113 protein-coding genes and 1 tRNA gene (2 of these 114 only partly in view) are annotated in these 111,028 nt (G+C 64.5%); 44 read left to right on the forward strand and 70 right to left on the reverse strand.

Annotated elements, in window-relative coordinates:
- Positions 1 to 179 carry the 5' portion of a hypothetical protein gene (locus E4S61_RS06200; RefSeq protein ID WP_135303013.1) on the reverse strand. It extends 151 nt beyond the left edge of the window, so only the first 179 of its 330 coding nucleotides appear in the window; its start codon is at positions 177 to 179; its stop codon lies beyond the left edge, outside the window.
- A gap of 37 nt (positions 180 to 216) precedes the next feature.
- Entirely contained in the window at positions 217 to 762 is a 546-nt protein-coding gene (locus tag E4S61_RS06205) for a hypothetical protein (RefSeq protein WP_135303014.1), read from the reverse strand.
- A gap of 156 nt (positions 763 to 918) precedes the next feature.
- Between E4S61_RS06205 and E4S61_RS06210 the strand changes: the two genes are divergently transcribed.
- Together E4S61_RS06210 and E4S61_RS06215 are read left to right on the forward strand one after the other, a co-directional pair.
- On the forward strand, positions 919 to 1,326 hold the full coding sequence (locus E4S61_RS06210; protein WP_135303015.1) for a DUF2237 family protein: 408 nt from the start codon (positions 919 to 921) through the stop codon (positions 1,324 to 1,326).
- A 38-nt stretch (positions 1,327 to 1,364) separates the two neighbouring features.
- A complete protein-coding gene (locus E4S61_RS06215; RefSeq protein WP_135303016.1) occupies positions 1,365 to 4,244 on the forward strand; it encodes an AAA domain-containing protein in 2,880 nt (959 codons plus the stop codon).
- A gap of 332 nt (positions 4,245 to 4,576) precedes the next feature.
- Here the strand turns inward: E4S61_RS06215 and E4S61_RS06220 are convergent, their stop codons facing one another.
- From E4S61_RS06220 to E4S61_RS06230, 3 genes are all read right to left on the reverse strand, one after another.
- The gene (locus tag E4S61_RS06220) at positions 4,577 to 6,196 is read right to left on the reverse strand and encodes a PH domain-containing protein (RefSeq protein WP_135303017.1); all 1,620 of its coding nucleotides are present in this window, start codon (positions 6,194 to 6,196) and stop codon (positions 4,577 to 4,579) included.
- A complete protein-coding gene (locus E4S61_RS06225; protein WP_135303018.1) occupies positions 6,193 to 6,654 on the reverse strand; it encodes a PH domain-containing protein in 462 nt (153 codons plus the stop codon). Before E4S61_RS06225 ends, E4S61_RS06220 begins: the two co-directional genes overlap by 4 nt.
- Before the next feature lie 90 nt (positions 6,655 to 6,744).
- Positions 6,745 to 7,425 (reverse strand): helix-turn-helix domain-containing protein, encoded by a 681-nt coding sequence (locus E4S61_RS06230; protein ID WP_135303019.1) that lies wholly within the window; start codon positions 7,423 to 7,425, stop codon positions 6,745 to 6,747.
- Between the two features lie 319 nt (positions 7,426 to 7,744).
- On the opposite strand from E4S61_RS06230, the gene E4S61_RS06235 reads away from it, so the two are divergent.
- Positions 7,745 to 8,386, forward strand: a complete 642-nt coding sequence (locus E4S61_RS06235; RefSeq protein ID WP_135303020.1) for a helix-turn-helix domain-containing protein — start codon at positions 7,745 to 7,747, stop codon at positions 8,384 to 8,386.
- 21 nt (positions 8,387 to 8,407) lie between these two features.
- Here E4S61_RS06235 and E4S61_RS06240 read toward each other — a convergent pair whose 3' ends face one another.
- Positions 8,408 to 11,146 carry an ATP-dependent helicase gene (locus tag E4S61_RS06240; protein WP_135303021.1) on the reverse strand — a complete coding sequence of 913 codons (2,739 nt, stop codon included), beginning with the start codon at positions 11,144 to 11,146 and terminating at the stop codon, positions 8,408 to 8,410.
- Between the two features lie 172 nt (positions 11,147 to 11,318).
- Here E4S61_RS06240 and E4S61_RS06245 point away from each other — a divergent pair, with 172 nt between their 5' ends.
- Both E4S61_RS06245 and E4S61_RS06250 read left to right on the forward strand, forming a co-directional pair.
- The gene (locus E4S61_RS06245; RefSeq protein ID WP_135303022.1) at positions 11,319 to 12,125 is read left to right on the forward strand and encodes an ArsR/SmtB family transcription factor; all 807 of its coding nucleotides are present in this window, start codon (positions 11,319 to 11,321) and stop codon (positions 12,123 to 12,125) included.
- Between the two features lie 308 nt (positions 12,126 to 12,433).
- Positions 12,434 to 13,195, forward strand: a complete 762-nt coding sequence (locus E4S61_RS06250) for an MBL fold metallo-hydrolase (protein WP_135303023.1) — start codon at positions 12,434 to 12,436, stop codon at positions 13,193 to 13,195.
- A 20-nt stretch (positions 13,196 to 13,215) separates the two neighbouring features.
- Here E4S61_RS06250 and E4S61_RS06255 read toward each other — a convergent pair whose 3' ends face one another.
- The 6 genes from E4S61_RS06255 to E4S61_RS06275 form a co-directional block, all read right to left on the reverse strand.
- Positions 13,216 to 14,373 (reverse strand): sensor histidine kinase, encoded by a 1,158-nt coding sequence (locus E4S61_RS06255; RefSeq protein WP_135303024.1) that lies wholly within the window; start codon positions 14,371 to 14,373, stop codon positions 13,216 to 13,218.
- Between the two features lie 134 nt (positions 14,374 to 14,507).
- Positions 14,508 to 15,575: an mRNA surveillance protein pelota gene (locus E4S61_RS06260; RefSeq protein WP_135303025.1), complete on the reverse strand. Its 1,068-nt coding sequence runs from the start codon at positions 15,573 to 15,575 to the stop codon at positions 14,508 to 14,510.
- Positions 15,576 to 15,614: 39 nt separating this feature from the next.
- Positions 15,615 to 15,737 carry a hypothetical protein gene (locus E4S61_RS26490; protein WP_280663786.1) on the reverse strand — a complete coding sequence of 41 codons (123 nt, stop codon included), beginning with the start codon at positions 15,735 to 15,737 and terminating at the stop codon, positions 15,615 to 15,617.
- 250 nt (positions 15,738 to 15,987) lie between these two features.
- Entirely contained in the window at positions 15,988 to 18,156 is a 2,169-nt protein-coding gene (gene rqcH / locus E4S61_RS06265) for a ribosome rescue protein RqcH (RefSeq protein WP_135303026.1), read from the reverse strand.
- Positions 18,157 to 18,218: 62 nt separating this feature from the next.
- Complete coding sequence (locus E4S61_RS06270) at positions 18,219 to 19,253, reverse strand: NAD(P)/FAD-dependent oxidoreductase (RefSeq protein ID WP_135303027.1); 1,035 nt, start codon at positions 19,251 to 19,253, stop codon at positions 18,219 to 18,221.
- A gap of 51 nt (positions 19,254 to 19,304) precedes the next feature.
- Positions 19,305 to 20,015, reverse strand: a complete 711-nt coding sequence (locus tag E4S61_RS06275; protein ID WP_135303028.1) for an MBL fold metallo-hydrolase — start codon at positions 20,013 to 20,015, stop codon at positions 19,305 to 19,307.
- 181 nt (positions 20,016 to 20,196) lie between these two features.
- On the opposite strand from E4S61_RS06275, the gene E4S61_RS06280 reads away from it, so the two are divergent.
- Positions 20,197 to 21,024, forward strand: coding sequence for a hypothetical protein (locus E4S61_RS06280; RefSeq protein ID WP_135303029.1), 828 nt, complete (start codon positions 20,197 to 20,199; stop codon positions 21,022 to 21,024).
- Positions 21,025 to 21,032: 8 nt separating this feature from the next.
- Here E4S61_RS06280 and E4S61_RS06285 read toward each other — a convergent pair whose 3' ends face one another.
- Positions 21,033 to 21,494: an SRPBCC family protein gene (locus E4S61_RS06285; protein WP_135303030.1), complete on the reverse strand. Its 462-nt coding sequence runs from the start codon at positions 21,492 to 21,494 to the stop codon at positions 21,033 to 21,035.
- A 59-nt stretch (positions 21,495 to 21,553) separates the two neighbouring features.
- On the opposite strand from E4S61_RS06285, the gene E4S61_RS06290 reads away from it, so the two are divergent.
- Both E4S61_RS06290 and E4S61_RS06295 read left to right on the forward strand, forming a co-directional pair.
- Complete coding sequence (locus E4S61_RS06290) at positions 21,554 to 21,928, forward strand: hypothetical protein (protein WP_135303031.1); 375 nt, start codon at positions 21,554 to 21,556, stop codon at positions 21,926 to 21,928.
- Positions 21,929 to 22,052: 124 nt separating this feature from the next.
- Positions 22,053 to 22,469 carry a hypothetical protein gene (locus E4S61_RS06295; protein ID WP_135303032.1) on the forward strand — a complete coding sequence of 139 codons (417 nt, stop codon included), beginning with the start codon at positions 22,053 to 22,055 and terminating at the stop codon, positions 22,467 to 22,469.
- Here E4S61_RS06295 and E4S61_RS06300 read toward each other — a convergent pair.
- The 11 genes from E4S61_RS06300 to E4S61_RS06350 all read right to left on the reverse strand — a co-directional run bounded on the left by E4S61_RS06300 (position 22,466) and on the right by E4S61_RS06350 (position 34,460).
- A complete protein-coding gene (locus E4S61_RS06300) occupies positions 22,466 to 23,260 on the reverse strand; it encodes a twin-arginine translocase subunit TatC (protein ID WP_135303033.1) in 795 nt (264 codons plus the stop codon). The two genes, E4S61_RS06295 and E4S61_RS06300, sit on opposite strands and share 4 nt — an antisense overlap.
- A 105-nt stretch (positions 23,261 to 23,365) precedes the next feature.
- Positions 23,366 to 23,698, reverse strand: a complete 333-nt coding sequence (locus E4S61_RS06305) for a DMT family transporter (RefSeq protein WP_135303296.1) — start codon at positions 23,696 to 23,698, stop codon at positions 23,366 to 23,368.
- Positions 23,699 to 23,761: 63 nt separating this feature from the next.
- Positions 23,762 to 24,133 (reverse strand): DUF7475 family protein, encoded by a 372-nt coding sequence (locus tag E4S61_RS06310; RefSeq protein WP_135303034.1) that lies wholly within the window; start codon positions 24,131 to 24,133, stop codon positions 23,762 to 23,764.
- A gap of 112 nt (positions 24,134 to 24,245) precedes the next feature.
- Positions 24,246 to 25,910: a tRNA uridine(34) 5-carboxymethylaminomethyl modification radical SAM/GNAT enzyme Elp3 gene (locus tag E4S61_RS06315; RefSeq protein WP_135303035.1), complete on the reverse strand. Its 1,665-nt coding sequence runs from the start codon at positions 25,908 to 25,910 to the stop codon at positions 24,246 to 24,248.
- Positions 25,911 to 26,217: 307 nt separating this feature from the next.
- Entirely contained in the window at positions 26,218 to 26,703 is a 486-nt protein-coding gene (locus E4S61_RS06320; RefSeq protein WP_135303036.1) for a cupin domain-containing protein, read from the reverse strand.
- Between the two features lie 41 nt (positions 26,704 to 26,744).
- Positions 26,745 to 28,958, reverse strand: a complete 2,214-nt coding sequence (locus tag E4S61_RS06325) for a DHH family phosphoesterase (RefSeq protein WP_135303037.1) — start codon at positions 28,956 to 28,958, stop codon at positions 26,745 to 26,747.
- A gap of 65 nt (positions 28,959 to 29,023) precedes the next feature.
- Positions 29,024 to 29,287 (reverse strand): hypothetical protein, encoded by a 264-nt coding sequence (locus tag E4S61_RS06330; RefSeq protein ID WP_135303038.1) that lies wholly within the window; start codon positions 29,285 to 29,287, stop codon positions 29,024 to 29,026.
- Between the two features lie 24 nt (positions 29,288 to 29,311).
- On the reverse strand, positions 29,312 to 29,944 hold the full coding sequence (locus E4S61_RS06335) for a YIP1 family protein (protein WP_135303039.1): 633 nt from the start codon (positions 29,942 to 29,944) through the stop codon (positions 29,312 to 29,314).
- 71 nt (positions 29,945 to 30,015) lie between these two features.
- Entirely contained in the window at positions 30,016 to 31,842 is a 1,827-nt protein-coding gene (locus E4S61_RS06340; RefSeq protein WP_135303040.1) for a GAF domain-containing sensor histidine kinase, read from the reverse strand.
- A 221-nt stretch (positions 31,843 to 32,063) separates the two neighbouring features.
- Positions 32,064 to 32,642: an NADPH-dependent FMN reductase gene (locus E4S61_RS06345; protein ID WP_135303041.1), complete on the reverse strand. Its 579-nt coding sequence runs from the start codon at positions 32,640 to 32,642 to the stop codon at positions 32,064 to 32,066.
- Positions 32,643 to 32,705: 63 nt separating this feature from the next.
- Positions 32,706 to 34,460 (reverse strand): alkaline phosphatase D family protein, encoded by a 1,755-nt coding sequence (locus E4S61_RS06350; protein ID WP_135303042.1) that lies wholly within the window; start codon positions 34,458 to 34,460, stop codon positions 32,706 to 32,708.
- A 165-nt stretch (positions 34,461 to 34,625) separates the two neighbouring features.
- On the opposite strand from E4S61_RS06350, the gene E4S61_RS06355 reads away from it, so the two are divergent.
- Positions 34,626 to 35,054: a universal stress protein gene (locus tag E4S61_RS06355; protein WP_135303043.1), complete on the forward strand. Its 429-nt coding sequence runs from the start codon at positions 34,626 to 34,628 to the stop codon at positions 35,052 to 35,054.
- 120 nt (positions 35,055 to 35,174) lie between these two features.
- The gene (locus E4S61_RS06360) at positions 35,175 to 37,355 is read left to right on the forward strand and encodes a heavy metal translocating P-type ATPase (protein ID WP_135303044.1); all 2,181 of its coding nucleotides are present in this window, start codon (positions 35,175 to 35,177) and stop codon (positions 37,353 to 37,355) included.
- Position 37,356: 1 nt separating this feature from the next.
- On the opposite strand, the gene E4S61_RS06365 is transcribed toward E4S61_RS06360, so the two are convergent.
- Complete coding sequence (locus tag E4S61_RS06365; RefSeq protein ID WP_135303045.1) at positions 37,357 to 38,289, reverse strand: HhH-GPD family protein; 933 nt, start codon at positions 38,287 to 38,289, stop codon at positions 37,357 to 37,359.
- Positions 38,290 to 38,363: 74 nt separating this feature from the next.
- Positions 38,364 to 40,268 (reverse strand): sensor histidine kinase, encoded by a 1,905-nt coding sequence (locus E4S61_RS06370; RefSeq protein ID WP_135303046.1) that lies wholly within the window; start codon positions 40,266 to 40,268, stop codon positions 38,364 to 38,366.
- A 164-nt stretch (positions 40,269 to 40,432) separates the two neighbouring features.
- Here E4S61_RS06370 and E4S61_RS06375 point away from each other — a divergent pair, with 164 nt between their 5' ends.
- Positions 40,433 to 40,759 (forward strand): hypothetical protein, encoded by a 327-nt coding sequence (locus E4S61_RS06375; protein WP_135303047.1) that lies wholly within the window; start codon positions 40,433 to 40,435, stop codon positions 40,757 to 40,759.
- 15 nt (positions 40,760 to 40,774) lie between these two features.
- On the opposite strand, the gene E4S61_RS06380 is transcribed toward E4S61_RS06375, so the two are convergent.
- A complete protein-coding gene (locus tag E4S61_RS06380; protein WP_135303048.1) occupies positions 40,775 to 42,037 on the reverse strand; it encodes an MgtC/SapB family protein in 1,263 nt (420 codons plus the stop codon).
- Positions 42,038 to 42,119: 82 nt separating this feature from the next.
- Here E4S61_RS06380 and E4S61_RS06385 point away from each other — a divergent pair, with 82 nt between their 5' ends.
- On the forward strand, positions 42,120 to 43,403 hold the full coding sequence (locus E4S61_RS06385) for an AI-2E family transporter (RefSeq protein ID WP_167768426.1): 1,284 nt from the start codon (positions 42,120 to 42,122) through the stop codon (positions 43,401 to 43,403).
- 40 nt (positions 43,404 to 43,443) lie between these two features.
- On the opposite strand, the gene E4S61_RS06390 is transcribed toward E4S61_RS06385, so the two are convergent.
- Positions 43,444 to 43,719, reverse strand: a complete 276-nt coding sequence (locus E4S61_RS06390; RefSeq protein WP_135303050.1) for a helix-turn-helix transcriptional regulator — start codon at positions 43,717 to 43,719, stop codon at positions 43,444 to 43,446.
- Positions 43,720 to 43,930: 211 nt separating this feature from the next.
- On the opposite strand from E4S61_RS06390, the gene E4S61_RS06395 reads away from it, so the two are divergent.
- Positions 43,931 to 44,218 carry an amphi-Trp domain-containing protein gene (locus E4S61_RS06395; protein WP_135303051.1) on the forward strand — a complete coding sequence of 96 codons (288 nt, stop codon included), beginning with the start codon at positions 43,931 to 43,933 and terminating at the stop codon, positions 44,216 to 44,218.
- Positions 44,219 to 44,475: 257 nt separating this feature from the next.
- Here E4S61_RS06395 and E4S61_RS25285 read toward each other — a convergent pair whose 3' ends face one another.
- Positions 44,476 to 44,622 (reverse strand): hypothetical protein, encoded by a 147-nt coding sequence (locus E4S61_RS25285; protein ID WP_167768427.1) that lies wholly within the window; start codon positions 44,620 to 44,622, stop codon positions 44,476 to 44,478.
- A gap of 347 nt (positions 44,623 to 44,969) precedes the next feature.
- Here E4S61_RS25285 and E4S61_RS06400 point away from each other — a divergent pair, with 347 nt between their 5' ends.
- Complete coding sequence (locus E4S61_RS06400; protein WP_135303052.1) at positions 44,970 to 45,683, forward strand: DUF7117 family protein; 714 nt, start codon at positions 44,970 to 44,972, stop codon at positions 45,681 to 45,683.
- A gap of 331 nt (positions 45,684 to 46,014) precedes the next feature.
- Positions 46,015 to 47,493, forward strand: coding sequence for a sodium:solute symporter family protein (locus E4S61_RS06405; RefSeq protein WP_135303053.1), 1,479 nt, complete (start codon positions 46,015 to 46,017; stop codon positions 47,491 to 47,493).
- 20 nt (positions 47,494 to 47,513) lie between these two features.
- Here the strand turns inward: E4S61_RS06405 and E4S61_RS06410 are convergent, their stop codons facing one another.
- The 4 genes from E4S61_RS06410 to glyA form a co-directional block, all read right to left on the reverse strand.
- On the reverse strand, positions 47,514 to 47,993 hold the full coding sequence (locus tag E4S61_RS06410) for an NUDIX hydrolase (protein ID WP_135303054.1): 480 nt from the start codon (positions 47,991 to 47,993) through the stop codon (positions 47,514 to 47,516).
- Positions 47,994 to 48,887 carry a bifunctional methylenetetrahydrofolate dehydrogenase/methenyltetrahydrofolate cyclohydrolase gene (locus E4S61_RS06415; RefSeq protein ID WP_135303055.1) on the reverse strand — a complete coding sequence of 298 codons (894 nt, stop codon included), beginning with the start codon at positions 48,885 to 48,887 and terminating at the stop codon, positions 47,994 to 47,996.
- A gap of 79 nt (positions 48,888 to 48,966) precedes the next feature.
- Positions 48,967 to 49,521 carry a hypothetical protein gene (locus tag E4S61_RS06420; RefSeq protein WP_135303056.1) on the reverse strand — a complete coding sequence of 185 codons (555 nt, stop codon included), beginning with the start codon at positions 49,519 to 49,521 and terminating at the stop codon, positions 48,967 to 48,969.
- A 47-nt stretch (positions 49,522 to 49,568) separates the two neighbouring features.
- Positions 49,569 to 50,816 carry a serine hydroxymethyltransferase gene (gene glyA, locus E4S61_RS06425; protein WP_135303057.1) on the reverse strand — a complete coding sequence of 416 codons (1,248 nt, stop codon included), beginning with the start codon at positions 50,814 to 50,816 and terminating at the stop codon, positions 49,569 to 49,571.
- 163 nt (positions 50,817 to 50,979) lie between these two features.
- Here glyA and E4S61_RS06430 point away from each other — a divergent pair, with 163 nt between their 5' ends.
- From E4S61_RS06430 to E4S61_RS06440, 3 genes are all read left to right on the forward strand, one after another.
- A complete protein-coding gene (locus E4S61_RS06430; protein ID WP_135303058.1) occupies positions 50,980 to 53,052 on the forward strand; it encodes a hypothetical protein in 2,073 nt (690 codons plus the stop codon).
- Positions 53,053 to 53,245: 193 nt separating this feature from the next.
- On the forward strand, positions 53,246 to 54,064 hold the full coding sequence (gene tbsP / locus E4S61_RS06435; RefSeq protein ID WP_135303059.1) for a transcriptional regulator TbsP: 819 nt from the start codon (positions 53,246 to 53,248) through the stop codon (positions 54,062 to 54,064).
- A gap of 31 nt (positions 54,065 to 54,095) precedes the next feature.
- Entirely contained in the window at positions 54,096 to 55,808 is a 1,713-nt protein-coding gene (locus E4S61_RS06440) for a YcaO-like family protein (protein ID WP_135303060.1), read from the forward strand.
- A gap of 19 nt (positions 55,809 to 55,827) precedes the next feature.
- Here the strand turns inward: E4S61_RS06440 and E4S61_RS06445 are convergent, their stop codons facing one another.
- Positions 55,828 to 56,997 (reverse strand): glutathione-independent formaldehyde dehydrogenase, encoded by a 1,170-nt coding sequence (locus E4S61_RS06445; RefSeq protein ID WP_167768428.1) that lies wholly within the window; start codon positions 56,995 to 56,997, stop codon positions 55,828 to 55,830.
- Positions 56,998 to 57,211: 214 nt separating this feature from the next.
- Here E4S61_RS06445 and E4S61_RS25290 point away from each other — a divergent pair, with 214 nt between their 5' ends.
- Complete coding sequence (locus tag E4S61_RS25290; RefSeq protein WP_167768429.1) at positions 57,212 to 57,364, forward strand: hypothetical protein; 153 nt, start codon at positions 57,212 to 57,214, stop codon at positions 57,362 to 57,364.
- Here E4S61_RS25290 and E4S61_RS06450 read toward each other — a convergent pair.
- The 5 genes from E4S61_RS06450 to E4S61_RS06470 all read right to left on the reverse strand — a co-directional run bounded on the left by E4S61_RS06450 (position 57,361) and on the right by E4S61_RS06470 (position 61,637).
- Positions 57,361 to 58,509: a DUF63 family protein gene (locus E4S61_RS06450; RefSeq protein ID WP_135303061.1), complete on the reverse strand. Its 1,149-nt coding sequence runs from the start codon at positions 58,507 to 58,509 to the stop codon at positions 57,361 to 57,363. The two genes, E4S61_RS25290 and E4S61_RS06450, sit on opposite strands and share 4 nt — an antisense overlap.
- 90 nt (positions 58,510 to 58,599) lie before the next feature.
- On the reverse strand, positions 58,600 to 59,436 hold the full coding sequence (locus E4S61_RS06455) for an inositol monophosphatase family protein (RefSeq protein WP_135303062.1): 837 nt from the start codon (positions 59,434 to 59,436) through the stop codon (positions 58,600 to 58,602).
- Positions 59,437 to 59,490: 54 nt separating this feature from the next.
- Positions 59,491 to 59,691 carry a hypothetical protein gene (locus E4S61_RS06460; protein ID WP_135303063.1) on the reverse strand — a complete coding sequence of 67 codons (201 nt, stop codon included), beginning with the start codon at positions 59,689 to 59,691 and terminating at the stop codon, positions 59,491 to 59,493.
- A gap of 267 nt (positions 59,692 to 59,958) precedes the next feature.
- A tRNA-Leu gene (locus E4S61_RS06465) sits at positions 59,959 to 60,042 on the reverse strand.
- A 101-nt stretch (positions 60,043 to 60,143) separates the two neighbouring features.
- A complete protein-coding gene (locus E4S61_RS06470) occupies positions 60,144 to 61,637 on the reverse strand; it encodes an ATP-binding protein (RefSeq protein WP_167768430.1) in 1,494 nt (497 codons plus the stop codon).
- Between the two features lie 136 nt (positions 61,638 to 61,773).
- Here E4S61_RS06470 and E4S61_RS06475 point away from each other — a divergent pair, with 136 nt between their 5' ends.
- Complete coding sequence (locus E4S61_RS06475) at positions 61,774 to 62,253, forward strand: DUF309 domain-containing protein (RefSeq protein ID WP_135303065.1); 480 nt, start codon at positions 61,774 to 61,776, stop codon at positions 62,251 to 62,253.
- Between the two features lie 101 nt (positions 62,254 to 62,354).
- The gene (locus E4S61_RS06480; protein WP_135303066.1) at positions 62,355 to 63,143 is read left to right on the forward strand and encodes a M14 family metallopeptidase; all 789 of its coding nucleotides are present in this window, start codon (positions 62,355 to 62,357) and stop codon (positions 63,141 to 63,143) included.
- 87 nt (positions 63,144 to 63,230) lie between these two features.
- Here the strand turns inward: E4S61_RS06480 and E4S61_RS06485 are convergent, their stop codons facing one another.
- Both E4S61_RS06485 and E4S61_RS06490 read right to left on the reverse strand, forming a co-directional pair.
- Positions 63,231 to 63,683 (reverse strand): UPF0179 family protein, encoded by a 453-nt coding sequence (locus E4S61_RS06485; protein WP_135303067.1) that lies wholly within the window; start codon positions 63,681 to 63,683, stop codon positions 63,231 to 63,233.
- Positions 63,684 to 63,714: 31 nt separating this feature from the next.
- A complete protein-coding gene (locus tag E4S61_RS06490) occupies positions 63,715 to 64,092 on the reverse strand; it encodes a DUF5820 family protein (protein WP_135303068.1) in 378 nt (125 codons plus the stop codon).
- 440 nt (positions 64,093 to 64,532) lie between these two features.
- On the opposite strand from E4S61_RS06490, the gene E4S61_RS06495 reads away from it, so the two are divergent.
- The 5 genes from E4S61_RS06495 to hisD all read left to right on the forward strand — a co-directional run bounded on the left by E4S61_RS06495 (position 64,533) and on the right by hisD (position 73,956).
- Positions 64,533 to 66,605: a PrkA family serine protein kinase gene (locus E4S61_RS06495; protein WP_135303069.1), complete on the forward strand. Its 2,073-nt coding sequence runs from the start codon at positions 64,533 to 64,535 to the stop codon at positions 66,603 to 66,605.
- Positions 66,606 to 68,888: a PrkA family serine protein kinase gene (locus tag E4S61_RS06500; RefSeq protein ID WP_135303070.1), complete on the forward strand. Its 2,283-nt coding sequence runs from the start codon at positions 66,606 to 66,608 to the stop codon at positions 68,886 to 68,888. It abuts the gene before it with no gap.
- Entirely contained in the window at positions 68,879 to 70,195 is a 1,317-nt protein-coding gene (locus E4S61_RS06505) for a YeaH/YhbH family protein (protein ID WP_135303071.1), read from the forward strand. Before E4S61_RS06500 ends, E4S61_RS06505 begins: the two co-directional genes overlap by 10 nt.
- Positions 70,192 to 72,237: a SpoVR family protein gene (locus E4S61_RS06510; protein WP_135303072.1), complete on the forward strand. Its 2,046-nt coding sequence runs from the start codon at positions 70,192 to 70,194 to the stop codon at positions 72,235 to 72,237. The genes E4S61_RS06505 and E4S61_RS06510 overlap by 4 nt, the downstream gene beginning before the upstream one ends.
- Before the next feature lie 450 nt (positions 72,238 to 72,687).
- Positions 72,688 to 73,956, forward strand: a complete 1,269-nt coding sequence (gene hisD / locus E4S61_RS06515) for a histidinol dehydrogenase (protein WP_135303073.1) — start codon at positions 72,688 to 72,690, stop codon at positions 73,954 to 73,956.
- A gap of 42 nt (positions 73,957 to 73,998) precedes the next feature.
- Here the strand turns inward: hisD and E4S61_RS06520 are convergent, their stop codons facing one another.
- Positions 73,999 to 74,199: a hypothetical protein gene (locus E4S61_RS06520; protein ID WP_135303074.1), complete on the reverse strand. Its 201-nt coding sequence runs from the start codon at positions 74,197 to 74,199 to the stop codon at positions 73,999 to 74,001.
- Positions 74,200 to 74,377: 178 nt separating this feature from the next.
- Between E4S61_RS06520 and E4S61_RS06525 the strand changes: the two genes are divergently transcribed.
- The 3 genes from E4S61_RS06525 to E4S61_RS06535 all read left to right on the forward strand — a co-directional run bounded on the left by E4S61_RS06525 (position 74,378) and on the right by E4S61_RS06535 (position 75,580).
- On the forward strand, positions 74,378 to 74,716 hold the full coding sequence (locus E4S61_RS06525; protein WP_135303075.1) for a hypothetical protein: 339 nt from the start codon (positions 74,378 to 74,380) through the stop codon (positions 74,714 to 74,716).
- Positions 74,717 to 74,788: 72 nt separating this feature from the next.
- Positions 74,789 to 75,139: a hypothetical protein gene (locus E4S61_RS06530; RefSeq protein WP_135303076.1), complete on the forward strand. Its 351-nt coding sequence runs from the start codon at positions 74,789 to 74,791 to the stop codon at positions 75,137 to 75,139.
- A 66-nt stretch (positions 75,140 to 75,205) separates the two neighbouring features.
- Positions 75,206 to 75,580: a HesB/IscA family protein gene (locus E4S61_RS06535; RefSeq protein WP_135303077.1), complete on the forward strand. Its 375-nt coding sequence runs from the start codon at positions 75,206 to 75,208 to the stop codon at positions 75,578 to 75,580.
- Between the two features lies 1 nt (position 75,581).
- Here E4S61_RS06535 and E4S61_RS06540 read toward each other — a convergent pair whose 3' ends face one another.
- From E4S61_RS06540 to E4S61_RS06575, 8 genes are all read right to left on the reverse strand, one after another.
- Positions 75,582 to 75,782 carry a dodecin gene (locus tag E4S61_RS06540; protein WP_135303078.1) on the reverse strand — a complete coding sequence of 67 codons (201 nt, stop codon included), beginning with the start codon at positions 75,780 to 75,782 and terminating at the stop codon, positions 75,582 to 75,584.
- Between the two features lie 126 nt (positions 75,783 to 75,908).
- Complete coding sequence (locus tag E4S61_RS06545) at positions 75,909 to 76,760, reverse strand: DNA-methyltransferase (RefSeq protein WP_167768431.1); 852 nt, start codon at positions 76,758 to 76,760, stop codon at positions 75,909 to 75,911.
- A 44-nt stretch (positions 76,761 to 76,804) separates the two neighbouring features.
- Positions 76,805 to 77,464, reverse strand: coding sequence for a hypothetical protein (locus E4S61_RS06550; protein WP_135303080.1), 660 nt, complete (start codon positions 77,462 to 77,464; stop codon positions 76,805 to 76,807).
- Entirely contained in the window at positions 77,461 to 78,081 is a 621-nt protein-coding gene (locus tag E4S61_RS06555; RefSeq protein WP_135303081.1) for a hypothetical protein, read from the reverse strand. Before E4S61_RS06555 ends, E4S61_RS06550 begins: the two co-directional genes overlap by 4 nt.
- A gap of 49 nt (positions 78,082 to 78,130) precedes the next feature.
- On the reverse strand, positions 78,131 to 79,048 hold the full coding sequence (locus E4S61_RS06560) for a metal-dependent hydrolase (RefSeq protein ID WP_135303082.1): 918 nt from the start codon (positions 79,046 to 79,048) through the stop codon (positions 78,131 to 78,133).
- 71 nt (positions 79,049 to 79,119) lie between these two features.
- Positions 79,120 to 79,653, reverse strand: coding sequence for a mechanosensitive ion channel domain-containing protein (locus E4S61_RS06565; protein ID WP_135303083.1), 534 nt, complete (start codon positions 79,651 to 79,653; stop codon positions 79,120 to 79,122).
- A 32-nt stretch (positions 79,654 to 79,685) separates the two neighbouring features.
- On the reverse strand, positions 79,686 to 79,982 hold the full coding sequence (locus tag E4S61_RS06570) for a DUF7116 family protein (RefSeq protein WP_135303084.1): 297 nt from the start codon (positions 79,980 to 79,982) through the stop codon (positions 79,686 to 79,688).
- Between the two features lie 78 nt (positions 79,983 to 80,060).
- Complete coding sequence (locus tag E4S61_RS06575) at positions 80,061 to 80,300, reverse strand: DUF5816 domain-containing protein (protein ID WP_135303085.1); 240 nt, start codon at positions 80,298 to 80,300, stop codon at positions 80,061 to 80,063.
- A 71-nt stretch (positions 80,301 to 80,371) separates the two neighbouring features.
- Here E4S61_RS06575 and E4S61_RS06580 point away from each other — a divergent pair, with 71 nt between their 5' ends.
- Complete coding sequence (locus E4S61_RS06580) at positions 80,372 to 81,730, forward strand: bifunctional metallophosphatase/5'-nucleotidase (protein WP_135303086.1); 1,359 nt, start codon at positions 80,372 to 80,374, stop codon at positions 81,728 to 81,730.
- 32 nt (positions 81,731 to 81,762) lie between these two features.
- The gene (locus tag E4S61_RS06585; RefSeq protein WP_135303087.1) at positions 81,763 to 82,209 is read left to right on the forward strand and encodes a universal stress protein; all 447 of its coding nucleotides are present in this window, start codon (positions 81,763 to 81,765) and stop codon (positions 82,207 to 82,209) included.
- Here the strand turns inward: E4S61_RS06585 and E4S61_RS06590 are convergent.
- The gene (locus E4S61_RS06590; RefSeq protein ID WP_135303088.1) at positions 82,167 to 83,252 is read right to left on the reverse strand and encodes a mechanosensitive ion channel family protein; all 1,086 of its coding nucleotides are present in this window, start codon (positions 83,250 to 83,252) and stop codon (positions 82,167 to 82,169) included. The two genes, E4S61_RS06585 and E4S61_RS06590, sit on opposite strands and share 43 nt — an antisense overlap.
- A gap of 76 nt (positions 83,253 to 83,328) precedes the next feature.
- Here E4S61_RS06590 and E4S61_RS06595 point away from each other — a divergent pair, with 76 nt between their 5' ends.
- Both E4S61_RS06595 and E4S61_RS06600 read left to right on the forward strand, forming a co-directional pair.
- Positions 83,329 to 84,075 carry a proteasome assembly chaperone family protein gene (locus tag E4S61_RS06595; RefSeq protein WP_135303089.1) on the forward strand — a complete coding sequence of 249 codons (747 nt, stop codon included), beginning with the start codon at positions 83,329 to 83,331 and terminating at the stop codon, positions 84,073 to 84,075.
- A 125-nt stretch (positions 84,076 to 84,200) separates the two neighbouring features.
- A complete protein-coding gene (locus E4S61_RS06600; RefSeq protein ID WP_135303090.1) occupies positions 84,201 to 84,395 on the forward strand; it encodes a hypothetical protein in 195 nt (64 codons plus the stop codon).
- Positions 84,396 to 84,417: 22 nt separating this feature from the next.
- Here the strand turns inward: E4S61_RS06600 and E4S61_RS06605 are convergent, their stop codons facing one another.
- Positions 84,418 to 85,269, reverse strand: a complete 852-nt coding sequence (locus E4S61_RS06605) for a translation initiation factor eIF-2B (protein WP_135303091.1) — start codon at positions 85,267 to 85,269, stop codon at positions 84,418 to 84,420.
- Positions 85,270 to 85,479: 210 nt separating this feature from the next.
- Between E4S61_RS06605 and E4S61_RS06610 the strand changes: the two genes are divergently transcribed.
- Positions 85,480 to 85,914, forward strand: a complete 435-nt coding sequence (locus E4S61_RS06610) for a type IV pilin (protein ID WP_245180608.1) — start codon at positions 85,480 to 85,482, stop codon at positions 85,912 to 85,914.
- Between the two features lie 24 nt (positions 85,915 to 85,938).
- Here the strand turns inward: E4S61_RS06610 and E4S61_RS06615 are convergent, their stop codons facing one another.
- From E4S61_RS06615 to E4S61_RS06625, 3 genes are all read right to left on the reverse strand, one after another.
- On the reverse strand, positions 85,939 to 87,393 hold the full coding sequence (locus E4S61_RS06615) for an RtcB family protein (RefSeq protein ID WP_135303092.1): 1,455 nt from the start codon (positions 87,391 to 87,393) through the stop codon (positions 85,939 to 85,941).
- A gap of 82 nt (positions 87,394 to 87,475) precedes the next feature.
- A complete protein-coding gene (locus E4S61_RS06620; RefSeq protein WP_135303093.1) occupies positions 87,476 to 88,573 on the reverse strand; it encodes a DoxX family protein in 1,098 nt (365 codons plus the stop codon).
- 24 nt (positions 88,574 to 88,597) lie between these two features.
- Positions 88,598 to 89,755 (reverse strand): DUF502 domain-containing protein, encoded by a 1,158-nt coding sequence (locus E4S61_RS06625; protein ID WP_135303094.1) that lies wholly within the window; start codon positions 89,753 to 89,755, stop codon positions 88,598 to 88,600.
- Positions 89,756 to 89,845: 90 nt separating this feature from the next.
- Here E4S61_RS06625 and E4S61_RS06630 point away from each other — a divergent pair, with 90 nt between their 5' ends.
- The 4 genes from E4S61_RS06630 (at position 89,846) to E4S61_RS06645 (ending at position 93,410) form a co-directional block, all read left to right on the forward strand.
- Positions 89,846 to 90,325, forward strand: coding sequence for a GNAT family N-acetyltransferase (locus tag E4S61_RS06630; protein ID WP_135303095.1), 480 nt, complete (start codon positions 89,846 to 89,848; stop codon positions 90,323 to 90,325).
- A gap of 45 nt (positions 90,326 to 90,370) precedes the next feature.
- Positions 90,371 to 91,549: a DNA primase small subunit PriS gene (gene priS / locus E4S61_RS06635; protein WP_135303096.1), complete on the forward strand. Its 1,179-nt coding sequence runs from the start codon at positions 90,371 to 90,373 to the stop codon at positions 91,547 to 91,549.
- The gene (locus E4S61_RS06640) at positions 91,546 to 92,538 is read left to right on the forward strand and encodes a hypothetical protein (protein ID WP_135303097.1); all 993 of its coding nucleotides are present in this window, start codon (positions 91,546 to 91,548) and stop codon (positions 92,536 to 92,538) included. Before priS ends, E4S61_RS06640 begins: the two co-directional genes overlap by 4 nt.
- A gap of 383 nt (positions 92,539 to 92,921) precedes the next feature.
- A complete protein-coding gene (locus E4S61_RS06645) occupies positions 92,922 to 93,410 on the forward strand; it encodes a TspO/MBR family protein (RefSeq protein WP_135303098.1) in 489 nt (162 codons plus the stop codon).
- On the opposite strand, the gene E4S61_RS06650 is transcribed toward E4S61_RS06645, so the two are convergent.
- Positions 93,407 to 94,528: a S1C family serine protease gene (locus E4S61_RS06650; RefSeq protein ID WP_135303099.1), complete on the reverse strand. Its 1,122-nt coding sequence runs from the start codon at positions 94,526 to 94,528 to the stop codon at positions 93,407 to 93,409. The genes E4S61_RS06645 and E4S61_RS06650 overlap by 4 nt on opposite strands.
- A 77-nt stretch (positions 94,529 to 94,605) precedes the next feature.
- On the opposite strand from E4S61_RS06650, the gene E4S61_RS06655 reads away from it, so the two are divergent.
- Both E4S61_RS06655 and E4S61_RS06660 read left to right on the forward strand, forming a co-directional pair.
- Positions 94,606 to 94,869 carry a hypothetical protein gene (locus E4S61_RS06655; RefSeq protein ID WP_135303100.1) on the forward strand — a complete coding sequence of 88 codons (264 nt, stop codon included), beginning with the start codon at positions 94,606 to 94,608 and terminating at the stop codon, positions 94,867 to 94,869.
- Positions 94,870 to 94,943: 74 nt separating this feature from the next.
- A complete protein-coding gene (locus tag E4S61_RS06660) occupies positions 94,944 to 95,663 on the forward strand; it encodes a metal-dependent hydrolase (RefSeq protein WP_135303101.1) in 720 nt (239 codons plus the stop codon).
- 1 nt (position 95,664) lies between these two features.
- Here the strand turns inward: E4S61_RS06660 and E4S61_RS06665 are convergent, their stop codons facing one another.
- Positions 95,665 to 97,029, reverse strand: coding sequence for a sensor histidine kinase (locus tag E4S61_RS06665; protein WP_167768432.1), 1,365 nt, complete (start codon positions 97,027 to 97,029; stop codon positions 95,665 to 95,667).
- A gap of 125 nt (positions 97,030 to 97,154) precedes the next feature.
- Between E4S61_RS06665 and E4S61_RS06670 the strand changes: the two genes are divergently transcribed.
- Positions 97,155 to 97,550, forward strand: coding sequence for an OsmC family protein (locus tag E4S61_RS06670; protein ID WP_135303103.1), 396 nt, complete (start codon positions 97,155 to 97,157; stop codon positions 97,548 to 97,550).
- A gap of 73 nt (positions 97,551 to 97,623) precedes the next feature.
- Positions 97,624 to 98,085 carry a DUF5799 family protein gene (locus tag E4S61_RS06675; protein WP_135303104.1) on the forward strand — a complete coding sequence of 154 codons (462 nt, stop codon included), beginning with the start codon at positions 97,624 to 97,626 and terminating at the stop codon, positions 98,083 to 98,085.
- Here E4S61_RS06675 and E4S61_RS25295 read toward each other — a convergent pair.
- Positions 98,082 to 98,231, reverse strand: a complete 150-nt coding sequence (locus E4S61_RS25295; RefSeq protein WP_167768433.1) for a DUF7557 family protein — start codon at positions 98,229 to 98,231, stop codon at positions 98,082 to 98,084. The two genes, E4S61_RS06675 and E4S61_RS25295, sit on opposite strands and share 4 nt — an antisense overlap.
- Before the next feature lie 117 nt (positions 98,232 to 98,348).
- Here E4S61_RS25295 and E4S61_RS06680 point away from each other — a divergent pair, with 117 nt between their 5' ends.
- Positions 98,349 to 99,131 (forward strand): class I fructose-bisphosphate aldolase, encoded by a 783-nt coding sequence (locus E4S61_RS06680; RefSeq protein ID WP_135303105.1) that lies wholly within the window; start codon positions 98,349 to 98,351, stop codon positions 99,129 to 99,131.
- Between the two features lie 6 nt (positions 99,132 to 99,137).
- Positions 99,138 to 100,262, forward strand: coding sequence for a carbohydrate kinase family protein (locus E4S61_RS06685; RefSeq protein ID WP_135303106.1), 1,125 nt, complete (start codon positions 99,138 to 99,140; stop codon positions 100,260 to 100,262).
- Between the two features lie 47 nt (positions 100,263 to 100,309).
- Here the strand turns inward: E4S61_RS06685 and pfkB are convergent, their stop codons facing one another.
- The 12 genes from pfkB to E4S61_RS06745 all read right to left on the reverse strand — a co-directional run.
- Positions 100,310 to 101,218, reverse strand: a complete 909-nt coding sequence (pfkB, locus tag E4S61_RS06690) for a 1-phosphofructokinase (protein ID WP_135303107.1) — start codon at positions 101,216 to 101,218, stop codon at positions 100,310 to 100,312.
- Complete coding sequence (gene glpR / locus E4S61_RS06695; RefSeq protein ID WP_135303108.1) at positions 101,215 to 101,982, reverse strand: HTH-type transcriptional regulator GlpR; 768 nt, start codon at positions 101,980 to 101,982, stop codon at positions 101,215 to 101,217. Before glpR ends, pfkB begins: the two co-directional genes overlap by 4 nt.
- Before the next feature lie 80 nt (positions 101,983 to 102,062).
- Positions 102,063 to 103,046, reverse strand: a complete 984-nt coding sequence (locus E4S61_RS06700) for an isocitrate/isopropylmalate dehydrogenase family protein (RefSeq protein ID WP_135303109.1) — start codon at positions 103,044 to 103,046, stop codon at positions 102,063 to 102,065.
- Between the two features lie 56 nt (positions 103,047 to 103,102).
- Complete coding sequence (locus E4S61_RS06705) at positions 103,103 to 103,501, reverse strand: hypothetical protein (protein ID WP_135303110.1); 399 nt, start codon at positions 103,499 to 103,501, stop codon at positions 103,103 to 103,105.
- A gap of 426 nt (positions 103,502 to 103,927) precedes the next feature.
- A complete protein-coding gene (locus E4S61_RS06710; RefSeq protein ID WP_135303111.1) occupies positions 103,928 to 104,668 on the reverse strand; it encodes an HFX_2341 family transcriptional regulator domain-containing protein in 741 nt (246 codons plus the stop codon).
- Positions 104,669 to 104,800: 132 nt separating this feature from the next.
- Positions 104,801 to 105,445, reverse strand: a complete 645-nt coding sequence (gene leuD / locus E4S61_RS06715) for a 3-isopropylmalate dehydratase small subunit (protein ID WP_135303112.1) — start codon at positions 105,443 to 105,445, stop codon at positions 104,801 to 104,803.
- A complete protein-coding gene (gene leuC, locus E4S61_RS06720) occupies positions 105,442 to 106,863 on the reverse strand; it encodes a 3-isopropylmalate dehydratase large subunit (RefSeq protein ID WP_135303113.1) in 1,422 nt (473 codons plus the stop codon). Before leuC ends, leuD begins: the two co-directional genes overlap by 4 nt.
- A gap of 70 nt (positions 106,864 to 106,933) precedes the next feature.
- Positions 106,934 to 107,197, reverse strand: coding sequence for a hypothetical protein (locus tag E4S61_RS06725; RefSeq protein ID WP_135303114.1), 264 nt, complete (start codon positions 107,195 to 107,197; stop codon positions 106,934 to 106,936).
- Positions 107,190 to 108,221, reverse strand: coding sequence for a ketol-acid reductoisomerase (ilvC, locus tag E4S61_RS06730; protein ID WP_135303115.1), 1,032 nt, complete (start codon positions 108,219 to 108,221; stop codon positions 107,190 to 107,192). The genes E4S61_RS06725 and ilvC overlap by 8 nt, the downstream gene beginning before the upstream one ends.
- Positions 108,214 to 108,801, reverse strand: a complete 588-nt coding sequence (gene ilvN, locus E4S61_RS06735; RefSeq protein ID WP_135303116.1) for an acetolactate synthase small subunit — start codon at positions 108,799 to 108,801, stop codon at positions 108,214 to 108,216. The genes ilvC and ilvN overlap by 8 nt, the downstream gene beginning before the upstream one ends.
- A gap of 14 nt (positions 108,802 to 108,815) precedes the next feature.
- The gene (gene ilvB, locus E4S61_RS06740; protein ID WP_135303117.1) at positions 108,816 to 110,573 is read right to left on the reverse strand and encodes a biosynthetic-type acetolactate synthase large subunit; all 1,758 of its coding nucleotides are present in this window, start codon (positions 110,571 to 110,573) and stop codon (positions 108,816 to 108,818) included.
- Positions 110,574 to 110,915: 342 nt separating this feature from the next.
- A protein-coding gene (locus E4S61_RS06745) for a LeuA family protein (protein ID WP_135303299.1) crosses the window boundary here: on the reverse strand, positions 110,916 to 111,028 show its end. Its footprint extends 1,135 nt past the window's final position; 113 of the gene's 1,248 nt are visible here — the last part of the coding sequence; the start codon falls outside the window, past its right edge — the gene reads right to left on this strand; its stop codon occupies positions 110,916 to 110,918.

The following is a 111,028-nucleotide window of genomic DNA, read 5'->3' on the forward strand; positions in this document are numbered from 1 at the left end:
TCGGCGAGGATGCCGCCGACGATGGTCGCACCGATGCCGATCCCGACGACCATCAGGAGGTCCGCGCCGCCCCAGAGTGTGACCAGCGCCATCGACCCCCCGACCAGCAGGGCGAACCCGGCCTTTAGTTGGATGAGGAAGCGTTCGCGGTCGGCCGCGGTGATAGACGGGCCGACCATCAGTCGCCACCTGTGTCGATATCGTCGCTCGCGGCCATCAGTAGAACCCCCTGTCCACGTCTTCTTCGATGATATCCTCGAACTCCGTATCGAGCAGTTCCTCGGCCTCTTCGAAGGTGTCGGTCAGGTCGTCCATCCGTTCGGGTCGCTCGTACTGGTCGAACTCCATCGGGCCGTAGGCCGGCGAGTCGACGGCGTCCATGATGTCTTCGAGCATTGCTCTGGGCGTCGTCGGCGCGTCCGCATGTGTTTCGAGGACCGTCTCCAGGTTCTTGGCCTTCTCCTCGGCGTCACTCTCGTCGTCGGGTGCCTGCTGGACGCCGAAGAGACCCGATCCGTCTTCGGGGAACAGCGGGTCGATGTCGTCGTCGATGCGTCGGGCGACCTGCGAGCCGATTCCCTGTACTTCGAAGGGATTCTTCGCGTAGGTTTTGAGTTGGTAGACGCCCGCGCTCGGGTGGCCGACGTAGAGGTCCTCGCCGATCCCGTTCGCGCGGTCGCCCCCGACTGCCCGCCAGCCGCTGGGGTCGGCACCGCTGTCCATCACGTCCTCGATGATGTCCTGCCAGTCACGAACGCGCATTGTCGTCCGGACGTTGGCGACGGGTCAGAATGAAGGCATCGGTCCGTGGGGACCTCTGACACTCGCGAGAGCGATTTCGTCGCACCGTCGCAGTCCGCCGATTGTCTCGGAGAGCCGTACAGAATTTCTTTAAGCCGACGACCGCAGTCTAGAAATATGGAGAGCGAAGCGAACGTACTGGGCGGGGAGTTAGCCCCCTGCGGAACGGACCCCATGACCGGGGCCATGCGGGACGGCTACTGCTATCCGCTCCAGCGAGACCCAGGTCGCCACGAAATCTGTGCGGTGATGACCGAGGAGTTTCTTCAGTACAGCAAGGGACAGGGCAACGATCTCGTCACGCCCCGGCCCGACCTCGACTTTCCCGGCCTGCAACCGGGCGACCACTGGTGTGTCTGTGTCCCCCGGTGGATGGAAGCCGAATCGGCCGACCGCGCGCCGCCGGTCGTTCTCGAAGCGACCAGCGAAGACGTTCTGGAAGATATTCCCCGCTCGACGCTCGAAGCGCACGAATACCAGGGCGGCGAGACCCAGCGCGCGGAGCCACACGACCGCTCGAACTGACCGACAGCGTTTTTCCCGCCCCGAACGTGGACAATCGCGTGCAATTGCGCGGCGTCGTGGTGGGAGTCGAGGAGCCGAAGACCGTGAGCACGCAGTACGGCGAGAGCGAGCTCTGTGAGGTGACGCTCCGGCCCGAGCGCGGAGCCGGTGAGCCGACCACGGTCACGCTGTGGGGGAAGTGGACCGAGACGGCCGAGTACCTCGAAGCCGGGATGGAACTGGCCGTCTACGACCCCGACGAGCGCCAGTATCGGGGCGAGACGCAGTACTCGGTGGGCGGCGACTCGGCCGTCGTCGTCGAGCCGGACTTCCTCGTGGACGTGACCGATATCCGGGCGTGGGTGCAGTGCCCCCGGATGTACTACCTCCGGAAACTCGACGGTGCCGACCTCGTCTATCCGCTGGTGAAAGGGACCGTCGTTCACGAGGTGTTCGGCGACTTGCTACGGGGCCGCGACGTGGAGAAAGCGATAAACGAGCAAATTGAGCAGGCGGGGCTGGACATCGGTCTACTGGGGCGGGAGGCCGACGAGGTGGCTGGCGACGTGCGTGACCACGCGAAAGCCATCGAGGGATGGCTGAATCAGGGCACCTTGACCGAATCCGACGGAGCAGAAACCGCCGCTGACGGCTCGAAGCGGGAGTTCAGTCCCGCGGAGAGCGAGTGGCGCTCGGAGATGACGCTCATCTCCGAACGCTTCGGGATGAAGGGGCGGGCCGACGCCGTCCGCCGGGGGATGCCCGTCGAACTCAAGACCGGGAAAAACACCAAGCGCGAACCGCGCTTTCAGGACAAGATTCAGGCGACGGCGTACGCCCTGATGCTCGGCGAACGCGCCGCGAACACGCTCGCCGCGAGCGACGTGATGGCCAGCGACGGCGGGGCGACAGAGAGCCCCATAGAGGCTGCTCCCGATACTGGCACGCTCCTCTATACGAAGAACGCCGCCGTCGACCGGAACGAGGAGAGCGGCGACCTCTCGCCAGCCAAGGAGTTCTCCATCGGGTCGGGCCTGTTGCAGTACGTAATTCGGACCCGCAACGAGATTGCGGCGATGGAGTACGACACCGGCATTCCGACGGGCTACGAGGCCAACGCCAAGTGCGAGTACTGCTTCGAGCAGGACACCTGCATGGCCGTCTCCGGCCGCCTCGACCAGGAGTCGAAGGCCGGGCAGGTCGGTGTCGCCATCCCCGAAGACGAACGGGCGTACTTCGAGCGCTTCTACGACGCCATCGAAGCCGAGCGCCACGCGGTCCACCGCGAGTACGCGAAGCTATGGGAGCAGACGCCCGAGGAGCGAGCTGACGACGACCGAGCCCTGGTGGACCTCGAACCCGCCGGGCGCACCGAACTCGACGGCGGCCGCTGGGAACTGCGTGCGAGGGGAACCGGAGCCGTCTCGAAGATTCGGGAGGGGAACCTCGTGATGGCCAGCGACGGCGACCCCGTGACGGGGGACGCGGAACTGGCGCGAGTCGAGAGACTCGGCGAGGAAATCGTCGTCACTGCCGACGAACCGCTCGACCTGCGCCGGCTGGACGTCTACCCCTCCGAACTGACGACCGACCGGCTCCAGAACGCGCTCCACGACGCCCTACTTACGCAAGCCCCGGAACAGAAAGACGTGTTATTCGGGCGGCGAGAGCCCGAATTTAGCGTGGCGCAGCGCGCCACGGAACAGACGAGCGGGGAGAGGACCGACCCGCGAGCCGTCGAGGAGACGTTCATCGACAACAACCCCGCTCAGGACGAAGCTGTCAAACTGGCCGTCGGAGCCGAAGACTTCGCGTTGGTCCACGGGCCGCCCGGCACGGGAAAGACCTACACCTTAGCGCGGATGTTGCGGGCGCTGGTCGAGGGGGCGGGGCGGAGCCCCGCCGAAGGTACGAGCGGGGAGCAGAGCGACCCGCGAGACAGCGGCGACCGAATCCTGCTATCGGCCTTCACGAATCGCGCGGTCGATAACGCCATCGAAGCGCTCGAAGCGCAGGGGTTCACCGATATCGTCCGCGTCGGCACCGAGAGCGGCGTCCGCGAGGACATGCAGAAATACAGGTTAGAGCAGTCCGGTGATCCCGACGAGTGCGCGGGGACACTCCAGAACGCGCAGGTCGTCGCCGCGACGACGGCCACCTGTGGCGGGACGGCCCTGCAGAGCCAGTCGTTCGACGTGGCCGTCGTCGACGAGGCCGGGCAGCTGACCGAACCCGGGACGCTGGCGGCGACGACGCTCGCCGACCGGTTCGTCCTCGTCGGCGACCACCAGCAACTCCCGCCGGTCGTTCAGTCCGACGACGAGACGCTCTCGCAGTCGCTGTTCCAGCGCCTCATCGAAGCCTCGCCCGAGGTGGGCGTGATGTTAGACCGGCAGTATCGGATGGCACAGCACATTCAGGCCTTCGCCTCCCGAGAGTTCTACGACGGACAGTTACGCCCAGCAACCGGCGAGGTGGCGGCCCAGCGCATCGACGACCTACCGGGCGTTTCACTGGACGCGCTCCCAGCACATCTCCGCGAGCGCGTCGCCTTCGTCGATCCGGACGGCTCGCAAGTCGGTAACACCAACCCCGACGAAGCGGACGCCGTCGCGGACGTGGTAGCGTCCTACCGCGAAGCCGGCGTCCCGGCCGACGACATCGGCGTCATCGCGCCGTTTCGCGCGCAGGTAGCGGAACTCGACCGCCGCCTCCCCGATGTCGCCGTCGACACTGTCGACCGCTTTCAGGGGTCGAGCAAGGAGGTCATCATCGTCTCCTTCGTCGCGACGGGCTCTCTCGACGGCCCCATTTTCGAGGACTACCGGCGCATCAACGTGGCGCTCACGCGAGCGAAGAAATCGCTCGTCCTCGTCGGTGACCGCGATGCACTTGCCTCAGACGGCGTCTACCGCCGGATGGTCGAGTGGGCCGCATAACCCTTTATCCGAGAGACGGTTATGCAAGGTGTAACTTTAGGTACGTACACCTCATATCTAGATGTACAATGAACTGCCCCGACTGTGGCTTCCCATTGGCAGTGGAACAAGAGCTGTCAGAGGAAACGGTCTTCAACTGTCGGAGCTGCGGGGCGGAACACGTCGAGTGAATCGGCGCGCCCAGCTCACCGGTAGGAGTCCGTAGCTTCGGCCAGTAGCCGCTGGTACGGCCAAGTCGTACCCGGCGAATCGGTCGCCGAGGCGGCCACCGTGGCAAGGGGCACTCTCGAATGGCTAGCGCTTTCTCACCGTCGTCTCGATGCGCTTCGACGCTACTGATCAGCTGACCCGCTGGTCGCCGTCTCCGCATCGCGCTTGCGAGAGAGCAGGTCGGCGTACAGCCGCGAACGAAGCGTATTGCGGAGTTCGGTCGCCCGTTCGTCGTCCACGTCGTAGGCCGCCGCCGACCCGCCGAAGACGCTTGCCGTGCTAGCGGTGTCGGCGGTCACGGTGGCGAGGTGGCGTCGTCGCTGGAACGGCGAGCGACCGACGAAGACCGTCTGGATGCGATAGTATGGTGCGACACGAGTGGTCCGTCGCCAGAACCCCGCCCGCGTCGCCAGCACGTCGTCGTCCAGCGCGAACCCGCGATGTCGCCACCTGAGGTGGGCGGCCGGCGGGACCAACGCGAGGAAGGCGAGCAACGCCCACCAGTAGCCGGTTTCGAGGAGGAACCGGTCGACGGCGTACCCCGCTACGGTTAGGACGCCGACGGCGATGGCGAATCGAATCGCGTACCGCCGCCGGGCGCGCGTCGGTGGGCGCTCGAACGACAGATCGCCGAACGGTTCGATGTCGCGGGCGAGTTCGTACACCGTCTCCCGCGGGGCCATCGGCACGGCGACCCCTTGCGAGGACTGGTCGTTTCCACCGCTGTATCCCGCCGTCTCGACGACGAGCGTCGCATAGCCGAACCGTCGCATCAGGACGTTCTCCCTGATCGTGACGGTCTGGACCTTCGAGAGCGGAATCGTCCCGCTGTAGCGTCGAAGCAGCCCCCGCTGATAGCGGAGATCGTCGCCCTCCCGAAACAGGCGGAAGTCGTGATACTCGACGACAGTCAGGACGACGCTGACGACGAGCGCGGTCAGCAGGAACTCCGCGAGGGTGAGGAGGACGAGCGCGACCAGCCGCGGCGGACCGAACGTCTCCAGGAGCGACAGCGACGGCGCGGCGTCGCTCCCGAGGACGGCGAGGTTGAACCGGAACACCGCGGCCACGAGATCACCGCCCAGCGGGAGCCCGGCGAGCGTGAGCGCCGGCGCGGCCGGCCGCACGGAGACGACGGCGTAGGTCAACAGGTCTCGCCACGTGAACGCGAACAGTTCCTCCGTCGGCTCGTCGACCCGGGTCGCGGTCCGCGCGGAATCGGTGTCTGTTGGAGTTGCCGATTCGTCGGCAGCGGCCGCGGCCACGTCTCCCCGTTCGGCCGCCGAATCGTCGCGCTCCTCGGTGCGCCGGTCCTGGCGCTGGACGAGGCGGCGGAGCCGGTCGGCCTCCGACTCGTCGACGGCGTCTAGCGTCGCCTCCGTGGCACTTCCACCAGCCGTCTCGAAGGCCACGACCGAGAGGCCGAGCAGTCGGTTCACCACGCCCTGTTTAGTGTCGACGTTCTGTATCCGCCCGAGCGGGATTTCACGGGACTGCCGAGCGAAGACGCCCGACTCGACCGCGAGCGTGTCGCCTTCGATATCGTACCGAAAGCGGTAGTACCGCGCCAGCGCGAACGCGGCGGCGAGGACGCCGCCGGCCGGCGCGAGCAGCGGAACGACCCAGCCAGGGATGTCCGCCGCTCCGGCCAGTGCAGTGCCAACGAAAAACGCGAAGAACGCTCCCTGTACCGCCGCGACGGCGACGCGCCGGACGGCACTCAACGGATGGAGCCGTCTCATACGGCGTCGGTCGCCTCGCTCTCGATAGCGAGGTCCCGAAGTCGCTCGCGTAGTTCGGTCGCCCGTTCTGGCCGGAGGCCCGGAATCGTGATGTCGGCCCCCCGCGATCCAGCGGTGTAGACGACGACGCTGGCGAGGCCCGCGGACCGCTCGATTGGCCCGCGGGTCGTGTCGACGTGCTGGACCCTGACGTACGGGACGGACGTGTCGGTGCGGGTCAGGACGCCGCGAACGAGAAACAGTGCGTCGTCCTGCAACTCGAAGCGCCAGATTCGATGGGCGAGCACCGCGTGGACGGCCCCGAGCGATACCAGCAGCCCCCAGAGAACGACGACGGCGGTGAGCGGGAGTGAAACGGCGAATCTGTCCACGAGGACGGCGATTCCCGCCAGCACGGACACGCTGATGGCCGTCCGTCCGGCCCACAGCAGTCTCACTCGCGGGTGCAACGGCTCCATATACGTGCATTGTGGACCGAGGAGCCGTTAACAGTTGTCGTAACGGGCCGTCCTACTCACCGCCCGTGAACGGCGACCGCAACGTCGCCGTCAGATAGCGCTCGGCGGTTCCGTCTCCTGTTCGGGGAAGCCGACGAGGAGCGTATCCTCGACGAGCGCTTCGGTCCCGCGTCGGAGACATTCCGAGACAGCCTGATGGGAGACACCAAGTTCGTCGGCCAACTCCTCTAAGTTGATGGCCCGAGGCACCTCGAAATACCCGCGCCTGACTGCCGTCACGAGCGTCTCGTATTGCTCCGTCGTCAGGCCGTAGCGACCCGAGGGGTCCCCTTCCATCTCTCTGATCGCGTCGACGGTGAACTCCAGTTCGTGCTCGATACAGAACTCCTTCGTCTGAGAGAGATGATCCCGCGACGGGTAGAGCATCCGGAGATGCCACTGTTCCTCTGTTCCGAAGGCGTTCAAGATGGTCGCCTCCCCGTTCGTTAGCATCTGGAGGAGGAGGCCGACCTGCTCTATCCAGTGTATCCGATAGAGCAACCCGTCGTCGAAGTCCGCCAACAACTTGAGGTCGTCTACCGTGGGGTCGTCAGCGCAGGCACTTTCGAACTCGTCTACGCCGACGTTTCGGACCCAGATGAGCGGCATCACGATCTTCTCACCACCCTTGACGATTCGTTCGGCTTCGACTTCGAGCGTCGGGAGCGCCGTGAAAGTTTCAGCCAGCGCAACCTCCGTGGCCGGAACAGTCGCTCTGACTATCGTGGGCATGTTGTCGTTCCCTCCAGTACAGTGTTGCGTCGAGTATCCTGCGCTCGGTCGAGAACTCGCGTCGTGCGATGCCCGCTCGTGGTCGAGTTCCGCGGAACTCGGTTATCGTGTTCGTCGAATACAGTACGGCTACTTTCCCCGGGTGAATAGCTGTATATATGTCGCATGTTGATAGGATACTGCGTGTTTTTCACGGCCGATAGAGTACGATATAATCTACGCGGGTACTCAGTAAGTATTTTACTCTCACATATAACGGTCCATTTGAGCCCTCGACCCCGAACTATAACCCATCTCCTCCGAGTGTTACTCACAGCAGATGGTCGTCATCGCAGATATAACAGTCCAGTCGGAGGATTTCGCGCTCGGGAACCTACTCGACGAGTATCCGGACATCGATATCGAAATCGAGCGCATCGTCCCGCTTCAAGACGGGGTGATGCCGCTCGTCTGGGTCGCAAACGCACCGCTAGAGGCGGTGGAAGAGACGATTCGAGCGGACTCGCTGACGAAAGACGTCCACGTCATCACTGACGCGGACGAGCGGACGCTATTCGAGATTCGCTGGAGCTCGGAGATAAACGGGCTCGTCCAGTCCATGATCGAAAACGACGTGCAGGTGCTGACCGCCGACGGCGACGAGGACGAGTGGGAGTTCCGATTGCAGTTTCTGTCTCGCTCGGACCTCACCTCGTTTCGGGAGCAGTGCAACGGGAACGGCGTGAACGTCCACCTCCGACGCCTCTACAATCCGACGATCGCAGAGGAGAATCGGGAGTTGTCCGGCGAGCAGACGGAACTCATCACGGCGGCGCTCGATATGGGTTACTGGAACGTCCCGCGGGAACACACGCTCGGCGAGGTGGCCGACCGCGTCGGCATCAGCACGAACGCCGCCTCCCAACGGTTGCGACGCGGATTGGAGAAACTCGTTGAACGGGAAGTCACTCGCGGAACGTGAGCCGGCGGGAATCGGCGCTTCTCAGTCGTCCATCGCCACAGCGCCGTCGCCGTCGATTTCGGCGAGGACCCGTTCGTGGAACGCTTCGAGAACGGCCGACTCGTCCTCTGCGAGCACTACGTCGCTTGCCAGTAGCGTCGCCAATCCGAACGCCCGCGGCGTCGGGGAATCGACTCGTATCGTCGTCACGTCTACGGCCCCGCGTTCGATGTCGCGCAGGACGTCCTCGATGCCGGCGACGTTGAGCTTGTCCTCCAGAATCTCCCGATAGGTCTCCTCGACGACGGCGAAGTCGCCGAGGTCCTCGGCGAACCCGAGCAGCATCTCCGAGGAGACCTGTTGCTGGCTGGCGGACTTCTCGTAGCCCTTGTAGCGCTTGAGTATCATCAGCGAGCGCGTGGCGTTGATGCGGAAGTACCGCTGAAGCAGGTCCGTGCCGTCGAGGCTGGCCCGGAGGTCAGCCCGGGCCTCACTTGGGTCGAGGTCCTCGATAATCCGCTGGATGTCCACCTTGCGGTTTAGCGGCATCGAGAGGGTGAAGCCGTTATCGGCGACGGCCACCTGCACGTTGGCGTTGGCGGCCTGGGCCAGCTGGTAGGCCAGAAGCCGGGAGAAGCCGTCGTTGAACCGCCGGCCGTAGTTCGAGTGGACGTGATAGTGACGTTCGTACTCGTCGTGATCTAAGACCGTCTCAACGACGAGTCGGTCGGCCGTGGCGACGCTCTCGCTGCCGGCGTAGGCGACCTGCTGGCCGAACATCCGGGCGATAGCCCTGACGCTGTTCTCGTCTAAAGGCATCTCCCGGAGCCAGTTGCGGACCTCCGACATTCCGCCGCGTTCGAGCCTGTCGAGGAGGTCACGCTGGAAGGTGAGTATCTCCTGCCCGAGGTCGTAGGAGAGGGGGAGCCGCTCGGAAAACCACGATGGCACCGTCGGTCGGGCGCTCGTGGGGTCGACGTACACCTTCGAACCGCGCCGGTAGCGGTACTCGTAGTTCGCGCCGCCGAGGACGAACACGTCGCCCTGCTCTAACGTGTCGAGGTAGGACTCGTCCAGTTGGCCGACCCACTCGCCGCTTGACCGGGTCTTCACGTCGCAGGTGAACGAGTCCGGAATCGTGCCGATGTTCGTCATGTAGATGACGCGGGCGAGTCGACCCCGCTTGCCCATGAGCGGTTCGCCCACGTCGTACTCGTCGTAGTGGTACTCGCCGTCGGGCGGGTCGTTCGCATCGCGCCACACCTTCGCGTAGACGTTCTTCTCCTCCATCCCCGGGTAATCGGCAGTCATGTACCGCATGAGTTGTTCCCACTCCTCGTCGCCGTAGTTCCGGTAGGGGTACGCGCGCCCGAGGATACCGCGAATCTCGCGCTCGGGACGGACCTGATTGATGGCCATGCCGTAGACCTGCTGTGTCGCCACGTCCTGTGCGTTTTCGGGGATGAACACCCGGTCGACGAATCCCTCCTCGGCCTTCTTGAGCATCACCGCGCACTCGACGAGTTCGTCCCGGTCCAACGCGATGACGCGGCCCTCGACGGTCTGGCCGAGCTGGTGGCCCGCCCTCCCGATGCGCTGCAGCAGCGAGGCGACGGACTTCGGTGAGCCGACCTGCACCACGAGGTCGATGTGGGGCATGTCGATGCCCAGTTCCAGACTCGTCGAGGTGGTGACGACGTCCAGCGTCCCCGCCTTCAGCGCCTCCTCGATCTCGTGGCGCTTCTCCTTCGAGAGCGAGCCGTGGTGACACCCGGAGTTGCTCTCGTCGTAGGCGTCGAACGTCTCGCGGAGGTTCTGGAGCACTCGCTCGGCCCCTGAACGGGTATTCGTAAAGACCAGCGTGTTCGTGTGACTCTGGACGTGGTCGTGCAGTTGCCGATAGAACCGGTCGGTCACGACGCCGCTCGGCGTATCGATGAGGTCGTCAGTCGGACAGGAGAGTTCCACGTCGAAGTCCCGGGAAAAGCGTGTGTCGACGATTTCGTACGGGCGGGACTCCCCGCCGGGTTCGTCCTGGCCGACGAGGAACTCGGCGACGGTGTCGAGCGGCTCGACGGTGGCCGAACAGCCGATTCGCGTCGGCGACCCCTCGGTCATCGCCTCCAGCCGTTCGAGCGACACCGAGAGATGAGTCCCTCGCTTGTTCTCCGCGAGGCTGTGGATCTCGTCGACGACGACGTACTCCACCGTCTCCAGTTTCTCGCTGAACTTCGGGGAGTTGAGCAGGATGGCCAGCGTCTCCGGCGTCGTGTTGAGGATGTGCGGCGTCGTCTCTAACATCGCCTGTCGCTCGCTGTCGCTCGTATCCCCGTGCCGGATGGCGTGGCGGATGTCCACGTCCTCGCCCCGCTCGTCCAGTTTCTCCGTGACGTCGGCGAGGGGGACCTCCAGATTCCGGTGGATGTCGTTGGCCAGCGACTTCAGCGGCGAGACGTACAGGCAGTAGACGGAGTTGTCGAGGTCGTCTTCGCGGGCCTTCCCGAACAGTTCGTTGATGATGCCGGTGAAGGACGCGAGAGTTTTACCACTCCCTGTCGGCGCACAGATGAGCGCGTTCTCGCCCTCGTGGATGAGCGGGACGGCCTCCTTCTGTGGCGGCGTGAAGAAGCCGCCGTTCCCGGGCACGAACTCCCCGAATTGCTCGACCCACCACTCCTGGACGACCGGGTCGAGCAACTCCAGCACGTCCGCGTCGTCGATGGCGACGGATTCCGGGTCGAACGCCGGGGCCGTCGCCGCGAGTCGCTCTCGTCCTCCCATCGTGGCCTCTCGTCTGGAGGAGGGGCCGCGCGGTCAAGTGGGTTCCGGCACCGCCGGCCCGCCGGTCGATTCACCCTGCCCGAATAGCGTCGGGTTACCGCCCTGGGTCGACACTCAAATCTCAGTCGGAGTCTCCCGGAGATTCATTACGCTGGGGCTCACTGAGTCGGTTATGTCCTTGCTGCCCTCGCGTGGCCCCGACGCGAGTGCGTCACAGGACGGCGAACTCCAACTCGTCGGTGTCGACGAAGATGTCTCCGCTGTCCTCGACGCGCTCTCCTCCGAAACGGCCCGCGAGATACTTAACACGGTCTACGAGGAACCGGGCACGCCCTCCGAACTGGCCGACCGACTCGGGATGTCTATCCAGAAGGTGTCGTATCATCTCGAAAAGCTCGAAGAGGAAGAACTCATCACCGTCGCCGGCACCCAGTACTCAGAGAAGGGTCAAGAGATGAAGGTCTTCGAACCGCCGGAGGACCCCCTGGTGCTGTTCGTCGGCACGCAGGACCGCAAGCGCTCCCTGCGGTCGCTTCTCACGCGTCTCGTCCCCGTCGTGGGCCTGCTTACCGCCGCTAGCGTCCTCGTCCAAATTCTGCTCGGCAACGTTCCGATTCCGTTCGGGATGTCCTCCTCGGGCGGTGCCGACGGCGGCGATGCCGGTTCCGCAGGTGGTGCGGCTACTCAAGGCTCGGCGACGCCGGAACCGGCCGCCGATACGCCGACCCCGACCCAAAGCGGCGACGGTGGCGGGTTCAGCATCGCGGAGGCGACGCCGACGCCTACCCCGAGTCAGGGAGCAGCAGCGACCGAGCGAGCCACAGACGCCGTAGACGCCGCATCGCGGGGCACCGAAGCCGCCGCAACTGCCACCGGGAGCGGGGCGGCCGAAATCGCGCCGGGACTCGCGTTCTTCCTCGGTGGCCTGCTGGTCGTCGCCATCGTCACGGCGATGTGGGCCTACAGCAACTACCGATAGTCGAATCACGCGCTGTGTGGGAGTTTTTCGGTCGTTCAAAACGCGTTTTGAGCCTCAGATGCACTTTTTATATACCCCGTGCAAGTGTAGAATGCGCCGTCAGGGGGCGTCGGTCTGCTGCTGTCCGCCCTGTCAGGTGACAGCTCCGCCCTGTTGGACTCCACCAGTCCCCGTCGACGGCCATCAGCCTGCCCACTTCGCCGCTGACACGGCCCTGAGCGGTCCCCCCTCCCCGCCCTCCATCGCAGTCCGCCCGTCCCCGCTGACGCGACATCACTTCCTTTGTGCTTCGACCCGACGAGTCGAGTATGCGACTCACGTTCCTCGGGACCGGCAGCGCCATGCCGACCGGCACGCGCGCCCAGTCCGGGTATCTCCTCGAATCGGGGTCCGACGCGCTCTTGATCGACTGCGGTAGCGGCGTCCTCTCCGCGCTCGCCCGTACCGACCGGGGGTACGAAGACGTGGACACCGTTCTGTTGACACACCACCACCTCGACCACGTCTCCGACCTCGACGTACTGATGAAAGCACGCTGGCTGGCCGGCGAGACGGACCTGACGATAGCCGGTCCACCGGGTACGGAATCGCTCGTTCACGACCTCCTCTCGGTCCACGAGTACATGCAGGACCGACTGGACCTGACGCTGCGCGATATCGAATCGGAGTCGTTCTCGTTGTCGGGATTCGACGGCGAGCGATTCGAGACGCGACACTCGATGCAGTGTTTCGCCTATCGGCTCGGGACCGAGGAAGGCGGGCCGACGATGGCGTTCAGCGGCGACTCGGAGGCGTTTACCGACCTCGTCGAGTTCGCCGATGGGGCGGCCGTCTTCGTCCACGACTGCTCGTTCCCCGACGACGTCGACGTCTCGAACCATCCGACGCCGTCGTCGCTTGGTGACGCACTCGCAGGGGCCGACGCCGACGTGGGACGAGTCTACCTGACACACCTCTATCCGCACACTGAGGGGCGACACGACGAGATGCTGGAATCGGTCGGCGACCGCTACGAGGGCGACGTTCGCTTCGCAGAAGACGGTCTCTCCATCACCGTCGACGAGTTCTGAACGGCGAGACGACTGCGCTCTCAGACTCGCTTGAGCGTGACGCGGAACTCGGCACCGCCGTACTCGCTCTCGTCGACGGTGACGTGGCCGCCATAGGACTCGGTCAGCGCCCGGACGAATCCGAGTCCAAAGCCGCTCCCGTCGCTCTCTGGGCCTTTCGCCCCCATCTCGAATATCTCCTCGCGGAGATGTTCGGGGACGCCGTCGCCGTCGTCAGCGAACCGGACAAGTACCGTATCGGACCCGGACTCCTCGACGCTGATGACCATGTGTACGTCGCCCTCGTTGTGGACAGCGGCATTCGAGACGAGATTGGTAAACACGGAGTCGAGCAGTTCGCCGCTGAAGACCCGATACTCGAAAGCCGACCGGTCGAAGTCGATCGTCAGCGAGTCGTAGTTCGCTGCCACTTCGGTGACGGTCTTATCGAGTATCGACCCGAGCGGCCGGGGTTCGGGCTCGTCTTGCTGTTCGAGCGTCGAGACGAGCGAGCCGACGCGTTCGATGAGGTCGGCGGAACTGCGGGCGGCCCGCTGGATCTTCCCGGCGTACTCCTCGGTCTGGCCCTCGACTTCCATCGCGACGGCATCGGCGAAGCCAGCGATGACCTGCAGATCGTTGCCGAGGTCGTGGCGCAAGAGCCGGTCGTACATCTCTATCATCTCCTTGCGCGTCTCTAAGTCCTGTCTGGCTCGTTCGAGGCGTTCGCGCGAGCGGATGTTGCTGATGGCCGTCGCGGCGTGGGAGGCCAGAATCTCCAGCGGTCGGCTATGCTCCTCGCCGAAGGCGCTCACGGTGGTCGAGCGGGTGACGAGCACCGCCGTCACTTCCCCGCCCACCTGTGCGGGGACGGCGAGCGTTGCCGTCACGTCCGAGTCGGTCGTCATACCTGCACCCTCACCGGTCGTGACGACCGTCTCACCGTCGTCGAATGCCTGCCGAGCGACGGCGCTAGGTTGGTCGCCCTGACTCAGTCGGGGGTTCGTGCTGTGGACGACGCGCGGCTCGCCGTCCCGGACTTCGATGAACGTCGAGTACGAGAACTGAAAGAGGAGCGACATCGCCTCCAGCGTGAGCGAGACGACCTCCTCGACGCTCTCACAGCGGTTGAGCGCCTGGCCGTACTTGTTCAGGTCGGCCACTTGCCTCGCGAAGTCCGGTTGTTCCTCGAATGACATCCACTAATTCCTCACAACGTGATTGTAAGTGAGAGGAGAGGGTAATAAAAAACCGTTTCGGGCGATTACAAGAAACGATACTCTGGAAACGCCGGTCGAAAGCCGGCTTTACAGTCGGTTTTCGCTGCCGAGACTCAGTCGAGTCTGTACCGTAGCAGCGCGGCGATCCCGCCGAGGTTCGCCAGTTGCTGGCCGGGGGCGAACTCCGCCGAGAAGACGGTCACGTCACCGCCTTTCTGTTCACTCGTCTCGATGATTTCGTCGACGTCGACATCCCAGTCGCCTTCGCCCGCCCGTTCCAGCCGGAGACGTTCGTCTAAGACGAGCAGCGTCTCGATAGCGCCGAAGTCGGCGGCTTTGGCTACTTCTTCGGGGCCGTAGGCGACTTCGCTCCCCTCGCCGATGCGGGCCATCAGTTCGTCGATGAGGTCTGCCTCCTCTGCGATACGGGTCTGCTGTTGGACGTCCTCGACGGCCCCACGTTTCAGCACCTCGTGGACGCCGCGGTCGCCGACGCTCGCGGTGTCGACGACGGTTATCTGCTCGGCTACCTCCGGAATCTCCTCCTCGAAGTAATCTAGCGCGTCCTGCTTCGTGAAGCCGGGACCGGCGAGGATGTAGGCGTCTACGTCCTGGCGTTTCAGCACCTTCGCGAGTTCGCCGAACAGTTCGTCGCGGGGCCGGGCGTACTCGCCTTTCCCCGTCGTCGAGGTGATGACGGCCCGCTCTTCGGTGCCGTACTGAGCGACGGTGTGGACGTGCGCCTCGCCCTCCTCGACGGTTGCGATGACCACGTCGGGGTTCTCGGTGGCCTCGACGGCCTCCGCCAGTCGGTCGTTCTGGTCGGGTTTCCAGCGCTTCTCGATGGTCAGTTCGGTGTGTTCCTCGACGTTGAGAGTGTGGTGAAAGCCCAGCTGGTCCTCGCGGGAACACTCGATAATCTCGCCGCCCACCCGAAGGCGGTTGGCGAACTTCGCGAACTCCACGTCCGTGACCTCGATGGCCAGCCACATGGGTTCTCGCTCGCCACCGGAGTCCCGGAGGTTGTCGTCATTGCGCTGGATGCGCCGCGTAGTGTCACCGGAGACCCGGTCGCCGGGTTCGATGACGTACGAGAGGTGCCAGAGGTCGTCGAGCGTCTCGGGGACCACCTCGACGCGCTCCCGACCCTCGCCGGTGGCTTCCCGGCTCTTTATCTGCATATCTCCCCCTCGACTCGCCGGTCACAAGTGCCCTGCTATTTACACCGCGGGCTGGACAGCGGTGGCCTCCTCGTCGGTCTCGGCCTTCAAACCGAGTTCCGAGACGCCCACGCCGATGGCGTAGGCGCTGGCGACGGAGCCGTAGAACAGGACGAACGGCACGAGGAACGTCGGGACGAGCAGGAAACTAACGACGAGCAGTAATCCGCCGATGACGACGTTCTTCAGCGTGCTGTCGCTGTTCCGTGGATAGTTGATGGCTTCTTGAAACAGTAGTTTCTCCTGATACGACTTCGAGGCCCCCTTCCCCCGACGTGCCTCTGCCCGTCTCTATTCGTATAATACTGCCAACAAGTATGTGAACGTGCGTGAGCCGTGCTATGCTTCGACCGGCAGTAGAAAGAACGACGCGCTACTCCTCGACCATCCGACTCCCACCGGGCGGGAGGAACTCCTGAATCCGGTCGGGGCTGGCGACTTTCCGGACGAACGTCTCGTCGGCGAAGCGCGATTTGAACTCCCGGTAGAGCATCTTGGCGATGTCGTTCTGGGCGTACTGGCCCGGCTCGACAGTGATGCTCGTCGCGGCTTGTGGGCGGATCGCCGCCGGTGGGCCGCCGATAACTCGTGTCTCGTCGTCGCAGGTGATGCCGACGGCGACGCTCGCGGCCGTGTCCTCGAAGTAGGTGCGGTCTCCTCGCACCGCAAACCCGCCCTTCTCCAGGTACTCGCCGCTCTCGGGCGTCTTCGACACCTGATCGGGGTCGACCATGTAGACGTCGCCCGCGAACCGGCCGTCCTTCCAGACCGAAGAATAGGAGACGGCGAACTGAGCCGCCTGGTCGAGCGAGGACTGCGGGAACTCGACTTCCTTCGCCGGTTCGCTCGGCCCGGTCGCCTTGAGGACGGTGACGGGGCCGCCGTGGGCTTGCGCGTGGAAGAACTTGTCACCGCGTTCGAGATACTTCTGGACCAGTTCCTCGTTGTCGTCGGCGTCCCGGCCGCCGATGACGAGGTAGCCGTCTGCGGTGTGGAACCAGCGGAACTGCTCGTACCATTGCTCGGTCGAGCGGATCGGAATCGAGGGCTCGCTCAGCCAGTCGGTCGGTTCGTCGTCTTTGTCCTCGTCGTCCTCCGTTTCCGTCTCGGTGTCCTCGGCCTCCCACTCCTCGCGGCGCTCTTGGACGGCTTCTAAGTCCTCGCGCGTGTCCTCGATGGCCGCCAGCGCGCCCTCCTTCTTGCCCTCGATGCGTTTGGCCTCCTTGTACAGTTCGTCGGCGTTCTTCTCGACGCCGGTGTGGGCGTCCACCGTGACGCGAGTACCGTCGATATCGAGCGTCACGGTCCCCTCGGTGCCGTCGATGCCGACGACGGCCGCCGCCGCCGGGATTCCCTGGTCGGCCCCCTCCTCGAACGTCGCCTCGATTTCGGCCCACGGCACGTCGTCCTCGCGGGCGGCCTGCACCGTCGAGAGCACCTCGTCGACGAGGTCGTAGTTCGCATAGAGGAGTTCTGCCTTCTCGCGTTCGGCCTCGGCGTCGGCCTCGAAGTCCTCGATGGCCTCCTCCTGTTGCCGGATGATGTGTTCGTACTTCGAAACCTCCGCCTCGAAGTCCGGGCGCTGCGGTTCGCCGCCTTCGACCTGCTCCTCCCGCTGGAAGTTGAAGAAGTAGTCGTCCAGCGCGTCGTTGAACTCCTCGAACGGTTCGCTGTAGAGATGTTCGTACTCGACCAGTGGGATGGGCGTCACGTCGACGCGTCGGCGGTTCTCTTCCTCGTTGCCGTCGCTGGCGTCGGCGTCGTCAGAATCACCGCCATCGTCTTCGGTCGATTCGTAGTAGACGCGCGGGTCGAGGTCCCCCTCGCGGAGTTGCGTCGCAAGTTCCGAGACGACCTCGTACAGCCGCTCCAACTGCTCGTCGGTCAGCTCCTCGACAGGGAGATTGTACTCGATGTCGGCTCGCGAACAGAGTTCCTCGCCGTAGAGCCCGCCGAAGTTCAACTGCGTAGCGAGGGTGCGGACGACGTCGGCGTCGGACTCGCGGATGCGCGCGGCGAACCCCTCGTAATCGACCGTGAGCGGGTTGAACCGTGCCGACGGGAACTCATAGGGCGTCCCCGGCGCGACGGTGCGCGATTTGAGTCGAATGGTGTCCAGACAGTCGATGACCTCGCCGTGTTCGTCCAGCACGGCGACGTTCCCGTCGCCGAACAGCTCCGCGACGATGGTCGTCGAGGCGTCCTCGCGGTCGAACTCCAGTTCGAGGATGCGGTCGAACTCGAACTGCTCGACGCGGGCGAGATCCGCCCCTGACAGGCGATTCCGGAGCATCATGGCGAAATCCGGTGGACGGCCCGGCGCGTCCGGAACGTGTTCCGTCGCGGCGACGTGGGCGCGCTTGACGTCGCCCAGTTCGATGATGAACTCTACTCGCCCGCGGTCGAAGTCCCGCAGCTTCAGCCTGACCACGTCGTCGTCGGCGTAGAGGTAGGCCTTGTCGAGCTTGGCCCCCAGATAGTCGGAGAGTTCGCTTTCGAGCGCCGCGAGGTCGACGCTCGTCAGCTCCCGCTTTTCGTCCATGCCGATGGCTGTCGGCGGCGACGCAAAGGCCTGTCGGGACTGCTCGAACGCGGCGACTGGAGTCAGAGCGCATCAACGATAGTTCCGCCCGTGTCCAGTCCGTTCCGCAGTGCCGCGTGGAGCCGTGGCTCGCCGGCCACCCAATCGCCCGCGAAGAAGAGGTCGTGGTCTCTCGCCACCGCGATTTCGTCGTGTTCGACGGTCGCTTCCGACTGGGAGTACCGCCAGTGCTGATAGTCGGTCCAATCGGGGTCGGTCAATCGGTCGTCGTCCAGTAAGTGCGCCGTCCGCTGGGCGATATGCTCGATAAGGGCGTCCGGCCGTTCGTCGTAGTTGGCGACCGACCAGCCCTCGTTCATCTGGACCAACAGCAGCGACTCCCCGTCGGGGACGTGGCCGTCTTTGCATTCCTCGCGGCCGACCCAGCCGATGTCGTGGTCCTTGTCGCTGTTGACGGCTGCGTACCACGGCACGTCGAGTTCGAATGGGTAGTGCAGGACGCCCGCGACGACGGTCCGATAGGGGACCGACGCGACGGCATGGCGAATCGAGCGGCGGTCGTCGTGGCTCCACTTCGCCTGTCCGAGGATGTCCGCCGTCTGCGGGGCCGGCGGCGTCAGCAACACGCCGTCGTACTGGCCGTAGTCGGTCCCTCCGTCGTCGTAGATGCGCCACCCGCCGTCGGTCCGTTCCAATGTTTCGACGGTGACCTCGTTGCGGACGCTCGCCTCCGTCTCGGCGAACAGCCGTTTCGCGAGCTGGGTGATTCCCGCCTCGTAGGTCCACTTGTGTTCGTCAGCATCTTTCCCCTCGTGAATCTCGCCGTCGCGCTCGAAGGCGTAGATTGGGTCGTCGACGTCGACGAGGCCATCGGTCGGCAGTTCGTCGGTGACGAGTCCGGTGACGCGGTCGTCGGCGTCCTTGAGGTAGTTCGCGCCGTACTCGTAGACGCAGTCGTTCCTGCGCCGGGTGGCCGCGCGGCCGCAGACGCCGCGGCTCTTTTCGAGGACCGTCACCTCGACCGGTGCATCACGGAGTGCGTACGTCGCCGCGGCACCGGCCGCACCGGCACCGACGACTGCCAGCGTCGCCGTCATACTCAGAGGGTAGGCCGGCGCGAGTAAATAACTCGGGGCGTGGAATCGATATTAGACGCTCGCGGCGAGTGCTCGGAGCGCATCTGACCCGCCCGACAGGAGTGGCTCGCCGTGGCCCATCGCCGCCACGTCGAAGGCGGGAATCCGGGATGCGAGGCCGCGCACGCTCTCGCGCAGGCGACCCATATCGTAAGAGTCGCCCCAGAACGGCGTCGTCAGTCCACCCGCTTCCTCCCAGACCAAGTCGCCGAGAAACGCCGTCGACGCGGCCCCGTGATGATAGACGAGGTGGCCGGGGTTGTGGCCAGGCGTGTGATAGGCGGAAAACCCCGCGATGGAGTCGCCTTCCGCAAGCGGCCGCCAGTCCACGTCGGGCAGCCGTGATAGCTGTCTGCTCACGCGGTGGAACAGGCCCTTGTGGTGGAACAGCGGCGGGTCGGCCCCCCCGTCGAGCAGCGCCAAGTCTTCCTGTCCGACGTACACCGGGCCGTCGAACTCGGGGACGAGGCGATTCAGACCACCGACGTGGTCGAGGTCGTAGTGGGTCACCAGCACTCGGTCGATATCCGCAGGACCGTACCCTATCCCGGCGAGTTCCTCGACTATCGTCGGTTCGTTCCACCAGAGGCCGGTGTCCACGAGCGTCAAGCCGTTCCCGTCGCCGTCGAGCACCGACCCGTCGACGAGATACGCGTTGGACATGAACGGTGGGACGAGGCCCAATTCGAGTAGCCACACCCCCTCGCGGAGTCGCCGTACCATACCCTACTGTGGGGTCGAATCCGGAAAACGACGCCGAATCGTGATTGCTAATGTCACACGATGTCGGCGGCAGTGTGGGCGCTTCCTCGGGATGAAGCCGATGATAAGGGAGCCTTATCCCGTCGAGCCAAACGATAAGCACCGATTGTTGATGCTTCCATGACTGTTGAGAACAAACCACATGTCAAGTGACCCGAACGAACGGGAGTTCTCCCGCCGCGACGTCCTGCGAGCGTCCGGCGGCGTCGCCGGCCTCTCGGGAACAGCGCGAATGGGGCGGGGGCCGTCCCTCTTCAGTCAGGACTGCCCCGACGCGACCAGAGAACCGAAAATGATAGACTGCGACTCCGCCACGAAGGCCGGCTGTTCCGACGACCACCCACGAACGAAGGAACTCCGCGACGAGGTTGCGACCGCGCTCGACGACGACTTCGCGACGGTGGGGGCGCTCCTCGACGACGGCTTCATCCCCTACTTCGACCTGCTCAACGAGGGCGACTCCGGCGGCTGGTCGCACTGGCTCAACCCGGCGTACATCAGCGACGACTCGCTGCTCGATGCGTCCCGTCCGGCCTCAATTATGGTGGATAACAAGTGGTGGCGACCGCTCGGCGTGATGTTCATCGCCACGGAGAACGGCGAACCGGCCGACCCGCCATCGGTGTACGGCGACGACGAGGACGACGAAGAGCGCTGTTCGCCGTGGCACCACCACGTCGGCCTCCCGGGTCGCTACGCGTGGTGGAAGTACCAGACCCTCTACACCGGCGGGGCCGACAGCGGCTTCAAGCTACCCTGTCGCACGCCCTGCATGATGCACGTCTGGACGTATCCGAACCCGCACGGCGTCTACGCTCACGGGCCGCCGCCGCGGGGCCAGCGCGGTGGCCCGCCCGCCGAACCCGCCGGCTTCGAGACGGAGTACACGCCTGGCGAGGACATCCTTGGCATCGACGTGGTGGCCGAGGAACTACTTGAGCACGCCGCCGCGACGCTCTCTCGTCGGTGACCGGCCGGTCAGCCATCCAGATACCGCCGCCAGTCTTCGCCCTCAGCGAGCTGTTTCAGTGCATTCGCATGATAGTCGACGAGTCGCTGTAGTCGCCAGCGAGCGACCGCCGCGCCGAGTCGACCTAACGGTCCGAACGGCATCGAAAAGCGAACGTCGTCGCGCATGACCGTCCCGCCCACTACTTCCTCGAAGGTGTGCTCGTGCGAGAGCGATCCGAAGACGCCCGACCGCTGAACGTCGCGAAACTGCCGCGGTCGGTCGAACTCAACGATTTCCGCGGCGAGTTCGAACGGAATGCCGAACTGCGGCGCGCGGAAGGTCACGCGGTCGCCGGGACCGAGCAGCCCCGTCCCCTCGACGGCCTCCTCGTCGGGCATCGTGGCGACGTGGGCCTCGACGTGTCGCGCGAGGTCGAACACCCGCTCGCGCGGCGCGTCGATTCGCGTCTCTCGCTGGATGCGGGACATCGCGTCACACTGGAACCCGCAGCCTCAACCGATTTCCGACTCCGGGACCATTCGCCGACGTGGTCAACCGCACGAACCTGCTCGCGGGACTGTGCTGTCTGGGGGCAGTCGCCGGTCTCGCGGTATTCTTCGGCCCGGCCTCGCTCACCGACGGCCTCGGAGCGACGGTGTTCGCCGGGTTTCTCACGTTCGCAGGCTTGCTCTTTCTCGTCGCCGCGACGGAGCACACGCTCTCAGTCGGCGGTCGTCGTCTCGACTTACACGACTGTAGCGGCCTCGGCGACATCGCGGTCGGCTGTGCCATCTTCGGCGGGCTGTCCGGTGGGCCGAGCGGTGTCGCGGGCGTCGTCTACACAGCGCTGGTCGTTCTCGGCGGCCTGAGCGCCGTGCTGTTCGGCGTCGTCGGACTGGCCGAGAAGTACGGCAGGCTGTAGGCAACATTCCGAACGCGTCGAGGGATGGACGGGCACTACCAGAGCCATACTCGCGCAGTAGCGGCATAGTCCTCTGTCACAGACCAGCACAAGACCCTTTACTGCTGCATCTGTGTCTCGAACGATGTCTCTCCCGACGCTATTCTACGTGGAGTATCTCACTCGCCTCGCGCTGTTCGTCGTGGCATGGATTTCGATAGGGTACTGGTTCTACGCCGACTCTGCCGCCCGTGGCAGTTCGCTCCCCATCTTTTGGAGTATCGTCTCAGTATTTTTCTGGCCTCTCGCCCTGTACTATCTCGCCGGGTTTCGGCGTTCGCACGAGCGAGCGAGACCAACCACGCAAAGAGAGCGTCTCGCGTGGATATTCGCGGTGAGCAGTCTCGTCGCAGTGGTCGTCGGAATGACGGTCACACCGCCGGACCCCTTCTCACAGGGTGTCGTTTCGTGGCTCCTCTTTGCCGCGCTGGTTCCGCTCGCGTACTCTTACAGACGCCGGCAGGTACGACAAACTGTGAGCGTCAGAAACGGTCCCGACTAGGAGACATCTTCGGCAGCAGACGTTGCCGCGTCGCTACCGTTCCCCAACCACGCAGCGGTTACAGCGAGGACACTGCCGACGATGTATCCGCTCAGGATAGGGCAGGCCCACGCGTACTGCGCTATCCACCCCAGTGGCCACGCGAGATAGCCTAGCGTGAGCGTGCCGACAACCAAAACTGCGCCGTAGGAGGTAACAGTCCCGACTGAAGCGACGCCGTCGATAGCTAGCGTCGCCGAGACGGAGGCGAGCAGGGCACCCACACCACAGGCGAGACAGCAGATCAGCGCGAACATGGCCCAAACAAAGGGAGGTGAGGTTGTGGCCGTCTCAGCGGCGATAGCCGCCGAAAGTCTCGGAACCAACAACTGATAGGTGGCGAGGGTGACGGCGACGAACAAAAGGAGGCCACCGACAAATACCGTGACGAGCGGCGAAGCCGTCATCCAGCGTTCTGGAAGCGCCGCGTGCCGTCGCCGCCACCGCCAATAGGAAACTCCAACGCGCGCGGTTCCGACGAGAAGGCCGACAACCGACGCCACGGTCGCTTCGAAAGCGAGCACGTCGAACGGACTCACCATGACGAGTACGTGATTGTCGATGAGTCCCGGCGGAAGCTTGTACGTGGCTAAATTCGCCACCAACGCATCCCAGACGACGAGGTCGAGGACGAGAAACGCCGCGAGAGTGGCGAGCAGAGCGTCTCGAAGTGCGACCACCGTCTCTGACGGTGGCGACGATGGACGGTCACGAGACGCCGAAGACGCTCGAATTGCTGGCTCGGAGACCATCTATCGGATTCGAAGTCCGACATCGACCGTGTCGTTTCTGCAGCTCAGTTATCAACTTTTCTGCCCTACGTCACTATCGGAAAGAACCACTCGCGTAGCGAGAACTCAGTGGGCGGACATTTCCGAGAGCACGTTGAGGAAATACACGCCAGCGACGACGAGGATGATGCCGACGACGCCGGGAACGTCAAGTTGCTCGTCGAAGACGACGACGCCGATGGTCGCTACCCCGACGATACCCAGTGCGGCCCACGTCCCGTAGACCACGCCGAGTGGCAGGTCCTCTAACGTCAGCGAAACCAGATAGAACGCCACTCCGTAGCCGACGAGAACGCCGACGCTCGGTAGCGGTCTGGAAAACCCCTCAGAGAGTTTCAGTGCGGTTGTCCCGAACAGTTCCGAGAGTATCGCGGCGGCGAGGAGGACGTACGGATTCACGGGTTCGTCACGCGGGTTCAATCGAATGTGAAATAGTGATTTCGGCTCAGTCTTCCCCGAGGGTCAGTCGACGGAATAGAGATACACAGCGGTCACGGCGACGGCGGCTTCGGCGAGTTTCGAGAGGATAGACATCGTGTTGAATCGTCCGCTCATCACGAAGAACGCGACGAGCGTGACGACCGCGTAGGCCGCGGCGACGAGGTAGAGTTTGCGCCGCCAGTACCGACTGAAGAAGACCAGCAGGCCAGCGATCCAGCCAGCCCCGTTCAGGTAGAAGAGGATACCTATCGTCTGGTTGAAACCCATGATTCCCGGTGCGAGCAGGAAGTGAATGGCCGCCGAGACGAGGGCTCCGAGGGCGGCGACGTACGCGATGCTGTTCGGCGGGAATCGAACCAACCCAGTCTCCCGAGTCGCCGTGGATTGACTCATATCGAGAAAACCACAACGAAACTACAAAAATTCTCGCCACGACCCGTCGCTACTGAGAGTCGAGTGCTCTGCGAAGCAGGCGAAAAGAACCAACTGTCAGTTCGGTCCGACCTTACTCCAACCGCTTCGAGACGTACGGTCCGTCCTGTTCGTAGTCGAGTTTCTCTCGGTAGTACTCCCGAACGCCGATGCCGGAGATGACCGCGAGTTTCGAGAACCCGGCGTCGCGGGCCAGTTCCTCGGCCTTCGCTAAGAGGCGCTTGCCGTAGCCGCGGTGCTGGTGGTCGTCATCGCCCGCGGCCTGGCCGAGTCCGACCGAGTTGCCATAGACGTGGAGTTCTCGGACGAGCGCGGCGTCCTGTAGCTCCTCTCTAACTGGATCGTTCGGGAACCGAAGCCGGCAGAAGCCTACCAGCACGTCGGTCTCGAAGTCCTCGAAGGAGATGAAGTGTTCCGTGCCGCCGCAGGCCTCGTACGTCATCACGTCGAGTGAGACGTTTTCGGCGTCGTTCTCGCTGTGGCCCGCCTCTCGACAGCGGATGCAGTCACAGGACCAGTCGTGGTCTTCCATCTCCTTCCACGCCAGTTGCCGGAGGTTCGACTTCCAGACGCCGCCCTCAATGAAGTCCGCCGGGATGTCACGCTGGACCCGCTGGAGGCGGGTGTACCGGGGAATCATGTCCTTGATTTCCGCGACGAGTTCGGCCGCTTCCTGATTACCCAGCGGGTCGAAGTCGTTCTTCTGCCACCAGTCGTAGGTAACGGTGCCCGGCACCACGAGTGTTGGATATATCTTGAGATAGTCGGGTTTCCACTGTGACTCCGAGAAGATGCGCCGGAAGTCCTCTAAGCACATCTCCTTGGACATCCCCGGCTGGCCGGGCATCATGTGGAAGCCGACCTTGAACGCCGAGTCCCGCAGGCGGCGGTTGGCGTCGATGCTCGCCTGGACGCCGTGGCCGCGGTGCATCTCGCGGTTGATACGCTCGAACGTCGTCTGGACGCCGACTTCGACCTTCGTCGCGCCCAGATCGAGCATCCGGTCGATCTGCTCTGGGTCACACCAGTCCGGTTTGGTCTCGAACGTCGTGGCGACGTTGCGCACGTCCGCCGTCTCGTTCTCCTCGATGACGTCCTCCAGATACCGGAACTCGTACTCATCGGGATCCTCGGCGAAACTCACGTCCTCAGCGGGCGTGGGTTCGGCGTCCACGTCGAAGTCGTTCATTGCCTCTAAGGCCCGCTTGACGAACCACTCCTGATAGTCGTGGCTCCGGGCGGTCATCGTCCCACCCATGACGATGAGTTCGGCCTTGTCGACGGGATGACCGATCTCGCGCAGTTGGTTCAGGCGAAGCGTGACCTGCCCGTAGGGGTCGTAGTCGTTCTGCTCGCCGCGGGCCGCGGCAGGCTCGTGGCCGGTGTAGGACTGCGCGGAAGAGAACTCCGAGTCCGGGCCGCCGGGGCAGTAGAGACACTTCCCGTGGGGACATCGATGCGGCGACGTCATGATGGCGATGGGCGAGACGCCCGACGCCGTCCTGACGGGTTTGCGCTGGAGCACCTCCTCTAAGACTTCGCGGTGTTCCTGTGGCGCGTAGTCCAGCAACTCGGAGTTTTTCGGGACCTTCGGTGCGGAGTACTCCCGACAGACGTCCACCTTCGCCTGCTCGACGTCGTCGCGTTCGACCTCACCGGCGAGGATGCGGTCGACCAACTCCGCGCACACCTGCTGGAAGGCCTCCGTCTCGCTCGGGTCGGACGTGTCGGTACTCATCGGGTTACCCGAAGTCGTCGTCTCGCGCGAATAAGCGTGTCGCTCGCTGGATGCAGCGTGGGTCTCCGTCGCGGAGCACGTCGCTTCGTGTCGCTATTCGAGGGCCGCCCTCCCGTTGTCGCGCGCCCCTCGCTACTGCTCCGCGGTTCCCTGCGCTCGCGGTTGCACCGCTCGCATTCGAGGCGCTTCACGCCTCGCAGTCACCGCGTCGCCTTGAGGTTCTTCGCTTCCGCTCAGACCCTCGCTACTCACGGGTCACTTCGTTCCCCGTTCGTTTTCGAGACCCCTCGTTTCACTCGGGGTCTCGCTACTCCCAATACTCCATCTCCGCATCCCTGTCCAGATACGTCGAGAGCGTTCGCTCGTCGCTGTCGCCGCCGGGGGCCGCGCCAGCGTAGAGGCCCACCATCTCCTTGTCAGGATAGACCGTGATGTCGGGTTCCTCCATCGTCGAGACCACGAGGAGCCGGAGGCCGTCGTCACCTGCCTCGATCTCGTGGGCGCTCTCCTCGCCGGCGGGGAGGGCGATATAGTCCCCGGATTCGAGCGCGTGTTCCGTTGAGTCGGGACCCAACCACAGCGTCCCGCCACCGTCGAGGACGAACAGCGCCTCCTCGTTGCCCTCGTGATAGTGCCGGAGCCACATTCGGTTTCCCGACTCGACCGCGTAGAGACTCGTCCCGAGTTCCTCGCCGCCGGCGGCCGCGCCCAACTGCTTGCGCTTGAACGCGCGCTGGCCGTGTTCGTAGCTCGTCCACTCCAGGTCGTCGGCGTTGACGGGGCCGTCGCTCATGTCACGACTGACGACGGTCGCGGTGAAAAAGCTCCGCGAAGCTACAGTTTGTCGCCGAGAGCCGACAGGAGCGCGTCGAGCACGGCGTCGCGCTCACCGGCCAGGTAGCGAATCGAGCCTTCGCGGGCGCTCCGCGGTGCGACGCCGCCTTCCGGCGCATCCTCGGCGACGGTGTCGGCCAGTTCGTGGATGTCCACGTCTGCGTCGGTGCGGACGTACAGCGTGTCCGTAGAGATGCCGACCACGGCGTCGGCCTCGTCGCGAATGTCGCGGTGGAGTTCGTCGAGCAAAAGCGCCTCCGGCGGGAACTCGTACTGGTGGGAGTACGCGTCCGTGTCCAGCACGGCCACTTCGGTGTCCTCAACGGAGCGGTAGTCGAGGTTGGCTTTCGCCGTCGAGACTTCGTCGTCCACTCGCTCGCGGAACTGCTCCGCGATGTGACCGGCCAGGCCACCCACGTCGTCCTCGTCGTCACCGAAGACGAGGTCGGTGATGAGCTCGCGCTTGTCCTCGTAGGACTGGTAGTGCGCCTCCAGCGCGACGGCCTCGCGGAGCTGCGTGACTGCGTCGTCGTCGTAGCCCGCCTCGCTGGCGGCCTCGTGGTAGGCGTCGGGGACGCCCTCCCAGAAGCTGACCGCGGGCAGGTGGCGGAGGTCGTCGCGCACGTCGTCGTTGACGTGAGCGGCGACGTTGGCGGCCAGCGCCGTCGCGGTCGTCTCGGGCGCGTCGGCCAGGCTCGGCGAGACGACGGCGTCCACGGCGTCGGTGACCGCACCGTCGACATCGATGTCGTCGACGAGCACTGTCGGCGCGCCGTAGACGTTCAGCAGGTCGAAGCCGTCGAGGCTCTCGCGGGTGCCGCCGGCGGCGACGAAGACGAAGAGCGGCAGTTGCTCGTCGTGGCGCGCGCGGTTGTCGAGCATCGTCGACGTGTCCTTGGTCGCGTCGTCCATGTCGTAGACGCCGCCTTCGAGCGGTCGACGGTCGAAGTAGTGGTACTGCGCGTCGGTGCGACGGTGCTGGTCAGTGACCATCGGGAGCGTCGCGCGTTCGAGCGCGCTGCCGGCGAGGTAGCCGTCGGCCGTGTTGGCGTGCCGGACGATGACCGGGCGGTCGGTGAGAACCGCCTTGCGAATCTCCGTAGCCGCTTCGACGAGGTCCTCGGAGAGGGCGTCGATGGCCGGGTCGTCGGCCAGCGGGTCGGCGCTGTCAGGGCGGGCCTCGTCGTCGAGGGCGTCCGTGAGTCGTTGTTCGACCTCGTCGCGCTCTGCGTCTTCGAGGACCGAGAGGTCCTCGGTCTCGACTTGAATCTCGCCGCGGCGGCGGCGCACTTCGCCGCCGAATCGGGCAAAGTCCCCCTCCTCGACCTCGGGGTAAGCGCGGACGCCTGCCTCGACGAACGCGGCGCAGTCGACGGTACCGGTCTCGTCGTGGAGTTCGAACACCGTCGGGCCGGAGGTCTGTCGGATGTTGACGACCTCGCCTTCGAGGCGAACGTCCTCGCCGACGTGCTCCGAGAGCGCTCCGACGACGACCGCCTGCGGTTCCGCGTCGGTCGCTTCAGCGTCGGCCGCTTCAGCGTCAGTCGAGTCCGCCACTGTTTCTTCAGTTTGTTCTTCGACGACCGCAGCGCTCCCGCCGCTCTGGGCGGTTTCCGTCTCCGTCGTCGCTGCGTCGTCGTCCTCGTCGCCCGTCGCACCGACGCTGCCGCCAGCACCGTCTACGCGCTCGGCGTCGCTCGACTGGCTGACGGCTCCGGTGGTGGGTTCCGACTCGGCGGACTCGCCGCTCTCGTCGTTCCGGTCGGTCGTCTCGTCCCGCGCGTTACCGTTTCCCGAATCCGCCGCACTTGCCTCTGCCTCGTCCGCTTCTTCGAGCAGCGTCGAGTGACCGACGTCGGGGTCGTCGACGAGGACGCCGCGGAACTCGCGTTCGGACTGACGGATAGACCAGCCGAGGTCGATGTTGCCGTTGTCGCGAACGTTCTTCACCTGGACGTACACCTCGTCGCCAGAATCCCAGTCGAGGGAGTCGAGTCGACGGTCTAGTTCACTCCGGTGGAGGAGCCCCGTGACGCTGTCGCCGATGTCGACGAAGACACCGAACTCGGCGAACCCGTCTACGGTACCTCTGTAGTACCGATCGACGGACAGTTGGTCAGCGCTGTTGCCTCGGAATACGAACAGGGCGTCCTCCTCGTGGAGGTCACAGATACGTCCTTCGACGGACGTGCCGCAAATGATACACGAACCCATTAGACGACGAAAGCAGGCGCTGCCTAAAACTGTTGTCGAATTACTTGCGTCAGCGGCGCGCCGATTCAGTCCAGCACGTCGCTCTCCGATTCAAGCATTTCGAGGCCAGAAGCGACCGCTCTGGCCTGGTCGGGGAACAGCGAGATCTCCACCTCGCTGCCTTGTTCATCTTCGAAGGCAAGTTTCACTCGCTTGTCACCGTACTCGCGGACGTCGACGCCCTCGACGTCGTACAGTTTGATAGTCGCCTGCTTGTTCGACGGGCCGACGTTCTTGAACGCGCCGTCTTTCAGTTCCAGCATGAACTGCTCGATGTCGATGCTGAGCATATCGGAGACGTGCGCCGCCGACGCCTAAAACCCACTACTCGACGCGAGCGTCGTCACGGCGTGAAAGCCCCGAAAGCCGTACCCGAAGACGATGGCGGCGGGAAGCGCCGCGAGGACGGCCGCCACGCCCAGGCGGAGTTCGTGGACGACGGCGGTGCCAACGACGTACAGCCCCGCCCCCCAGACGGTGACGAGAACCCGGAGTTCCGGCGAGGGGAGACCTGCGAACACACAGGGTGCCATCGCGTAACAGAGCACCTGCACCGTCTCGCTGACGCCGCCGCGGTCGGCGGCGACGGGAATCAACAGCAGCGTCTGGAGCGCCGCCGTCAGGTGTACCGTCGCCGGCGCGACGAAGACGACGACCGCGAGCAGGACGAGGACTGCGATGCCAGGCGTGAACTCGCCGATGGCGGGATACGCGAACGGGCCAGTCGAGACGACGCCGCGGCGGGCCAAGTCGACGACGAGAAAGCGGCTCAGCTCTTCGAGTGCGACGACCAGCGCGGCGAATATCAGCCCCGGCGCTTGATCGCCGGGCGCGACGCCGGTCCGGAAGAACCGTCTCGGGCGCACGAGAATCTCTCCCCACGCGCGAGCCAGCGCGGTCGGTCCCCTATCGCGCCCGCCGGTCGTGTTCTCGACCCACTGTGTCACGCCCGGACGTAGCGACTCGGTGAGTATGACAGTTGCGAGTCAGCCTTTCCGGTCGGTTCGGGGAGGTACATTTAGGAACGCTGCGCCACGAAATTGACGTCCGCGAACTCGAATCGGGCTCCGCCCGCCGCGCTCTCGGTCACCCGAAGCGACCAGTCGTACACCGACGCCAACTCCCGTACGAACGCTAACCCGAGTCCGGTCCCGCCGTTGTCGGCCGCCGTCGTCACGCCCATCTCGAACACACGTTCCCTCTCAGCCGCCGGGATTCCGCCCCCGTCGTCCGCCACGAAGAAGCCGTCCTCCATCTTGCCGACCCGAACGGTCGCGTCGTTTCTCCCGTGCTGGATGGCGTTCTCGAAGAGGTTCTGGAACAGGTGGTGGATGTACGTCTCGTCGGTCTCTATCTGGATGTCGGTCTCGACCTGCAGCGTCGCCTCGGGAGTGTTGAGCGACTCCCACGCCTCTCGCGCGGCGGGTCCGAGCGAGATCCCCTCGCTCTCGCCGATTGCGGCCTGTCCCTGAGTGACCACTAACATGACGTCGATCATGTTCTCGATGCGGTCGAACGCTTCCGTGACGTACTCGGTGGCCTCGGCGTCCGTCTCCTCGGGGAGTTGTTGGCTGTAGATCTGCCCGATGGTGACGGGGTTTCGGAGTTCGTGAGCGAGCATGCTGGCGAAGCTCTCCAGACGCTGGTTCGACGCCTCGAGTTTCCGCTCGTGTTCGACTCGCTCGGTGATGTCCTGGACGGTCATGCCCACTTGCCGGTTCGTCGTCCCTTCGATCGTGAACGCGTGACACTGTAGGACGCGCTCGCTCAGTTCGAGCACACGTTGAAACGCGCCTCTCGTTCCGGTCTGTACGATATCTTCGAAGACGTTGATCCACTCGTCCGGGATGCCGAACGCCTGCTCGCGGACCGTCGTCCCGACCACGTCCTGAACGCCAGCGTATCGTCTGAAAGCCGGATTCGCTTCCACGTAGCGGAAGTCAGTCGGTTCATCCGGCGCGGTGTCCGCAGCCTCGACGACACAGTAGCCCTCAGTCATCGAGTCGAACAGGGTGCGATAGCGTTCCTCGGACTCGCGCAGGTCGTCGTAGAGCCGAGCGTTCTCGATGGCCGCCGAGGCGACGTTGGCCAGTTGGACGAGGAGTACCTCGTCAGCCTCCGTAAACTCGCCACGGTATTTATCGGAGACCTGAATCAGCCCCATGTTCTGTCCCTCCGAGCCGATTATCGGGACCGCCAGCCATCCCCGCATCGGGGGATGTTCGTCCTCGTCGTCGCCGAAGGCGTTCCACGCCGGATGGGACTCGAGTTCCGACTGCGTCATCCGTATCGGCTCGTTCCGTTCACAGACCAGCGCGTAGATACCGCTCCCGTCGGGTTCGTTGCTGTAGTCGCTGTACTCGGCGTACTTCTCCGACAGCGAAACCGCGTTGATCGCCTGTCCCCAGTCTTGGTTGACGGTACGACTCGTGACGGACTGGTGGGCACCGACCAGACTTCGCGCTTCTTCGGTGATATGGCGTAGCAGTTCGTCCAGGTCGTCGGAGACGTTGAGCTGCGTGACGAACCGGGCGAGTCGGCTGTGTTTCTTCAGCAGCCACTGACGCGAGGGTTCGGTCTCCTCGTCGGCCGGTGCGTCGGTCAGTGTGAGGTCCGGTTCCGTATCCTCGACCTCGTCCCGGTCGGACGGCCACCAAACTCGCTCATCGCCGACGTCCTTCGTCCGCAGCACGTTCTGCTCGACGAGGTCGCGTAGCTCTGGGCGGACCGTCTGGGGCGGATAGCCGGTCTCGTCGGCGACTTCGGGCGTCGTGTGCGGTTCGTAACCCCTCTCGTCGAAGACTTCGAGGATTACTTCCGACGGTGCTCGCTCTGGGCCAGGCATACCTCTAACTACGGCGGTAAATTATCTGCTTTACCGTCCTATATTTAACGGTCGTGTGGGACTGTCGACCGGAGCCGCTGCTATCGGTCTTCCTGTTAATCGTCCGCACCTGTGCTACAGACGCTTCCGCCTCGGGCACGCTACCGCGGCTCTCGTACTCAATCGTCTGCACCTTCGACCCGGCCGCTCACGGCTCAGGCACGCTGGCGCGGCCTTCGCGGCTAATCGTCCGCGCCGACGTTCTCCGTGCTTTCGAAACACGGCGGGTCCGGTTCGATGTTGGCGTACTGGACCGCCTCCTCGCCGAGTCTGGCGACTCGTTCGTCGATGTCCGGGTCGGTGATTTCGCCCGCTTCGACGGCGTTTCTGGCTCGCGGGATAGCCGCCTGGTGGGGGATGACCCACGAGTTCAGCGCCCGGCAGACCGAGCGGAGGTGTTCGAGCGCCGTGATGGGGAAACTGCCGCCGGCGACGGCGAGCAGTCCGACGGTCTTGTGCTCGAACTCGTCGAACCCGCAGTAGTCGAGCGCGTTCTTCAGCGGCGCGGAGAACGACCCGTGATACACCGGCGTGCCGAGGAGGATCGCGTCGGCCTCCGAGACGGCGTCGGTCAATCGAGTCGCGTCGCCCGCTTCACGGGCGTCGGCGTCGAAGACCGGGAGGTCGAACTCACGGAGGTCGAGCAGTTCGGTCGTCCCTCCGGCCGCTTCGGCCTCGGCGAGGGCGCGTTCGACGGCGACGCGTGTGTAACTCTCGTCGCGGAGGCTCCCAGCGATGCCGACGACGTGCGGTCTGGACATGCGTTAGCTCAGGGCCGGACAGATTAAAAGAGGCGGCGAAAGCGTGGTTCGTTCGGGTCACCGCTACGTCTGGTACTCGTCGGTCACGTCGACGAGGTTGACGACGCCGTCGGGGACGCGGTAGGCGACGACCACCGAGCGGTCGCCGTCCATCGAATCGACGGTCTTGTCCACGCTGTAGCCGACGTACGTACACTCCTCGCGGGTGAACTCCACGACGGAGTAGCCCCAGTTGTGGCTGTCGAAGAACTCCAGGTGCGGGTTCATCGCGGTGACGAGTTTGCTGAGGAGCGGTTCTGTCAGTTTCCCGCGGAGCCCACGGGTGAGATGCAACGCCTCGGCCGCGTTGAGCGACGTGACGGCGGGCGTCATGAACTCGACGCCGATGCGCTCGCCCTGTGCGACCCCCTCACCGCCGGTGACGCGGCCGGGATAGGAGGTCTGCTGGTAGCCGGCGACGTAACAGTGCATGTCGCCGGTCAGCGTCACGAAGTTCTCCACGTCGGCGGCGGCGATGGCTTCGACCACCTGGAGGCGCTCGCGTGTGTAGCCGTCCCACCCGCCCTGTACGGGGTACACCGACAGCGGCCCGGAACCGAGTCGGAACGGGATGGTCAGCACCTCGTCGGCCCACACCGTCCACTGAGCTTCCGAGTTGGCGATGGTGTCGATAAGCCACTCGCGTTGCTCCTCACCGAGCATCGTCCGCCCCGGCGGTTCGCGGTGGGGACCGACGTTGTCGGGCGTCGGAATCGCCTCCCTCGGCGGGTCCCGAAAGAGGCGCTCGTCGGTCAGCGACAGCGAGACGAGATCGCCGAAGTCCAGCGAGCGCCAGAGGACGAACCGCTCCTGGAGGGACTCGCCGTTGGGGTCGTACTCGACGCGTGCAGGCATGTACTCCCACCACGCGTGCATCGCGTCGGCGACGAGCTCGGTCATGAACGCCGGGTCGTCGCCGCGCGGGTGGTCGCCCGCGGGCGCGTCTGCCCGACTGTCCCAGTAGACGTCGTTGACCATCTCGTGGTCGTCCCAGCCGGCGATGAGCGTGTGTGACTCCAGTGCTCGCTGGAGGAAGCGGTCAGAACGGTAGGTCCGGTGAAGGTAGCGGTAGTCGTCGAGATTACGCACGCGATCGTAGCCGCTCGGCAGCGATAGCTCTCGGCCCTCGTACTCGTAGGAGCCGAGGCCCTTGAAGTGGCCGTCGCTGGACTCGTAGATAAAATCGCCCAGATGGACGATGAAGTCCACGTCCTCCTCGGCGACGTGGCCCAACGCGGGGAAGTAACCGTTGAGGTAGTTCTGGCAGGCGAGGACGGCCAGTCGAAGCGAGTCGGGGGAGTCCGCAGGGCGCGGCAGCGTCTGGCAGCGCCCGGTCCGGGAGGTGATGCCGTCGTAGACGAACCGATAACAGTACTCCGTATCAGGGTCGAGGCGGCCGTCCACGTCCACTTTCACCGTATAGTCGTGGGCGGCGATCCGCTCGCCGTCGGTCACCACGCCGTCGTAGACCACGTCCCCAAACGCCTCGTCCGTCGCCACCTGCACGCCCAGTGGCGTCTCCGGGTCGAACCGCTCGGGGTCGATGCGCGTCCAGAGGATGACGCCGCTCGGCGTCGGCCCGCCGCTGGCGACCGACTGCGGGAACACGGCGTCCGGGTCGCCCTCGCCGTCGATATCGAAGACATCGGCGTCGCCCGCCTCGACGAGGTCCATCGCCAGCGCGAGGTCGTGCGAATCCAGTTCGGAGAGTAGTTCGACGTGGTCGTCCGCTGTCCGCGACGGCTCGTCTCGCCCGTCCAGCCCAATCTCGCCCGACATACACCGTCCTATGATAGCGAGCCGATATCCCGGTTTCGGCGGCGAGTCCACCACCGGAATCGATCGATATCCCTAACCCGACTCCTCTGACCGCCCCACTCCACGAATCGTCGCACTATCCACGGGGCAGTACGTTCATTTCAGTTCAACACGAACTATCTCAGTATGCCTTCTACCGTTCTCGTCGCCTTCGACGGCTCTCCGCTTTCCGAACGTGCGCTCACGTACGCTATCGAGACCTTCCCGGACGCATCCATCACATCGATTTACGTCATTAATCCGATCTATTCGGTCATCGATGTAGAGGCTGGCGGCTTACCAGTCGCCGAAGACTGGTACGAGAATGCGAAAGAAGAAGCAACCAGAATCCACACGACAGCCACGGAGCTCGCGGCGGAACAGAATACCGAACTCGAGACCGTCACGGAAGTCGGCAAACCGGCACGAGAAATCCTCGAATACGCTTCCGACCACGACGTCGACCAGATCGTCATGGGCAGCCACGGCCGCTCAGGAATCGACCGGGCGTTCCTCGGGAGCGTCGCTGAGACAGTCACCCGCCGCGCACGGCTCCCGGTGACGGTCATCAGCTGAGTTGTTCGGCCAGCAGGACAGAAGGTCGTTCCAGCGTGCTAAAAGCCCGCATGCGGTCAGACGAGGTCCCAGTGAAATACCGGCGATGCAAAATCAACACCAATTGTATGGAGAGACCGAGTGACCGTTACTGAATCACCCCCGCTATCGACGTGTACTGTCCATATCGAACGACGAGGCGGTCGTGGCGAAGCGGGGGCGCGAGCACTCGAACGACACCTCCGGAACACACCCGGTGTCCACGACGCCGACGTTTCGTTCCGAACGGGGAGCGTTCGGATCACCTACGACAAGCGCGTCACCTCAGCGGAACAACTTCGAGAAGCAGTCCGCGACCGGGACGTCTCGATCCAAGACGAGCCCGAGACGGCACCCGACGAGGCGACTTCTCGCTCGGAGCTCAGACGGGAAGCCGTGTTCGTCGGTCTGACGCTGGTCGGCATGGTGACCGGCTTGGCGACAGGGTGGCTCGATGGCCCGCCACTCCTCATGTGGGTCGGCTACGGCGTGGCGTACGTCTTCGGCGGGTGGTACGGGCTCAAGGGGGCTATTCAGACACTCCGCCACCACGCGGTCGATATCGACCTGTTGATGATCGTCGCTGCGCTCGGCGCGCTCTCGATTGGGGCCCCGTTCGAGGGGGCGATGCTCCTCTTCCTGTTCTCGCTGTCGAACACACTCCAACACTACGCTATCGGTCGCTCGCGCCGGGCGATCAAGTCGCTCGTCGAGATGCGACCGGACGAAGCGCAGGTCCTGCGCGACGGCGAGGAAGTTACCGTTTCTATCGACGACATCGCCGTCGGTGACGTGTTCGTCGTCCGTCCTGGCGACAAAATCCCGCTTGACGGCATCGTTACGTCCGGAGAGGGAACGGTTGATCAAGCGTCGCTGACCGGCGAGTCAGTCCCCGTACCGAAGGAACCCGGCGACGAGGTGTTCGGCGGGACAATCAACGAGAGCGGAAGCCTCGAAATCGAAGTCACTCGCCAGGCTCACGAATCGGCGATCAGCCGCCTCATCCACATGGTCGAACGAGCCCAGAGTGAGAAAGCCCCGACTCAGCGACTCATCGACCGTCTTGAACAACCGTACGTCCTCGGCGTGTTCGCAATCACAATTGCAGCTATCGCAGTTCCGCTCGCGCTCGGGAGCGAGTTCACGGGGACGTTCTACCGCGCGATGACGCTCATGGTCGCCGCCTCGCCGTGTGCCGTCATCATCTCAACGCCGGCCGCAGTCCTATCCGCAATCGCCTCTGGTGGCCGACAGGGCGTCCTATTCAAGGGCGGAGAACACGTCGAGACCGCAGCACGCATCGACGCGGTCGCCTTCGACAAGACTGGCACACTCACACAGGGCGATACGCAGTTGACCGACGTATTCGTTCGCGACGGGACGGCGGACCCGACACTGACCGAGGACACGCTACTCTCCACCGCGGCCGCAGTACAGGCCCGCTCGGAGCACCACCTCGCTCGTGCGACCGTGACGGCGGCAGAATCCCAGGCACTCGATGTCCCCGACGCGGAGCGGTTTCAATCAGTCGCCGGGAAAGGGGTCAAAGCAAACGTCGACGGCAGCACGATCCATATCGGGAATCGAAGTTACTTCGAGACCGTTCTCGGAGACGCAGCAATAGATGGGCTCGAATCAGGCCTTGATCGCCTCCAAACCGTAGAGGCAGAGGGGAAAACGAGCGTCCTCGTCGCCAGAGAGCGTCACGGCGAAGTCAGCGTCTTGGGGTGGCTCGCCTTCACCGATACCGTTCGCCCTGACGCGGCCGAGATGATCGACGACCTCCGCTCGCTCGGGGTTGAGCACATAGTGATGCTGACAGGCGACAACGAGCGTGTCGCCCAGCGGATCGCCGACGAGGTTGGCATCGACGAAGTCCAGGCGGAACTCCTGCCGGAGGAGAAAGTAGCGACCATCGAAGAACTGGTCGAACGACACGAGAACGTGGCGATGGTCGGCGACGGCGTCAACGACGCGCCAGCCCTCGCCACAGCGACCCTCGGCATCGCGATGGGCGGCGCGGGGACCGATGTCGCCCTCGATACTGCCGACGTGGTACTGATGGGTGACAACCTCAGCAAGATACCCTACGTTCTCGGCCTCGGACGCAAGACCCGCCGGACGCTCACAATCAATCTCGCCATCGCGTTCGGCGCGATTGCACTCATGGTCGGCACGATCCTCCTCCGAGGCATCCCGCTTCCGCTCGCAGTGGTTGGTCACGAGGGGTCGACCGTCCTCGTTTCGCTGAACGGCCTTCGGTTGCTCGGTTATCGGGAGTGAGTTACCGGAGTCGAGCAGTCGTTTGACCGTTCCGTTCCTCGATCTGGACGAGACCGTCGTCAGCGAGGTCCGAAAGGAGATCACGAAGCCACTCTCGCCCGTGCTCACCGTCGGGTGTGTAGTCAACTCGAATCCGATGTCCAAGCGTGTCTAGGTCCATCTTGTCGTGTTCACCGAGAAGTCGAACAATTCGCCCACGAAACTGCCGCCGACTCCCCTCGAATGCGGGTTGGGTCGGCACGTCCGGCGCGGTGAAGTCCCCGGTCGCGTACGCCGAACACCACTCGCGCCACGGGCACCCCGCGCCGTCGCAGTCGGGCGTCTTTTCGCAGGCGACCCCGCCGAGTTCCATGATGGCGTTGTTCCAGACGCGGGATTCGCCTTCGGGCATGAGCGCCTGCGCGACTTCCTCGAAGGCGTCGTCCTCGTCGGGGACGTCGAACGCGCGGTACAGCACCCGCTTGACGTTAGTGTCGACGACGGCGTTTCCGTTGTTGAACGCGAAGGAAGCGACGGCGTTGGCGGTGTAGGGGCCGACGCCCATCAACTCCGAGAGGCCGTCGGGGTCCCGTGGCCACTCGCCGCTGTGGTCGTCGCGTATCTGTCTCGCGGCCTCGTGGAGGTATTTCGCGCGGTTGTTGTACCCCAGCGAGTGGTCGGTCCAGAAGCCGACCACGTCGCTCCGGTCGGCCGCCGCCAGATCGGCCACGGTCGGCCAGCGGTCGAGGAAGTCCTCCCACGCGCTGACAACGCGGTCCAGTTGCGTCTGCTGACTCATAATTTCCGAGACGAGGATCGCGTAGGGGTCGTCGGTCTGTCGCCACGGGTACGCTCGGTGATCGGCCTCGTACCACTCGATCAGCGCCCGCTGCACCGGGGACGGGTCCGCGGACACGTCGCCGGGGAGGTCCGCCATCGCCGACTGCTCACTCATTGGCCCGCCGTTAGAATCGTCGCGGTTTGTGTGTAGCGGTTGCTGTCACTGTGGCGGCTGTCCCATCGTCGAACTCAGTCCTCTACGTCGACCCACTCGAACTCGCTGTCCGACCAGTCGAGTTCGTCGCCGCTCGTCACGTCCGAGAAGACGAACATCGCACCGTCCTCGTACGTGCTGTCGACGTAGAGTCGCCAGCCGTGGGCCTCGGCGATAGTCTTGACGATGGACAGCCCCAACCCGGTCCCATCCTCGCTGGTCGTGTGGCCGTACTCGAAGATGTCGTCTACCTCCGACTCGGGGATGCCCGGCCCGTCGTCGGCGACGTAGAAACCGTCCGAAAGCAACCCGACCGTGACGGTAACGTCCTCGCCCACGTGGTCGATGGCGTTGCGAAACAGATTCTCCAGCCCGCGGAGGAGGCGCGAACGGTCGGCGCGGATGGAACGGTTTCCGGATATTTCGAGAGTAGCGCCCTTGCTGTCTACGTTCGTCCACGCGTCGCGGACCACAGCGTCGAGGGAGATTTCTTCCGTCTGTTCGATGCTCTCCCCCTCCCGCGTCAGCGTGAGCACGTCGTCGATGATGGATTCGATGCGGTCGTGCGAAACCTCGACTTTCTCGACGTGGGTCTGTAACTCCGCCGTATCCGTCTCCTCGTCGAGGGCCGCCAGTTGCGCCGAGAGCAGTTCGAGGTGGCCGCGTGCGACCGTCAGTGGGTTTCGGAGGTCGTGTGACAGCGTCGACGCGAACTGGTCGAGGCGGCTGTTCTGTCGCTTCAGTTCCTGTTTGGACTGTTCCGCCATCTCCCGGGCCTCGTGGGCCTGCCGTATCTGCTCGCCGAGAGCGTCACGCGCGTCGGCCACGGCGTCGTAGAGCTGACCGATCTCGTCCTCGCGGTTCGTCGAGAGAGGCACCCCGAGGTGGCCGTCCTCTATCGATTCGATGCGCTTTCGGAGTCGGACGAGCGGGACCACCGTCTCCCGGGAGATGACGAGTGCCGTCACACTGATCGAGAGGACCGTGAGTACGGCCACGATAGCAGCGGCGCGACCGACCACCCGCGACGGACGGAAGAGCGTTATCCGGTCGGCGGCGGTCACGACGACCCACGGCGTCCCGTCGACCGGCGCGTACGCGAGCATCTCTTCGTCCGACTCGCTGGTCGCGGTCGCGCCGTCTCTGGCCGTCTCGAATCCCGCGTGTGCGGCGTGCCGCTCGGTGTTTCTCGCCGCCGTCGGGAACACGGGGTTGCCCACCTCGTCGAGGACCGCCGTGGTTCCCATCGCACCGCCATCGAGCTGTCGACCGTCTACCGTTCCGACAACCAGCAAGACGGCGTCGCGGTCGGCGACCGGGCTGGCGAATGCCATCGCCTGCTGCCCGTCTCGCTCGTAGGCAACCGACGGCACAACTGCCGTCGGATCGGTCGAGTCCGACGCCTCACGAACGGCGGGCCGCCACGCGGGTTGCATCGACGCGACCGACCGTTCGGACCCGGACTGCTCGGTGCTGGCCGTGACCACCGCTTGTGCCCCCGAGACATCGACATAGTGAATCTCTACCACATTTGCCGACGAGGTCGACGCGAACCGCCCGAGCGACTGCTGGACGCTCGTCTCGTTGGCGGTGAGCGCTAGCGTACTGGAAAAGGATCGTGTCTGCGCTCGAATACCCGACTGCCACTCGCTGAGCGACGACGCGCGGAGCGTCGCCGTCTCGGTCAGCATCTCGGTCCGGTCGTCCTCGATGGCGTGCCGAACCTGGACGTAGCCCGCTAAAACAGCGCCGCTGATGAGCAGGGCGACGACGGCGAGAGTCACCACTAGTCTAGCGGCGTAGTTTCGTCGGACGACGGACGGCACTACGCGCCGGAATCGGCCGCGAAGTGTCCGCTCGTGTTCCGCCTCGCTCGTCCGGCCGGCCGAACCACCCACCGTCCGGTCCTGCGAGCGAGCGCTGTCGTCGTCTCCGGTCATCTGTCGTCAGTGTCCCCAGTACGTCGAGCCGCCACTCTCTCAGAGTGTCACCCCGTAACAAGTATAAAATTTGTTATACTGCTGGCAACGGTAGTCGCCCCGTCAGCCGGCGGCTCGGTCGCCGAGTCGCAAAGCGTTTCCCCGGCCTCCACTACCCGTGAGACATGAGTCTCGACGACCTGCAAGACGACATCGAAGGCGAGTACGCCGACTTCGGCGAGAATCTCTCCGTGGACCTCGACCGGGAGACGCGCAACGAACTGGCGATGCTCTCGGTCGCGCTCGACCCCGAGGACGCCGACGAACTCGTCCGCCGCGCCATCCACGACTTCTTTCAGGCGACGGTCGAGCGCGGGACACTGGATTTCCACCTCCGCTCGGGCTACGACTGCACCTACGACGAGTTCCTCTCGGGGATGACCTTCGACGAGATGACGGGGGGTCAGTTCCCCCAGCAACAGGACAAAGACGACCGACGCTACCAGTTCTGAAAGCCGCCCGTCGGTTTACATCAGTAACGCGACGGCCATCAGGCTCGCGCCGCCGAGGACGACTGAACTCCAGATTGCGACCTGCGTGGCGAACCGCCGGTTCGGACTCGGCGCGGTGAGCGCCGCCTTGACGACGATACTGGACGCCGTCGCGATGAGAATCGCGATCATGGCCGTCTGCTCGCTCTGGATAGTGCCGCTCCGGTAGAGCAACACCGCCGACGTGGTCGCGCCCGCGCTGGAGACGAGGCCGCTTATCGCCGACGTGACGTAGAGCCCCGCCGTCCCGAACCGCGCGCTGGCGACGCCACCTGCCACGACGACCAGCAGAAACACCCCACCGAACGTCAGCGCGTTCTGCATCGAGAACGGGCTATCGAGGTCCATCTCGATGGATTCGGACCAGTCGGCCGTGTAGGCCGCGACCACGACGCTCCCGACGATGACCGCCCCGAGCGGGACGACTGCCTCCACCAGCACGCCTTGATTGATAGTGAACAGGACGGTGATGAGGAGGTTTCGAAGCGCCATCGCGGCGTCGGCGAGTAAGATGGCCGCGACCGCGTAGGAACTGGCTTCGGGGCGCTGTTTGACGTGGTCCATCATCGTGCCGACCACGGCCGTCGAAGAGGCCAATCCGCCGAAAAAGCCAGTGATGGCGATCCCACGGCCGCCGTAGCTCTGGACGACGGCGTAGTTGAGGATGCCGATGCCTGCGACGAAGACGACCATCAACCAGATGGTGCGCAGTTCCAGCGTGACGTCGATTCTCGGCACCGACACCGGATCGGGTGGCAACAGCGGATAGACGACGAAGGCGATGATGGCGAACTCCGTCGCCGACCGCACCTCCTCCCGTGAGAGCCCCCATGCGAAACTGTGGAGTTCTCGCTTGAGGACGAGCAGTAGCGAGGAGATGACGGCCACGGTCACCGCTTCGAGCCTCGCTCCAGACGCGGCGAGCGAGCCGACCCCGTAGGCGACCAGCATCGAGACGGAGGTGGTCAGCGAGAGGCGATCTTCGTCCGCCATGAGTCCCTGTATCGCCAGTAACACCCCCTGCGTGATGACGAGAATACCGCCGACGATGAGGAGCGTGCTGTTCTCCGTCAGCGTAAACACCGCCGCTAAGAGACTGATGAGCGCGAACGTCCGGATTCCAGCCGACTTCTGGGACCACTCACGTTCCAAGCCGAGGAACATCCCGAGCGCACCGGCCAACAGGATGTTGAGGATGACGTCGTACCCCGGCGAGGAGGCCAACTGTATCAAAGTCACAGTCCGTGTACTCGGTCGGACAGTAAAATACTACGGCCAGCGAGCGCATACCTTTTTACCGGATGCTGTGAAATCGAAACGTATGGTACCGCGCGACGTGGACTGGCCACGCGCCTTCTGGATCGGATTCGGCGCCCTCCTCGCGGCGACGCTCCTGTTCGTCCTCTACACCTTCATCGGAACGTTCGTCTTCGGGATCTTTCTGTACTACGCGACGCGACCGCTGTACCGCCGGGTGTACCGCCGTCTCCGCCAACGAACGCTCTCAGCGCTGCTCTCGTTGTTCTTACTCGCGCTGCCCGTCCTCGGCCTGCTCTACTACACGCTCGCGATCGCCCTCCAGGAGTTCGAACGGTTCGCCGCGACCGCCGATCTCGGCCCCTACGCCGCCGTCGTCGAACCGTATCTAGACATCTCCGACGTCGTCCAGAATCCCCAAGCACTCCTGACCGATGCCGGAACCGACACCCTCTTCGAGACGCTCACGCAGTTCCTCGACTACGTCGGGTTCATCGGCACCGGTCTCGTCCACGTCTTCGTCATGTTCGCCTTCGCGTTCTACCTCCTCCGAGACGGACCGCGACTGGCCGAGTGGGCGAAGAACTTTCTCGACCACCGTGGGGTCTTGGACTGCTACTTCCACGAGGTCGACCGGAGCTTCCACAAGGTGTTCTACGGCAACATCCTCAACGCGATCGTCACCGGCGCGATCGGGGCCATCTCGTTCAGCCTCGTCGATATGGTCGCGCCGGCCGGCCACGCCGTGCCGTATCCCGCTCTGACTGGACTGCTGGCCGGGGCGGCGAGCCTCGTCCCCATCGTCGGCATGAAACTCGTTTACGTTCCATTGGGGACGTACCTCTCGGCGCAAGCGTTTTTCGCCAGCGACGGCTGGTGGTTCGTCGCGCTCTTCGTCGCCGTCGCATTCGTCGTCGTCGATACCATCCCGGACGTACTGGTCCGCCCGTACGTCTCAAGCGGCGTCTCCTTCTCCGTCGGTCGGTTTGGGCGGGCCACGGGCGACCGAGACCCAGCGCCCGGTCTCCATACGGGGATGTTGATGTTCGCGTACATCCTCGGGCCGTTTCTCTTCGGCTGGCCCGGCATCTTCCTCGCGCCGATGTTGCTGGTACTTGTCGTCCACTTCGCCCGGTTCGTCCTCCCGGAACTCGTCGAGGGCAAAGCGATACAGCCGCGAGTGGTCGATCCGACGAACCTCGTCGACGACCCACGAGAAGGCGAAGCGAGCGAAACCGAAAGAGAGGACGATATCGATAGACAGGGTACCGAGGACCAACCGACAGCGGAGTATCCACCGGCAGGTACCACGAGATCGACGACGCCAGACGACCCTGGGGCTAGCTGAGTCGGCTCAGGGAGTTAGCACCGACCGACGTCGGGCCGTCTCACTCGTCGAGATACTGCGTCTCCCAGTCTTGCCGGGCTTCGATCTCGCGGCGGCCACGTCGTGTGAGCGTATAGAAGTTCGTCCGCCGGTCCCGTTGGCCCTTCTCGACGAGCCCCTTATCGACGAGCGTATCGAGATTCGGGTACAGCCGGCCATGGTGGATCTCCTTCTCATAGTACTCCTCCAGTTCCTCCTTTATCGCCAGCCCGTGTGGCTCCTCCAGACCCGAGATGACGTAGAGGAGGTCGCGCTGGAATCCGGTCAAGTCGTGCATCGCTCTGGTCTAAACTAGTATTCGTGTCTAAATCGTTTAAATATGTCGAATCGGAGAGTTTCGCGTTTCTCACACTCGCATTGAACCCGCTTTCTGGTAGCATCAAGACGAATTGCGCCGAATTACCACACCGAAAATTCGAGTCAGCATTTCATCATTCTGGGAAAGGTGATGCCGATGATATTATTTAGCGACGACGCCAAGGGGTGGTATGCCAGAAGAGACGCTGTTCGAGACAGAACAACCGCTCGGGCGCACCGCCGTCGCCGACTACCTCCGTTCGCTGGCCGACTCGCTCGAATCCGGGTCGGACGTAACGCTGCGCGCGGGCGATCAGTCCGTCACCCTCGACCCGCCAGAGACGGTGGAGTTCGAGGTCAAAGCAGAGCGCGAGGGACCGACCGACGGCGACGGCGAACTGAGCATCGAAGTCGAACTGGAGTGGCCTGAGAACGCTTCCGAGGGTGGGTCCGCGGACGGCGACTTGCAGATCGAGTGACGCCGCTCTCGGCACTCGTCAGTGTCGAAATCGCAGGGAATGACCACCAAAGAAGTGTCTGCGTCGTATAGTGTAGCGAAGTAAGTGGAAAGCGGTCGCGAAAAACGCGACCGCTTGCCGCCCTGAATTGGTCCCCGCTGACGCTTCGGCCCTCCAAGCGAAGCGTCACTTGACAGAAGGAGGGTAGTGAACTTAAAAGTACCGGCACGCCACGACTGGTATTAGTTATCGAATGGGAGCCGTCTGAAATATAAGCCCTATATATGCTCTTCTTCGAGTACCCACCCCAGCGCCCGCTTGTAGTGGGTAAACATCATTCGGACGCGCTCGTGGGACATCTCCTCGCTCTCTAGCTGTTCGGTCAGGAACTCGTACTGCTCGCGGACCTCGGATTCCGAACGCATACGCGGACGTTGTCGCTCGCAATTCGAGATTCTTCCGCTTGTCAGAACGAGAGCTACTGCTCCGCGGGTCGTTCCTCCCCGCTCCGCCGAGGGACCTCGCAGGGCTCGGACCCCCGCTACCACTCACCGCGTCGCTCGAGGGCCGCGCGCTTCGCTTGCGCCCCTCGCTACTGCTCCACGGGTCGTTCCTCCCCGTTCCGCCGAGGGTCCTCCCAAGGCTCGGACCCTCGCTACTGCTCGCGGCTCACTACGTTCGCCGCTGTGCTTCTTCGAGACCCTTCCCTTCGGTCAGGCTCTCGCTACTCCTCCACGGAACAAACTTGAGGCCGGCGAGCAGAGGTGGAGATATGAAGATTCGAGGGGACCGCGAGTGTCAGTCCTGTGGGACTCGGTGGTCGTACTACGACACCGGGAGCGTCGAGTGCCCGGAGTGTGGCAGCGTCCACAGCGTCGGCGTCGACGACCACACGGAACACACCGATACGCCGGTCTCGCTGGACCTGACATCGATTCGAAACCGCGTGGACGAGGAACCGACCGACGAGATCGCTCGCGCCGTGGCGGAGACGTGCCGGGAGTACACGCGCAAACGAGGATTCATCGACGCGGGTTCGCTCGAACCCCTGGACGAGACGTACGTCGCCGCCAGTCTCCTCCAGCACGTCGCTACTGCCATCGCGCGGAAAATGCGCTCCGATGACGCCGCGGAACTGTACTTCCTCGACCTGCTCGCCGGAGCCGACGCCGGGGAGCGTCCGGGAGCCGACGAAGTCCCGGACGAGCTTCGCACGGCGTTCGGTCTCGCCGTGGCCGAAGCGGTCGACGCCTACCAACGAGACGTGCGCAGATACCTCGACGACCACCCGGACGAAACGGCTCGACAGCTCTCGGGCCGCATCCGCGACCACCGCAAGCGAGTCGAGGCCTTAGACGGGAACGTCGACCCGGAGAACGCGAACCGTCTGCTCCACGCCGCCCGCGATCTCGGCCGGTTCGTCGACGGCGACGAGAGCGCCTATGTTACCGCTGACAACTGGCTCGGGGGGTTGGACGAGACGTAGCGTCGCCCCTCACGACACCGAACTCCGATTTCCGCGGGTCCCGACTCGTCGCTTGTCCCGGCGACGACTCGAAGCACACGCGCTATTCGGCGTGTCAACATATGACAATACTGGCTTGCAAGAGCAAGCGAAATCGTTTGTCTCCGAGACCGGGAACGTAACTACGTCTCCACGCATGTCGTGTCGTGCCCGCGAGACAGAGACAGAAGCGGATTACTCATCGAATTACGTTCATGTTCACCACAATCTCCCCCGGCGAGTGGCGACACTCGCCAGCGACCTTCGAACCGGGCGATGACCGATCAGAAGCGTCGAACTGGAGGCGTGTCCTGTGGTAGACATCACCGACCCGCTGATTCTGACGATGACAGTCTACTTCCTCGTCACGCTCGCCGTCGGTCTGTGGTTCGGGCGCGGCGCTGGCGAGGGGTACGTGGAGTTCACGCTCGCGGGGCGGAACCTGAGCCTCCCGGTCTACATGATGACGTACTTCGCGACGTTCACCGGCGGCGGTCTCACGATGGGCATCGCCCAGCGAGCGTTCGTCGACGGCATTAGCGCCCAGTGGTACGCCATGGCCGAGGGGCTCGCGTGGATGACGATAACGGTGTTCATCGGCTTTCTGTACTCCTTCGAGGTCGTCAGCGTCCCCGGCCTGTTGGGCCGGGTCTACGGGGAGTACACCCAGTACTTCGCCGGCCTGTTCACCGTCGTTGGGCAGGTGGCGCTCACCGCCGGGCAGACTATCGGGATGGCGTCGATCATTTCCGTCGTCACGGACGTCTCGCTGTCGGTCGCCTTCTGGGTGAGCGTCGCGATATTCGTCGGTCTCACCGCCTACGGCGGAATGAGCACCGTCGCGTATACGGACACCTTACACGGCGTGGTCATCATCGTCGGGATGCTCATCGCGACGCCTATCGCGGTGACGAACGCCGGCGGCGTGGGCGCTATCGCCGGGAGCGTCCCCGAGGGTCACATGAACTGGTTCGGCGTTGGTCTCGTGCAAATCGGCACATGGTACCTGATGTACATCACCGTCGCGGGCGCACAACAGCAGATGCTCCAGCGGACGTGGTCCGCCCGGAGTAAGCGGGTCGCCATGTTCGGGACGTTCCTCGCCGGCGCGATTATCACTGGGTACGGCGTGCTCACCGCGGCCGCGGGTATGATAGCCAACGCGCAGGGCGCGCAGATCGAGTCCTCGATGGCGTTCGCGTGGACCATCACGAACACGCTCCCGCCGGTGCTCGCGGGCCTCCTGCTGGCGGCGGCCGTCTCGGCGGTCATCACCGGCGCGGACTCGTTCCTGCTCGCCGGCGCGACGAGTTTCGTCAACGACCTCTACATTCCGTTGCGCGGCGGGAAATCGAGCTTGGACGATAAGCACCTCGTCGCGGTGACTCGGGTCACCGTCCTCGTCTTCGGCGTCGGTGCCGCGCTGATAGCCCAGAGCGGCATCCAGATAATCGCCATCAACACGCTCGGGATGGGCATCATGTCCGTCCTCTTCGCCGGTCTCGTGATGATGCTCTGGGACGGGACCGTTCGGGAGGCCGGCCTGCCCGGGTTCGTCGTCGGCGGCGTCGTCTTCGCCAGCTGGGAGTTCGCGCTCGGGTCGCCCGAGTTCTTCGGCGAGGGGCAGGTCGAACCGGCGGTCCCGGCGACGATAGCGGCAATCGTCACCATCTGGCTCGTGAGTATGCTGTACGATGGCGGCGAACGCTTCGACATCGGCCGAGTTCGCGAACTCGCGAGTCGGGACATGAATCGCATGGAAGCAGAAGAGACCGTCGCGGGAGACGACTGAGAGCAGGCGACCCTGTGGACTCACCGCACGCGCTGTATGAGGTCGTGGTCCAGACAGTCCGCCGGAAGTTCTCCTCTCCACTCGGCGCGTTCGATGCCCTCGTCGGCGAGACCGGGGTCAGACGACAGTTCGGTGTCGTCAGGCGTCGCGCGATAGGTGCCGAAGTGAAACTGCGTCTCGCGGTCGTCATCCGTCAGCGTTACTTCGGTCACGGCGAGCAGTTCCCTCACAGAGATCTCGACGCCGGTCTCCTCGTGGACCTCGCGGACTAGCGCCGTCTCGCGGGTCTCGCCAGTCTCGACGCCGCCGCCAGGGAGCATCCACCGACCGTCGTCGCGGACGAACAGGACGCGGCCCTCTCTATCTTCGATTAGCGCGCCGACGGCCCACTCCAGTCCGTTCTCGATACGCGCGTGGTACGTCTCGAACGTGGTCTCGTCGACCGTCCGAGTGACTCGCCGAGTGAACACGTCGTCCTCGAAGGCCGAGAGCGAGGGCATCTACGGGAGGTCGACCGCGACGCCGTGCTGGAGACCCGCCGCTTTGACGGTGTTGTAAAGCAACATCGCGCGGGTCATCGGGCCGACGCCGCCGGGAACCGGCGTGATAGCGCCCGCTCGCTCCTTCGCGCTCTCGTACTCCACGTCGCCGACGAGTTCGTAGCCCTTCTCCGTGTCGGCGTCCACGCGGTTGATACCCACGTCGATGACCGTCGCGCCCTCCTGAATCATGTCGCCGTCTATCATCTCGGGGACGCCGGCGGCGGCCACGAGAATGTCCGCCTCTCGGGTCTTCGCCGCGAGGTCCTCGGTGCGGGAGTGACACACCGTCGTCGTCGCGTTGCCGCCCGGCGCTTTCTGGATGAACAGGTTCGCCATCGGCTTGCCGACGATGTCCGAGCGCCCGACGACGACTGCCTCCTTGCCTTCCGTGTCAACGCCAGCGGACTCGATGAGCTTCTGGATGCCGTGGGGCGTACAGGGTTTGTAACGTGCGTCTCCGGCGACGAGACGGCCGACGTTCTCGGGATGGAAGCCGTCCACGTCCTTCTCGGGGTCGATAGCCCGCAGGACCTCGCGGTCGGAGACGTGGTCGGGGACCGGCATCTGGACGAGGATGCCGTTGACGTTCTCGTCGCCGTTCAGGTCGTCGATGGTGTCGTACAGCTCGCTCGCGTCGGCGTCGGGGTCGATGTCGATGTCGATGGCCTCGATGCCGACCTCGGCGCAGTCGTCCTGTTTCATCGAGACGTACGTCTCGCTGGCCGGGTCGTCGCTCATGAGGACCGTCGCCAGCGAGGGCTGGACGCCCTCGGCGTCTAGCTGGTCGATGGCCGTCGAGAGGTCGTCGCGAATCGACTGAGCGACGGCGTCACCGTCGATTATCTCTGTCATCAGGTGGAGAGGGACACGCGGAGGCTAAAAGCGTCACTATGATGCCTCCGACACGCCGGGCGGTATCACGGTCGGCGTCTCAGGGACAGTCGGCGTCGTCGAACTGCGTCGGGTCAGGGCCTTGCTGGACCGCTCGGGTCGCGCCGCCAGGGACGGCGACGAGCATCGCCTGCCCGCCGTAGCCGTGCGTCTGGTCGTGGCCGCGGACGACCACGCAGTCCACGTCGCCGGGAACCGCTATCGTCTCCGAGCGAGTGAACGGATCCGTCGAGTGCTCGTGGAGCAGTTCGCGCCGGCCCAACTGCTCCCCAGCGAGTGTCTCGACCTGCCACCAGTTCGCATAGCCGTCTTCGCCGTCGTCATCGTGATAGAGAGTTACGTCGAAGCGGTACTCGCTACCACCGGTTTCGGCGAGTTCGACGCCGACGACGTTCGCCTCTCGCAGATCGAGTTCCGGCGTCGGCTGCGCGCTGGTCCGGCGCTGTGTCGTCGATGCGGTTCCACCGTCCGTCGTGTCGGTACGCCCGTCCGGGGGTTCCGTCCCGCCGGCGTCGGCCGGTTGACCACAGCCGGCGAGCCCCGCCAGTAGAGCGGTGCTACTCGAAAGGACAGCTCGACGTGTCGGTGGCGTCATACACGAACGTCGCACCGCGCGGAGAAAAACCGTCGGCAGTCGTGTGGTTACTCGTAGAGCGTGTACTCGTCGGTCAGTTCGTCGACGCGGGCACTGATCTCGGCGATCAGTTCGTCGTCGTCGGGGGCATCCACGACATCGTAGATGAGGTCGGCGACTTCGCGGCAGGCGTCCTCGTCGAAGCCGCGGGTGGTGAGCGCCGGCGTGCCCGCGCGGATGCCCGAAGGGTTGAATGCCGAGCGTGTCTCGCCCGGCACCGTGTTCGCGTTCAGCACGAGACCCGCCGCTTCGAGGGCTTCCTCGACTTCTTTACCGGTCGTGTCGGGATGGGACGGTCGCAGGTCGGCGAGGACGAGGTGGTTGTCCGTGCCGTCCGAAACGAGGTCGAGGCCGTGCTCTTGCAGGCGGTCGCCCAGCGCCTTCGCGTTGGCGACGGTCTGTTCGGCGTACGCCTCGAACTCGGGTTCGAGCGCCTCGCCGAAGCCGACCGCTTTGCCGGCGACGTTGTGCATGAGCGGGCCGCCCTGCGAGCCGGGGAACACCGCCGAGTCGACGTCGTCTGCGTACGCCTCGTCGCACATGATGATGCCGCCGCGACCGGCGCGGATGGTCTTGTGCGTCGAGCCGGTGACGAAGTCGGCAACGCCGACGGGGGACTCGTGGACGCCCGCGGCGACGAGCCCGGTGATGTGAGCGATGTCGGCGAGGTGGTAGGCGTCTACGGCGTCGGCCGTCTCCTGAATCCGCTCGAAGTCGACCTCTCGGGGGTACGCAGAGTAGCCCGAAACGATGATGTCCGGTTCGAACTCCTCGGCGTGGTCTGCGAGGCCCTCGTAGTCGATGTAGCCCGTCTCCTCGTCGACCTCGTACTGCTCGACCTCGTAGACCTGTCCGGCGAAGTTCGCCGGATGGCCGTGAGAGAGGTGGCCGCCGTGGGTCAGGTCCAGGGAGAGAATCTTATCGCCCGGGTCGAGGACGGCGAGGTAGACGCCCATGTTGGCCTGCGAACCCGAGTGTGGTTGAACGTTGACGTGGTCTGCGCCCCACAGCTCCTCGGCGCGTTCGATGGCCAGTTCCTCGATTTCGTCTGCGTACTCACAGCCGCCGTAGTAGCGTTCGCCGGGGTAGCCCTCGGCGTACTTGTTGGTGAGTTCCGAACTCTGGGCCTCCATGACTGCTTCGGAGACGTGGTTCTCGCTGGCGATCATCGAAAGCGTGTCGTTCTGGCGCGCACGCTCACCTTCGAGTGCGTCGGCGACGGCAGGGTCCGTCTCGCGGACGGTGTCGTAGGTCATGTCGCACTCTCGAACGCCGCCCGTCAATAATCTACCCTTTGGCCGAGAGCATGAGGCTCGCTGACAGGAGTCGCAGCGAATTACGGCCCACTCATTCGGTGAAGAATTATATCAGCCAAGTTATAGTCATGCCTATATTGCATTAGCGCAAACTGGTTGTCGTATGAGCACGTGGGGGACGTCGGACGCGGGTGACCGGGGGGATCACCTTGCAGCCGACGACGACGGTGGATCTCTCTGTCCGGAAGCGATACTGAAACAGCTGGATTCGGTGCGCGAACAGGCTACGTGGCCGATTCCGCGCCAGACCGACGAGAGTTTTACTGCAAAGACGGGGCGACTCGTCCTCCCTGGGACGGACGTGACGGTGACCGGATTGGAATGTAACGCACAGTATCAACTCACGCGTGCCTCGGAGTTACCCGAGGGGGCCTTCCTCGTCACCGGGACAGTCGAACGGACGTCGACATGCAACCGAGACGACCCGTTCGCGACCGACGAAGTTCGGGTTCACGTCCGGTTCGACGGGCCGGCCTCGCTGCGTCCGACGTGTGAGGGGACGGTCCTCTCACTGTGGGAGTCCACTCCGATCACGTTGGGGTTCAGCGAGACGACGACCGGCCTCGAACGAGTGCAGGTCCCCGAGACAGTCGCCGGACTCGCCGCCGGCCTCTCCTGTCTGAGTGCTGCCCATCACACGATGGCCCCCTCACGGTCCCACCCAGCACAGCGCGACCATCCGCCGCTCCTGACGACTGGTGAGACCACATCGATTCCCGACGCCGTCGCACAACAGTGCCACGAGACCGGTATCGAACTGCGCCTCCCCGAGACAGTCGAATCCACCTTCGTCGCCGCGCCGCTCGCGTTCTACCTCGGCGCGTCGGTCACCGTCGGCGACCGCGACCGTCCCGTGTTGACTGCGGCCGGGACGAACGTCGACCGCGAGTTTTCACCGCTCCCGGGCTTCCAGACGGAGGCCGCCGCGATGCTCAGGCGGGTGTTCTACCTCGACTGCCTGGTCAGACGAGTGAACCCCGAACGGAACGCCGACCTTCTCGATGCGTGCTCGCTGGACCCCGAGGCGGTGCGAACGCTCTCGCCAGCGGGCCGACTGGAGCGCTACCTCTCGGTCCCGTCGACCGCGATACGAGACGGCCTCCCGGAGTGGCATCTCTCGACGCATGCGCACCCGTCGCTCGACCGAGCGCGATGCCTCCCGTTCTTGCTCGACAAGTTGAGCCTCATCTATCTGCCCGAGGCCGCTGAACTCAATCGACGGGACCTCCTCGACCAGATGCTCACCGACGCCTATCCGACCCGCGGGACCTCCGCGACGGCGACAATGGTCGAACCGAGCGCCAGTTCGGCTCGCGTCCGCGCGTGGCTGGCACCGGGGACGCCGATCGACGCCTTCAAACCGACGACGGCGGCCTACGAGAACCGCTATCGCTATCGCGAGCGGGACAGCGACCACCTCCAGTTGTCCGTCGTGCTGAACGACTCGACGATGTCGGACGAACACGGTGCAGTAACCGAGATCTACCGGGCAGCGGACCTGCCAATGGACGTGGCCGTCACCGAGCAACTGACGAGGGCCGAACTCGCGGACGTTTTCGAGTCCCGGAACGACTTCGTCCACTTCATCGGCCACTGCGAGAGCGACGGGCTCCGCTGTCCGGACGGAACGCTCTCGACAGAGACCCTCTCGGACGTCCAGACGCGGACCTTCTTCCTGAACGCCTGTGGCTCCTACGACGAGGGGTTGGACCTCGTCGAGAGCGGCGCAGTCGCCGGGGCCGTCACGTTCACCGACGTTCTGGACCGTCACGCGGCGCTGGTCGGGACGGCCTTCGCACGCCTGTTGAGCACCGGGTTCAGCATGCAGCGTGCGCTCCAGCTCGCCCGCCGACGCATCATGATGGGGAAAGATTATGCCGTCGTCGGCGACGGCACGTACGCGCTCATGCCCAGTCCGGCCGAGCCCGTGGTGATCTGGCTGACAGAGACTGACGCGGGCTACGACATCGTCTGTGAAGTCGTAACACCGCGGGCTGGGGAGCGCTATCGTCTCCCATTCGGGAGCGTGAGCGCGCTTAACGGGAGGCGAACCGACCTCTCGGTGGACGCCGAGACGCTCGTCGAGACGCTCGAATCCATCTCAGTCCCCGTCATCTTCGACGGCGAGTTTCACTGGTCGGGCGACTTAGCGGCCCGCCTCCCCGAGCCAGCCTGAAACCACTCCTCACGCGGATTTGCGTTCCAAGAGGAAACCGTCTGCTCGGTGGTCGTACATCGATTTCCGGTAGCTCGTATTCTGCATACATTTAACTCATCAGTAAGGTGCGTCTGTTCGATGTGTTCAAGAAATCAACCCGAAACGGCCGATGAAATTAAATGGTTCAAGCCACAATACACCTTCTAGGACAATGAGTGCAACCCTACTGCAAGACGACATCGGTTCGATGCTGTCGGCGGTGTTCGAGGAGGCCGACGAAACAGTGTACGTGGTCAACCCGGACAGAGACGCCGTATCGGCACTCGTCTCGACGCTAGACGAGCAGTCCGACCCCTCGCCGGTTCGGCTGCTCGCCGACGAACGCGTGCTGAAAGACGTCATGGACGACTTCCTCGTCGCCAGCACGGCCGCAGACCTCATCGAGGCGGACACCCTCGCGATGCGGTTGCTCGAAGACGTGCCGGCACATTCCGTCGCGGTGACGACGGACAACGTCTACGCGCTCGTGGCCATCGGCGACGCCGTCGGCGGATTAGGCACGGACGACGACGACTTCGTTGGAACCGCGTACGACTACTACGAGACGTCCTGGGAAGACGCCGAGACGTTCTCGCTTCGGACGCCGGCCATCTCGCGGGTCCGCACGACATTAGAAGCGGATATCGGCGAGGCGGCCGCCAACGACTTCGATGCGGTCCTCGGATCGCTGGCGACCGCTCGCGGTGACGGCGACGGGCTCGACGAGGTCACCATCAGTCTGCTGGTGGCCGCCCGCAACGGCGAACTGCTGTACGACATCAGCAAGTGGGGCGAGGACGTCGGGCTGGCGAGCAAGGCGACGTTCTCCCGTACGAAGACGAAGCTCGAAGACATGGGCCTCATCGACACGGAGAAGGTTCCCATCGACGTGGGCCGACCGCGACTGCGCTTGATGCTCGGCGACGAGCGACTCGAAGACGCCGACGCCGACGAGCTGGCGACGGTCGCACAGAGCCTGCTGGCCGCATAGGTTTTTCTTTCCCCTCCGTTTTATCGGGGGCATGACCACTGTCGAAGTCGTCGGGAGCGGCCCGGCCGCCGAGTCGCTCGTCGCCGCGGTCGAGGACGCGGACGCGACCGTTACCCGCGTCGAAGAACCGTTCGAAGCCGATGCCGACCTCGCCGTCGTCGTCGGCCCGGTCACTTCAACCCTCTTTCAGTCAGCGAACGACCGGGCCGTCGAGAGCCAGAGAGCGTGGGTCGCCGTCGAACTCGGCGGTATCGGCGGCGTTCCAGCAGTCGACGCAGCGGTCAGCGGATTCGGCCCGCAGACCGGTTGTTACGACTGTCTCAGACAGCGAGTCCGGGCAAACGTCGACCAGGAGAAAGCGCCCGCCGAAGCGCCGTCGGCCGGCACCCAACGGTTCGCGGGCGCAGTCGCCGGGCGGCGTATCGAGCAGGCGCTCGCTGGCGAGGGAGCGCTCGCCGGCACCGTCGTCGAACTGCCTCACACCGAGCGGCAGTTCCTCCCGGTTCCGGGGTGTCGCTGCGACGAGTCCTCGCGGTGGCGGCTGCGTCGTTCGGGGAGTCCAGAACACGAACGAGAGGCGCTCGAACGGGCCGAGGCCGGACTCGACCAGCGAGTGGGTATCGCCCGTAACGTCGGGGAGGGCGAGTCGTTCCCCGCGCCGTACTATCTGGCGTCGCTCACGGACACGTCAGGGTTCAGCGACGCGACCGCACCACAGCAGGCCGCGGGCGTCGCCGTCGACTGGGATGCCGCGTTCATGAAGGCCCTCGGCGAGGGGTACGAGCGCTACGCCGCCGGTACTTACCGCGAAGCGACGATGGCGAGGGGAACTGCAGAGAGCATCGAAGGAGCGCTGGACCCGACGGCGTTCGTTGCGCCCGATGGCGAGGGATGGACGGCGGACGGCGAACTGTCGTGGGTCCCCGCTGAAACTCTCGACACTGGCAAAGCGGTCGCCGCGCCCGCGGAAGTCGTCGTCTACCCGCCGCCTTCGCGGACGGTGCGTCCAGCGACGACCACGGGGCTCGGACTCGGAAGTTCAGAGACCGATGCGCTACTCTCGGGACTCTACGAGGTCATCGAACGCGACGCGGCGATGCTCGCGTGGTACTCGACGTACGACCCGCTGGAAGTCGTCGTCGAAGCGAACGAGTCCTACGAGACGCTCCGCCGCCGCGCTCGCTCGGAGGACCTCTCCGTGACCGCGCTCTCGCTCACACAGGACGTCGACGTGCCGGTCGTGACTGTCGCCGTCCAGCGGGACGCGTGGCCGAAGTTCGCGCTGGGCACGTCGGCGTCGCTCGACGCGGGGGCCGCCGCCGCGGGGGCGCTCGAAGAGGCGCTGCAGAACTGGATGGAACTGCGGGGGATGGGCAAAGAAGGCGCGCGGGACGAGGACGGCGCGATCGGTCAGTACGCCGACCGGCCCGAAGACGCGGCGTCCCTGGTCGAGGCGGAGACGGCCGTCCCGCTGTCGAGCATCGGCCCCGACGACGCTCCCAAGGGTGAGGCGGAACTGTCCGCTCTCGTAGACCGCGTGACAGACGCCGGTCTGACGCCTTACGCTGCGCGGCTCACGACGCGGGACCTCGAAGGGATGGGGTTCGATGCGGTGCGGGTGTTCTGCCCGGCGGCCCAGCCGCTCTTCTTCGACGACGCCTACTTCGGAAACCGGGCCGAGCACGTGCCAGCCGACCTCGGATTCGAACCGCGCCTCGACCGGGCGCATCACCCGTTCCCCTGACTGGGAAGCGAGTCCGAACTCAGGGTTTCAGGAGGACTTTCGTCACACCCTCTTCGCGCTCGTCGAAGCGCTCGTACATCTCCGGAGCGTCTTCGAGGTCCACACGGTGGGAAACAATGAAACTCGGTTCCGCGCGGCCTTCGATGATCATGTCGCGCAGCCGTCGGTCGTATCGCTTGACATCACATTGGCCGGTGCCGACCCGCAGTCCGCTCTCGAAGAGCTTGCCGAAGTCGATGCGAAGCTCACCGGGTTCGTCGACGTGTTCCGGCGGGTTGGGGTCCGAGGAGAAGTAGACGCCGACGATGCCGACCTTGCCCGTCGCGCGGACGGTGCCGATGAGGTCGTTGATGACCTGCGAGGGGTCCTCGCGGGACTTGTCGTACGCGCCGTCGCCGTGGCTGTGCCGGCCACCGTCGATGGCTTGATAGCCGACCGCGTCGACGCCCTTGTCGACTTTGCCGCCGTGTTGCTCGGGGATAACTTCGGTCGGGTCTTCCTCTTCGAAATTGACTGTCGTCGCGTCGCAGTACTCCTCGGCGAGTTCGAGGCGGCTCTCGACTCTATCGACGAGGTAGATGTCGGATGCGCCCTTGAGTTTCGCACTATACGCCGCCATCAGTCCGACGGGACCGCCGCCGTAGACGACCACCGACTCGCCGGCTTCGAGGTCAGCGAGTTCGGTGCCGTGCCACCCGGTCGGGAACACGTCGGCGAGCATTATGAAGTCGTCTTCGTGTTCGTCGCCGTCGGGCAGTTGCAGTGCGTTGAAGTCGGCGTGTGGGACCCGGACCTTCTCGGCTTGCCCGCCCTGATAGGGGCCCATCATCGCGTAGCCGTAGACGCCGCCGGGCGTCTCGGAGTCGGCGTTCAGACAGAAGGCGGTGTAGTTGTCTACGCAGTTGCGGCAGTACCCGCAGGCGATGTTGAACGGGAGGACGACCCGGTCGCCCGGTTCGAGGCTCTCGACGCCGTCGCCGACCTCCTCGATGACGCCCATAATTTCGTGGCCGAACGCGCGCCCCTCGTCCATCGGGGTACGGCCCTCGTACATGTGGAGGTCCGACCCGCAGATAGCGCTCGTCGTGATGTCCAAGATCGCGTCGTTGGGGCCTTCAAGTTCGGGTTCGTCGATCTCCTCGACTGCCATCTCGTGCGGTCCTCGGTAGACCGTTGCGTTGATAGTCATTATCGGGTTCCCGCTGTGCCTTCAAGCGGCGATTTCCAAATCAGTCGCTTGCTTGCACCCGCAGGCGGCGACAAGGCTGTCATCGTGCGATTCCGAAAAGCGGCCGTAACGTACCGCTTCGCGCCCGAAACGTACGCATTCGACACAGAACCATTATAGTGGTGGGTGTTGTCAGTTATCATGGGAGCCGGCGCTTCGGCTCAGCAACTAACACATGGTATCCGAGTACGACCTCCCGTGTAGCGAGTGTGGAGACAGCCTCGTTCGTGCCGAAGTGACGACAGCAGATGGGTCGACGCTGACAGTCGCGGAGTGTCGAAGTTGCGGGGGACGCTACTACCCCGAATCGACACTACAACAGATTTAGATGGCGAACGTGGCCCGCAGCATGTCGCGTGTGCCGGGCCCGAGACCGACGGCGGTGACGGCGACGAGCAACAGCAACGCGTAGCGTGGGCTCTCGTCGATGAACTCCTCGTTGAACAGCCAGACGACGAGCGACGCAACGACGAGCTTGACGATCAGGAACGGCCACGACGTGCCGATTGCGGCCGTGAGTCCCGCCGGCTGGAGCGCCTCGGTCACCGAGATGATGAAGGCGTTGGCCGGGTGTTTCGGGTAGTATTCGAGGGGGACGTTCAACACGCTCAGCCAATCGGCGAGGATGACGTTGGCGACGCCGTCGATGGCGTGACCCCAGATCACGAACAGCCCGATGTAGCCAGTACCGTCGTTGACCTCGGGCGCATACGCGTCGAACGCCTTGTAGAGCCCGTAGGACAGCGCCGTCGCGATACCGACTGTCGAGAGGAGGACCGACGGGTACAGCGTCGAGTAGTCCGTCGTCGCCGCGACGCCGTAGAGGTAGACGAGCGTCCCGAGGACGAGCGCTGTCCCGACGCCGGCCGTCGCGCGGTAGTAGCTCCCAATGTAGCCGCGCCTGTCGAGGAGGACGCAGACGACGAGGGTCAGCAGCGTCATGAGGAAGACGGTGCCGTAGATGATGGGACTGATGATGAGCGAACTCAGCGGGTACTCGACCAGCGGCGAGACCCCGGCCTCGATGGCCCGGTCGGTCCCGTCCTCGACGACCCGGAGCGCCCCGCCCAGTAGCATGAAGGGGACGAACGCGAAGTAGAGCTTCGGATCGTTAGCGATGTCCAGTCGCTCTAGCAGGAAGTAGACGCCGACGAGCATGTACACCAGTATCAGCATGTAGCCGATTTCTGAGACGATGGTGTAGCCCGGTTCAGCGACGATACGACCGTTCTGGACGGCCGCCTGACACCCTTCGTACAGCGGCTCCGGGCCGCTGTCGGTCATGACCGCACAGCCGGCGGCTTTCGCGTCGGCGTACACCGGGCCCCAGAAGTAGTGCCAGAGGAAGCGGTCCCAGATGGCCTCTCGCGCCGTGAGTACCGCACCCCAGGCGACGACGAGAATAGCGACGAAGGAAGCGACCCAGAGGCGGCCGGCCCCATAGTCGTCGACGACCTGCTCGAACGTGTTCATGGGCGAGTGAGCGGCGTGCGTCGGTTTCAGGTTTCCGGTCGCGTGCGCGCAGACCGCGACACCGGCGGCTGGGACACCGACGACTCGGGTCTACTGCACTGCCTCGTTTCCGGCGGCCACTAGTTCGTCGTGGGCTTCGCCGTTCGATGCGACGAGCGCGGGGCTGTCGTGTCGCCACGCCTCGCCGTCGAGGTCGGTAACCGTCCCGCCCGCCTGCCGGACCATGTGGACGCCAGCGATGGTGTCCCACGGGTTCATCGGGACCGTACAGATCGCCCCATCCAGCCCGCCGTCGGCGACGAGCGCGAGCGTCGCCTGAAAGCTCCCAATACGGCGCATGTCCCCGAACCGCTCGACGACGGCGGTACAGAGGTCGCCGAACTCCGCACGGTCGTTTCGGTCCCACCAGCCGACGGGGGCGACGGCGAACGTCTCGGGGTCGGTGCGCTCGCTCACCGACAGCGTCGCGCCGTCGCGGGTCGCGCTCTCCGGCCCGGCGGCGTAGAGGTCGCCCGCCGACGGCATGTACGTCGCCGACCCGACTGGGTCGCCGTCTTCGAGGGCGGTGACGCTGGTCGCCCACGTTCGGTTGCCCCGGACGTAGTTCGCAGTGCCGTCGATAGGGTCTACCACCCACGCCGCCCCGCGGTCGGGGACGCCGTCGAGCACGCTGGGGTCGGTTTCGCCGGTCTCGGGACCGGCGAGCGTGACCACTTCCTCTTCGAGGACGAACGGGTCGTCGGGGAACTCCTCGCGGATGGTCGCCACCACCTGACTCTGTGCGTCGCGGTCCGTCTCCGTGACGAGGTCGTTCTTGTTGGCTTTCGTCTCGACAGCGAGGTCGCCGCGGAACTGCTTTCGCGCGACGACGCCCCCAGCCCGTGCGGCTCGTTCCGCGAGCGCCGCACGGTGGTGTGCGTCTGACATGGGCGGGGCTGGCAGGCCCGGAACCTTACCAACTCGGTATCCAGCAAAAGAACGCTACTTCTGATCGGAGACTTCTTCGACGGTGGCGAGGATGGATTCGGCGATGTCGCGGGCCTCCTCCGGCGTGTACAGTACCTGATTCCCGAGCGATTGCTCGATACGGACGTAGCCGTCGTCCGAATCGATGGAGAAAAACGCCGTGTTCTCCAGCGGTGGCACTCGGATACCTGAGCCGTCGGCCTGGTCGGTTGCCATGCCAGTCAATAACTCACGTTGCAGTATAAAAGTACCCATATATTACAAACCGTTGCAATAACGAATAGAGGAGGAAGGGGTTCGCTGTTGCTGTTCTCAGAACTCTCTCCGCGGTATTCTATCGAAAGTTGCGAGGGAAGATCGCTCCGTGCGAGTCTTCCAGCACTGTTTGCGAGGGACCGTATTAGGTCCTCGTCCCGACCCCTTTCACGTCTCGGGCGTCGTCGCCTCCGGCGACACCGCCCGACGGCGATAGCGGTCGGTCAGTGCGAGGGAAGGGATTTGAACCCTTGGACCCCTACGGGAGCGGATCTTGAGTCCGCCGCCGTTTCCTGGCTTGGCTACCCTCGCACGCTGTCTCACTGTCGTGCAGTTCGACCAATGACATCGGGATATAAACCTCTTACACTCTCGGTCGGCCGACGAGTGCACGGGCTGGCGATGACGCCGTCTCAGTCCGCGGCGTTCGGTTCGGTTCCGGTGAATTCGAAGCGTGCGCCGCCGTCGTGGCTCTCGGTGACTGTACAGTCCCAATCGTAGGTGTTGGCCAACTGGTCGACGTAGGTAAGCCCGAGACCGGTCCCGCCGCCGTCGGTGGTGTAGCCGGGTTCGAACACCTGACTGCGCTCGGCTGCCTCGATTCCGTGGCCGTCGTCCGCGATGTAAAAGCCAGTGGGCAGGTCCCCGACGCGAACGGTCACGTCGGGACCGGCGTGAACGACCGCGTTCGAGAACAGGTTTTCGAGGACGTACTGGAGGTGTGTCGGGTCGGCTTCGACGACCTGCTCGGTTTCGATCACTAGTCCCGACTCGTCGTCGTTTGCTGTCTCCCAGGCGTCGCTGGCGGCGTCGGCCAACGCGACTTCTTCCCAGTCGATGACCGAGTCCGTTCCGCCAGCGGTGACGAGGATGACATCGATCAGCTCCGCCATGCGGTCGAGTGCCGTCGCCAACTCCTCGGCCGCCGCCTGGTCGCCGGTCGCGGCCTGCTGTCGGTAGAGGTGTGCGATCTGGAGCGGATTGCGGAGTTCGTGGGCCAACATCCCCGCAAACGATTCGAGCCGCGCGTCCGTTCGCTCGCTTTCCAGCCCGGCGCTCACCCAGTTGCCGAGCAGTTCGACGAGCGTCACGTCCCACTCCGAGAACGACTCCGCTCGCGGGTCCATGTCGTAGAAACAGAACGTCCCGTAAGGGGTGCCCTCCACCGTGACCGGAATCCCGAGATAGCTGGAGATACCCCACTCCGCGTTGCCGGTCCGGTCGGCGAGGTCCGGCGCGTCGGTCTCGACGTCGTCTACCACGAGCGTCTCGCCGGACCTGACGACGCGCTCGCAGTTCGTCGCGTTGAGCGAGACGACATCGCCAGCCTCGAAGTCACAGTCGGCCGGGCCGGAGAGCGCCTCGAAGACGTAGGTGTCGGTGTCGACGTCGATACGCGACAGCGCCCCGTACTCCGTCCCGAGCGCGTCGCTGACGACCGACAGTAGTTCCGTCACCTGTCGGTCGAACGGTCGGTCGATGTCGCCGACGATCTCGTAGATCCGCTGGAGCGCGCGCTCGCGGGTCTCGAGTCGACTCCGTTCCCGGACGCGCCCAGAGATGTCGCGGAAGAAGACGGACAGCCCTGTCTGGGAGGGGTAGAGCCGTCCCTCGAACCGGCCATCGGACGCCGGATGGTCGATTTCGAACGTCGCCGACGACGCTGTGGCCATCGCGTGTTCGCATTCGTCTCGAAACGTCGTCACTATCGACTCGGGCAGCAACTCCCCAACTGCGGTGCCGAGCAGGTCAGTTTCGGCGCTGGCGAAGACGTCCGCGGCTGCGTCGTTGCAGAAGGTGACTCGTAGTTCCTCGTCCAGCGCCACCACCGGGTCAGTTATACGTGAAAGGACCGCCGCTCCGTCCGGCTCATCGGACGGGTCCGGCGGCTCTCGTTTCTCTGTCATGACGGATACTTCGAACTGTGGCTCAAAAAAGCTCTGCATTATCAGCGTCGGCGTTCTGCAGCGCGAACCGTGTCGGTCTATCGACAGTATCGAACTGGACCGGTGGATTCACCCGGCCCGCCGTCGAAGGTGACGCATGGACGACCACACGCGGGACCCGACTGTCGAACCGCCAGCAGGTGACCCGACGGGCTGGCGAGCGGACGGGCAGTGGGAACACGCGACGCTCCGCCGGGCCGTCGTCCACGGGGTCCGCCTGTACAACGTCGGGGAGTTTCACGAATCGCACGACTGCTTCGAGGACGAGTGGTACAACTACGGCAACGGTTCGACGGAGAGCAAGTTTCTCCACGCGATGGTCCAAGTCGCGGCCGGCGCGTACAAGCACTTCGACTTCGAGGACGACGACGGGATGCGCTCGCTGTTTCGCACCTCTCTCGACTACTTCCGCGGCGTCCCGAAGGATTTCTATGGCGTGGATGTCCTCGACGTTCGGACCACCGTCTCGAACGCGCTGGACGAGCCGAGCGAACTGGAAGGATGGCAGATTCGCCTCGACGGCGAGTATCCGACCGCCGACGAGGCGGATTTCGCATACGCCGAGACGCTGGATTGACCACCGACCGTCACATCGAGAGCGTTGTTAGGAAGTGACACAGTAGCGTGGTGATGTGGAATCCACACGACTCTAATGGTGGGACGCCCAAAGGCTACTCAATGCGAGTCGAACAACTGGGCGACGGAGCGCCCGAAATAGTCGTGGTCGGCGGCATTCACGGCGACGAACCGTGCGGCCCGGACGCCATCGAGGCGATTCTCGCGGACCCACCGGCCGTACAGCGCCCGGTGAAGTTTATCGTCGCCAACGAGGAGGCGCTCGAAGCGGGGGAGCGCTACCTCGAAACCGACCTGAACCGCGCGTTCCCGGGCGACCCTGATTCGGCGCTTCACGAGGAGCGACTGGCCGCGGAACTGGCCGATGAACTCCGTGGCTGTACCGTCCTCGGCCTCCATTCGACCCAGTCCTACGACGGCATGTTCGCCCTCGTCGGAGAGTTGTCGCCGGAGCTTCGGGATATCCTCCCGAACCTGTCGGTCGACGCGGTCGTCGAGACGGAAGCCGCCAACGAAGGCCGTATCTTCTCTGTCGCGCCCGAAACGATCGAGGTGGAGTGTGGCTATCAGGGGTCGCCTGAAGCCGCCGAAAACGCCGAGCAGGTCATCAGAGAGTTCCTCGCTGCGACGGGGGTAACCAACGGAGAACTGCCGGCTCGGGGCGAGTCCCTGCCGGTGTTCCAGCTGGGCGATCCCATCCCGAAGGCCGCGGCCGACCAGTACGAGGTGTACGCTAGAAACTTCGAGGAACACCCGGCCGGTGAGCCGATTGCGGCCGCGGACGACGAGCAACTCGTCTCTGACGAGTCGTTCCACCCCGTTCTCCTCTCCGCGGAGGGCTACGAGGACGTCTTCGGTTACACCGCCGACCACGTCGGCGTACTCGACTGAGCCGACTCATACGGATTGTTGTAGTCTCGTACCGGGATCGTCAACCCCGGTGCGACGGGTACCGATAAACAGCTACAACAACCCGTATCAGGCGTCCTCGGGCGCTTCGAGTTCGACCAGCGTGAGGTCACGGTCAAGCATGCAGTAGTCGTGTGGTGGGTCGCCGACGATCTTCTCGATGCGGTACTCGGTGTCGAACTCCGCGCCCATCGGTTCGCAGTACTGGTGGCTCGGGCATTCGGTGTGTGGACACGAGCCGGCGAGCGAGGCTTTGCTCCCGGCGTATGCGCCTTTGTCGGGAACGTTTGCGGGAATCGGTGCAGGTTCGACTTCGACGGCGCGGACGCCGGTGTCGTGGACGGCACAGTCGAGGGTCTGCCCGCTCTCGCGGACGCTAGTGATTCGATATCGGCGGCCCGGCGTGAGGTTGAGACATTGGTCGCGGTACGGACAGCCGGCACAGCCGTCGGCCTCGCCGTGGTAGACGAACTCCTCGCCCACCTCGGCGAGGCGCGTCCCGACGAGCGTCACGGAGGTCATAGCGGGGATAGAACAGGCCCGAAGTTAAGGGTCAGGAACGGCCGGTCAGTTCGTCCAGTTCGTCGAGGTACGCCTCGCGCGGGACCTGATACAGCGAGCGATAGTCCAACTCCCCCGACGCGAAGCGATTCGCGAGGGTCACGGCGGCCTCGACGGCGGCGTCCCGGTCGGTGACGGACTCGGCGTCGCGGGCTACCTCCGGTTCCAGATACAGCGTGACGTACCAGTCCTCGCCCGTCCGGTCGACGCCGGGTCGGCGCGTGCGCTTGCCCCGCGTAAGGTAGATCGTCGGCAGACAGGGGGCCGGAAAGTTCTCGCTGTCGAAGATGTCCGGACGGTACGCTAAGATGAGTTTTTCGTTAGTCTCGTTCCACACCGTCCAGTCGTCGGAAAGCGCGTCGAGGTCCATACTGAGGCGTTCTCGCCGCCGTCCAATACTCTGTCGGCTGGCGACATCGAGACGAAGTCACCGTCTGGTATATAAACCCAGTACGAATAGCGTGATGGATGATGACATACCTCGGCTGTGCCGTCTCCGTGTTAGGGAGGCAAATCGTGGCGACAAGAGGCGGTGGTATATGTGTGTCGGAGAAAGGTACTTATGAGTGGAGTTCTCATGTAATAAATAGTATCGGAAACAGTTACGCACTGTCACCCGCTACCAATGGGGTGGGACCGTCCCCGTGTCCACCCGGCCAGCCCACATATGACATGGCACACTCATCGGCCTGCGTCGGCAGGTCGTGTGGCGGCCGCCCGCGAGAGCGTACGGAGCGACAGGTGGTGGCAACTGATTGACTGGGTCCGGTCCGGCACAACCGCGCCGCGTGCCGAACTCACCGAGATAGCATGAGCAAGAACAAAGAGACACTCGAAGCACTGAGCAAGGAGTACCGGGACACGATACCGGCGGACTTGCGGACGACGCACTCGTTCGACTGGTATCTCGAACAGCTATACGACGAGCCGCGCATCGCTCGGAACGCCCACCAGCGTGTGGCGGACATGTTCGATTACTACGGGACGAGCTACGACGAGGACGCCGGCGTCGTCGAATACGAACTCGCCAGCGAGGACCCATTACACGACGGCGAGAACACGTTCTACGGTCGCGAGGTCCACGAGTCCATCCACGAGTTCGTCAACAAGGTCAAGTCCGGTGCGCGCGGCCTCGGTCCCGAAAAGCGCATCAAGCTCCTGTTGGGACCGGTCGGCTCCGGGAAGTCCGACTTCGACAGGCAGGCCCGGCGCTACTACGAGAACTACACTCGCCGCGACGAGGGCCGGATGTACACGTTCCGCTGGACGAACCTCTGTGACGTGGTCGGCGACCAGGATCCGGCAGATGACGTGGTACAGTCGCCGATGAACCAGGACCCTCTGGTCTTGCTCCCACAAGACCAGCGCGATAAGGTCATCGACGACATCAACGAGGAACTCGACGCGCCCTACACGATCCGCAACGAACAGGCGCTCGACCCGGCCAGCGAGTTCTACATGGACCAGTTGCTCGCTCACTACGACGACGACCTCCAAGCCGTCCTCGAAAACCACGTCGAGATCATCCGCTTCGTCGCCGACGAGAACCAGCGCCAGGGTATCGAGACGTTCGAGCCCAAGGACAAGAAAAATCAGGACGAGACGGAACTCACCGGCGACGTCAACTACTCGAAGATCGCTATCTACGGCGAGAGCGACCCACGCGCGTTCGACTACTCCGGCGCGTTCTGTAACGCCAACCGAGGTATCTTCTCCGGCGAGGAACTGCTGAAGCTCCAACGCGAGTTCCTCTATGACTTCCTCCATGCTAGTCAAGAACAAACGATAAAGCCGAAGAACAACCCCCGAATCGACATCGACCAGGTCATCGTCGGTCGGACGAACATGCCCGAGTATCGCGATAAGAAGGGCGACGAGAAAATGGAGGCGTTCAACGACCGGACGAAGCGCATCGACTTCCCGTACGTCCTCCAGTACGAGGAGGAGGCGAAGATCTACCGGAAGATGCTCCGGAACGCGGACCTGCCGGACATCCAGGTCGAACCCCACACGCTAGAGATGGCGGGCCTGTTCGGCGTCCTCACGCGCATCGAGGAACCCGACACCGAATCGGTCGACCTCGTCCAGAAGGCCAAGGCCTACAATGGCGAGATAGACGAGGCCGACGACATCGACGTGAAGAAGCTCCGCGACGAGGCCTCGAAGACCGCCGAAATCGGCGAAGGGATGGAAGGCGTCTCCCCGCGGTTCATCGGCGACGAAATCGCGGAGGCCATCATGGACTCGATGCACCGCGACCGGGACTTCCTCTCGCCGCTGACGACGTTCAACCACCTCGAAGGCAACTTGGAGAACCACGGCTCCATCGACGAGGAGTCCTTCGACGAGTACTACCGCTTCCTCGAACTCGTCCGCGAGGAGTACAAAGAGCGGGCCATCGAGGACGTGCGCCACGCGCTCGCCTACGACATGGACGAGATTCAGCGCCAGGGCGAGAAGTACATGGACCACGTCATGGCCTACATCGACGACGACACCGTCGAGGACGAACTCACCGGACGAGAGCAGGAACCCGACGAGCAGTTCCTCCGGTCGGTCGAGGAAAAACTCAACCTGCCCGAAGACCGGAAAGACGACTTCCGTCAGGAGGTCTCGAACTGGGTCTCCCGCCGAGCACGCGAGGGGGACACGTTCAACCCGCAGGACAACGACCGCCTGCGCCGCGCCTTAGAGCGCAAACTCTGGGAGGACAAGAAGCACAACATCAACTTCTCGGCGCTGGTTTCGTCCGGCGAGATGGACGACGACGAGCGCAACCAGTGGATCGACGCGCTCATCGAGCAACACTACTCCGAGGAGGGCGCGCGTGAAGTGCTCGAGTTCGCCGGCGCGGAGGTCGCCAAGAGCGAGATGGAGGACTAGATGAACGGCGAGGAGTACATCGGCCGGGCGGACGAGTCCCTCGATGCGACCTACGAGGCCCCGATGAGCCTCGCGGAGTACGTCGACACAGTTCTCGAAACGCCCGAGATAGCCGCCCACGCCTCGAAGTACCTGCTCGCGGCCATCGAAGCGGCGGGCACCCGAACGGTCATCGAAGAGGGCGAGGAGAAGGAGCGCTACCGCTTCTTCGACGACCCGCATAACGACGGGGAACACGCTATCCTCGGCAACACTGAGGTGCTGAACGCCTTCGTCGACGACCTGCGCTCTATCGCCGCCGGGCGAGGGAAAGACGAGAAGATCGTGTGGCTGGAAGGCCCCACTGCGACGGGTAAGTCCGAACTCAAGCGGTGTCTCATCAACGGCCTGCGGGAGTACTCGAAGACGCCCGAGGGCCGCCGCTACACCGTCGAGTGGAACGTCGCCGGCGCGGGCGGGAGCGACAGTGCCCTAACCTACGGCGACACCCCCATCGAGGACGAGGACGACTGGTACGAGAGCCCGGTGCAGGTCCACCCGCTGACGGTGTTCCCGCAAGACGTCCGGGCGGACCTGCTTGCCGCTATCAACGAGAAACTGGACGACCACATCGGGATTCACGTCGACGGCGACTTAGACCCGTTCTCGCGGGAGGCCTACGACTACTTAGAAGAGCAATACCGCCGGCAGGGGGCTGAAGACCTGTTCTCGGCGGTCACAGACCCAGGACATCTTCGGGTGAAGAACTTCGTCGTGGACATCGGTCGTGGCATCGGCGTCCTCCACTCCGAAGACGAAGGAACGCCGAAAGAGCGGTTGGTCGGGTCGTGGATGCACGGGATGCTCCGCGAACTGGACTCGCGGGGCCGGAAGAACCCGCAGGCGTTCTCCTACGACGGCGTCCTCTCGCAGGGCAACGGCCTGCTGACGGTCGTCGAAGACGCCGCCCAGCACGCCGACTTGCTCCAGAAACTGCTTAACGTCCCCGACGAGAGCCGCGTGAAACTGGACAAGGGCATCGGGATGGACGTCGACACCCAACTGGTCATCATCTCGAACCCCGACCTCGAAGCCCAACTCAACCAGCACGCGGAGCGCGAGGGACAGGACCCGTTGAAGGCGCTGAAACGTCGGCTGGACAAACACGAGTTCACGTACCTGACGAACCTCTCGCTGGAAGCCCAGTTGCTCCGTCGGGAGTTGACCAACGAGACGAGCGTCTGGGATCCCGACTCGTGGGAAGAGTTAGAGACGTGGATTCAGGAACCGGTGACCGTCGCCGTCCGTGACGAGGCCGAGACGGCCACGGAGAAGGAACTGGCTCCCCACACCGTCGAGGCGGCGGCGCTGTACGCCGTCGTCTCCCGACTGGACGCCTCGCCGATTCCGAGCGGCCTGGACCTCGTGGATAAGGCGCTGCTGTTCGACCGCGGCTACCTGATGGAAGGCGACGAGCAGGTCGACATCGACGATTACAACGTCGAGAAGACCGACGCCGACGGCGATCACGGCATCCCCGTGACCTACGTCCGCGACATCGTTGCCGACCTGCTTCACGAGACGCAGGATCGCCATCACCCCGACTTACCCGTCGAACACGTCATCATGCCACGAGACGTTCTCAACGCTATCGCGGAGGGGCTCGGCGACGCACCGGTGTTCTCGACGGCGGAGGCCGGCGAGTACGAGGAGCGAGTCGTGCCCGTGAAAAACCACATCTTCGGCGAACAGGAGCGGGACGTGCTGGACGCGATGATGCGCGATAAGCGCGTCGACGAGACCACTGTCGAAGAGTACATCGAGCACGTCTACGCGTGGGCCAGCGACGAACAGATAGAGAACGCCCGCGGCGAGTACGTCGACCCGGACCCGCTGAAGATGAAGGTGTTCGAGATCGAGCACCTCGGCCGGTTCGACGAGTCGAACTACGACGACAACGACCCCGACGAGGCGGTCGAGGCGTTCCGCACCGACAAGATCATCACGGCGCTGAACCGCCACGCGTGGCAGCGCCGCGACGAGGAGTTCCGCGTCGGCGACGTCTCCCCCAAGGAGATTCCCGTCATCAAAACCGTTCTCGGGAGTCACGACTGGGACGACGTCAAGCGGACCTACGAGGACTTCGACCCCCGGCAGTGGGACAACCCGCCGTCCGGGACCGAGACGGCCCGCCTCAAGGAGACGACCATCGAAAACATGGTCGACATGCGCGGGTACAGCGAGGCCACCGCCGAGCTGACCAGCCGACACGTCATGAGCCAGGTGAGTTACAGATGGGACTGAAAGACGACTTAGAGCGCTACCGCGAGATCGGTGAGGAGCGGCGACAGGACCTCGCCGAGTTCATCCAGTACGGCGACCTCGGCAGTTCGCGCGGCGACGAGGTCCGTATCCCTATCAAGATAGTCGACCTCCCGGAGTTCGCCTACGACCAGCGAGACAAGGGCGGTGTCGGGCAAGGCGAAGGGGCCGAACCGGGCGACCCGGTCGGCCAACCACAGCCCCAGCCGGGCGACGACGGCGACGAGGACGGCGAACCCGGCGAGGAGGGCGGCGAACACGAGTACTACGAGATGGACCCCGAGGAGTTCGCCGAGGAGCTAGACGAGCGTCTCGGCCTCGATTTGGACCCGAAGGGGAAGAAAGTCATCGAGGAGAAGGAGGGCGACTTTACCGACATTACTCGGACCGGGCCGTCCTCGACGCTGGACTTCGAGCGCCTGTTCAAACAGGGGCTGAAGCGCAAGCTGGCGATGGACTTCGACGAGGACTACGTCCGCGAAGCGCTGAAAGTCGACGGCTGGGGGCCGGCGACGGTGTTCGAGTGGGCGCGCGAGAAGAACATCGTCGTCTCGAAGGCGTGGATAGAGGACGCCTACGAGGACATCCCCGACGACGAGAAGACGACGTGGGCGTCCATCGAGGAGATGGAGGCGAACGTCGAGCAGACGGACACCCCACAGCGCATCCGCCGAGAAGGCGTCGACGAGATTCCGTTCCGCCGGGAAGACGAACGCTACCGCTACCCCGAAATCGTCGAGGAGCGCGAGAAGAACGTCGTCGTCGTCAACATCCGGGACGTCTCCGGGTCGATGCGCCAGAAGAAGCGCGAACTCGTCGAGCGAACGTTCACGCCGCTGGACTGGTATCTCCAGGGGAAATACGACAACGCCGAGTTCGTCTACATCGCCCACGACGCCGACGCGTGGGAAGTTGACCGCGACGAGTTCTTCGGTATCCGCTCGGGCGGTGGAACCCGCATCTCCAGCGCGTACGACCTCGCCGCCGCAGTACTGGAAGAACAGTATCCGTGGAGTGAGTGGAACCGCTACGTGTTCGCCGCCGGTGACTCCGAGAACTCCTCGAACGACACGGAGGAGAAGGTCATCCCGATGATGGAACAGATCCCGGCGAACCTCCACGCCTACGTGGAGACCCAACCCAGCGGGAACGCGATCAACGCGACCCACGCCGAGGAGGTCGAGCGGAGCTTCCGCGACAGCGACAACGTCGCGGTGGCGTACGTCTCCTCGCCGGAGGACGTCATCGACGCCATCTACGAGATACTCAGCACGGAGGAAGAGGGATGAGCAAAGACGACAGATTCGCCAAGCAGCGCATCGCCGACGACTTAGAAGAGCCGGTCAACGAAGCGGGGAACCTCGCTCGAAAGCTCGGGTTGACCCCCTACCCGGTGAACTACTGGGTCGTCGACTACGACGAGATGAACGAACTCATCGCCTACGGCGGGTTCCAAAAGCGGTACCCCCACTGGCGCTGGGGAATGCAGTACGACCGCCAGCAAAAGCAGGGCCAGTTCCTCGGCGGGAAGGCCTTCGAAATCGTCAACAACGACGACCCGGCCCACGCCTTCCTCCAGGAGTCGAACACGCTGGCCGACCAGAAGGCGGTCATCACCCACGTCGAGGCCCACGCCGATTTCTTCGCCAACAACCGCTGGTTCAAGATGTTCAGCGACGGAGCCCCGCCCCGAGCCGCCAGCGAGGCGACGGAGGGCGGCCCCGACAGAGGTCCCGACGCTGCCGGGATGCTCGCTCGCCACAGCGACACCATCCGGGAGTACATGCAGGACCCCGACATCGAGCGCGGCGAGGTCGAGCGGTTCATCGACCACGTCCTCTGTCTGGAGGACAACATCGACCAGCACCAGCCGTACAGTCCCGTCGAGACGGCCGCGGAGCACTTCGAGGACATCGAGGGCGTCGACGTCGCCGACCAACTGGACGAGCTCGACCTCTCGGACGAGGTCAAGCGACAGGTGTTCGACGACGAGTGGTTGGACGCACAGGCCGACGACGAGGACGGGGTGACGTTCCCCGCCCAACCCGACAAGGACGTGCTCGGCTTCCTGCGCAAGCACGGGATGGCCTACGACGAGGACGCCGGGAAGGCCGTCGAGATGGAGGACTGGCAGGCCGAGATACTCGAACTCCTGCGCCGGGAGGCATACTACTTCGCCCCCCAGAAGATGACGAAGGTGATGAACGAGGGCTGGGCGGCCTACTGGGAGTCGCTGATGATGACCGGCGAGCGCTTCGCCGGCGACGACGAGTTCGTCCTCTACGCCGACCACATGGCGCAAGTGCTCGGATCGCCGGGCCTGAACCCCTACAAACTCGGCCTCGAAATCTGGGAGTACGTCGAGAACACGGAGAACCGCCGGGAGGTCGTCGAACGCCTGCTTCGCGTCGACGGCATCACGTGGCGGACGTTCCACGACGTCGTCGACTTCACCGAGGTGCAGGACCACCTCGAACCGCCAGTCTGGTTACAGAACGTGGTCGAGCACCTCGACGAACTCGACCCGGAGGACCCGCGCGTGGACGGCGAGGCCCTCGAACGCGCCTGGGCTGGCGATCTCGACGCCGAGACGTACCCCTGGAAGGTGCTGACCTACGAGGGACTGGCACAACGGCACTACTCGCTGGTCAAGCCCCAGTACCGCGGGTTCGTCTCGCGGGTCAGTCAGGAGGAGTTAGAGCGCGTCTCGCGGTATATGTTCGATGACTCCCGCTACGACAGCGTCGAGGCGGCGCTCGCGGACGTCGAGTACACCCGCGGCTGGGAGCGCATGCGCGAGATTCGCGAGAGCCACAACGACGTGACCTTCCTCGACGAGTTCCTCACGCAAGAGTTCGTCGACGACAACGACTACTTCACCTACGAGTACACCCACGCCTCCGGCGACTACCGCGTGACCTCGACGGACCACGAGGACGTCAAGAAGAAGTTGATGCTCAACTTCACCAACTTCGGCAAGCCCACCGTCGTCGTACAAGACGGCAACTACCAGAACCGCAACGAGTTGCTGTTGGCCCACCAGTTCAACGGCGTGATGCTCGACACCAGACAGGCCGCGGACGTCCTCGAACGCACCTTCGAACTCTGGGGCCGCCCAGTGAATCTCCTGACCATCGTCAAGGAGTTCGACGACCACGACGTGGAAGTCGCCAAGCGCCGCGACCGTGAACCCGAACCCGAGGAGGTCGGCAAGCGACTGCGCTACGACGGCGAGGAGATCACCGTCGAGGACGTCCCCTGGAACGAGGTCGAACACCTCGCGGCGACGGACATCGACTACAACACCAAGCCCGACGAGTGGACCGCCTGAACGTCACTGTTTTCTCGAAGAGAGCGATTTCTAGTTTTGGCAGGGTCGGGAGTGTGACCGATTCAAACAACCAGAAAGCCCCCGCCCGAGCGCGGCCGCTGCGCGACATATTCTCGCGACGCTCGCTCGGACACCGGGAGACCAAAGGTCTCCCGAGAAATCGGGCGGCGAGCCGCCCGATGACGGCCCCTTTCAGTCCCACCCCGTAACTGGCCGGTCAGCCGACACGGGTGGGACTGAAAGGGGCCGCTGGCTGAGCGACGGCGGGCGACACAAGCACTGCACTGAGCGAACACAGTGAGCGAAGGAAGCGCGCAGCGAGCCCCCCGAGTTCAGCCAGCCGGGGCTTTCTGGTTCTCGGTCTTAGCAGCTCCCTCACCGGACACTATCTCTAATACTAGCTCGGCGGCGAAGGGAAACCCGTTTTTCCGCCCGCGTCGAACGGCGTCCATGGACGTACACACGGTTGCCGACCTCGGTCCCGACGAGCGGTCAGCGCTGTTCGACCGGGACGCGGGCGTCGAGAGCGTCAGAGACGACGCTCGGGACATCGTCTCGCAGGTCCGCGAAGAAGGCGACGTGGCGTTGCGCCGCTTCGCCAGCGAGTTTGACGGCGTCGAGGTGGGGAACGTCGATATCACCGACGCCACCGAACGCGCCTACGAGGAGATCGACGACGACGTGCGCGCGGCCATCGAAGACGCCGCCGAGAACGTCCGGGCGTTCCACGAGCGGCAGGTGCCCGAGGACTGGCGCGAGGACTTCGAGGGCCGGGAACTGGGTCGCCGGTTCCGACCGCTCGACAGCGCCGGGGTGTACGCGCCGGGCGGCACCGCCGCCTACCCCTCCAGCGCGCTGATGGGCGTCATTCCGGCGAAGGTCGCGGGCGTCGAACACGTCGCCGTCGCCACACCACCCGCCGACGAGGTCAATCCCGTCACGCTGGCAGCCATCCACGTCGCCGGGGCCGACGCCGTCTATCAGGTCGGCGGCGCGCAGGCCATCGCGGCGCTGGCCTACGGCACCGAGACGGTCACTGCCACCGACATCGTGGTCGGGCCGGGCAACCGCTGGGTCACAGCGGCGAAAGCCGAGGTGCGCGGCGACGTGGCCATCGACTTCCTCGCTGGACCCTCCGAAATCATGGTCGTCGCAGACGACACTGCCGACCCCGAACTGGTCGCGTCGGACCTCGTCGCGCAGGCCGAACACGACGAGAACGCCTCCGTCGTCGCCGTCACCGACGACGAGGAACTCGCCGAGAGCGTCACCGAGGCCGTCGAGAAACAGGCCGCCGAACGAGAGCGTGAGGCCGTGATTCGAGCAGCGCTCGAAAGCGACGCCTCGGGCGTCTTCCACGCTCGGTCGATGAGCGAAGCCGTGCTGTTCGCCGAGGAGTACGCCGCCGAGCATCTCTCGATTCAGGCCGACGACGACGAAGCGCTACTGGAACGCATCCCCTCCGCAGGCTCCGTCTTCCTCGGCCCGTACAGCCCCGTGGCGGCTGGCGACTACGCCGCCGGGACGAACCACGTCCTGCCGACCGGCGGCGCTGCACGGGTCACTGGCGGCCTCTCCGTAGACACCTTCGTCCGGTCAACGACCGTCCAGCGACTCACCGAAGATTCCCTCGCGGACATCAGCGAGACGATTACGACGCTCGCGGAGGCCGAAGGGCTGGAGGGTCACGCCGAGAGCGTCCGCAAGCGGTTCGAGTGAGCGGGGACCGAGTAGCAGTCGAGAAGTTCGTACTGCTGTACATTACGCTCGGTCCTCAGTGACACCTTCGTAAAACAGCAGTCCGATCGAAGAAACGGAGAGAACGAACAGTATCACTCCGGTAGTACCGACCACGACCTGTCCCGCTCCGAGAGCGCTAGCGTATCCCAGCCCAAATAATCCGATAACCGAGAGCAAAAGCCCCAAGATGAAACGCTGAAACGATGCAGCGAGGTCGTTCATACTTCGACTATAAAATTCCAAGCAGTAATCTCTTGTGTGAAAATATACTACCGCACTTGATAGACCGGTCGTCCACGGATGAACCTAGACAACAATGTCCGAAAGCGATTCGAGTAGCGGCACTCGGCAGAATACGCAAGGTTCGCTTTTTCGGCTCTGTCGGTCCATAGCGTCGCCCATGTCGAGTTACGAGGCGCACTCGATATCGTATTCGGGAACGACCGAAGACGACTGGGACGCCCCGTCCGAGAGCGACTTCGACACGGACGACCTCTCGACCATCGACGACCACTTCCTGCTGTCCTCGTCAGGCTTTCCACCGGAGGACTTCGGCGACCTGCAGATTCCGGTCGTCGACCCGGAGGGGAACCTAAATCTGAACGCGCTCCAGACGGCCTACAGCGGCGGCCACAGCGTCGAAGCCGTCGATGGAATCGACGACGACACTGTCGGGCAGGTCAAGGGCATCATCCAGCGGCTCGCCGAAGAAGGATTCGACCATCAAATAGGCGACTGAGCCGAACCACGGCTATCGCTCGGGAGCGTGAGCAAGCTATCTCCTTTTCCGTCGAGCGCGTCCAGAAGGCGTATGACCGCATACGAAGCTACGGCCGTCTCCTACGATACCGTGACGACAGAGGCGTGGGACGCGCCGGAACTGAACGACTTCGACACAGACGACCTCACCGAAATCGGCGACCACTTCGTGGTGGCGAAAGGCGGGTTCCCGCCCGAGAAGTTCAGCGACCTCGAACTCCCGGTGGTCGATACGGACGGCAACCTCAACCTGAACGCGATACGAACGGCCTACAGCGGCGGCCGCAGCGTCGAAGCCATCGACGGCATCAGCGAGGGGACGCGAGCGAAGGCCAAGAGCATCCTCCAGAATCTCGCCGAGGAGGAGTTCAGCGAGGGGCTCGACACCGAGATGGGCGAGTAAGCAGGAATGGATTCCCGACGACGCAACCGGCGTCAGGGTTAACAGGCTAGGGAGTGGACTATTCGTATGAGCAGTACCGCAGAGGACGGTGAACCTGAACTCGGCGGCTCCGACGTGGGCGTCACGGAGGAGGCCGCCGCGGAGGCACTGGACCTGCTGGAAGGAGAAGGGCTAGACACAGACGTGGCCGGCCTACGTCTGTTCGTTCAGCAAGGCGGCTGTGCGGGGCTCTCCTACGGGATGCGCTTCGAGCACAAACCGGAAGACGGCGACACCGTCTTCGAGCGAAACGACCTGCGCGTGTTCGTCGACGGCGCGAGCATCGACTACATAGAAGGGTCGGTCCTCGCCTACGAGGGCGGACTCCAAGGCGCGGGGTTCCACGTCGAGAACCCCAACGTGGTCAGCGAGTGCGGCTGTGGCGAGTCGTTCCGAACGTAGTCTACGCTTCGAGTTCGAAGGCGACGGTCACTTCTGCCTGATACTCTCGTCCGTCGGCGTTCGCGATCTCGACGCCGAGTTCGTCCACTTCGACCCACTTCAGATTGTCCAGCGTCCGCTCGGCGCGTTCGATGGCGTCGTCGGCGGCGTCGTCGAAGCTCTCCGAACTCGTCCCGATAAGTGTGATTTTCTTGAATACCATTGGTGTGGTGTAACACTGTTGCCACGACCGAGCGGTCGTGACCCAGTGCTATACCCGAATGTTGGCTTGCGGTTTTTGTAACCGTTGGGGCTATCGAGGACGAACGACGGGCACGTAACCGGTGGACTACGTCAACTCGTCTAAGCTCATCTGCGCGTCGTCGTCTGCGGGCGGTTCGTAGTCGGTGAAGACGCGACTGTGGACGATGTCGTCCAGGTATTCCTCGTCGCGTTCGAAGCCGATGCAACTCCGCCCGAGGTCACGGGCGACTTTCATCGTCGTCCCGCTGCCGAGGAAGGGGTCGAGGATCACGTCGCCCGGGTCGGAACTGACCTCGACGATACGTTCGATGACTGCCTCGGGGTACTGCGCGGGGTGGTCAGTGCGTTCCGGCGACGCTCTGTCCGTTCCAGATGTCACCTTCGGGATGTCCCAGACGTCGCCCGGATTCTTCCCCAACGGGTTGACCTTCAGCTCGCCGTCTTTCTTCTGGTTCGGGTATTTCGCCGGGACGCGCACGTCGTCTAAGTTGAACGTGTAGTCGTCTAAGTCGGCGACGCAGTACAGCCACGTCTCCTTCTTCGGCGAGAAACGGTTTCGACAGTTCACGCCCGCCTTGTAGTGCCAGATAACCTGCTGGACCAGCGAGATGTTCAGTTCGTCGCGGACGATGGGGTAGATATCGTACTCCCACGGGACGTACTGTCGGCCGTCTCCCTCCTTCCGAAAGCCAATGTTGAGCCAGAAGGAGCCGTCGGCAGCCAGTGTCCGCTCGGCGAGTGCCATCCACTGACGCGTGAAATCGAGGTAGTCGTCGAGCGCCATCACCTCCTCGTACTCCTTGCCGATGTTGTACGGCGGGGAGGTGACGACGAGGTCGATATCGCCGTCGGCGACCACCGCGTCCATATCGAGGGCGTCGCCGAGATACGCCTCGTAGAACGTCTCGCCGTCGTCGGCCTCGTATCGCAGTTCCATCGCTTGCCCTCGAAGTGGACAGTCTGTACTTTCAGTCTTTCGAGCTAGCTGGTTCGCTGTCCGAGCCATCCCTCGACGTGACCGACGACGTCCGTGAGGTGGGCGGTGCCCCAGATAGCGACGACGACGGCCCCGACGGTGTCGAAGACGAGGTCGAGCATCGTATCGCGCAGACCATACTGCGTCAGGACGGCCGAATTGCCGGTTGATTCGGCGACGAGGCCGATAGTGAACTCGATGACCTCCCAGAGCACGCCGAAGGCGAGTACGAACAGGAGAATGAACACGAACGTGAACCGAGGCGGGAGGTATATCTCCTCGGAGTGGCGATCGAGCGCGCGAACGGTGGTGTAGCCGACGGCGGCGACCAGCGACGAGGAGAGCGCGTGGGTGAGGTGGTCCCACCCCGGGACGCTGGCGTAGAAGTTCGTCGCGGACCACGGGATGCCGATGACGCCGACCGCGTGAAGGAAGACGGCCGACGTTATCCACAGCGTCAGCGCGGGGTCGAGCGTGATACCGTAGTCGCGCTCCAACAGCGGCGGAATCTGCGTCACCGCGAGACCGAGCGCCGTGTTGACGATGATACCCGTGTTCCCAGTCCAGACGCCGATTCCGAAGATGACGATCATCGAGAGTGTCATCCCTCGCGAGGCCTGTCGCTGGCGGCGGTCGCTGATGCCGAGGTAATCTCGAATCCTCATAGCTCCGGTTGCACCTCCTCGGGGACCCGCGTCGTCCCAAGTTCCCGGCGCACGTAGTACGCGAAGACGATGCCAGCGCCGACACCAGCGATGGTCGAGGCGACGAACTCCCACATCACGGCCTCCTCGATGGCGTGTTCGGTCAACGCCGGGTCGAGGAGGAACGTCGTCCCGAGCGTCTGGTCGGCGACCCAGCGGACGACGGCCCAAACGCCGGCGGTTGCCATCGTCGTCACGGCGACGAAGACGACGGCGAAGCGAGGCGTCATCCGAACCGGCGTGAAGACGTGGAGTTCGACGGCGACGATGAGCGCGATGGCCGCCACCGAGAGGTAGGTGGCGAGGTTCCCCGTGACCGAGAGCGTGGCGAACAGGCGGCCAATGACGGGAAGGGCCGCGAGTAGGAGAATCTCCCACGGAAGCATCGCGTGGCGGTTCAAGAGCAGTATGGGCGGCAACAGGGCTAACGCCGCGACGGCAGCGGCGAAGGCGGCCCAGAGTAGTTCCCCCTTCACGACGCTTCCGGCGACAACGGTCAGCAACAGCGCGACCACCAACCACGCGAGAAGCGCGTTGGCTCGTCGGTCGCGCAACAACGCAGTCACGTCGCGATTCATGTCCATCAGGTACAAGCGGACGTGGAAAACACTATCGCCGGTATCACTATCAGAGCACGCCGTAGGCCAGCGCGTAGGCCACTGCTGCGACGGTCACGGCCGCGAGGCCGGTCACGACGGTTTCGAGCCAGTCGACGCCGTGGCTGAACGGGCGCACCGGCGCGCCGACGACGCCGATGGCGAGGACGCTGAAGACGAAGTGCGCGGACTGTTCGAGCGTCGGGGCTGGAAGCAGGAGGGCGGCGGCAGCGTAGCCAGCGCCCAGTGCGGCCCGCGGATGGACCAACGCGGGTAACTGGTAGCCCGAGAGCCGTGCGTAGGTCCAGACGGCCAGCCAGACGGTCCCGAGTTCGACGGCGAACGCCGCCAGCAGGTGCCCGGTCGGATCGGGGTGGAGCAGAATACGCTCGGCGACGAGCGTCACGTCGAACGGGTAGAGGAACGGCGGCGGGCCGCCGGTGAAGAGGTCGCCGAACGGGTGGGAGAACAGCCCCGCTACCGCGACGGCGAACAGCGGTCGGGGAGCGATGTCCAGGCGTCGGGCGGCGAACGCGCCGACCCCGACCCCAGCGACCGCGAAGACGAGGACGACGGCACCGCCGACGACGCCGCTGACGGCGGTCGCTATCGCGACGAGGAGCGTGGCGAGTGCGAGCGAGAGCGTGCGCCACTGTCGCTTTTCCGTGGCCCAGAGCGCGACGGCCAGCGCGAGGATCGCGCCCATCACCAGCGAGTGGGTCGGCCCTCGATGGACGACGTTGGCCGTCTCCCAGAACACGTCGGGACTGAGCGTCCCCACCGACTGGATGAGCAGGCCGACGGGCGCGTACACAACGTCTACGTCCGGTACGGCGGCGAAGAGGGCGGCCACTACGCCCAACTGAAGCGCGCGCTCGTGGCGCACGTCCAGCCGTCTTGCCCCAAGCGCCACGAGCGCGAACGCGAGGAGAGCGTGGCCGATAAACATACCACCGTGTTCGTCGTCAGCGGATATAAGTATCGCGTGTCAGACGGTGGTACACTGCGTGAACCGCAGGGTTAGTCGTTGGCGCTCACTTTCGTCCACTGTTGTTCGATGTCGGCGTTGGCCCTGACGACGACGTCGCCGTCCACGTCGAAGCGGGTCTTGCGCAGTTCGATGGCGAGCACCTCGCCTGTCGTGTCCTTCACCGTGACTGTGTCGCCGGGGTTGAAATCCGGGTCGCGCAGGAGGTAGACGCCGGAGACGGCGTCGGCGATCATATCCGAGAGGGCATACGAGACGCCCAGCGCCAGAAAGCCCGTCGCCGTCCCGAGCGACGCCGCGACGAGAGTGAGACCGACGATGGAGAGAAATGAGAGGCCGACGCCGAACCAGAGGAACACGAGGACGAGGCTGGCGATAAACTGGCGATACACCGGTGCTTCGCCGGGCAGCGCCCGTCGGAGAACCGCCCTGACGACAAGCATAACGAGTTTGATGCCGACGGCAGCGATGGTCAGGAAAACGAGCCCCGCGAGGACGTTCGGAAGTATCTCCCGAGCGCTGCCGAGAAGTTCTTCGAGCGCGGAAACCACGACGTTGGCTTGCACGCCCGGTGGTTGAACCCGTCGTCCCTAAGGGGCTACGGGTGGACGACGTCGTAGCCGCCGTCCTCGTGGACGCCGATGACGGCCCAGTCGTACGCTACGTCCATGCCATCGAGGCGACGGCCGAGGTTCGAAGCGTCGGCCGCCCACGTGACGAAACAGCGCAACTCCCCTGTCTCCGGAAGTGTCTCGTAGTCTTCGACGACGGAGACGGCGACTTCTCGCCACTTGTGTTCTGCCCGGATACCGGACTCTGTGCGCGACACGGTGTACCCGATGTCGTCGAAAATCGACTGAGCTCGCTCGCCGAGGGATGTGGTAACGACCCCCATCTGTTATGGCCTACCAGTGGGGGTGGTATAAACGTTTACACCTGACAACACTTCTATACGTGTCGATTGCTCATCAGCTCACTCATGGGCCGCGTCCCACTCTTCGGCCTTTCGGAGGTTGCTGCACTCGTTACAGCGGATGCGTCCCATCGCGTCCATCGCGTTGTTGAACGTCTCGCAGTTGCCACAGAAGTACCCCCAGCGGCGCTCGCGGTCCGCCTCGACGTAGACGGTATAGAACGGCCCTTTCGTCCCGATATCGCCGTCCTCGCGGTCCACGAAGAGCGTCTCGCCGTCCGGCCCAGTGCGTTCTTCCATACGAATGGGTCGGGTTCGAGCGCCTAATTCACTGCGGAACCGATTTGTCGAGCGACCGCCTAGGGGGAGTAATGGGTCCTCGCCTCCTCCACTACTCCGACATCGAGAGCGCCCACGACGACCCCGACCGCATTGGGCGGTTGGCCGGGACGCTGCACTCGCTGAATGGTCCCGACGCGCTTCTCGTCGGCAGCGGCGACAACACTGCGCCGGGCGTCCTCTCGATGGTCACCGAGGGACGGCAATCGCTCGACTTCTTCGCGGCGGTCGAACCGGACTTCGAGACCTTCGGCAACCACGACTTCGACCACGGACTGAGCGCCACCCGCCACGTCGTCGAACGCTCCCCGCAGACGTGGCTGACCGCGAACGTCCGGAAGAACGGCGACCGGTTTCTCGCCGACGAGACGGAATCGTGGGCGCTGCGGGAGGTGGCCGGCACCGCCGTCGGGTTCGTCGGCGTGACCAACACCGCGACGGGGTCGGCCAACCCGTCAGCCGATCCGCTGACGTTCACCGACCCCTTCGCCGCCGTCGCCGACGCAACGGCCGCGCTCAGGGCGCGAGGGGCCGAGCTAGTGGTCGTCGTCTCGCACCTCGGGCGGACCGACGACGAGCTCGCGCGTCGCTGTGACGTGGACGTGATTCTCGGCGGGCACGTCCACGAGCGACGAATCGACTATATCGACGGGACCCTGTTGACGCGCCCGGGGTCGAACGGCCACGTCGTCGTCGACGTCGACCTCGGCGGCGCGCGCCCGACCGCTCAGTTCCGGACTGTCGAAGACGGCGACCGCATGGAGACGGTCACGTCGGCCGTCGAGGGCCGCCTCGCGGAGACGGGGCTGAACGACGTCGTCGCCCACGTCGAGGAGCCGATTTCGCGCGAGAAGACCGACGCTTACGGCGGCGAAAGTCGCATCGGCAACGTCGTCGCCGACGCGTACCGCTGGGCGACTGGGGCGGACGTCGGCCTCCAGAACGGCGGCGGCATCCGGCGAGACGAGTCGCCGCTCGCAGGCGACGTGACGGTCGCGGACCTCGTCTCGGTCGTCCCCTTCGAGGAACCGGTCGTCGTCGCCGAGGTCACCGGCGCGGAACTCCGAGCCATCTGTCGAGAGGCCAGCGGTCGCGTAGTAGAGCACGGAGATTCCGACTGGTGGCACGCCCACGTCAGCGGTCTCGAACTGGTCTGGGACCGCGAGACGCAGTCCGTCGAACGGCTCCGTGTCGGCGGCGACCCCGTGGCAGACGGGGAGACGTACACGCTCGCCACCTCGGAGTACCTCCTGCACACGACCGTCGAGTTCCCGACGCTGACAGAGTCTCACCGCGTCGCCGCCTACGACCTCCAGTACGAGGTGCTCGCAGAATACGCCCGAAGCGACGGCATCGACGCAGCAGTGACTGGACGAGTGGTGCGTCGCTAGGGATTTAACCCCCGCCGTCGAACGTTCGCTCGATGCCACAGGTCGTCGTCCCGGTCCGGTATCCGCTTTCTGAGAACTCTCGTGCGACGCTGGCGGAAGCAATCAACGTCTCCGAGGAGGAGGGCGCTGACCTCACCGTTCTCCACGTCAACCTCTATCAGGGCGGCCACAAGGTGTCGCGCGCGCAACTGAAGAGCGCCGTCGAACGGGAGTTCGGTCATCTCCCCCGGACACGCTACGTCGTCCGCTCGGGGATGCTGGTCGAGGAGACGATTCTCGACGAAGTCGCCGCACAGGACGCCGACGTGGTCGTCATCGGCGACAAGCAGGTGGGCCGCTGGCGGTCGATGATCCGCCGCCTCGTGGACGACCCAGACATCGAACACTACCTTCGGGACGAACTCGACTGCGACGTTGTCACAGTCAGTCCGAACAGTCAGCCCTCGCGGTACTCGCCGTCGCGGTCCTCGGACGACTGATCGTCGGCGGGCACGTCCCGTGCCGCGTCCCTCGGTGCGTCGGATGGCGGCCGCTCGGTGAGCCGGTCACGGTTCTCCACCGACACCTGCATCTCCCCGCTCGTCTCGTCGAAGTACAGATGCGAGTGCGGATAGGCTATCTCCACGTCGGCGTCGTCTAAGGCGTCCCAGACGTTGGTCTGGACCTTCGAGCGGGTGGCCAGCAGTTTGTACGGTTCCGTCACCCAGTAGCGAACGGTGAGGAGGACGCCGTGATCAGCAAAGTTGTTGATGTACGCTGTCGGCGCGGAGGGGTACCGAGCGGCCCCCACGCGGATGTTCGGCCCGCCCTCGATGACGTTGTCCACATTCCGGGCCGCCCGCTCGATGAGCGACCGCGCCTCGGGGACATCGCTCTCGTAGGTGACCAACACGTCGAGTGCGAGTCGGGTTCGGGGGTCCTCCGCGGAGTAGTTGATGACGTCGCGGTCCCGCATCGTCCCGTTGGGGATGACGAGGAAGGTGTTGTCGAGCGTGAACACTTTCGTGTGTCGGAGGGTGATGTCCTCGACGAAGCCGGTTCGCTCGCTGTCGGCAAGTTCGACCATGTCGCCAATCTCGTAGGGCTGGTCCGCGAGCAAGAAGACGCCGGAGATGAAGCTACCGACGATGGGCGCGACGACCACACCGATGACGGCCGAAAAGACGGCCACCGAGAGCCCGATATCACCGATTTCGAAGCCGTAGATGCCCATGATGGTGAGCAGTGCGAAGATGTAGACGGCGGCGCGGATACCTCGGAGGACGGTTCGCGTGAGGCTCGGGCGGCGGAACTGCTGGGCGACTCGGCGGCCCAGTAGCCGGACCAGCAGTCGAGAGACGCCGTAAGCCAGCGCGATGACGACGATAGAAGCGAGAAGCTCCGCCGCCCACTCCGGGAGACTGAACGGGAGCCACGAGAACAGCGTCTGTGTCACCTCCGCAGGCGTCTCCGTGGACGTCGGACTCGGCGTGGGGGCCACCGTTCCATCCCCCTGAAACAACCAGACGTGACCGGAACGCATGACGTACAGTCCACAGTCCCGCGAAAAAAGGGTTCCCCTCCCAAAACGATTAGCCGACAGCAAGCGACTGCCCGGTATGGCGACAGATAAGACCCGGACGCCGGACTTCGAGACGACGGCCGAACCGCCCGAGATAGAGACGCTGGTCGTCGGGTTCACCGAGTACGGACTGGCCGGGTTGACCGCCGTCGACTATCTGGTCGATCAGTTGTCGATGACGCAGGTCGGCCACCTCGAAGCGGGCGGACCGCCGATGATCACGCCGTTCGAGAACGGCGTGCCACGCCACCACACGCGGGTGTACGCTCACGCCGACGCCTCACTCGGCGTCGTCATCAGCGAGCGGTTCGTCCCGATACAGACCGCCAACTCGTTCGCGAACGCCGTCGACGCCCTCTACGACGAACTCGCACCGTCGAACCTCACAGTTCTCTCGGGCGTCCCCGTCGCCCACGGCCCGGAGGACCACGTCCCCTTCTACATCGCCACCGAGGACTACCGGGACCGCTACCTCGCCGACACCGACATTCGCTCGATGGGGACCGGGTTCTTAGACGGCGTCACGGCCGAACTTGTCGCCCGCGGCATCGATGACGACAAACGGCCGGTCGGCGTGTTTACGACCCCCGCCCACCCGCAGGCTCCCGACGCCGCCGCCGCGATTCGCCTCGTGGACGCGCTCGCTCGGACCCACAGTATCGAGGTCGACACCGAACCACTGGAAGCGTTCGCCGCTACCGTCGAGGCGCAGTACCGTGCCCTCGCCGAACGTATCGAGACCGCCGAAGAAGAGTCGACGCCGGACGACCGGATGTACATGTGACCGCGCCCTGAGACGACATATCACGAATTTGTTAACGGTCGTCGATGGGGGACGTGAAGGTCCTCAGTGAATTATTAAACAATTCACCAACAAATATTTCCCGCCGCGGTACCTCCGTCTAGTCGATGACCTCCATCGAAACCCATTCGGCCGACGCCGCCGACACCGAGCGGCCACGCCAGCAGCGACGCAAGGGCGTGTTGTTCTGTCCGGCCTGTGGTCACGAGAGCCACGCCGGGGAGAACTGGGCCATCGATTGGACCGGTGACGCGCGCGTCCTGCGCTGTCCCGAGTGCCAGACAGTCGTCAGCGACCGATAGCGTCCCAGTTGTAGCGATTCTATCAGTACTCGTGTATCTCTTCGTCCGTAACTACCGAGTCGAGTAGTTCCACCGGCGTCGCGTCGTAGGCCGGGTTCGCCACGTCGAACCCTTCGGCCGGTTCCAGTAGCACCTCCGAGGGAGAACGGGACTCGTTTTCGAAGGCGAACGCGCCGTCGACGTACTTCGAGTCGGCCCCGACGACCGTCATCGGGACGCCCGTGTCGTTGGCCGCTGTGGCGATGGGGTACGTTCCCACCCGATTGTACAGCGTATCCTCGACGATACAGTCCATCCCGACGACCACGCGGTCACACTCCGGCATGAAGTGCCCGGCCGCGCTGTCGACGATGAGCGTCACGTCGACGCCCTCGCGTTCGGCGAGTTTTCGCGCGGCCTTACGACCGAGGTATCGCGGTCGTGACTCCGTGGCGTACACTTCGAAGGAGTGACCCGCCGCGAGCGCGTCGTCGATGGCGGTCATGACCGTCGACGAGTAGTCGTGAATCAACAGTACGTCGTCGTCCTCGATGAGCGTCGCGGCCCGTGCCGCGGCGCGCTCTTTCGCCGACTCCACCTCGTCGACGACCGACTCGATGGCTTCGAGCGTGAGTCGTTTCGCCGTCGAGACATCGGCGGGGTCGGGTTCGGTCACCGCCTCGACGATCTCGTGTTGCGTACTGTAAAGCGACGCGTGTGAGGGGTTCGCCCGTCGGAGGGCGTTGCTGTTGCGTTCGAGCGTGCGGAGGTACTCCTCGACGGTGGGAAACTCCCGTTCGGTCAGCGCCCGCAACGCCTCAGCCGCCTTGATGGCGACGACCGAGGAGCCGTGTGTCTGCATCTCCTCGATCTCCTCGACTGTCTCGTCTATCATACGGTTCGCTGTGACCCGAACCGACATGTGTCTTCCCCTCGTCGGAACAGTCTCTGCGAAATGACCGCCCGCACGGTGTTCGTCTAACACCTGTGTCCGGCGCTCGTGAGTCCGGTTGCACCACGATTTCGCATCGGTTACGACCGTCGTATTTCCGAATGATAACCAGCCGAACAGCATTTAACGTCGTCTGTCCATATGATGGACAAGATGCGGTTGCGTAGTCTCGACGACGATACAGTCGCGATGTCTGAGTCTATCGGTGTCGCCGTCCTCGTCGGGATGACGATCATCGTCACGGCCGTCGTCGGCCTGAGCGTCCTCGCCGTCGATTCCGACGCCGGGTCGGGACCGCAGGCGAACTTCACCTACGACTACGTCGAGAGCAACGAACTGCTCATCGTTACCCACAGTCGCGGCGACGCGCTCGAAGCCGGGAGCATCGAGCTAGAGGGACCGGAGGTAACGACGACGTGGGCCGCGGTGGCGAATCGCAACGAGACGGCGATGGTCGAACCCGGCGACCTCGCGCAGCTGAGCAGCGGGAACGCCTACGGCCGACGGGTGAGTGGTCGTGATACCATCACGATCTACTACAACCAGAGCGGCAATCGAACACAGCTCGACCGGTGGAACGGCGGGTGAGCGGCCTCGCCTTCGTGAGCCGGCTTACCCTTTGATGTTACAGACCGGGAACGTCCGAGCGACCCGCTCGCCGATCCCCAGCGCGTCCGAAACGCGAATCACCTCGTCTATGTCCTTGTAGACCCCCGGCGCTTCCTCCGCGACAGTCGCGCCCGACTGGGCCTTGACGTAGACCTGCTGTTGTTCGCGCAGATCGTCGCGTACGTCCTCACCCCAGAACTCCTGTTTGGCCTGTGTGCGGCTCATCAGCCGCCCCGCCCCGTGTGCCGTCGACCCGAACGTCTCTTCCATCGAGCGCTCGCCGCCACGGAGCACGTACGACCCCGCCCCCATGCTCCCGGGGATGATGACCGGTTGGCCCACGTCGGCGTAGGCTGGCGGCAGTTCGGGCCGACCGGCCGGGAAGGCTCGCGTCGCCCCCTTCCGGTGGACGTACAGTTCCTCGTCCTCGCCGTCGACGGTGTGAACCTCCTTCTTCGCGATGTTGTGGGCCACGTCGTACAGCAGTTCGAGGTCCGTTCGTGCCACGTCGAACACGTCGGTCAGCACGTCCCGTGTCCGGTCCATGATGAGTTGGCGGTTCACCCACGCGAAGTTGATTGCGGCGCACATCGCGCGGTAGTACTCGTCGGCCAACTGGGACCCGGCGGGGGCGGCCGCCAGTTCCTTATCGGGCAACTCCGCGAGCAAGTCGCCGTGGGCCTGCTCGATCTTCCGGAGGTAGTCGGTACACACCTGATGACCGAGCCCGCGCGACCCGCAGTGGATGAGTACGACGATCTGATTCGGTTCGAGACCGAACTCCGCGGCCACGTCCTCGCGGTAGACGTCGGTCACGCGTTGGACTTCCAGAAAGTGATTGCCCGAGCCGAGTGACCCGACCTGCGTCTTCCCTCTGTTCTTGGCCTTCTCTGAGACGACGCTGGCGTCGGCCTCCGGTCGATACCCCTCGTCCTCGCAGTGTTTTACGTCCGCCTCGGTAGCAAATCCCGCTTCGAGCGTCCAGTCCACCCCCCGTTCGAGGATGGCCTCCACATCCTCGGTCGTTCCCTCGAAGACACCACCGCCACCCAGACCCGACGGAACGGCCTCGAACAGGTGGTTCACAAGTTCTTCCTCGTGGCCCCGAACATCGTCGTAGGAGAGCGGTGTCGTCAGCATTCTGACGCCGCAATTAATGTCGTAGCCGACCGCTCCGGGCGATATACAGCCGTCTTCGGCGTCGATGCCTGCGACGCCGCCGACCGGGAAGCCGTACCCCTGATGCCCGTCGGGCATACACAGCGTATGCTTGCGGACGCCGGGGAGGTACGCGGAGTTCTTCAGTTGTTCGAGGGTCTTGTCGTCGCTGATCTCGTCGAGCAATTTCTCGCTGGCGAGGACGCGAGCGGGGACGCGCATCCCGCCTTCCTGTGGAATCTCCCAGACGTACTCACGGACCTTTTCGAGCGTGACTGTCTCCGTCTCATATGTCGTCATAACTGAACGTCCGATGCGGACCGCCAAATGTGTATGCCCAGTCCCGTGTCCGGGACCGGACCGTCCGTGAGTGTAACCGGCCTCAGTCGGCGGGTGTGACCGTCTCGTCGTCGTCGGCCAGCGCCGGGCGGCCGATACGGTGATCCAGCGAGAACGGCCCGGCACCCATCGTGAAGACGGCCGAGGCCATGCCGAAGAGGGTGACGTGGGCCAGCACCGGGTCGTCCGGCAGGCCAAAGAGCGTCATCGTAAACAGGACGAACGACGCCGCGGCCGCGCCGCGAGTGAAGAAGCCAGCGATCAGCGCGAGCCCGACGACCATCTCGGTCACGCCGGCACCGACGACCCAGAGACCGGGATCCACTGGGACGACGGAAGTGAGCTCGTACTTCGCGACGACCAGCAGAGCGCTGCCCGGGTCGGCGAGTTTCTGGAACAGACCCAGATAGACGAAGGAGAGCCCCATCCCGACCCGGAGAATCGTCGGGACGTACGCACGGTAGGGGTCGGTCGCGTCGTCGAGGAACGCCTTCAGGTGGTGAATCGGGTCCACGCGGCCGTAGTAGGTTCCAGGGGTGCTCGCCACGTCCTGTAGCATGTCGTCGGCGCTCGGGCGGCCGCCGCCGACGACGAGCAAGGCGAGGAAGATGGGAACGTACTCCACCGCGAGGACGACGGCGGGGTCGACGGTGAACGCCCACGCGTAGGTGAGGAGACCGACCGCGGAGACGATGCGCGTCGCGAGACCGAAGAGGATGCAGAACCCGAGTCCGATGAACAACACCCGAAGGAGCGGGTTCGCACTCAGGTCGAAGGTGACCGTCGGCGCGAACAGATACCCCTGAAAACCGGCTCCGACCAGCGGCAAACCGCCAGCCAGTCTAAGCATCCACGGGACTAGGTCGGCGTAGCCGGCGAGTTTCTCCCGGAGGACGACGACGTCGGTGATGGTCGGCCGCACCCACAGATATGCGGCGACGGCGACCGCGCCGACGACGGACGCGCCTCCGAAGAGGAGAGCGTTTACTGGGTCAGAGAGGACTTCGACGAGAAAGTCGATAGCGTTCATCGCCGCGCCAGGGCCGTCGGTGACGTAATCTACGTGTGCCGCCGCGGGCCGGCTGAGGAGAGAGACCACCAACGCGGCACCGAGCGCGCTGCGTATCGAACGAGTGACCATACCGAATCTCAGACAGGCGGACACCTAACCCTGTTCCTCGCCGCGGCCGCCCTCGTCCGGTTCGATGTCTTCGGGGCGGTCAGCGTCGTCACCGAGGGTCCCCTCGCCGCTCTCTACGTCGGCCGGTCGGTCGGCGTCGTCGCCGATGGTTCCGTCGCCCTTCTCGATGTCCTCGGGGCGTGCGGCGTCCCGACCGACCGTCGTGTCGTTTCGACCGATCTCTTCGGGGTGTTCGGTATCGTTTCCGAGGGTCCCTTCGCCGTGTTCGAGGTCGGCCGGGTGTTCGGCGTTACGAGTGGTCGCCGTGTCCTCGGTGTGCTGGCGGGCGACACCCTCCGGCGTGTCCGCGTGTTCGGGGGAGACGTCGTCGCTGTAGGCATCTTCTCGCTTCGAGATACCCGTCCGTGGCGTCGGCTCCCGCGTCGCGTCAGAGGGCCTGTACTGGGCCTCGGCAGGGTGGCCAACGCCGGGAACGGAGGTGGACTCGCCGATGGGCCGCGAGATGTTCCCCTCGCCGATAGCGACACCGCTGGTAACGATGGAGCGGACGCCCTCTTCGACGGTCATGTCCGCGTCGTACACCCGGTCGATGTCGACGTGGATGACGTACCCGCCCATCACCGGGTTCGGTGCCATCGGCATGAACAGCGTCACCATCTCGTCGTTGTCCGTTGCCTCCTCGATCGAGCGGGGCGTGCTCGCGGTGACGAACGCGACGGTGTACGAGCCAGCGGTCGGGTACTCGACGAGGACGACGTCTTTGAAACTCTGCGTGTCATTGTCGAGCAGCATATCGCTCATCTCGTCGAAGCTCCGATACAGCGACCCGATGGCCGGGATTCGCTTCATCATCGTATCGAAGATGTCCTCGATTCGCCCGCCGCCGGGCTGGCGCTCGGCGATGAATCCGATACAGAACAGAGTGATGACGAAGACGACCAGCGCCAGCACCTTCACCAGATATGCCGGCGTCTCGGCGGGGTTGATCTCCGACCCCGAAATCCGGAAGGTGAACGCGACCACCGGGTCCAACACGTTCGAGAGAGAGTTGACGACGAACCCGATGATGAGCAACGTGACGATCAACGGAATCATCATCGCAAAGCCCGTGATGAACGCCTGTCGAACCGACTTCTTCACCGTCGTCGGCGCAACCTGCTCGGGCACCCTCCTATCAGCCATGCCAGTCCGAAGTAGGCGGAGAGAGAAAAAACTGTACGTCAGCGTATCGGGCGGTGGAATTATATTCGTGCCCCTACTACCTCTGGGCCAGTGAGCGTCAATATCGAGACACGGGTCATCGACCGGGGGAGCGACGAGTACGTCGATGCCGCGTGGCGGCTCAAGGAAACCATCCGGCAGGAGGACGGCGTCCTCCGGCAGCGACGGGGATTCTTCCGGAACGCCTACCGACGCTCGACGGTCTACCTCTACATCGACCGCTCTGCGGACTGTCTCATCGGGTTCGCGGCCGTCCGGCGGGACGGCTACATCCTCTTTCTGGCCGTGGACCGCGACTACCGCAGCGACGGATTCGGCAAGCGCCTCGTCGCACGCGTCGCCGAGGACTATGGCAGTGTCACCTGTCACGCGCGCTCGACGAACGAGCCGGCCCTGGAGTTCTACAAGCACATCGGTTTCGAGGTGCGCCGGCGCATCGACAACTACTACGAGGACGGCGGCGACGCCTACTACCTCAAACTCGGCGAGCAGACGATCGCCGATAAGCTCTCGAAGTTCCTCCGCGGGTAGGAGAATCCGTATCCTTTTGAACGGGTCTCCCTAACCGAGTAGCCGATGGAATCGCGGACGCAAACGTATCTTCGCGGCCGGTTCGGTGATCACTATCGACAGGCGGATATCTCGCCGCCGCCGGCCGCAAACGAGCGCGAGTGGGGGTTCATCCCGTGGACCGAGGGTCCCGGCGAGACGATGGTCCGCCATCGCTCGCTGTTGGACCTCGGCGACATCGAGGCGTTCCTCGGCCGCAAGAAACCCCGCCACGTCTACTTCTCGGCGGGCCGCTACGACGACCCGAGCGCCTCGTCGATGAGCGAGAAGGGGTGGCGCTCCTCGGATCTCGTCTTCGATTTGGACGCTGACCACCTCCCGTCGGTCACGCTGGGCGAGGATACCTATGCCGAGATGCTCGCGAAGTGTAAGGACGCCCTCCTCCGACTGCTGGATTTTCTGGAGAACGACTTCGGCTTCGAGGACCTGACCGTCGTCTTCTCGGGCGGCCGCGGCTACCACGTCCACGTCCGCGACGAGGGGATTCGTGGCCTCGAACGCGACGCGCGACGCGAAATCGTCGATTACGTCCGAGGTATCGGCCTGGAGTTCGACGAACTCGTGGACGTGGAGACGGTGGCCGGTACCGCCGGCCGGTCCAGCCCCGCCGAGAAGCGGACGCTGACGACCGAGGGCGGCTGGAGCGCTCGCGCGCACAGCCACATCCTCACGGAAGTCGACCGGTTACGCGAGATGGACGAGGACGACGCTATCGCCCGGTTGCGGCAGTACGACGGCATCGGCGAAGGGAAGGCGACCGCCGCGCTCAACGCCGCCCGGGACAACTACGACCAGCTGGCCGCCGGCAACATCGACGTCCACTCCGCGTTCTACCAGATTTCGAAGGTGCTAGCCCTCGAAGCGGTGGCCGCCGACAACGCCCCCATCGACGAACCCGTGACCACCGACACGAACCGCCTCATCCGCCTCCCGGGGTCGCTCCACGGCGGTAGCGGTCTCGAAGTCCAGCGCATCGACCGGGACGCGATCGAGGCGTTCGACCCGCTTTCCGACGCCGTCCCCGAGACCTTCCGCGGCCATGAAATTACTGTCGAAGTGACCGAGGGCGGCCTCGTGGAGCTGGATGGGGATAGCTTTACAGTGGAGGCGGGTCATCACACAGTACCAGAGCACGTGGGCGTGTTCCTGATGGCCCGCGGTCGCGCTGAGAAGGGGCAGGAATGAATCTCGACGAACTCCAATCGGTCCAGTCACGCGAGCGCCAGACCGACCAGCTACAGCAGTTGCGCTCGACGTTTTACGAGGAGGCCGGGACGTTCGTCGCCCAACTCAGAGAGGAACGCGACCGTGCGGCCGACCGCGCCGACGACCCGTTCGACTCGCCGGAGGTCAACCGGCTGACCGACGACATCAAGACTGCCGAGCAGACCGTCGAAGCCATCTACGAGCGCCGTATCGGCAAGATCGTGAAGATGGCGTCGCTCGCGGCCGCCGACATGCCGACCGAGGACGACGGGCTGACACAGGAAGAAGAACACCTCTTCGAGTCGATGGTCGGCGCTATCGAGTCGAACCGCGAACACGTCCTCGACGTCATCGCGGGCGACGCGCCCGCCGGTGCCGTCGGCGGCGGCTCGCCAGCGACCGACGACGCCGCGAACGAACCGACGGCGACCGCCGACCAGTCGGGCGATAGAACGTCGGACCCGACGCCCGACCAGATGCCCGACGCGGTGCCCGACCCGCCCGAACAGGATGGCGAGACGACAGACGGCGAGGCGAGCGTCGACGCCGCGGACATCATGGGCGGCGGCGACGGTCAATCCACGGAAAACGGTGACGAGGGGCCTGTCTCTGAGTCAGCGTCGCCAGCCACCGAGGCACCGACGCCACCGCCCGAGCGAGACCCCGACCGACCCGCTGACGAGGCCACCGCGGCTATCGGAAGCGACACGGCCTCCGCTCCATCGTCACCGACCGGAGACGCGAGCGGAGTCACGGTCCCGAACGACGAAGCGGATGCGGCCGCGGAACCCGACGGAGCCGCGACAGACGACGTCGAGCGACGGACCGTCCGTATCACCGACGACGTGGGCGAGATATTCGGCGTCGACCAGCGCGAGTACGACCTCTCGACGGACGACGTGGTGACGCTGCCGGCCGACAACGCCGACCCGCTGGTCGAGCGCGACGCCGCCGAACCGCTAGAGTAACGCAACGGTTCTCTATGCGAAGTCCAACTCGGTCAGCCACTGCCAAGAGGGTATATTCATCTGTTCTCGTACCCGCTCCGCTCCGTTTATCCGCTCAGTACAGCGACCTTTTTCATCGTCGGGTCTCCTCGCTCACTTCGTTCGCTGTGGGAACCGCTCCTCGAAAAACGTCGATGAAAAAGGCCGACGGCTCGGCGATGCTTCGCCATCGATGAAACGCCTCGCTTCGCTCGGCGTACGCTCTCATCACCGGCAATCACTCACGACGCACACCTACTGAGCGGATGATTCGCCCTCGCCAGTGTTGAACCAACCTACTGTGAACTGTTCTATGACACCCTACTTGCCGTAGCTATAGGTGACTCTGCGACCAAGAGAGACGTATGACCGCGACAGCCTCCTTCGAGCGTGGGGACCTTCCCGGCGCGCTTCTCGCCGTCGTTCTCGTCAACCTCGTGGGCGCGGCCCCCGCCGCCCTCGGCGGCCCGGACTCCGCGTGGTTCCAGAGCCTGACGAAGCCTGCAATCTATCCGCCGTCGTGGGCGTTCGGCGTCGTCTGGACGCTACTGTTCACGCTCATGGGTATCGCGCTCTACCTCGTTTGGCGGTCGGAGCCGTCCCGAGAGCGCAGGATTGCTCTCGGCCTGTTTGTCGCGCAGATGGCGTTCAACGTCGCGTGGACGCCGGTGTTCTTCCAGGCACAGAACCTCGCACTGGCGCTCGCCGTTATCGTGGCGCTACTCGCGTTGCTCCTTCCAACTATCGCGGCGTTCCGGCGCGTCGACCGTCGCGCCGGCCTCCTGCTGGTTCCGTATCTGCTGTGGGTGACGTTCGCCGCCGTCCTGAACTATCGGTTCCTCGCGCTGAACTAGGGCCGCGGGCGCGTCCCGAGTTCGAGGTCGACCGTCCGCTGTTCCCCACCGCGGGTTAGCGTGACCGAGATAGTGTCGCCGGGACTGGTCTTCAGTGCGAGGAACGTCGCCAGCGCCTGTCGGGTCGGCGTCGACATCCCGTCGAGGCGGCGAATCACGTCACCGCCGGCGGGGACCGAGGTGCCCGAGACCGTCCGCGTCCGGTCGGAGCCTTCGAGAACGCCGGCGGCCGGACCGCCGGGGAGGGTGCGGTCGATGTAGACGCCACTGGCCCGTTGTAGGTCGTTCGCGCGAGCCAGTAGCGGAGTCACGCTCTGGAGCGTCACGCCCATGTAGGAGTGCCGATAGGTCCCGTCCTCGACGAGGGACGGGACGACGCGTCGGCAGAGTTGCGCGGAGATGGCGAACGCGACGTTGTCGCCGCCGCCGGAGTTGATGACGCCGAGGACGTCGCCGTCGAGGTTCACGAGCGGGCCGCCGCTGTTGCCGGGATTGACCGCGGCGTCGGTCTGAATGGCGTCGGCGATGGAGAAGTTGTTCGCACTCCGGAGCGTCCGGTCGACACCGCTGACGATTCCCTCCGAGACGGACCCCGAGAGACCGAAGGGGTTGCCGATGGCGACGACCCGCGTCCCCACCGGCGGGTCTCGGCGGGTAAAGGGCAGCGGCGTCGAGCTCTCGGGTACGTTCCGGGCCCGTAACACCGCGAGGTCGCTGTAGACATCCGTTCCCACGACCGATACCTCCCGCCAGTCCGTATCGGCGAATCGGACGTAGAACTGGTCACCGCCGGAGACGACGTGTTCGTTCGTGACGAGGTACTCGCCGTCGACGAGGAAGCCGCTCCCCTCGGAACCGCGGCCGTTGCGTGCGTAGACGCGCACGGAGACCACGGAGTCGGCAACCGTTCGATAGACGTCCGTGTAGACGCTCCCCGACTGCTGTGTCGCGTTCGCCGACTGTTGAGCGATGGACCCGCCCGCGTCGGTGGCGATGCCACCGGCTTCCGAACCGCTCGAATCGTCCGTCTGTCCGGGTGTCTGACAGCCCGCGCTTCCGGCGACGGCGACGCCGAGCGTGCCGAGAAACGCGCGTCGAGACACGCGGTCGTTCGTCATGGATTTCTGTTAGGACAGCGAGCGAATAAAGCCCCGGTCGGGGCAAACTACTATACGAGCGCTCACAAATGCTGTGTATGGCCGGCGACGCATCGTCCAAGTCACACCCCTCCCCCGGATTCGTCCTTCCCGGCCTGCGCTGTGCCGCGGAGATGGCGCTGGTCGGCATCATCGTCGGGCTGGTGGGTCTACCGACGAAGAGTCCGCTCGTCCTCGCCGCCGTCGCGTTGACCGCGCTGTTCGGGATGGTCGTCGTCCTCTTCTGGGCGCTCAACCGGCACGTGCGCCGGTGGGTTCGCTACGCGCAGGGGAAGCCGACGCGACTGAGCATATTCGACTGACGGCGCTCGAATCGCGTGAGTCACCAGTTGCGGTGTACCATTAAGTGCGAGCCACGAGTACGTCCGGGCGAATCATGGAACTCACATGGCACGGCCACTCGACGTGGCACGTCGACGTAGACGGGACGGAGCTGCTCATCGACCCGTTCTTCGACAACCCGCACACGGACATGGATCCGGAGGAGATTGACCCGGACTACGTTCTGTTGACACACGGGCACGCCGACCACATCGGTGACGTGGACCGCTACGAGGGCAGTGGTCTCGTGGCCACGCCGGAACTCGTCGAGTACTGCGAGGACAACTTCGGCGAGTTCGACGCCGTCGGCGGCATGGGGATGAACCTCGGCGGGACCGTCGAAATCGGCGAGGCGTTCGTCACGATGCACCGCTCGGACCACTCGAACGGCATCGATACGTCCTACGGCACCACCGGCGGAATGCCCGCCGGGTTCGTCATCTCCGATACGAAGCCCACCCAGGTCAGCGACGAGGAGTCGACCACGTTCTATCACGCGGGCGACACCGGCCTGATGACGGAGATGCGCGAGATTATCGGCCCGTACCTGGAACCCGACGCCGCCGCGCTGCCGGTCGGCGACCACTTCACGATGGGACCGTGGCAGGCCGCTATCGCCACCGACTGGCTGGACGTGGACACCGTCTTCCCGATGCACTACGACACGTTCCCGCCGATCGAGATCGACACGGACGACTTCGTCAAGGAGGTCAAGGCGGCCGGCAGCGACGCCGAAGTCGAGGTCCTAGACGGCGACGAGACGTTCGAACTGTAGCTCAGTCCGCCGTTCGCTGCGATTCGACGCCGCGGATATCGAACCGGGCACCCCCCGTCTCGCTCTCGCCGACCGAGAGAGACCACCGGTGCTCCTCAGCGATGCTGCGCGCGATGTAGAGACCGAAGCCGGAGTTGCCGGGGCAGGTGGTGAACCCCGCCTGGAAGACACGGGCCTGCGGTTCGACGTTAATTCCTGGCCCGTCGTCGGCGACGAAGAAACCGTCGTCTGTCGCGCCGACGACAACAGTCACGCCCTCGCCTGCGTGTTCGCGCGCGTTCTTGTACAGCGACTCGAACAGGAGACGGATACCGTCGGGGTCTGCGACGAACAGCGAGTCGGCTCGGATCGTCAGCGAGTGCGTCTCACGGGTAAGCGCACGCCACGTCTCGCGGGCGACCGCGGAAAGTCTATGCTCCTCGCGGTCGCGGTCGTGTGGCTGCTGTGTAGCCAGCCGAACCACCTCGTTGACGGACTGTAAGAGACGGGCGTGCGAGTCGGCGACATCGTCGAGATACGGATCGTCAGCGTCGGCCAGTTCGAGGCGACCGGTGGCGATTTGCAGTTCGTTACGGAGTTCGTGGGCGGTCTTGAGCGCAATCTTGCGCGCGCGCTCGTTTGTGTTGCGGAGACGCTGCTCGCGGCGTCGCCGTTCGGTTATGTCCTGACAGAGACCGACCAGTCCCGAGACAGCACCGTCGGCGTCGTACCACGGAACTTTCGAGGTAAGCAAGTGGCGGTCGTACGTACTGGAGTACTCTTCGATGGCGTTCAGGGGTTCACCCTCCTCAATGACGCGTTTGTCGTCGTCGTAGATAGCTTCTCGAAACACCGTCTCCTCGCCGTCCCGAATCTCGTTGTCGGCGCGACCGAGCACCGTCGCCGGGTCGATCATCCAGTCGTTGGCGAGGACGTGTTCGCCGTTTCGGTCCTTCACGAAGAGATGGACCGGAAACTGCTCGAACAGGGAGGCGAATATCGTCTCGACGCGAGTCGGGTCGCGGGCCGCCGCTGTCTCGGTGCCGTCGAGCACCGCCGTCAACGCCGCCACGACATCTTCGCCGCTACCGACGGCGGCGACGGGTTCTTCGAGAAACGACGGTACCGCGTCGCTGCCCCGGAGGACGACCGGCAGATCGGGAAAGAGCCGGCGCGCGGCCTTCCCGAGGTCCGCTCCCTTCGTCTCGCCGACTGTCGCATCGACCAGGAGCCCCGAAATCGGTCGCCGACAGAACGCGAACATTGCGGCACCGGGATCGGACTCGGCGACGGCACTCGGTAGTGAACTACTGTGTTCGATGGCCTCGACGAGATGCTCGCTGTCCGTCCGGTCAGCGACGACGACCAGGACGGGTGCTGATGTCATGGAAACAATCATTCTTGGGTCGTAACCTAATGGTTTCGGTGATGGAGACAACTGGCGAGAGATGACGGGCGCTGCAGATGTGTCTGACAACGTTTAGGAGGGAGGCGCGAGACCTGCCAAACGCTATGGCAGATATCGAAGTCACCAGCACGTGCGAGGAAGGGTACACGGTCGAGAGCGTCATCAACGGCGAATGGGAACTCGTCGTCGACGCCCTCAGCAACGACGGACCGTCGGCCAACGAAGTGCTCGCGGCCGACTACGCCTCCTGTTACATCCCGGCGTTCCGCGTCGCCGCCGACGAACACGGCTACGACGACATCGGTAACGTCGAAGTCGATGTCGAGGCCGAACTCGACGACGACGACGATCTCGTCTCCATTTCCTTCGACATGGAAGTCGAAGAGGACCTCGGCGACGACGAGCGGGACGTCGTCGAACGCGGCGAGGAAATCTGTCACGTCCACTCGGCGCTCCGCGAGGAGCTTCACGCCGACATCTCCATCGAGTCCGGCGTCTGAAACGCGCGAGAACCGGCGTTTTTCAACGCTTTTTCGGGAAACGCTCATTGATGCGGGGGGCAAACACCGAGCCATGAGTGATAACCACTGGACCGATCGCATCGCGGGCGAACGGATGGCAGTCGATCAGTCGTTCAACGAGAAGGTCACGGCGTCCTCCTTTTCGAACCAGCAGTGGGGTCTCGTGATGACGGCCGTCGAGTTCGAGATCGAGAACCCCGAGGACCCGGGGTCCGCACGCGTCGTGGCCGACACGTCGAAACTTCCCAGCATCATGCCGGAACTCGACCGAATCGACCAGCAGCCCTCGATGCAGTCAGGCGGCGGATCGGGCGGCGGTAGCGGCGGTGGCGGCGGCTTCCTCTCGGGCGTGAAAGACGCGCTCGGCTTCGGTGGCGGCGGCGGGTCCAGTAAGCAGACCGAGGAGGCCGAGCAGTTGGCACAGGAGTACGCCGAGGACCTCCAGGAGAAACTGGAGTCGAACGGGCGCTGGAAAGCGATTTGTGAACAGGCCCAATCGCAGTCGCAGGATTAGTACTCGTCGCCGCCGTGGAACAGGGTCAGTTCTTCCGCTTCGTAGATATTGATAAGTTCGGTCACGAGTTCGTCGTAGGACTCGTCCTCGACGCGGAGGTCGTCCAGGCGCTGGATCGTCTCGTCGTCGAGTTCGACAGATGGCATGGTCGCCGGTTCCCCTCGCACGTACTTAATCTTCGGGGCCGAGCAGAAACGAACTCGTACAGTAGTAAATAAGCAGAACCGAAAACTGTTAATGTTCGTTCTCGGTAGTCTGCCTGTATGCAACCACTGGGAGACTCACCACTCGTCCGTAACGATAAGACACTCGTCCTGGCTCACGATCACGGTTTAGAACACGGTCCAAAGCAGTTCAGCGGCGTCGAGGAGCGCCTCGACCCCCGAGAAGTGTTCGAGATGGCGACCCACGACGCCGTCACGGCATTGGCCGTCGGCAAGGGACTCGCCGAGACGTACTACCCGAGTTACGAGGACGACGTGAACCTGCTGGCGAAACTCAACGGCGGGTCGGACCTCTGGATGGGTGACCCCTACTCGCCCCAGAACTGGTCCGTCGAGTACGCCGCGGAACTGGGTGCGGACGCCATCGGCTACACCATCTACCCCGGCGTGAACCGCGAGACGGACATGTTCGAGGACTTCCGCCCGGTACAGGAGGCCGCCCGCGACGAGGACTTGCCCATAGCTATGTGGTCGTACCCGCGCGGGCAGGCCGTCAAAGAGCACCGTAGCCGCGACATCATCGCCTACGCCGCCCGCATCGGTCTCGAACTCGGCGCTGACTTCACGAAGGTCAAATACCCCCGCGACAAGGACGCGATGGAACACGCTGTCAACGCCGCCGCGGACAACCGCGTCCTACTCTCTGGCGGGTCTAAAACCTCCGACCGCGACTTCCTCGAGCTCGTCGAGGACTGCATGGACGTCGGCGTCTCCGGGCTCGCCGTCGGCCGCAACGTCTGGCAGCGCGACGACCCCTACGACATCCTCGACAAACTCGACGAAGTTATCTTCGAAGGAGCCAGTACGGACGACGTCCTGTAGTCGGTCATGGACGAACCAACGCGCCGAGCAGTCGCCACAGCGCGCGAGGAGTTCCCGACAGCGGCCGCGCTCGACGACGTAGAGCGGGGCCGCGTCGTCTTCGGGTTCGACGGCTACCTCGACCGCGTGCGAGAGATCGTCGCCGACCGCATCGACCCGGATACCTACGAAGGGCTTTCGACTATCGCCGCGCTCGGCGACCGCGTCGCAGATTCGGTCGCTGCCGACAGCTCGCTCACTTTCGAGTGGCTACAGCACGGCAACCGCACGGGCGGCCACACCTGCCACCTCGCCCGCGCGTTCGGGACGTGGTCGTTCGACCCGGTGATGGTCGGGATGTACGGTGACCCGGTCCACGACACCTTCGCCGCGGAGTTCGACGCCTACGAACTCCACTCGATGGGCGACCCGGGCATCACCGACGCCGTCGAGTTCGACGACGGGAAGCTGATGCTGACCGAGGTCGGGGACACGATGGACCTCGACTGGGACGGCCTCGACGAGCGGTTCGGCCACGACCGACTCGCCGACCGACTCGACGGCGCGGCGCTGCTCGGGACCGGCTACTGGTCCGAGACGCCCGGTTTACCTGACATCCTCGATGGACTGCGCGAGCTGTGGGGCGACATCGCGGACCCCCCCTCTCACGTGCTGGTCGACCCCGGCGACGTGCGCAAACTCGACGCCGAGGGCCTGCGCGCCGGTCGAGAAGCCATCGGCCGATTGAACGAAGTGACGAACGTCGTCGTCTCCTCGAATCGGGCGGAGGCGGGCGTCTTGGCCGATGCCTACGAAGGTGAGAAAGACCGCTCGTTCGAGGAGGCAGCCGAAGTCGTCGAAAGCGTGTTCTCGCCGACGTGGTTCGTCGGTCACGGCGTCGACCGCTCCGTGGTCGTCGCTGCAGACGGGACCGACAGCGTCGCCGTCCCGTCGGTTACGGACCCGGAACTGACGACGAGTTCGGGCGACCACTTCAACGCGGGACTCGGTCTCGCTCTCGTGAACGGTCTCTCCCCGGTGACGGCCGTCGTCCTCGGGAACGCCGTCGCCGGTCACTTCGTCCGGACCGCGGACCAGCCGTCGCTCGCGGAGATTCGCGCGTTCGTCGACGACTACGACGAGAAGTTCTGAGACCGGCAGTTCGGGGCCGAGTAGCTCCGGGGCGGCTCGGCTCGCGGTTACAGTTCTCGAACGGTCACTCGCTCTCGTAGCGCCTCGATATCCTCGAAAGACGGAACCGCGGTGCCGGCCTGTTCGACGAGGCGCGAGGAGACGGCGACGCCGTTTTTCAGTGCCGTCGCGTCGTCTTTCCCGTCTTCCCACGCGGCGACGACTCCCGAGAGGAGGGCGTCGCCTGCGCCGACCGTATCGACGACATCTACGTCGAGGGCCTCAGCGTAGAGCAGATCCGATCCATTAGCGAGTACCGCGCCGTCGCCGCCGAGCGACGCCAGCACGCGGTCGAACCCGCGGTCGCGGAACGCGTCGGCCGCGCGCGCACAACCCTCGATAGTCGAGACGTCGTCCCCCGTCGCCTCACCGAGCTCCTCGCGGTTGGGCTTACAGAGGGCGTACTGCGCGTCGAGTTGTCGGAGTGCCTTCCCTTCCATATCGACGACGGCCTCCCAGTCACCGGCGGTGGCGACGGTGTCGACATCGGCGACGGACAGTCCCGGTGGGAGACTCCCACCGACGAGGATGCGGTCGGGGTCGTGGTTTCGTATGCGCTCGACGACCGCGTCGAGGTCGCTTTCCTCGACGAGGGGTCCGTCGTGGTTGAGTTTGTACTCGACGCCCTCGGCGAGCGCCGTCGTGTTGAGCCGCGTCGTGCCCCCCACTTCGACGAAGTCCGTCTCCACGCCGTCGGCCTGCATGTCCTCGCGGACGAACCGGCCAGTGAACCCGCCGACGACACCGGTGGCGACGCACGGTTTCGCCATCGCCGTGAGGAACTGGGCGACGTTGATTCCCTTACCGCCGGCGTCGAACCGGGCATCGCTGGCCCGCATGACGTGGTCGGGCACCATCGGTTCGTCGAATTGGATGGTCTGGTCGACTGCCGGATTGAACGTGAGTGTGACTATCATGCGTGGATACCTTCGACGACGACGTCGACGTCCGCCTCGGCGACCGCGTCCGCGATTGCCGCCGGGAGCGCTTCGTCCGTGACGAGCATATCGACGTCCGCCAGATCCGCAAACGAGACGAAACTCCGCTCTCCAAACTTCGAACTGTCCGCGACGAGGACGATGCGACCGGCGCGCTCGACCATCTGGCGCTTGACGGCAGCCTCGGCCTCGTTCGGCGTCGAGAGGCCGACCGTCGCGTCCAGCGCGTTGGTCCCCAGAAAGAGGAGGTCGAAGTTCGTCCGGTCGAGAAAGGACTCGGCGGTCGAGCCGACGAGCGCGCGTGTCCGCGCCCGCAACGTCCCGCCGGTCAGTTTCACGTCTATCTCGCCGTCAGATAGCTCCGTAGCGAGTTCCGGCATGTTCGTCGCGGCGACGTACCCCTCGTCGGGGGCGGCCCGCGCGACTTCCATCGTGGTCGTCCCCGCGTCGAAGAAGACGACCTCGCCCTCGCGAATCTCCTCGCTCGCGCGCGCGGCGATGGCCCGCTTCGCCTCTAAGTGTTCGACCTCGCGCTGGTCGTACGAGCGCTCCGTGCCGACCGACGACGCGGGGACCGCCCCGCCGTGTGAACGCTCGATGCGACCCTCCTCTTCGAGGTCTCGGAGGTCTCGGCGAATCGTCGCCTTCGAGAACTCCAGTTCGTCGGCCAGCACCGCGACGGAACAGCCGTCTCGTTCCGTCACCAGCTGGACGATAGTTCGTTTGCGTTCGGCCGGGAGCATGCTGTTTCCCGTGATTGTTTCGCTTCGTTTTTACCACTTTCTATCGGCCCTTGCTCGTTTCTGAGTGAAGAAAAGGAGGCCTACAGTTCGTCGATGACGGCGTCAGTGACAGCAGTCGTTCCTGCGTCGCCGCCGAGATCCGGCGTGCGCGGCCCGGATTCGAGGACCGACTCGACCGCGGTTCGCACCTGGTCGCCCTCTTCGTCGTAGCCGAGGTGCTCTAACAGCATCGCCGCGGAGAGGATCATCGCCGAGGGATTGGCGACGCCCTTACCGGCGATGTCCGGGGCCGACCCGTGGACCGGTTCGAACAGCGCGTTCTCCTCCCCAATGTTCGCCGACGGGAGCAGTCCCAGTCCGCCGACCAGCCCGGCCGAGAGGTCCGAGAGCATATCGCCCGCGAGGTTCGGGCAGACGATGACATCGTACTCCTCGGGTGTCATTACCAGATGCATCGCCAGCGCGTCCATCAGCGCGGTGTCGTAGTCGGCACCCCGATCTTCTGCGACCGCCTCGGCGGTTTCGAGGAACAGACCGTCCGTCTGGCGCATGACGTTGGCCTTGTGCGCGATGGTCACGTCCTCGTAGCCGTTCTGCTTCGCGTAGTCGAAGCCGTATTCGGCGATGTCACGGGAGGCCTCCGCCGTGATGACGCGAGTGAGCGTCCGCACGCCCTCGGTTATCTCGCTCTCGATGCCAGTGTAGACGCCCTCCGTGTTCTCTCGAATGAACACGATATCCGTGTCGGGCTGAACCGCATCTAGTCCGGGGTACGACCGAGCCGGGCGGACGTTGGCGAACGAGCCGACGACGTCGCGTAGCGGGAGGATGACGTCGGCGGCCGTCTCGCCGGCCGCGCCGAACAGCGTCGCGTCGGCGTCAGCTGCGATCTCTCGCGTCTCCTGTGGGAGCGCTTCGCCAGTCTCGTCCTTCACGGCGTCGCCGGCCTCGCCCTCGACGAACTCGAAGTCGACCGTCTCGATGGCCTCCAGTACCTTGACGGCAGCGGGCGTGACCTCCTGTCCGATACCGTCACCGGGGATGACCGCGATCTCGTGTGTCATGTGCGCCGAGAGGCAGGCGGCCGGTGAAAGTGGTTCGGTTCCGGCGCGTGACCGTATCAGGCCGCCGCGCCGTCGTCCAGACCGAACCAGTAGCGGTCGAGAACGACGAGGACCAGAATCGCCACCGGAAACGCTCCGAGCCAGTAGTACACCTGCGTCACCGGATCGGGTGGGCTGACGACGGCAGCGACGAGGAAAGAGACGAGGCTTCCAAGCGCCACCGTTCTCGAAGCGACGTACCAGCGACCCGGCGGGCGCGTTCGCTCGTGCTGCCGTCGGAGCAGATAGCGTGTCAGCGGGAAGACCGAATAGGTCGGAATCGCGAGGAGTCCCCAGAGCCACGGCCGGGCCCCGTCTCGCGTCGCCGCGTCGAGGGCGACCCAGAGCGCGACCGAGCCGACCGTAACGACGAGTACAACGACCAGCAGTGCCGTCAGGAAGGCATGTTGCGTCATGAACGACCGTTCATCGGACTGAGTGTTAAATCCAAAGGGAGCCGACGCTGAACTATCGGAGAAACGGGCAAGCGGGAGTTCCCGCAATCGAGCGTCAGCGGGGACCGCCAGCGGGCAACTGGCAACCGCGACGCGGACGAGCGCGGGTGGCTCCCACCCGCCCGACACACAATGTCAGAGGCTGTGTGAGATGGCACGGGCCGCCAGCCGCGGCCGTCCGTAGGAGGGGCGAGTGGAGGGCCGACGAATCGGAGGATAGCGGCCGTGACGTGGCGTCCCGTGCACAGTAACTCGTTCACGGGGGTAGTTTGTAGGTACTACCCCGATACCTGCGATACTCTCGATACAGTTCGTACTATCGTTACTATTCGTACTGTTAGTTGCACACAGGACAGAGAGCGCATAGGTATGCCGAAAACAGCAGTCTCAGAGCTTGTGCCGGAACGCGTGGAGGACGTTCCGCCCAGTTTCGGTCAGGGCGATCTGTTTCGTCCGCCCGACCTCCCGAACGGAGATGTAGCCGTCGGCCACCAGCGGGTCGACGACGTTCGCGTTCAACAGCGCGAACTTCGCCTTGTCGTTCGACGGGTTCGCGTCGTCGATAAACGACAGCGCGTCCTCCTCGGCGAACTCGATGAGGTCCTTCTTCTTGGCCGTGTAGCTCTCAGAGTTAGTGCGGTCGAGGTAGTCCAAAATCGCCACCTGGTCCCGCGGAATCGCCTCGATCGGGTAGGAGGGGAGCACCTCCGCCTCCCGAACCCCCTCCGTGAGCGGTTCCTCGGCGACAGCGGGAACGTGGCGCTCGGGATGGACGTAGTACGCCGTCGCATCCGTCGCCATGCAGGCAATAGCACTTCCAATGGCCGCCACCTTCGGCCCGCTGGAGACGTTGACCCGGACGATGTCCTCAAGATGGTCGGCGGTGAGAGTCGTGACGACCGCCATCACGTCGTAGAGGTCGTCCAAATCAGTCTCGTGGATTTCGATATCGACGCTGTCGTCTTCTAGGTCCTCGACGAGTGCCTGTTGGTACGGCGTGAACTGCTGTCGTCGCTCGGTCTGGTTCAGTAAGTAGACCACGTCGGCGTTGTGCTGGCGAATCGGCTCGACGATGCGGTCGCGTTCGTGCCCCAGCGGTGCGATGTGGACCTCGCGTATCCGCTCCATAGGTGAGCCACTCCCCGGGAGACCGACTGTGTTTCGCCTCGACTCGAATGGAAAATTCGGCGAACGTCTCGCATCTAATCGTCCGCGTCTGCGAACCGGGCGCTTACGCCGGAGAGACGAAACTCTCCGTAGTTAATCGTCCGCTTCGACGTCCGACCGGGTCTGGTCCAGATACGGCAACCCTTCGGCCGTCTCCTCGATGGCGTTGCGGTTGGCCTTCATCAGCGCCGTCGTGTCCCAGATGCCCTCGACGAGGGCCTGCCGCTGGGCGTCGTCGACGGAGACGTTGGCTTCGTTGCCGCCGTAGCGGACCGTCTCGGCCGCCACGTCGACTTCGATTTCCTTCTCGGGGTTGTCGTCGACCCACTGCTGGAGCGCGTTGATGGTCTCGTGGTCGGCGGTCACCGTCGGGATGCCGAGCGCGAGGCAGTTGCCCGCGAAGATCTCGGCGAAGCTCTCGCCGATGATGGCGTCGATACCCCAGCGCATTAGCGCCTGCGGGGCGTGTTCGCGCGAGGAGCCACAGCCGAAGTTGCTGTTGACCACCATGACGTTGGCGTCCTGGAAGCGCTCCTCGTTCATCGGGTGGTCCTTCTGGTTGTCCTCGTCGTCGAACCGGACGTCGAAGAAGGCGAACTCGCCCAGGCCGTCGAAGGTGACGACCTTCATGAACCGCGCGGGGATTATCTGGTCGGTGTCGATGTCGTTCCCGCGGATGGGGATGCCGGTCCCCTCGACGTAGTCGACCTCGGGGATGTCCTCGGTGGCGTCGCTCATACCAGGTTCACCTCTTTCAGGTCGCGTACGTCAGACACTTCGCCGTTGATGGCCGCCGCGGCCACCATCCGGGGGTTCATCAGGACGGTGCGGCCGTCCTTGCTCCCCTGTCGACCGACGAAGTTCCGATTCGAGGAGGAGGCACACGCCTCGTCGCCTTCCAGTTGGTCCTCGTTCATGCCCAGACACATCGAACAGCCGGCGTTTCGCCACTCGAAGCCGGCCTCCTCGAAGATGTCCTTGAGTCCCGCTTCCTCGGCGGTGCGCTGGACGCGCTGACTACCGGGGACGACGAATGCGCGCACGTCGTCAGCGACCTGCCGGCCCTTGACGATGCGGGCCGCGCGCCGCAGGTCGGGCATTCGCGCGTTCGTACACGAACCGAGGAAGGCCACGTCGATGTCGTAGCCGTTCATCGTCTCGCCGGGTTCGACGCGCATGTGCTTCTGGGCGCGCCGGGCGGTGTCCTGCTTGTCCTCCGCTAAGTCCTCGGGGGCCGGAATCGGGTCGTCGATGCCGATGCCCTGGCCGGGCGTAGTCCCCCACGTCACGACGGGGTCGAGGTCGCTCGCGTCGATCTCGACCACGTCGTCGTACTCGGCGTCGTCGTCGCTCCGGATGGACTCCCAGTACGGCTTCAGTTCCTCGAACTTCTCGGGGCTCTCTTGGAAGTAGTCGGTGTCTTTCAGCCACTCGACGGTGGTCTCGTCGGGGTTGACGTACCCCGCGCGAGCGCCGCCCTCGATGGACATGTTACAGATGGACATCCGTCCCTCCATGTCGAGGTTCTCGATGGCCTCGCCGGCGTACTCGTAGACGTAGCCGACGCCGCCCTCGGTGCCCAGACGACGGATGATTTCGAGGATGATGTCTTTGGCTTCGACGCCTTCACCAAGTTCGCCGTTGACCTCGATCTTTCGGACCTTCTGTTTCTCCATGGCGATGGTCTGGGTCGCCAGCACGTCTCGAATCTGGCTGGTCCCAATACCAAAGGCCAGCGCGCCGAACGCGCCGTGGGTGGACGTGTGGCTGTCGCCACAGACGATGGTCTTGCCGGGTTGGGTGATGCCCTGCTCCGGCCCGATGACGTGGACGATGCCCTGGTCACCCGTCGTCGGGTCCGAGAACTCGATGCCCGCCTCGCGGGCGTTCTCTTCGAGTTCGGACATCATGGTCTCGGCCGCGTCGTCGGCATACGGCCGGTCCTGGTTCGCCGTCGGGACGATGTGGTCCACCGTCGCGTGAGTCAGGTCCGGTCGCGCGACTTCCAGGCCGCGCTCTTGGAGCATTCCGAACGCCTGCGGGCTGGTGACCTCGTGGATGAGATGGAGGCCGACGAACAGCTGGTCCTGCCCGTTGGGTAGCGTCGTGACTTTGTGCCGGTCCCAGACTTTGTCGTACAGGGTTCCTCGACTCATGCGAAATCACCGTGTGATTGAGCAGGAGGTCGATAGTCACAGCCGGCGAAGCCGGAATGTCTATCGGAACTCATACTGTCTCGTCCCGTCCCTCTGTCCCGCGCTCGTAGGCGCGAGTGACGCCCTCACCGGGCGCTTCGTGGTCTACGTCGGCCATCGTCTCGTCGGCCTCGTCTTCGGCGTCGTGTTCGCTGGACCGCTCGCCGCCATCTGCGGCCACTGCGGGGCCGCGCTTGAACGCCGCGCCGAAGGTTTCGTTCGTATGTGGGTGCGTGTGGTCCACATCACCCATCGTACTGCCGTCGTCCGCTGTCGTTCTGTTCTCGCTAGTCATCTGCTGGTGCTTCCTCTTTCTGCTCGTCGGCGTCCTCACCCCACGCGAACAGCTCGCGCAGGCCGCCGCCGACTTCCTCGATCTGGTGATTCTCCTCTGCCGCGCGATACTGCTTGTAGGCGGGCCGGTGAGCCTGGTTCTCGTTGATCCACTCGCGAGCGAACTCGCCGTTCTGGACCTCTTCGAGGATTTTCTCCATGCCCTCGCGGTCGATGACCTCCTCACCGCGGGTGAGACCGCCGTACTCGGCGGTGTCGGAGACGGAGTTCCACATGCCCATGTGGCCGCCTTCGTACATCAGGTCGACGATGAGTTTGAGTTCGTTCAGACACTCGAAGTAGGCCATCTCCGGCGCGTAGCCCGCGTCGACGAGCGTCTCGAAGCCGGCCTTGACCATCTCGGTGACGCCGCCACACAGCACCGCCTGCTCGCCGAAGAGGTCCGTCTCGACCTCTTCCTGGAACGTCGTCTCGATGACGCCAGCGCGGGTACAGCCGATCGCTTTCGAGTACGCCAGTGCCTCTTCCTTGGCGTTGCCGGTCGCGTCCTGGTAGATGGCGATGAGGCCGGGAGTACCCTCGCCGCGTTCGTAGGTCCGGCGCACGAGGTGGCCGGGGGATTTCGGCGCGGACATCGTCACGTCGACGCCCTCCGGCGGTTCTATCTGCCCGTAGTGGATGTTGAACCCGTGAGCGAACTGGAGCGTGTCTCCCTCGTCGAGTTCGTCCTCGATGGCCTCGTAGACGGCCGGCTGGACGGTGTCGGGAACGAGCATGACGACGCGGTCGGCCTCTCGGGCCGCCACGTCCGGCGTCTCGACGCGCAGGCCAGCCTCTTCGGCGGCCGAACGCGAGTCGGAATCCTCGCGGAGGCCGACGACGACATCGACCCCGGAGTCGTGCAGGTTCAGCGAGTGGGCGTGGCCCTGCGAACCGTAGCCGAGTACGGCAACAGTCTCGTCGTCAAGTGTCGATACGTCTGCGTCCTCGTCGTAGTAAACGGTCGTCGTGATTTCGTCAGTCATCTTTGTTCAGTGTGGTGGGGCCGCGTTCCAGTGCGGCAGCCCCGGTTCGCACGATCTCCTGCACGTCGAACTGCCGGAAGGCGTCGACGGCAGCGTCGATCTTCTGTTTGCTGCCCGTTATCTCGACGGTCACCGAGTCGGTGGAGGCGTCGACGGCTTGGCCGTCGTACATCTCCGCGACGGCGTTCACGTCGTCGGGTTTCTCCCCGCCGACCTTGATGAGCGCCAGTTCCCGCCGAACCGCCGCGGGTTCCAGTTCCGCGACGGAGACGACGGGCACGAGCTTCTGCAACTGTTTTTTCGCCTGTTCGATTCCCGGCTCCGGCTCCTCGATGAGGATCGTCATCCGGGCTGTATCCTCCTCACTCGTCGGACCGACGGTGAGACTTTCGATGTTGAACTGTCGGCGGCTAAAGAGCCCGGACACCTCAGAGAGCACGCCCGGTCGGTGTTTGACGAGCGCCGATAAGACCGCCTGTCGGGGCTCGTGAGTCACTTCGGCCTCGGGGTCGACGCGAATCCCCTGCATGTTGCGCCGACCCTCGGGGCGTCTCCGTTCGTCCGGCGCGGGTCCTGGCATTCCTCCGGTCATCGTTAGAGCATCTCCAGATGGTCTTCCTGCAGTGCGAACAGGCCGTTGTCACCGCCGCTGGGGACCATCGGGAAGACGTTCTCCCCGGGGTCGATGTGGGCGTCGATGACGCTCGGCCCGTCGTAGTCGCGGGCTGCCTGAATCGTCTCCTCGACGTCTTCCTCGGCCTCCAGTCGGAACCCGCGAGCGCCGAAGGCCTCTGCGAGTTTGTCGAAGGCTGGAATCCACGGGTACTCGGAGGCCATCCGACGACCCTCGTAGAAGCCGTCCTGCCACTGGCGGACCATCCCGACCGCCTCGTTGTTGAGGATGACGTACGTGATGTCGAGGTTCTCTCGGACCGCGACCGAGAGCCCCTGGACCGTCATCAGGAACGAGCCGTCGCCGTCGAAGCAGACGACTTCCTGGTCGGGAGCGGCCAGTTTCGCGCCGATGGCCGCGGGAACGCCGTAGCCCATCGTCCCGAGACCGTGCGAGGACACCCACGTCCGAGGCTCGGTGTACTCCCAGAACTGGGAGGCCCACATCTGGTGTTGGCCGACACCGGTACAGACGATGGTATCGTCGGGCGTGACGTCGGAGAACGTCTCGACGACGTACTGTGGCTTCAGCGGCTCGTCGTCGGGCGTCTCGTACTCCATCGGGTACTCGTCTTTCCAGTCCTGGCACTGCTCGCGCCACGCGTCAGCTTCGGGTGCCCGAGGCATCGCGTCGAACAACTGGCGCAGGACCTTGCGTGCGTCGCCGATGAGCGGGTAGTCCGCGTAGATGTTCTTGCTTATCTCCGCGGGGTCGATGTCGATGTGGATGACGTCGGCGTCCGGCGCGAACGAGTCGACGCCGCCGGTCAGGCGGTCGTCGAAGCGCGTGCCGATAGCAAGCAGACAGTCCGTGTTCGTGATAGCCAGGTTGGCGTAGCCCGTGCCGTGCATCCCGGCCCACTCCAAGGAGAGTTCGTGATCCTCGGGGAACGAACCGATGCCGGGCATCGTCGTGACGACCGGAACCTCGTACTCCATGGCGAACTCCCGCAGCGCCGCCGAGGCGTTGGCCTTGATGACGCCGCCACCGGCCAGGATGACCGGGCGGTCGGCGGCCGCGAACGCGTCGGCGGCCTCTTGTACGTCCTCGTCGTCGGCTTCTTCTTGGACCTCGTAGGTGTCCGGCGTCGCGGGCGCTTTCGGTTCGATGTCCGTCTCGCCCTGCGTGACGTCTTTCGGGAGGTCGACGAGCGTCGGTCCCTGTCGGCCCTCGTCGGCCAGCGCGAACGCCTCGCTGACGTTGTCGCCGACGGTGTCGGGGCTGTTGGCGAAGTAACTCTCCTTGGTGACCGGTTGGGTGATGCCGACGGTGTCGGTCTCCTGGAACGCGTCGTTACCGACGAAGTCCGTCGGGACCTGCCCGGTCAGCGCGATGACCGGGTCCGAGTCCATGTTCGCGTCGGCGATGCCGGTCACGAGGTTGGTCGCGCCGGGACCCGACGTGGCGAAGCAGACGCCGGGGTCGCCCGTGACGATGCCGTAAGCGTCGGCGGCGTGAGACGCCCCCTGCTCGTGGGCCATCGTCACGTGGTTGATGTCGGAGTCGTACAGCGCGTCGTAGACGGGCATGATAGCCCCGCCCTGTACGCCGAAGACGTACTCCGTGCCGGCGTTTTCGAGCGCCCGAACGACCGACTGCGCGCCGGTCGTGACCGGGGCCGCGTCCTCGTGTTTCTCGTCCTGTTCGTCCTCTTTCGGGACCGATGCGCGTTCGCTCATGCTGTCCCTCCGTTCGCTGTCGGTCGATACCGCGGTGCTGTGTGTGCTGTGTGCATAGCTGGCGTCTCTGCTGTGTGGTAGATAGTCGATACGGCCGGCGACGAAAGTGGGATGTGAGGGGCTAGAAGGCCCCTACAATACGCCCGCCGCGAAGAAGCTGCGCGTCGCTGGTGGTCGCGATCGAATGGACCCGATTGCCAGCACGCGCTGTCATCACGTCGAATCTCTGTCCGCGGTGAGTAATAAACGTTCTGTGAGAGCCGCTGGCGCACGGCACCGTCGCTACGACGCGACGTTGTGCACCGCTGTCGTCTCGTCGCGGCCGAAGACGGGGTCATGGGCCTACGCCCGGACCTCCTCAGACTCCTCGTCGACACCGACCTCCGTGGCGAACCGTTCGAGTTCGCTCATGGTGACCTGCTGTTTCTCCGCGCCGTAATCCTTGACGCGGCGGG

The organism is Haloarcula amylovorans, from assembly GCF_004681185.1.
GTDB classification, from domain to species: domain Archaea; phylum Halobacteriota; class Halobacteria; order Halobacteriales; family Haloarculaceae; genus Haloarcula; species Haloarcula amylovorans.

Excerpts from the sequence above, each read along its gene's own strand:
- E4S61_RS06205 (WP_135303014.1), bottom strand. The coding sequence starts at position 762 with ATGCGCGTTCGTGACTGGCAGGACATCATCGAGGACGTGATGGACAGC.
- E4S61_RS06210 (WP_135303015.1), top strand. The coding sequence starts at position 919 with ATGGAGAGCGAAGCGAACGTACTGGGCGGGGAGTTAGCCCCCTGCGGA.
- E4S61_RS06220 (WP_135303017.1), bottom strand. The coding sequence starts at position 6,196 with ATGAGACGGCTCCATCCGTTGAGTGCCGTCCGGCGCGTCGCCGTCGCG.
- E4S61_RS06225 (WP_135303018.1), bottom strand. The coding sequence starts at position 6,654 with ATGGAGCCGTTGCACCCGCGAGTGAGACTGCTGTGGGCCGGACGGACG.
- E4S61_RS06230 (WP_135303019.1), bottom strand. The coding sequence starts at position 7,425 with ATGCCCACGATAGTCAGAGCGACTGTTCCGGCCACGGAGGTTGCGCTG.
- E4S61_RS06235 (WP_135303020.1), top strand. The coding sequence starts at position 7,745 with ATGGTCGTCATCGCAGATATAACAGTCCAGTCGGAGGATTTCGCGCTC.
- E4S61_RS06240 (WP_135303021.1), bottom strand. The coding sequence starts at position 11,146 with ATGGGAGGACGAGAGCGACTCGCGGCGACGGCCCCGGCGTTCGACCCG.
- E4S61_RS06245 (WP_135303022.1), top strand. The coding sequence starts at position 11,319 with ATGTCCTTGCTGCCCTCGCGTGGCCCCGACGCGAGTGCGTCACAGGAC.
- E4S61_RS06250 (WP_135303023.1), top strand. The coding sequence starts at position 12,434 with ATGCGACTCACGTTCCTCGGGACCGGCAGCGCCATGCCGACCGGCACG.
- E4S61_RS06255 (WP_135303024.1), bottom strand. The coding sequence starts at position 14,373 with ATGTCATTCGAGGAACAACCGGACTTCGCGAGGCAAGTGGCCGACCTG.
- E4S61_RS06260 (WP_135303025.1), bottom strand. The coding sequence starts at position 15,575 with ATGCAGATAAAGAGCCGGGAAGCCACCGGCGAGGGTCGGGAGCGCGTC.
- rqcH (WP_135303026.1), bottom strand. The coding sequence starts at position 18,156 with ATGGACGAAAAGCGGGAGCTGACGAGCGTCGACCTCGCGGCGCTCGAA.
- E4S61_RS06270 (WP_135303027.1), bottom strand. The coding sequence starts at position 19,253 with ATGACGGCGACGCTGGCAGTCGTCGGTGCCGGTGCGGCCGGTGCCGCG.
- E4S61_RS06275 (WP_135303028.1), bottom strand. The coding sequence starts at position 20,015 with ATGGTACGGCGACTCCGCGAGGGGGTGTGGCTACTCGAATTGGGCCTC.
- E4S61_RS06280 (WP_135303029.1), top strand. The coding sequence starts at position 20,197 with ATGTCAAGTGACCCGAACGAACGGGAGTTCTCCCGCCGCGACGTCCTG.
- E4S61_RS06285 (WP_135303030.1), bottom strand. The coding sequence starts at position 21,494 with ATGTCCCGCATCCAGCGAGAGACGCGAATCGACGCGCCGCGCGAGCGG.
- E4S61_RS06295 (WP_135303032.1), top strand. The coding sequence starts at position 22,053 with ATGTCTCTCCCGACGCTATTCTACGTGGAGTATCTCACTCGCCTCGCG.
- E4S61_RS06300 (WP_135303033.1), bottom strand. The coding sequence starts at position 23,260 with ATGGTCTCCGAGCCAGCAATTCGAGCGTCTTCGGCGTCTCGTGACCGT.
- E4S61_RS06310 (WP_135303034.1), bottom strand. The coding sequence starts at position 24,133 with ATGAGTCAATCCACGGCGACTCGGGAGACTGGGTTGGTTCGATTCCCG.
- E4S61_RS06315 (WP_135303035.1), bottom strand. The coding sequence starts at position 25,910 with ATGAGTACCGACACGTCCGACCCGAGCGAGACGGAGGCCTTCCAGCAG.
- E4S61_RS06320 (WP_135303036.1), bottom strand. The coding sequence starts at position 26,703 with ATGAGCGACGGCCCCGTCAACGCCGACGACCTGGAGTGGACGAGCTAC.
- E4S61_RS06325 (WP_135303037.1), bottom strand. The coding sequence starts at position 28,958 with ATGGGTTCGTGTATCATTTGCGGCACGTCCGTCGAAGGACGTATCTGT.
- E4S61_RS06330 (WP_135303038.1), bottom strand. The coding sequence starts at position 29,287 with ATGCTCAGCATCGACATCGAGCAGTTCATGCTGGAACTGAAAGACGGC.
- E4S61_RS06340 (WP_135303040.1), bottom strand. The coding sequence starts at position 31,842 with ATGCCTGGCCCAGAGCGAGCACCGTCGGAAGTAATCCTCGAAGTCTTC.
- E4S61_RS06345 (WP_135303041.1), bottom strand. The coding sequence starts at position 32,642 with ATGTCCAGACCGCACGTCGTCGGCATCGCTGGGAGCCTCCGCGACGAG.
- E4S61_RS06350 (WP_135303042.1), bottom strand. The coding sequence starts at position 34,460 with ATGTCGGGCGAGATTGGGCTGGACGGGCGAGACGAGCCGTCGCGGACA.
- E4S61_RS06355 (WP_135303043.1), top strand. The coding sequence starts at position 34,626 with ATGCCTTCTACCGTTCTCGTCGCCTTCGACGGCTCTCCGCTTTCCGAA.
- E4S61_RS06365 (WP_135303045.1), bottom strand. The coding sequence starts at position 38,289 with ATGAGTGAGCAGTCGGCGATGGCGGACCTCCCCGGCGACGTGTCCGCG.
- E4S61_RS06370 (WP_135303046.1), bottom strand. The coding sequence starts at position 40,268 with ATGACCGGAGACGACGACAGCGCTCGCTCGCAGGACCGGACGGTGGGT.
- E4S61_RS06375 (WP_135303047.1), top strand. The coding sequence starts at position 40,433 with ATGAGTCTCGACGACCTGCAAGACGACATCGAAGGCGAGTACGCCGAC.
- E4S61_RS06385 (WP_167768426.1), top strand. The coding sequence starts at position 42,120 with ATGGTACCGCGCGACGTGGACTGGCCACGCGCCTTCTGGATCGGATTC.
- E4S61_RS06390 (WP_135303050.1), bottom strand. The coding sequence starts at position 43,719 with ATGCACGACTTGACCGGATTCCAGCGCGACCTCCTCTACGTCATCTCG.
- E4S61_RS06395 (WP_135303051.1), top strand. The coding sequence starts at position 43,931 with ATGCCAGAAGAGACGCTGTTCGAGACAGAACAACCGCTCGGGCGCACC.
- E4S61_RS25285 (WP_167768427.1), bottom strand. The coding sequence starts at position 44,622 with ATGCGTTCGGAATCCGAGGTCCGCGAGCAGTACGAGTTCCTGACCGAA.
- E4S61_RS06400 (WP_135303052.1), top strand. The coding sequence starts at position 44,970 with ATGAAGATTCGAGGGGACCGCGAGTGTCAGTCCTGTGGGACTCGGTGG.
- E4S61_RS06410 (WP_135303054.1), bottom strand. The coding sequence starts at position 47,993 with ATGCCCTCGCTCTCGGCCTTCGAGGACGACGTGTTCACTCGGCGAGTC.
- E4S61_RS06415 (WP_135303055.1), bottom strand. The coding sequence starts at position 48,887 with ATGACAGAGATAATCGACGGTGACGCCGTCGCTCAGTCGATTCGCGAC.
- E4S61_RS06420 (WP_135303056.1), bottom strand. The coding sequence starts at position 49,521 with ATGACGCCACCGACACGTCGAGCTGTCCTTTCGAGTAGCACCGCTCTA.
- glyA (WP_135303057.1), bottom strand. The coding sequence starts at position 50,816 with ATGACCTACGACACCGTCCGCGAGACGGACCCTGCCGTCGCCGACGCA.
- E4S61_RS06430 (WP_135303058.1), top strand. The coding sequence starts at position 50,980 with ATGAGCACGTGGGGGACGTCGGACGCGGGTGACCGGGGGGATCACCTT.
- tbsP (WP_135303059.1), top strand. The coding sequence starts at position 53,246 with ATGAGTGCAACCCTACTGCAAGACGACATCGGTTCGATGCTGTCGGCG.
- E4S61_RS06440 (WP_135303060.1), top strand. The coding sequence starts at position 54,096 with ATGACCACTGTCGAAGTCGTCGGGAGCGGCCCGGCCGCCGAGTCGCTC.
- E4S61_RS06445 (WP_167768428.1), bottom strand. The coding sequence starts at position 56,997 with ATGACTATCAACGCAACGGTCTACCGAGGACCGCACGAGATGGCAGTC.
- E4S61_RS25290 (WP_167768429.1), top strand. The coding sequence starts at position 57,212 with ATGGTATCCGAGTACGACCTCCCGTGTAGCGAGTGTGGAGACAGCCTC.
- E4S61_RS06450 (WP_135303061.1), bottom strand. The coding sequence starts at position 58,509 with ATGAACACGTTCGAGCAGGTCGTCGACGACTATGGGGCCGGCCGCCTC.
- E4S61_RS06455 (WP_135303062.1), bottom strand. The coding sequence starts at position 59,436 with ATGTCAGACGCACACCACCGTGCGGCGCTCGCGGAACGAGCCGCACGG.
- E4S61_RS06460 (WP_135303063.1), bottom strand. The coding sequence starts at position 59,691 with ATGGCAACCGACCAGGCCGACGGCTCAGGTATCCGAGTGCCACCGCTG.
- E4S61_RS06470 (WP_167768430.1), bottom strand. The coding sequence starts at position 61,637 with ATGACAGAGAAACGAGAGCCGCCGGACCCGTCCGATGAGCCGGACGGA.
- E4S61_RS06475 (WP_135303065.1), top strand. The coding sequence starts at position 61,774 with ATGGACGACCACACGCGGGACCCGACTGTCGAACCGCCAGCAGGTGAC.
- E4S61_RS06480 (WP_135303066.1), top strand. The coding sequence starts at position 62,355 with ATGCGAGTCGAACAACTGGGCGACGGAGCGCCCGAAATAGTCGTGGTC.
- E4S61_RS06485 (WP_135303067.1), bottom strand. The coding sequence starts at position 63,683 with ATGACCTCCGTGACGCTCGTCGGGACGCGCCTCGCCGAGGTGGGCGAG.
- E4S61_RS06490 (WP_135303068.1), bottom strand. The coding sequence starts at position 64,092 with ATGGACCTCGACGCGCTTTCCGACGACTGGACGGTGTGGAACGAGACT.
- E4S61_RS06495 (WP_135303069.1), top strand. The coding sequence starts at position 64,533 with ATGAGCAAGAACAAAGAGACACTCGAAGCACTGAGCAAGGAGTACCGG.
- E4S61_RS06500 (WP_135303070.1), top strand. The coding sequence starts at position 66,606 with ATGAACGGCGAGGAGTACATCGGCCGGGCGGACGAGTCCCTCGATGCG.
- E4S61_RS06505 (WP_135303071.1), top strand. The coding sequence starts at position 68,879 with ATGGGACTGAAAGACGACTTAGAGCGCTACCGCGAGATCGGTGAGGAG.
- E4S61_RS06510 (WP_135303072.1), top strand. The coding sequence starts at position 70,192 with ATGAGCAAAGACGACAGATTCGCCAAGCAGCGCATCGCCGACGACTTA.
- hisD (WP_135303073.1), top strand. The coding sequence starts at position 72,688 with ATGGACGTACACACGGTTGCCGACCTCGGTCCCGACGAGCGGTCAGCG.
- E4S61_RS06520 (WP_135303074.1), bottom strand. The coding sequence starts at position 74,199 with ATGAACGACCTCGCTGCATCGTTTCAGCGTTTCATCTTGGGGCTTTTG.
- E4S61_RS06525 (WP_135303075.1), top strand. The coding sequence starts at position 74,378 with ATGTCGAGTTACGAGGCGCACTCGATATCGTATTCGGGAACGACCGAA.
- E4S61_RS06530 (WP_135303076.1), top strand. The coding sequence starts at position 74,789 with ATGACCGCATACGAAGCTACGGCCGTCTCCTACGATACCGTGACGACA.
- E4S61_RS06535 (WP_135303077.1), top strand. The coding sequence starts at position 75,206 with ATGAGCAGTACCGCAGAGGACGGTGAACCTGAACTCGGCGGCTCCGAC.
- E4S61_RS06540 (WP_135303078.1), bottom strand. The coding sequence starts at position 75,782 with ATGGTATTCAAGAAAATCACACTTATCGGGACGAGTTCGGAGAGCTTC.
- E4S61_RS06545 (WP_167768431.1), bottom strand. The coding sequence starts at position 76,760 with ATGGAACTGCGATACGAGGCCGACGACGGCGAGACGTTCTACGAGGCG.
- E4S61_RS06550 (WP_135303080.1), bottom strand. The coding sequence starts at position 77,464 with ATGAGGATTCGAGATTACCTCGGCATCAGCGACCGCCGCCAGCGACAG.
- E4S61_RS06555 (WP_135303081.1), bottom strand. The coding sequence starts at position 78,081 with ATGAATCGCGACGTGACTGCGTTGTTGCGCGACCGACGAGCCAACGCG.
- E4S61_RS06560 (WP_135303082.1), bottom strand. The coding sequence starts at position 79,048 with ATGTTTATCGGCCACGCTCTCCTCGCGTTCGCGCTCGTGGCGCTTGGG.
- E4S61_RS06570 (WP_135303084.1), bottom strand. The coding sequence starts at position 79,982 with ATGGGGGTCGTTACCACATCCCTCGGCGAGCGAGCTCAGTCGATTTTC.
- E4S61_RS06575 (WP_135303085.1), bottom strand. The coding sequence starts at position 80,300 with ATGGAAGAACGCACTGGGCCGGACGGCGAGACGCTCTTCGTGGACCGC.
- E4S61_RS06580 (WP_135303086.1), top strand. The coding sequence starts at position 80,372 with ATGGGTCCTCGCCTCCTCCACTACTCCGACATCGAGAGCGCCCACGAC.
- E4S61_RS06585 (WP_135303087.1), top strand. The coding sequence starts at position 81,763 with ATGCCACAGGTCGTCGTCCCGGTCCGGTATCCGCTTTCTGAGAACTCT.
- E4S61_RS06590 (WP_135303088.1), bottom strand. The coding sequence starts at position 83,252 with ATGCGTTCCGGTCACGTCTGGTTGTTTCAGGGGGATGGAACGGTGGCC.
- E4S61_RS06595 (WP_135303089.1), top strand. The coding sequence starts at position 83,329 with ATGGCGACAGATAAGACCCGGACGCCGGACTTCGAGACGACGGCCGAA.
- E4S61_RS06600 (WP_135303090.1), top strand. The coding sequence starts at position 84,201 with ATGACCTCCATCGAAACCCATTCGGCCGACGCCGCCGACACCGAGCGG.
- E4S61_RS06605 (WP_135303091.1), bottom strand. The coding sequence starts at position 85,269 with ATGATAGACGAGACAGTCGAGGAGATCGAGGAGATGCAGACACACGGC.
- E4S61_RS06610 (WP_245180608.1), top strand. The coding sequence starts at position 85,480 with ATGCGGTTGCGTAGTCTCGACGACGATACAGTCGCGATGTCTGAGTCT.
- E4S61_RS06615 (WP_135303092.1), bottom strand. The coding sequence starts at position 87,393 with ATGACGACATATGAGACGGAGACAGTCACGCTCGAAAAGGTCCGTGAG.
- E4S61_RS06620 (WP_135303093.1), bottom strand. The coding sequence starts at position 88,573 with ATGGTCACTCGTTCGATACGCAGCGCGCTCGGTGCCGCGTTGGTGGTC.
- E4S61_RS06625 (WP_135303094.1), bottom strand. The coding sequence starts at position 89,755 with ATGGCTGATAGGAGGGTGCCCGAGCAGGTTGCGCCGACGACGGTGAAG.
- priS (WP_135303096.1), top strand. The coding sequence starts at position 90,371 with ATGGAATCGCGGACGCAAACGTATCTTCGCGGCCGGTTCGGTGATCAC.
- E4S61_RS06640 (WP_135303097.1), top strand. The coding sequence starts at position 91,546 with ATGAATCTCGACGAACTCCAATCGGTCCAGTCACGCGAGCGCCAGACC.
- E4S61_RS06645 (WP_135303098.1), top strand. The coding sequence starts at position 92,922 with ATGACCGCGACAGCCTCCTTCGAGCGTGGGGACCTTCCCGGCGCGCTT.
- E4S61_RS06650 (WP_135303099.1), bottom strand. The coding sequence starts at position 94,528 with ATGACGAACGACCGCGTGTCTCGACGCGCGTTTCTCGGCACGCTCGGC.
- E4S61_RS06655 (WP_135303100.1), top strand. The coding sequence starts at position 94,606 with ATGGCCGGCGACGCATCGTCCAAGTCACACCCCTCCCCCGGATTCGTC.
- E4S61_RS06660 (WP_135303101.1), top strand. The coding sequence starts at position 94,944 with ATGGAACTCACATGGCACGGCCACTCGACGTGGCACGTCGACGTAGAC.
- E4S61_RS06665 (WP_167768432.1), bottom strand. The coding sequence starts at position 97,029 with ATGACATCAGCACCCGTCCTGGTCGTCGTCGCTGACCGGACGGACAGC.
- E4S61_RS06670 (WP_135303103.1), top strand. The coding sequence starts at position 97,155 with ATGGCAGATATCGAAGTCACCAGCACGTGCGAGGAAGGGTACACGGTC.
- E4S61_RS06675 (WP_135303104.1), top strand. The coding sequence starts at position 97,624 with ATGAGTGATAACCACTGGACCGATCGCATCGCGGGCGAACGGATGGCA.
- E4S61_RS25295 (WP_167768433.1), bottom strand. The coding sequence starts at position 98,231 with ATGCCATCTGTCGAACTCGACGACGAGACGATCCAGCGCCTGGACGAC.
- E4S61_RS06680 (WP_135303105.1), top strand. The coding sequence starts at position 98,349 with ATGCAACCACTGGGAGACTCACCACTCGTCCGTAACGATAAGACACTC.
- E4S61_RS06685 (WP_135303106.1), top strand. The coding sequence starts at position 99,138 with ATGGACGAACCAACGCGCCGAGCAGTCGCCACAGCGCGCGAGGAGTTC.
- pfkB (WP_135303107.1), bottom strand. The coding sequence starts at position 101,218 with ATGATAGTCACACTCACGTTCAATCCGGCAGTCGACCAGACCATCCAA.
- glpR (WP_135303108.1), bottom strand. The coding sequence starts at position 101,982 with ATGCTCCCGGCCGAACGCAAACGAACTATCGTCCAGCTGGTGACGGAA.
- E4S61_RS06700 (WP_135303109.1), bottom strand. The coding sequence starts at position 103,046 with ATGACACACGAGATCGCGGTCATCCCCGGTGACGGTATCGGACAGGAG.
- E4S61_RS06705 (WP_135303110.1), bottom strand. The coding sequence starts at position 103,501 with ATGACGCAACATGCCTTCCTGACGGCACTGCTGGTCGTTGTACTCGTC.
- E4S61_RS06710 (WP_135303111.1), bottom strand. The coding sequence starts at position 104,668 with ATGGAGCGGATACGCGAGGTCCACATCGCACCGCTGGGGCACGAACGC.
- leuD (WP_135303112.1), bottom strand. The coding sequence starts at position 105,445 with ATGAGCGACGCCACCGAGGACATCCCCGAGGTCGACTACGTCGAGGGG.
- leuC (WP_135303113.1), bottom strand. The coding sequence starts at position 106,863 with ATGAGTCGAGGAACCCTGTACGACAAAGTCTGGGACCGGCACAAAGTC.
- E4S61_RS06725 (WP_135303114.1), bottom strand. The coding sequence starts at position 107,197 with ATGACTAGCGAGAACAGAACGACAGCGGACGACGGCAGTACGATGGGT.
- ilvC (WP_135303115.1), bottom strand. The coding sequence starts at position 108,221 with ATGACTGACGAAATCACGACGACCGTTTACTACGACGAGGACGCAGAC.
- ilvN (WP_135303116.1), bottom strand. The coding sequence starts at position 108,801 with ATGCCAGGACCCGCGCCGGACGAACGGAGACGCCCCGAGGGTCGGCGC.
- ilvB (WP_135303117.1), bottom strand. The coding sequence starts at position 110,573 with ATGAGCGAACGCGCATCGGTCCCGAAAGAGGACGAACAGGACGAGAAA.